The organism is Paenibacillus vietnamensis (assembly GCF_020169515.1).
Lineage (GTDB): Bacteria > Bacillota > Bacilli > Paenibacillales > Paenibacillaceae > Pristimantibacillus > Pristimantibacillus vietnamensis.
The window spans coordinates 1-115343 of record NZ_JAHMHW010000012.1; the positions used below are offsets into that span (position 1 = coordinate 1).

101 protein-coding genes, 1 tRNA gene and 9 pseudogenes (1 of these 111 running past the window's edge) are annotated in these 115343 nt (G+C 49.3%); 79 read left to right on the top strand and 32 right to left on the bottom strand.

The annotated features are described in order from the left end of the window. Nucleotides 1-76: 76 nt before the first annotated feature. The 9 genes from KP806_RS19440 to glmS all read left to right on the top strand — a co-directional run bounded on the left by KP806_RS19440 (nt 77) and on the right by glmS (nt 12253). A tRNA-Gly gene (locus KP806_RS19440) sits at nt 77-150 on the top strand. 156 nt (nt 151-306) lie between these two features. Beyond that, complete coding sequence (gene ppc / locus KP806_RS19445; RefSeq protein WP_224725412.1) at nt 307-3111, top strand: phosphoenolpyruvate carboxylase; 2805 nt, start codon at nt 307-309, stop codon at nt 3109-3111. A gap of 148 nt (nt 3112-3259) precedes the next feature. After that, the gene (locus tag KP806_RS19450) at nt 3260-4387 is read left to right on the top strand and encodes a S1C family serine protease (RefSeq protein ID WP_224725413.1); all 1128 of its coding nucleotides are present in this window, start codon (nt 3260-3262) and stop codon (nt 4385-4387) included. Nucleotides 4388-4759: 372 nt separating this feature from the next. Further along, on the top strand, nt 4760-5326 hold the full coding sequence (gene sigW, locus KP806_RS19455) for an RNA polymerase sigma factor SigW (RefSeq protein WP_224725414.1): 567 nt from the start codon (nt 4760-4762) through the stop codon (nt 5324-5326). Between the two features lie 110 nt (nt 5327-5436). Continuing rightward, the gene (locus KP806_RS19460) at nt 5437-6075 is read left to right on the top strand and encodes a zf-HC2 domain-containing protein (protein WP_224725415.1); all 639 of its coding nucleotides are present in this window, start codon (nt 5437-5439) and stop codon (nt 6073-6075) included. Between the two features lie 150 nt (nt 6076-6225). Then, nucleotides 6226-7068, top strand: a complete 843-nt coding sequence (gene cdaA, locus KP806_RS19465) for a diadenylate cyclase CdaA (RefSeq protein WP_224725416.1) — start codon at nt 6226-6228, stop codon at nt 7066-7068. Next, nucleotides 7061-8437: a CdaR family protein gene (locus KP806_RS19470; protein WP_224725417.1), complete on the top strand. Its 1377-nt coding sequence runs from the start codon at nt 7061-7063 to the stop codon at nt 8435-8437. The genes cdaA and KP806_RS19470 overlap by 8 nt, the downstream gene beginning before the upstream one ends. A gap of 69 nt (nt 8438-8506) precedes the next feature. Then, nucleotides 8507-9850, top strand: a complete 1344-nt coding sequence (glmM, locus tag KP806_RS19475; RefSeq protein ID WP_224725418.1) for a phosphoglucosamine mutase — start codon at nt 8507-8509, stop codon at nt 9848-9850. Between the two features lie 570 nt (nt 9851-10420). Further along, the gene (gene glmS, locus KP806_RS19480) at nt 10421-12253 is read left to right on the top strand and encodes a glutamine--fructose-6-phosphate transaminase (isomerizing) (protein ID WP_224725548.1); all 1833 of its coding nucleotides are present in this window, start codon (nt 10421-10423) and stop codon (nt 12251-12253) included. 113 nt (nt 12254-12366) lie between these two features. Here glmS and KP806_RS19485 read toward each other — a convergent pair whose 3' ends face one another. Beyond that, the gene (locus tag KP806_RS19485; protein WP_224725419.1) at nt 12367-12561 is read right to left on the bottom strand and encodes a Beta-galactosidase C-terminal domain; all 195 of its coding nucleotides are present in this window, start codon (nt 12559-12561) and stop codon (nt 12367-12369) included. Nucleotides 12562-12652: 91 nt separating this feature from the next. On the opposite strand from KP806_RS19485, the gene KP806_RS19490 reads away from it, so the two are divergent. Then, on the top strand, nt 12653-13417 hold the full coding sequence (locus KP806_RS19490) for a sugar phosphate isomerase/epimerase family protein (RefSeq protein ID WP_224725420.1): 765 nt from the start codon (nt 12653-12655) through the stop codon (nt 13415-13417). Between the two features lie 80 nt (nt 13418-13497). Here KP806_RS19490 and KP806_RS19495 read toward each other — a convergent pair whose 3' ends face one another. Beyond that, a complete protein-coding gene (locus tag KP806_RS19495) occupies nt 13498-13683 on the bottom strand; it encodes a hypothetical protein (RefSeq protein WP_224725421.1) in 186 nt (61 codons plus the stop codon). 300 nt (nt 13684-13983) lie between these two features. On the opposite strand from KP806_RS19495, the gene KP806_RS19500 reads away from it, so the two are divergent. From KP806_RS19500 to KP806_RS19510, 3 genes are all read left to right on the top strand, one after another. After that, complete coding sequence (locus KP806_RS19500; protein WP_224725422.1) at nt 13984-14697, top strand: M48 family metallopeptidase; 714 nt, start codon at nt 13984-13986, stop codon at nt 14695-14697. Nucleotides 14698-14871: 174 nt separating this feature from the next. Then, the gene (locus KP806_RS19505; RefSeq protein WP_224725423.1) at nt 14872-15342 is read left to right on the top strand and encodes a tetratricopeptide repeat protein; all 471 of its coding nucleotides are present in this window, start codon (nt 14872-14874) and stop codon (nt 15340-15342) included. Between the two features lie 178 nt (nt 15343-15520). Next, a complete protein-coding gene (locus tag KP806_RS19510; RefSeq protein ID WP_224725424.1) occupies nt 15521-15895 on the top strand; it encodes a DoxX family protein in 375 nt (124 codons plus the stop codon). A 61-nt stretch (nt 15896-15956) separates the two neighbouring features. Here the strand turns inward: KP806_RS19510 and KP806_RS19515 are convergent, their stop codons facing one another. Both KP806_RS19515 and KP806_RS19520 read right to left on the bottom strand, forming a co-directional pair. After that, a complete protein-coding gene (locus KP806_RS19515; RefSeq protein WP_224725425.1) occupies nt 15957-17036 on the bottom strand; it encodes a HupE/UreJ family protein in 1080 nt (359 codons plus the stop codon). An 81-nt stretch (nt 17037-17117) separates the two neighbouring features. After that, nucleotides 17118-18596, bottom strand: a complete 1479-nt coding sequence (locus KP806_RS19520; protein ID WP_224725426.1) for a CehA/McbA family metallohydrolase domain-containing protein — start codon at nt 18594-18596, stop codon at nt 17118-17120. A 209-nt stretch (nt 18597-18805) separates the two neighbouring features. On the opposite strand from KP806_RS19520, the gene KP806_RS19525 reads away from it, so the two are divergent. The 10 genes and pseudogenes from KP806_RS19525 to KP806_RS19570 all read left to right on the top strand — a co-directional run bounded on the left by KP806_RS19525 (nt 18806) and on the right by KP806_RS19570 (nt 29192). Beyond that, complete coding sequence (locus KP806_RS19525; protein WP_224725427.1) at nt 18806-19984, top strand: Gfo/Idh/MocA family protein; 1179 nt, start codon at nt 18806-18808, stop codon at nt 19982-19984. Between the two features lie 14 nt (nt 19985-19998). After that, complete coding sequence (locus tag KP806_RS19530) at nt 19999-20760, top strand: sugar phosphate isomerase/epimerase family protein (protein ID WP_224725428.1); 762 nt, start codon at nt 19999-20001, stop codon at nt 20758-20760. 277 nt (nt 20761-21037) lie between these two features. Beyond that, nucleotides 21038-21991, top strand: coding sequence for an ABC transporter permease (locus KP806_RS19535; protein ID WP_224725429.1), 954 nt, complete (start codon nt 21038-21040; stop codon nt 21989-21991). A 20-nt stretch (nt 21992-22011) separates the two neighbouring features. After that, complete coding sequence (locus KP806_RS19540; RefSeq protein ID WP_224725430.1) at nt 22012-22893, top strand: carbohydrate ABC transporter permease; 882 nt, start codon at nt 22012-22014, stop codon at nt 22891-22893. A 38-nt stretch (nt 22894-22931) separates the two neighbouring features. Beyond that, complete coding sequence (locus KP806_RS19545; protein ID WP_224725431.1) at nt 22932-24434, top strand: extracellular solute-binding protein; 1503 nt, start codon at nt 22932-22934, stop codon at nt 24432-24434. Between the two features lie 66 nt (nt 24435-24500). Next, nucleotides 24501-24873: pseudogene (locus KP806_RS19550) on the top strand (transposase); the annotation flags it as partial. 630 nt (nt 24874-25503) lie between these two features. Further along, a complete protein-coding gene (locus tag KP806_RS19555) occupies nt 25504-26928 on the top strand; it encodes a transposase (RefSeq protein ID WP_224725432.1) in 1425 nt (474 codons plus the stop codon). Nucleotides 26929-27115: 187 nt separating this feature from the next. Next, nucleotides 27116-27793 (top strand): hypothetical protein, encoded by a 678-nt coding sequence (locus tag KP806_RS19560; protein ID WP_224725433.1) that lies wholly within the window; start codon nt 27116-27118, stop codon nt 27791-27793. Nucleotides 27794-28271: 478 nt separating this feature from the next. After that, a complete protein-coding gene (locus KP806_RS19565) occupies nt 28272-28559 on the top strand; it encodes a DUF4372 domain-containing protein (protein WP_224725434.1) in 288 nt (95 codons plus the stop codon). 471 nt (nt 28560-29030) lie between these two features. Next, nucleotides 29031-29192: a hypothetical protein gene (locus KP806_RS19570; RefSeq protein WP_224725435.1), complete on the top strand. Its 162-nt coding sequence runs from the start codon at nt 29031-29033 to the stop codon at nt 29190-29192. 331 nt (nt 29193-29523) lie between these two features. Here KP806_RS19570 and KP806_RS19575 read toward each other — a convergent pair whose 3' ends face one another. Continuing rightward, nucleotides 29524-29970: a Crp/Fnr family transcriptional regulator gene (locus KP806_RS19575; RefSeq protein ID WP_224725436.1), complete on the bottom strand. Its 447-nt coding sequence runs from the start codon at nt 29968-29970 to the stop codon at nt 29524-29526. Nucleotides 29971-30006: 36 nt separating this feature from the next. Further along, nucleotides 30007-32274: a helix-turn-helix domain-containing protein gene (locus tag KP806_RS19580; RefSeq protein WP_224725437.1), complete on the bottom strand. Its 2268-nt coding sequence runs from the start codon at nt 32272-32274 to the stop codon at nt 30007-30009. Between the two features lie 191 nt (nt 32275-32465). On the opposite strand from KP806_RS19580, the gene KP806_RS19585 reads away from it, so the two are divergent. The 4 genes and pseudogenes from KP806_RS19585 to KP806_RS19600 all read left to right on the top strand — a co-directional run bounded on the left by KP806_RS19585 (nt 32466) and on the right by KP806_RS19600 (nt 35955). Beyond that, nucleotides 32466-33446 carry an aldo/keto reductase gene (locus tag KP806_RS19585; protein ID WP_224725438.1) on the top strand — a complete coding sequence of 327 codons (981 nt, stop codon included), beginning with the start codon at nt 32466-32468 and terminating at the stop codon, nt 33444-33446. Between the two features lie 36 nt (nt 33447-33482). Next, a complete protein-coding gene (locus KP806_RS19590) occupies nt 33483-33872 on the top strand; it encodes a MerR family transcriptional regulator (RefSeq protein ID WP_224725439.1) in 390 nt (129 codons plus the stop codon). Nucleotides 33873-33879: 7 nt separating this feature from the next. Further along, nucleotides 33880-34852 (top strand): annotated as a pseudogene (locus KP806_RS19595) (MFS transporter). A gap of 101 nt (nt 34853-34953) precedes the next feature. Next, a complete protein-coding gene (locus KP806_RS19600; protein ID WP_224725440.1) occupies nt 34954-35955 on the top strand; it encodes a DUF3231 family protein in 1002 nt (333 codons plus the stop codon). A 105-nt stretch (nt 35956-36060) separates the two neighbouring features. On the opposite strand, the gene KP806_RS19605 is transcribed toward KP806_RS19600, so the two are convergent. The 5 genes from KP806_RS19605 to KP806_RS19625 all read right to left on the bottom strand — a co-directional run bounded on the left by KP806_RS19605 (nt 36061) and on the right by KP806_RS19625 (nt 41304). Then, nucleotides 36061-37041 carry a FecCD family ABC transporter permease gene (locus KP806_RS19605; RefSeq protein WP_224725441.1) on the bottom strand — a complete coding sequence of 327 codons (981 nt, stop codon included), beginning with the start codon at nt 37039-37041 and terminating at the stop codon, nt 36061-36063. Further along, nucleotides 37038-38063 carry a FecCD family ABC transporter permease gene (locus KP806_RS19610; protein ID WP_224725442.1) on the bottom strand — a complete coding sequence of 342 codons (1026 nt, stop codon included), beginning with the start codon at nt 38061-38063 and terminating at the stop codon, nt 37038-37040. Before KP806_RS19610 ends, KP806_RS19605 begins: the two co-directional genes overlap by 4 nt. A gap of 6 nt (nt 38064-38069) precedes the next feature. After that, on the bottom strand, nt 38070-38990 hold the full coding sequence (locus KP806_RS19615) for an ABC transporter substrate-binding protein (protein ID WP_224725549.1): 921 nt from the start codon (nt 38988-38990) through the stop codon (nt 38070-38072). A gap of 165 nt (nt 38991-39155) precedes the next feature. Then, the gene (locus tag KP806_RS19620) at nt 39156-39977 is read right to left on the bottom strand and encodes a helix-turn-helix domain-containing protein (protein WP_224725443.1); all 822 of its coding nucleotides are present in this window, start codon (nt 39975-39977) and stop codon (nt 39156-39158) included. 67 nt (nt 39978-40044) lie between these two features. Continuing rightward, complete coding sequence (locus KP806_RS19625; RefSeq protein WP_224725444.1) at nt 40045-41304, bottom strand: glycoside hydrolase family 27 protein; 1260 nt, start codon at nt 41302-41304, stop codon at nt 40045-40047. Nucleotides 41305-41570: 266 nt separating this feature from the next. Between KP806_RS19625 and KP806_RS19630 the strand changes: the two genes are divergently transcribed. Beyond that, nucleotides 41571-43163 (top strand): glycoside hydrolase family 28 protein, encoded by a 1593-nt coding sequence (locus tag KP806_RS19630; protein WP_224725445.1) that lies wholly within the window; start codon nt 41571-41573, stop codon nt 43161-43163. Here KP806_RS19630 and KP806_RS19635 read toward each other — a convergent pair. The 5 genes from KP806_RS19635 to KP806_RS19655 form a co-directional block, all read right to left on the bottom strand. Next, nucleotides 43160-44002 (bottom strand): helix-turn-helix transcriptional regulator, encoded by an 843-nt coding sequence (locus tag KP806_RS19635; RefSeq protein WP_224725446.1) that lies wholly within the window; start codon nt 44000-44002, stop codon nt 43160-43162. The genes KP806_RS19630 and KP806_RS19635 overlap by 4 nt on opposite strands. Nucleotides 44003-44115: 113 nt before the next feature. Next, a complete protein-coding gene (locus tag KP806_RS19640; RefSeq protein ID WP_224725447.1) occupies nt 44116-45621 on the bottom strand; it encodes a DUF3502 domain-containing protein in 1506 nt (501 codons plus the stop codon). Nucleotides 45622-45738: 117 nt separating this feature from the next. Then, nucleotides 45739-46623, bottom strand: coding sequence for a carbohydrate ABC transporter permease (locus KP806_RS19645; RefSeq protein WP_224725448.1), 885 nt, complete (start codon nt 46621-46623; stop codon nt 45739-45741). A 12-nt stretch (nt 46624-46635) separates the two neighbouring features. After that, nucleotides 46636-47592 carry an ABC transporter permease gene (locus tag KP806_RS19650; RefSeq protein ID WP_224725449.1) on the bottom strand — a complete coding sequence of 319 codons (957 nt, stop codon included), beginning with the start codon at nt 47590-47592 and terminating at the stop codon, nt 46636-46638. Between the two features lie 432 nt (nt 47593-48024). Continuing rightward, nucleotides 48025-48696 (bottom strand): ArsR/SmtB family transcription factor, encoded by a 672-nt coding sequence (locus KP806_RS19655; protein WP_224725450.1) that lies wholly within the window; start codon nt 48694-48696, stop codon nt 48025-48027. Nucleotides 48697-49064: 368 nt separating this feature from the next. Here KP806_RS19655 and KP806_RS19660 point away from each other — a divergent pair, with 368 nt between their 5' ends. Both KP806_RS19660 and KP806_RS19665 read left to right on the top strand, forming a co-directional pair. Further along, nucleotides 49065-50345: an MFS transporter gene (locus KP806_RS19660; RefSeq protein ID WP_224725550.1), complete on the top strand. Its 1281-nt coding sequence runs from the start codon at nt 49065-49067 to the stop codon at nt 50343-50345. A 70-nt stretch (nt 50346-50415) separates the two neighbouring features. After that, nucleotides 50416-50706 (top strand): annotated as a pseudogene (locus KP806_RS19665) (NAD(P)-binding protein); the annotation flags it as partial. A 194-nt stretch (nt 50707-50900) separates the two neighbouring features. On the opposite strand, the gene KP806_RS19670 reads toward KP806_RS19665, so the two are convergent. Further along, a complete protein-coding gene (locus KP806_RS19670) occupies nt 50901-51851 on the bottom strand; it encodes a fibronectin type III domain-containing protein (protein ID WP_224725451.1) in 951 nt (316 codons plus the stop codon). A 162-nt stretch (nt 51852-52013) separates the two neighbouring features. Between KP806_RS19670 and KP806_RS19675 the strand changes: the two genes are divergently transcribed. The 20 genes and pseudogenes from KP806_RS19675 to KP806_RS19770 all read left to right on the top strand — a co-directional run bounded on the left by KP806_RS19675 (nt 52014) and on the right by KP806_RS19770 (nt 68677). Then, a complete protein-coding gene (locus KP806_RS19675; protein WP_224725452.1) occupies nt 52014-52151 on the top strand; it encodes a hypothetical protein in 138 nt (45 codons plus the stop codon). Continuing rightward, nucleotides 52099-52488, top strand: a complete 390-nt coding sequence (locus KP806_RS19680) for a serpin family protein (protein WP_224725453.1) — start codon at nt 52099-52101, stop codon at nt 52486-52488. The genes KP806_RS19675 and KP806_RS19680 overlap by 53 nt, the downstream gene beginning before the upstream one ends. A gap of 114 nt (nt 52489-52602) precedes the next feature. Next, a complete protein-coding gene (locus KP806_RS19685; protein ID WP_224725454.1) occupies nt 52603-53163 on the top strand; it encodes a hypothetical protein in 561 nt (186 codons plus the stop codon). 142 nt (nt 53164-53305) lie between these two features. Continuing rightward, nucleotides 53306-54202 (top strand): RCC1 domain-containing protein, encoded by an 897-nt coding sequence (locus KP806_RS19690; RefSeq protein WP_224725455.1) that lies wholly within the window; start codon nt 53306-53308, stop codon nt 54200-54202. Next, nucleotides 54203-54378 (top strand): annotated as a pseudogene (locus KP806_RS19695) (VOC family protein); the annotation flags it as partial. 824 nt (nt 54379-55202) lie between these two features. Continuing rightward, a complete protein-coding gene (locus tag KP806_RS19700; protein WP_224725456.1) occupies nt 55203-56024 on the top strand; it encodes a hypothetical protein in 822 nt (273 codons plus the stop codon). A gap of 94 nt (nt 56025-56118) precedes the next feature. Then, nucleotides 56119-56544 carry a DUF3888 domain-containing protein gene (locus KP806_RS19705; protein ID WP_224725457.1) on the top strand — a complete coding sequence of 142 codons (426 nt, stop codon included), beginning with the start codon at nt 56119-56121 and terminating at the stop codon, nt 56542-56544. A gap of 161 nt (nt 56545-56705) precedes the next feature. After that, nucleotides 56706-57035, top strand: a complete 330-nt coding sequence (locus tag KP806_RS19710) for a PadR family transcriptional regulator (RefSeq protein WP_188889637.1) — start codon at nt 56706-56708, stop codon at nt 57033-57035. 13 nt (nt 57036-57048) lie between these two features. Beyond that, nucleotides 57049-57918, top strand: coding sequence for a pentapeptide repeat-containing protein (locus KP806_RS19715; protein WP_224725458.1), 870 nt, complete (start codon nt 57049-57051; stop codon nt 57916-57918). 13 nt (nt 57919-57931) lie between these two features. Next, entirely contained in the window at nt 57932-58693 is a 762-nt protein-coding gene (locus KP806_RS19720) for an ABC transporter ATP-binding protein (RefSeq protein ID WP_224725459.1), read from the top strand. Continuing rightward, nucleotides 58694-59461, top strand: coding sequence for an ABC transporter permease (locus KP806_RS19725; protein WP_224725460.1), 768 nt, complete (start codon nt 58694-58696; stop codon nt 59459-59461). It begins immediately after the preceding gene. Between the two features lie 157 nt (nt 59462-59618). After that, complete coding sequence (locus KP806_RS19730) at nt 59619-59924, top strand: PadR family transcriptional regulator (RefSeq protein WP_318153711.1); 306 nt, start codon at nt 59619-59621, stop codon at nt 59922-59924. Next, nucleotides 59924-60271 (top strand): DUF1048 domain-containing protein, encoded by a 348-nt coding sequence (locus KP806_RS19735; RefSeq protein WP_224725461.1) that lies wholly within the window; start codon nt 59924-59926, stop codon nt 60269-60271. Before KP806_RS19730 ends, KP806_RS19735 begins: the two co-directional genes overlap by 1 nt. A 9-nt stretch (nt 60272-60280) precedes the next feature. Next, nucleotides 60281-60632 (top strand): annotated as a pseudogene (locus KP806_RS19740) (DUF1048 domain-containing protein). 228 nt (nt 60633-60860) lie between these two features. Then, nucleotides 60861-62951 carry a serine hydrolase gene (locus KP806_RS19745; RefSeq protein ID WP_224725462.1) on the top strand — a complete coding sequence of 697 codons (2091 nt, stop codon included), beginning with the start codon at nt 60861-60863 and terminating at the stop codon, nt 62949-62951. A gap of 146 nt (nt 62952-63097) precedes the next feature. After that, nucleotides 63098-63799: an FxLYD domain-containing protein gene (locus KP806_RS19750; RefSeq protein ID WP_224725463.1), complete on the top strand. Its 702-nt coding sequence runs from the start codon at nt 63098-63100 to the stop codon at nt 63797-63799. Continuing rightward, complete coding sequence (locus KP806_RS19755; RefSeq protein ID WP_224725464.1) at nt 63796-64755, top strand: hypothetical protein; 960 nt, start codon at nt 63796-63798, stop codon at nt 64753-64755. The genes KP806_RS19750 and KP806_RS19755 overlap by 4 nt, the downstream gene beginning before the upstream one ends. A gap of 140 nt (nt 64756-64895) precedes the next feature. Further along, the gene (locus tag KP806_RS19760) at nt 64896-65720 is read left to right on the top strand and encodes a hypothetical protein (RefSeq protein WP_224725465.1); all 825 of its coding nucleotides are present in this window, start codon (nt 64896-64898) and stop codon (nt 65718-65720) included. A 287-nt stretch (nt 65721-66007) separates the two neighbouring features. After that, nucleotides 66008-66907, top strand: a complete 900-nt coding sequence (locus tag KP806_RS19765) for a putative RNA methyltransferase (protein ID WP_224725466.1) — start codon at nt 66008-66010, stop codon at nt 66905-66907. 186 nt (nt 66908-67093) lie between these two features. Further along, on the top strand, nt 67094-68677 hold the full coding sequence (locus KP806_RS19770; RefSeq protein ID WP_224725467.1) for an alpha-L-fucosidase: 1584 nt from the start codon (nt 67094-67096) through the stop codon (nt 68675-68677). A gap of 172 nt (nt 68678-68849) precedes the next feature. On the opposite strand, the gene KP806_RS19775 is transcribed toward KP806_RS19770, so the two are convergent. Together KP806_RS19775 and KP806_RS19780 are read right to left on the bottom strand one after the other, a co-directional pair. Then, complete coding sequence (locus tag KP806_RS19775; RefSeq protein ID WP_224725468.1) at nt 68850-69464, bottom strand: helicase-related protein; 615 nt, start codon at nt 69462-69464, stop codon at nt 68850-68852. 359 nt (nt 69465-69823) lie between these two features. After that, on the bottom strand, nt 69824-72085 hold the full coding sequence (locus KP806_RS19780; RefSeq protein ID WP_224725469.1) for a helix-turn-helix domain-containing protein: 2262 nt from the start codon (nt 72083-72085) through the stop codon (nt 69824-69826). 199 nt (nt 72086-72284) lie between these two features. On the opposite strand from KP806_RS19780, the gene KP806_RS19785 reads away from it, so the two are divergent. The 6 genes from KP806_RS19785 (at nt 72285) to KP806_RS19810 (ending at nt 78434) form a co-directional block, all read left to right on the top strand. After that, entirely contained in the window at nt 72285-73910 is a 1626-nt protein-coding gene (locus KP806_RS19785; RefSeq protein ID WP_224725470.1) for a glycoside hydrolase family 43 protein, read from the top strand. Beyond that, entirely contained in the window at nt 73904-74800 is an 897-nt protein-coding gene (locus KP806_RS19790; protein WP_224725471.1) for a pectinesterase family protein, read from the top strand. The genes KP806_RS19785 and KP806_RS19790 overlap by 7 nt, the downstream gene beginning before the upstream one ends. Nucleotides 74801-74830: 30 nt before the next feature. Beyond that, nucleotides 74831-75886, top strand: coding sequence for a dienelactone hydrolase family protein (locus KP806_RS19795; protein WP_224725472.1), 1056 nt, complete (start codon nt 74831-74833; stop codon nt 75884-75886). Then, nucleotides 75883-77016 carry a glycoside hydrolase family 88/105 protein gene (locus tag KP806_RS19800; RefSeq protein WP_224725473.1) on the top strand — a complete coding sequence of 378 codons (1134 nt, stop codon included), beginning with the start codon at nt 75883-75885 and terminating at the stop codon, nt 77014-77016. Before KP806_RS19795 ends, KP806_RS19800 begins: the two co-directional genes overlap by 4 nt. A 137-nt stretch (nt 77017-77153) precedes the next feature. Continuing rightward, complete coding sequence (locus KP806_RS19805; RefSeq protein ID WP_224725474.1) at nt 77154-77411, top strand: DUF2164 domain-containing protein; 258 nt, start codon at nt 77154-77156, stop codon at nt 77409-77411. Nucleotides 77412-77435: 24 nt separating this feature from the next. Further along, nucleotides 77436-78434, top strand: coding sequence for a phosphotransferase enzyme family protein (locus tag KP806_RS19810; protein WP_224725475.1), 999 nt, complete (start codon nt 77436-77438; stop codon nt 78432-78434). Between the two features lie 169 nt (nt 78435-78603). On the opposite strand, the gene KP806_RS19815 is transcribed toward KP806_RS19810, so the two are convergent. After that, complete coding sequence (locus tag KP806_RS19815; RefSeq protein WP_224725476.1) at nt 78604-78972, bottom strand: hypothetical protein; 369 nt, start codon at nt 78970-78972, stop codon at nt 78604-78606. A 271-nt stretch (nt 78973-79243) separates the two neighbouring features. Here KP806_RS19815 and KP806_RS19820 point away from each other — a divergent pair, with 271 nt between their 5' ends. From KP806_RS19820 to KP806_RS27660, 3 genes are all read left to right on the top strand, one after another. Then, nucleotides 79244-80119, top strand: a complete 876-nt coding sequence (locus tag KP806_RS19820; protein WP_224725477.1) for a cell wall hydrolase — start codon at nt 79244-79246, stop codon at nt 80117-80119. A 31-nt stretch (nt 80120-80150) separates the two neighbouring features. After that, a complete protein-coding gene (locus KP806_RS19825) occupies nt 80151-81083 on the top strand; it encodes a glycoside hydrolase family 3 N-terminal domain-containing protein (RefSeq protein WP_224725478.1) in 933 nt (310 codons plus the stop codon). Between the two features lie 656 nt (nt 81084-81739). Next, nucleotides 81740-81871 carry a hypothetical protein gene (locus KP806_RS27660; protein ID WP_263575786.1) on the top strand — a complete coding sequence of 44 codons (132 nt, stop codon included), beginning with the start codon at nt 81740-81742 and terminating at the stop codon, nt 81869-81871. Nucleotides 81872-81889: 18 nt separating this feature from the next. On the opposite strand, the gene KP806_RS27845 is transcribed toward KP806_RS27660, so the two are convergent. The 5 genes from KP806_RS27845 to KP806_RS19845 form a co-directional block, all read right to left on the bottom strand. After that, nucleotides 81890-82264 (bottom strand): DUF421 domain-containing protein, encoded by a 375-nt coding sequence (locus KP806_RS27845; RefSeq protein ID WP_318153706.1) that lies wholly within the window; start codon nt 82262-82264, stop codon nt 81890-81892. Beyond that, the gene (locus tag KP806_RS27850; RefSeq protein WP_318153707.1) at nt 82261-82599 is read right to left on the bottom strand and encodes a DUF421 domain-containing protein; all 339 of its coding nucleotides are present in this window, start codon (nt 82597-82599) and stop codon (nt 82261-82263) included. Before KP806_RS27850 ends, KP806_RS27845 begins: the two co-directional genes overlap by 4 nt. Before the next feature lie 341 nt (nt 82600-82940). Next, nucleotides 82941-83450: a hypothetical protein gene (locus KP806_RS19835; RefSeq protein ID WP_224725479.1), complete on the bottom strand. Its 510-nt coding sequence runs from the start codon at nt 83448-83450 to the stop codon at nt 82941-82943. After that, entirely contained in the window at nt 83447-83923 is a 477-nt protein-coding gene (locus KP806_RS19840; protein ID WP_224725480.1) for a hypothetical protein, read from the bottom strand. The genes KP806_RS19835 and KP806_RS19840 overlap by 4 nt, the downstream gene beginning before the upstream one ends. 1086 nt (nt 83924-85009) lie before the next feature. Continuing rightward, nucleotides 85010-88465: an endo-1,4-beta-xylanase gene (locus tag KP806_RS19845; RefSeq protein WP_224725481.1), complete on the bottom strand. Its 3456-nt coding sequence runs from the start codon at nt 88463-88465 to the stop codon at nt 85010-85012. Nucleotides 88466-88935: 470 nt separating this feature from the next. Between KP806_RS19845 and KP806_RS19850 the strand changes: the two genes are divergently transcribed. The 13 genes and pseudogenes from KP806_RS19850 to KP806_RS19910 all read left to right on the top strand — a co-directional run bounded on the left by KP806_RS19850 (nt 88936) and on the right by KP806_RS19910 (nt 103445). Then, nucleotides 88936-90495: a response regulator transcription factor gene (locus KP806_RS19850; RefSeq protein ID WP_224725482.1), complete on the top strand. Its 1560-nt coding sequence runs from the start codon at nt 88936-88938 to the stop codon at nt 90493-90495. Further along, the gene (locus KP806_RS19855) at nt 90485-92266 is read left to right on the top strand and encodes a sensor histidine kinase (protein WP_224725483.1); all 1782 of its coding nucleotides are present in this window, start codon (nt 90485-90487) and stop codon (nt 92264-92266) included. Before KP806_RS19850 ends, KP806_RS19855 begins: the two co-directional genes overlap by 11 nt. A gap of 10 nt (nt 92267-92276) precedes the next feature. Continuing rightward, nucleotides 92277-93815 carry a response regulator transcription factor gene (locus KP806_RS19860; protein ID WP_224725484.1) on the top strand — a complete coding sequence of 513 codons (1539 nt, stop codon included), beginning with the start codon at nt 92277-92279 and terminating at the stop codon, nt 93813-93815. A gap of 130 nt (nt 93816-93945) precedes the next feature. Continuing rightward, on the top strand, nt 93946-95625 hold the full coding sequence (locus KP806_RS19865; RefSeq protein WP_224725485.1) for an ABC transporter substrate-binding protein: 1680 nt from the start codon (nt 93946-93948) through the stop codon (nt 95623-95625). Between the two features lie 179 nt (nt 95626-95804). Beyond that, nucleotides 95805-96695, top strand: coding sequence for an ABC transporter permease (locus KP806_RS19870; protein ID WP_449589907.1), 891 nt, complete (start codon nt 95805-95807; stop codon nt 96693-96695). An 11-nt stretch (nt 96696-96706) separates the two neighbouring features. After that, nucleotides 96707-97612: a carbohydrate ABC transporter permease gene (locus KP806_RS19875; RefSeq protein WP_224725486.1), complete on the top strand. Its 906-nt coding sequence runs from the start codon at nt 96707-96709 to the stop codon at nt 97610-97612. A gap of 11 nt (nt 97613-97623) precedes the next feature. Next, nucleotides 97624-97836 carry a hypothetical protein gene (locus tag KP806_RS19880; RefSeq protein WP_224725487.1) on the top strand — a complete coding sequence of 71 codons (213 nt, stop codon included), beginning with the start codon at nt 97624-97626 and terminating at the stop codon, nt 97834-97836. A gap of 22 nt (nt 97837-97858) precedes the next feature. Then, a pseudogene (locus KP806_RS19885) lies at nt 97859-98939 on the top strand (Gfo/Idh/MocA family protein). A 56-nt stretch (nt 98940-98995) separates the two neighbouring features. Next, nucleotides 98996-99904, top strand: a complete 909-nt coding sequence (locus KP806_RS19890; RefSeq protein ID WP_224725488.1) for an ABC transporter permease — start codon at nt 98996-98998, stop codon at nt 99902-99904. Between the two features lie 13 nt (nt 99905-99917). Beyond that, nucleotides 99918-100775, top strand: a complete 858-nt coding sequence (locus KP806_RS19895; protein WP_224725489.1) for a carbohydrate ABC transporter permease — start codon at nt 99918-99920, stop codon at nt 100773-100775. 77 nt (nt 100776-100852) lie between these two features. Then, a complete protein-coding gene (locus tag KP806_RS19900; protein WP_224725490.1) occupies nt 100853-102484 on the top strand; it encodes an extracellular solute-binding protein in 1632 nt (543 codons plus the stop codon). A gap of 23 nt (nt 102485-102507) precedes the next feature. Next, nucleotides 102508-102855: pseudogene (locus KP806_RS19905) on the top strand (carbohydrate-binding protein); the annotation flags it as partial. Between the two features lie 371 nt (nt 102856-103226). Then, a complete protein-coding gene (locus tag KP806_RS19910) occupies nt 103227-103445 on the top strand; it encodes an aspartyl-phosphate phosphatase Spo0E family protein (protein WP_224725491.1) in 219 nt (72 codons plus the stop codon). Nucleotides 103446-103720: 275 nt separating this feature from the next. Here KP806_RS19910 and KP806_RS19920 read toward each other — a convergent pair whose 3' ends face one another. Both KP806_RS19920 and KP806_RS19925 read right to left on the bottom strand, forming a co-directional pair. Beyond that, nucleotides 103721-104158 (bottom strand): type II toxin-antitoxin system VapC family toxin, encoded by a 438-nt coding sequence (locus KP806_RS19920; RefSeq protein WP_224725553.1) that lies wholly within the window; start codon nt 104156-104158, stop codon nt 103721-103723. Then, on the bottom strand, nt 104155-104406 hold the full coding sequence (locus tag KP806_RS19925; protein WP_224725492.1) for an AbrB/MazE/SpoVT family DNA-binding domain-containing protein: 252 nt from the start codon (nt 104404-104406) through the stop codon (nt 104155-104157). Before KP806_RS19925 ends, KP806_RS19920 begins: the two co-directional genes overlap by 4 nt. Nucleotides 104407-104597: 191 nt before the next feature. Between KP806_RS19925 and KP806_RS19930 the strand changes: the two genes are divergently transcribed. After that, nucleotides 104598-105182: a tyrosine-type recombinase/integrase gene (locus KP806_RS19930; protein ID WP_224725493.1), complete on the top strand. Its 585-nt coding sequence runs from the start codon at nt 104598-104600 to the stop codon at nt 105180-105182. Here KP806_RS19930 and KP806_RS28025 read toward each other — a convergent pair. After that, nucleotides 105127-105396, bottom strand: a pseudogene (locus tag KP806_RS28025) (hypothetical protein); the annotation flags it as partial. The gene KP806_RS19930 and the pseudogene KP806_RS28025 overlap by 56 nt on opposite strands. 227 nt (nt 105397-105623) lie before the next feature. Here KP806_RS28025 and KP806_RS19935 point away from each other — a divergent pair. Continuing rightward, nucleotides 105624-106040, top strand: a complete 417-nt coding sequence (locus tag KP806_RS19935; protein ID WP_224725494.1) for a VOC family protein — start codon at nt 105624-105626, stop codon at nt 106038-106040. Between the two features lie 77 nt (nt 106041-106117). On the opposite strand, the gene KP806_RS19940 is transcribed toward KP806_RS19935, so the two are convergent. Both KP806_RS19940 and KP806_RS19945 read right to left on the bottom strand, forming a co-directional pair. After that, nucleotides 106118-106543, bottom strand: coding sequence for an SRPBCC family protein (locus tag KP806_RS19940; protein ID WP_224725495.1), 426 nt, complete (start codon nt 106541-106543; stop codon nt 106118-106120). 76 nt (nt 106544-106619) lie between these two features. Beyond that, nucleotides 106620-107576 (bottom strand): sigma-70 family RNA polymerase sigma factor, encoded by a 957-nt coding sequence (locus tag KP806_RS19945; protein ID WP_224725496.1) that lies wholly within the window; start codon nt 107574-107576, stop codon nt 106620-106622. Nucleotides 107577-107853: 277 nt separating this feature from the next. Between KP806_RS19945 and tnpA the strand changes: the two are divergent. The 4 genes and pseudogenes from tnpA (at nt 107854) to KP806_RS19965 (ending at nt 111670) form a co-directional block, all read left to right on the top strand. Beyond that, nucleotides 107854-108269: pseudogene (tnpA, locus tag KP806_RS19950) on the top strand (IS200/IS605 family transposase). Beyond that, nucleotides 108269-109351 (top strand): RNA-guided endonuclease InsQ/TnpB family protein, encoded by a 1083-nt coding sequence (locus KP806_RS19955; RefSeq protein ID WP_224725497.1) that lies wholly within the window; start codon nt 108269-108271, stop codon nt 109349-109351. The pseudogene tnpA and the gene KP806_RS19955 overlap by 1 nt, the downstream one beginning before the upstream one ends. 164 nt (nt 109352-109515) lie before the next feature. Beyond that, nucleotides 109516-109731 carry a hypothetical protein gene (locus KP806_RS19960; protein WP_224725498.1) on the top strand — a complete coding sequence of 72 codons (216 nt, stop codon included), beginning with the start codon at nt 109516-109518 and terminating at the stop codon, nt 109729-109731. Nucleotides 109732-110116: 385 nt separating this feature from the next. Next, a complete protein-coding gene (locus tag KP806_RS19965; protein ID WP_224725499.1) occupies nt 110117-111670 on the top strand; it encodes a DUF5050 domain-containing protein in 1554 nt (517 codons plus the stop codon). Between the two features lie 75 nt (nt 111671-111745). On the opposite strand, the gene KP806_RS19970 is transcribed toward KP806_RS19965, so the two are convergent. Beyond that, nucleotides 111746-112744, bottom strand: coding sequence for a COG1361 family protein (locus tag KP806_RS19970; protein ID WP_224725500.1), 999 nt, complete (start codon nt 112742-112744; stop codon nt 111746-111748). A 73-nt stretch (nt 112745-112817) separates the two neighbouring features. Then, nucleotides 112818-114629, bottom strand: coding sequence for a hypothetical protein (locus KP806_RS19975; RefSeq protein ID WP_224725501.1), 1812 nt, complete (start codon nt 114627-114629; stop codon nt 112818-112820). 604 nt (nt 114630-115233) lie between these two features. Between KP806_RS19975 and KP806_RS19980 the strand changes: the two genes are divergently transcribed. After that, nucleotides 115234-115343, top strand: partial view of an aspartyl-phosphate phosphatase Spo0E family protein gene (locus KP806_RS19980; protein ID WP_224725502.1) — the 5' end (the start) only. It continues 115 nt past the right edge of the window; the window shows 110 of its 225 coding nt (coding positions 1-110); the start codon lies at nt 115234-115236; its stop codon lies beyond the right edge, outside the window.

Here is a 115343-nt window from a genome sequence, read left to right on the forward strand (position 1 = left end):
GTAGAGCACCTGGTTTGGGACCAGGGGGTCGCATGTTCAAATCGTGTCATCCCGACCATTTAAGATTTTTGTTTGTGCGGGTGTAGTTCAATGGTAGAACCTCAGCCTTCCAAGCTGATGGCGTGGGTTCGATTCCCATCACCCGCTCCAACCACAAACGACAAGTCCTTGAGAAATCAAGGGCTTTTTTATTTTGTATAACATTTCCTCCAGTTAATCTCATGCTTCAGGGCTTCAACCACGCCCCGTTTTGTAGTATGATATTAGGAGTCAAAAAACGTTCAAGAAGTATTTAGGAGGAACAGTATGTCGGATCAATCTGCATCAACTTTGACCACAAGCCGGCCGCAAGCATACAACTTGCTTCGACGTGACGTCCGCTTTCTAGGCAATATTCTCGGCGAAGTGCTTGTCCATCAGGGCGGGCGCGAGCTGCTTGAAATCGTAGAACGCATTCGTGAACAAAGCAAGGCTCTTCGTGCGGAATTCGTGCCGGAGCTATTCGAGCAATTTAAGGAAACCGTATCGTCGCTAAGCCCGGAAATCAGACACCAGGTGATCAGGGCGTTCGCGATCTACTTTCAGCTTGTTAACATTGCCGAGCAAAATCACCGGATTAGACGGAAACGCGATTACGAGGTTTCTGCAGGCGAAGCCGTGCAGCGCGGCTCGGTCGAGAGCGCGATCCAGGATTTGAAGGAACGCGGCATCGGTATTGAAGACGTTCAGGATATTTTGAACGGCATTTCCCTCGAGCTTGTCATGACGGCTCACCCGACGGAGGCTACACGCCGTGCGGTGCTGGATATTCACAAACGGATTGCGGTTGACGTGATGGAGCTGGACAATCCGACGCTGACCTACCGCGAGCGCGAGAAGCTGCGCGAGAAGCTCATGAACGAAGTTCTGATCCTATGGCAGACGGACGAGCTTCGCGACCGTAAGCCGACCGTCATCGACGAAGTGCGTAACGGCCTGTATTATTTTGATGAAACCTTATTCGAAGTGCTCCCAAGCGTCTATGAAGAGCTTGAGCGCTGCCTGAGCAAATATTACCCGGACGAGAACTGGCATGTGCCTGACTATCTCCGCTTCGGCTCCTGGATCGGAGGAGACCGTGACGGCAACCCTTCGGTTACCGCCAAAGTCACTTGGGAGACGCTGACGCTGCACCGCCAGCTGGCGATCCGCAAATACGAAGAGAAGCTTCACGAGTTGATGGACCTTCTCAGCTTCAGCACGAATCTGGTTACGGTATCCGATGAGCTTGTCGAGTCGATCCGTTCCGACCGTGAGCATGTCGAGCTGAAATGTGTGGATTTGTGGAGAAATACGAAGGAGCCTTACCGCATCAAGCTTGGCTTCATGCTGGAGAAGCTCGCCAATACGCGCGATGAGTCGCTGAAGGGCTCCCTGATGCGTTATAACCATCCAAGCGAGCTGCGCGAGGATCTGCTCGTGATCGACCGCAGCCTGCGCCAGCATTATGCGGACTACGTGGCGGATACGGATGTGGCGAAGCTCGTTCGACAGGTCGAGCTGTTCGGCTTCCATCTCATGACGCTTGACGTACGTCAGCACAGCCAGGAGCATGAGAATGCGATGGCTGAAATTTTGGCGAAGATGAACATCGTTTCGGACTACGCTTCGCTGTCGGAAGCGGAGAAGACGGACCTGCTTCACCGTTTGCTGAACGATCCGCGTCCGCTCACTTCCGGACATTTGGATTATTCGGATTCGACGCGCGAATGTCTCGACGTTTACCATACGATTTACCGCGCCCAGCAGGAATTCGGCGTGAACTGCATTTCGAGCTACCTGATCAGCATGACGCAGGCCGCAAGCGATATGCTTGAGGTCATGGTGTTCGCGAAGGAAGTCGGCCTGTTCCGCAAGGAATCGGACGGAACGGTCCGCTGCACGCTGCAGTCGGTGCCTCTGTTCGAGACGATCGACGACCTGCATGCGGCTCCGGGCATCATGAAGGAGCTGTTCGAGCTGCCGATTTACCGTCAAGCGGTGGAAGCTAGAGGCAATCTGCATGAGATCATGCTCGGCTACTCCGACAGCAACAAGGACGGCGGCGTTGTTACGGCGAACTGGGAGCTGCGCGTAGCTCTGAACGAAATTACGGCAGCCGGCAAAGATTACGACGTGAAGCTGAAATTCTTCCACGGCCGCGGAGGTGCGCTCGGCCGCGGCGGTATGCCGCTGAACCGCAGCATTTTGGCGCAGCCGCCTCATACGATTGGCGGAGGCATCAAGATTACCGAGCAGGGCGAGGTGCTCTCCTCGCGTTATTCGATGCAGGGCATCGCATACCGCAGCCTCGAGCAGGCGACTTGGGCGCTGATTACGGCGGCCCGCCTGGCGAAGTATCCGGAGCAGGCTCCGCAAGCGGAAGCGCAATGGGATGAAATCGCCCGCTCGATTTCCGAGACGGCGCTTAAGAAATACCAGGATTTGATTTTCCGCGATCCGGATTTCTTGACGTATTTCAAGGAATCGACACCGCTGCCTGAGGTAGGCGAGCTGAATATCGGCTCCCGTCCGTCGAAGCGGAAGAACAGTGACCGTTTCGAAGATTTGCGTGCGATTCCATGGGTATTTGCATGGACGCAAAGCCGTTACCTGCTGCCGGCATGGTATGCGGCCGGCACGGCGCTGAAGCAGTATGTGGGCGAGGACGAAGGCAAGCTGGAGACGCTGCGTACGATGTACGAGCAATTCCCGTTCTTCCGTCAGCTCATCGACAATCTTCAAATGGCACTGGCGAAGGCGGATTTGCTGATCGCCAAGGAATATGCCGATATGATCAAGGACAAAACGATCCGCGACCGTATTTTCGAGCAAATCGAGACGGAATACAAGCTGACTTCGGAGCTTATTCTGGGCATTACGGGCCAATCGGAAATTTTGGATAATGTTCCTGTTATCCAGGAGTCGATCCGCTTGCGCAACCCGTACGTCGATCCGCTCAGCTATATGCAGGTTCAGCTGCTGACCGAGCTTCGCGCACTGCGGGACAAGGAAGAGGATGATCAGGAGCTGCTCCGCGAGGTGCTTCTGACGATCAACGGAATTGCCGCAGGCCTTCGGAATACGGGCTAATGATATAGAAGAAGCAAGCCAGTCCCGGCGTTTATGCCGGGGCTGGTTTTTTTATGCCGCATTTAAATTCGCTTAAGTTTCGTTTAAGGTACATCCTTCATGATAGACACATAAGGAACAGACACTTCACCTTGAAAGGATGAGCGCCATGAACGATGATTATAAACGCACGGAACCCGTCGGTCCTAATTCGAATGATCATAAATCGGCAACTGCGGCAGAGAAACCATCTACTACTTATATTTATGAATCCTCCAATTCGGCGAAAGACTTGAAAGCCTCCTACGAGAAAGAGCTTGGCATTCATATGGGCTTGATGAATGCATCGGGAGGAGGAGGCCGCAGGAAGCGCGCCGGCGCCGGCTCAGCACGGACGATGCTGGCTTCGTTTCTCGTCGGGGCGATGGTGATCGGAGGATTCTCCTACATGGCCGACAAAAACAATCTGTTCAGCGCCGGACAAGCGCCGGTTACCCAGCAGACGTCCGGCGAAGCGCCTGACGGCTCCGCACAGCAGGATGCCGGCATCAGCACCGCTTCCTTCAACACCAGCGATGATATTGCGGATGTGTATGCGGAAGCAAGCCCCGCCGTCGTCAAAATCGAGACGTACGCCGAGCCGCAGCGCTCCGCTTCGATGTTCGACGATCCGGCCTTCCGGCAGTTTTTCGGGGGTGGACGAGGCGGGCAGGAGCAGCAGCAGACGCAAGAGCAAAGTGCAGCGGAGCTGGAGCTGACAGGTTCGGGTACGGGATTTTTCTTCGAGTCGGACGGCTACATTTTGACGAATGAACATGTCATTTCCGGCGCAAAGGAAGTGAAGGTAACGGTACAGGGCTATGACGAGCCGCTGACGGCCGAAGTGCTCGGCTCGAGCTATGACCTGGATTTGGCGGTACTGAAGGTTGAAAGCCCGGATGGCAACGAGTTTCCTGCTCTGAAGCTGGGCAGCTCGGAGGATACGAAAATCGGGGATTGGGTGATGGCGATCGGCAATCCGTACGGCTTCGACCAGACACTGACGATGGGCGTGCTGAGCGCGAAGGAGCGTCCGATTACGATCTCGGATGAGCAGGGCGAGTACCAATACGAGCATCTGCTGCAGACGGACGCCTCTATTAATCCAGGCAACTCCGGCGGGCCGCTGCTGAATGAAGAAGGCGAAGTGATCGGCATCAATACGGCCGTGAATGCGGAAGCGCAAGGCATCGGATTTGCAATTCCGACTACGACGATTACGAAGGTGCTGGAGCAGCTGAAGACGAATACGCTGTAATGCGCATGAAGGAAGGAAGCTGATTTTCGCATAGGCTTGGAAGCCGGAAAGGGGCTTCCGGGCCTTTTTGAACGCGAAAAAAGCTTTGCCGCCCAGAGGGTGGCACAGAAACAGGCTGCGCAAAGATGCAGCTAACGGGTCATGCTCATTGCCGGACGTTTATGTTTGCGCCATAAGTCCTTTTCCCGGTCAAAGGTCGGCTTCGAAACCTAGCCTAAGGTCGATTGCTGTACCTTTACCAAACGTTTATAATGGGCAGGTATATGTGCAATTCGCGAGGCGGTCTTGCATTTTGAGTTCGGGTGCATTACCATTTTTATGGATGGACACTCAGGACGATGCCGAACGAACGGAAGGGTTGGAGGAGTCAAGGTGAATGTATTGGAAGCACGCCTTGCGAAGTTGGCGCTGAGAGGCGATCAGCAGGCATTTGCCGAGCTTGTCGACCTTTATCAGGATAAGCTGTTTCATATGTCCTATCGTATGCTGAACAACCGCCAGGAAGCGGAGGACGTCGTTCAGGATACTTTTCTTCGCGTTTATAAAAACTTGGACCGGTACGACGACACGCTGAAATTTTCGACATGGATATACCGGATTGCCACCAATCTATGCATCGACCGGCTGCGCAAACGGAAGCCCTCGTATTCGCTCGATGCGGAGTCGACGGAGCATGAAGGGCTGGACGGCTACTCGATGATTCCAAGCGATAACCGGACTCCGGAATCGGAGCTGCTGCTGTCGGACACGCAGCGGATCGTTCACACGGCGATCGCGTCGCTGCCTCCGAAATATAAGACGGTTATGACGCTTCGTTATATGCAGGATATGTCCTTGCAGGAAATTGGCGACGTGCTGGACATGCCGGTAACGACGATCAAAACTCGCGTACATAGGGGAAGGGAATTTCTGCGCAAGAAGCTGGAGCACAAATTATAAAGGATCGGCCAATTGGGAAAATTTTTTTGAAACATCCCTGAGACCAGCTACGTATCCTAATACGAGAATAGAACTAATGCGCGAGCAAGTGAAAGAAAGGACTGGCTGCTATGAATTGCAACGTCGCCATCGTATGGATGCATGACTATTTGGACGGCGAGCTGCCACGTGATGATATAGCTACGTTGAAAGCACATTTGCTTTCCTGTCCGGCTTGCCGAGGACGGTTTGAACAGCTCCAGAAGACGGACGCTGCGGCGTTCCAAACTTTAGAGGCGATTAAGCCGGCTGCGGAATACGACAAGAAAGCATCGGAGCAGTTGACCGAGCGCATCATGCAGCAGCTTCCGAAGCAGAAGAGCAAGCAGCGGAGCGGGATCGTAAGGTTCATCTACAAGTATCCCGGCTTAACCGCAGCTGCCGTATTCGCGCTCGTCATGCTTGGCAGCTTCTTCACGATGTGGGAAGAGGACACGAAGCTGGTTGTATCGGGCGAGGATCTTCAGCAGGTTGTTATAGAGGGCAATACCGTAATCGTGCCGGAAGGCGCGCATTTGACCGGAAGCTTAACGGTGGAGAACGGAACTGCAGATGTGAAGGGTGAAATCGACGGCAACGTGACCGTAATCGACGGCACCCTCAATTTGGCGTCCACCGGTCATATAGCAGGACAAAGCCGGACCATCGATCAAGCGCTGGACTGGTTTTGGTATAAAGTGACACAAACCTTTGGCGGTGATTCGCGTTAAGCTACCAGCCTCCCTTGTGCAGGGAGGTGTTTTTTTTAAAGCATTCTTGAAAGTTTTTTTGAAAAAAAGGATTTCCAATCCCGTATCTAGAAAATAATAAAGTTGGAATACGAACATAGAGACAAGCGTTGGTCTGTTGGGGGTTGGCATATGAGCTATTTCACGGATTTAACCTGGCATGATTATGTAAAGGACATTATCGACGTCGGCATCGTAAGCTTTATTATTTATAAAATGATATTGCTAGTCCGCGGGACAAGAGCGGTTCAGCTGTTGAAGGGCATATTCGTGCTGGTGGCGGTATGGGCGCTGAGCACCTGGTTTAATCTATATACGTTAAAATGGCTCATGAATCAGATGTTTACGTTCGGGATCGTGACCGTTCTGATCATTTTCCAGCCGGAGCTGAGAAGGGTGCTGGAACAGCTCGGACGGGGCAAGCTGTTCGCCCGTTCGTATTTGCTGGACCGGGATGCCATGAGCGAGCAGATTGACGGAGTGATTAAAGCGGTACGGTTCATGTCCGAAAGGAAGATCGGGGCTCTCATCGTATTTGAGAGAAGTACAGGTCTCAGCGAGCTGGTCGAATCGGGGATCCGCATGGAATCCAAAATCACGTCGGAGCTGCTGATTAACATTTTTACGCCGAATACGCCGCTTCACGACGGAGCGGTTATTATACGGGGCAATCAGATTATGGCTGCAGGCTGCTACCTGCCGCTGTCCGAGAACCCTTTTATCAGCAAGGAGCTGGGGACGCGCCATCGCGCCGCCATTGGGGTAAGCGAGGTGACGGATGCGGTATCCGTTACGGTATCGGAGGAAACCGGGCAAGTTTCCTTGTCGCTGGGCGGCATGATCGTGCGCGATATTAATGAAGAGTCGCTTATCTCGAAGCTGTTCGATGAGCTGACGCCGAAGACCAATGGACGCAGTAAGGAGCGAACCGGCGTGTCGATGTGGTGGAGGCGGAAAGGAGGCGGACATGGATAAATGGCTGAGTCATCCGAATGCGCTCAAAATTATTTCGGTTGTTGTCGGGTTATTATTGTGGGCCGTTGTACATATCGATCCGGATACGTCGCCGCAGACCGCCACTTCCAGCTATGATACAAAAACGATCGAGGCGGCCGTCATCACGACGGATGGCCTGGATGAGGATAAATATGTGTTGTCCGCCATGGAGCCGACCGTCATACGTCTGGACGTGCAGGGACGGCTGACGGACCTCATGAAGGCATCATCGGACGATGATTATATCGTGAAAGTGGATTTGAAGGATGCAAAGCCGGGCATACAGGAGTTGCCTTTGACCGTAGATCTGCCTAAGGGCATCGATCTGGTGCAGATGTCGCCGCGTACGGTGACGGTGCAGATCGAGGAGATTTTGACAAAGCCGTTTGAGCTTCAGCTGCTCACGACAGGGAAGCCGGCGGACGGATACATCGCAGGAACGCCGACGATGGCCGAGACGGCCGCCGCCGTGCAGGTCACGCTGCCGAAGGACGACATGAGCAGGGTCGGCGTCGTCGCGGCGGAGCTCAATGTAGAGGGCGCGGACAAAAATGTCGTTAACAAGAGGGCGAAGGTGGTCGTCTACGACTCGGACGGCATTGAGATGACAAATGCGATCGTGTCGCCGGAAACGGTGCACGTCGAGGCGAAGGTGACGCCGCCTTTCAAATCGGTTCCTCTGCAAGTGAGGACGACAGGCAGCCTGCCGGACAATTTGAGCCTGGTCTCGGTGAAGCCGGCAGTCGAAGAGGTCACGGTGTACGGCGACCAGAAGACGCTGGATGAGCTGCAGGTATACGACGGCGTTGTGCTGGACTTGTCCAAGGTGAAGGAGTCGGGCAGCGTGCAGGTGAAGACGGAGCCGGTTAACGGCCTTAAAGGAGTGGAGCCCGGCGAGATCACGCTGGAAGTTGTCGTCGCTCCGATCGTCAAGCGGACGTTTAACGGGCTTCTCATCCAGCTTGAGGGCGTGAAGGACGGAACGTCGGCGTTTATCCGGGCCCCATCGGACGGCAAAATGAGCTTGACCGTAAGCGGTGCGGAAACCGTGCTGTCCGAGCTCAGTGCGGGCGATATCCGTATCACGGCGAACGTGGAGGGGCTCGAGCCCGGCTCGCACGTTGTGCCGCTTGAGGTGGATGTGCCGGCCTACGTGGAAACCGTGCTCGGCAACGGGCAGAAGCTTGCGGCTACGATTGAAATCGTGGATAACGCTACGGCCGAAGCGGGGCAGGAGGAGACGGAGGAAACCGGCTCTACGCCAACCGAAACCCCGGACAGCACGCCTGCTGTGCCTGAGGAGGAAGAAAGCGGCGGCAATACCGGAGCAGGGAACGCAAGCACGTAATTAACGCGGTTTACATTGAATGAAGTGAGAAACCAGAAACGAACCAGATGACAAAGGAGCTTATTTACAATGGGGAAATATTTCGGAACGGACGGCGTGCGCGGCGTAGCCAATCGCGAGCTTACGCCTGAGCTGGCATACAAAATCGGCCGCTGCGGCGGTTATGTGTTAACGAGAACGGCAACAGCCAAACCTAAGGTGGTCATTGGCCTCGATACGCGTATTTCGGGTCCGATGCTCGAATCCGCGCTTATAGCCGGTTTATTATCGATTGGAGCGAGCGTCGTGCGCCTTGGCGTTGTGTCAACGCCGGCTGTCGCTTATATTACGAAGGAGCTTGGGGCGGATGCGGGCGTCATGATTTCGGCATCGCATAATCCTGTGGAAGATAACGGCATTAAGTTTTTTGCGGGCGACGGCTTTAAGCTGTCCGATGAAACAGAGCTGGAAATCGAGCAGCTCATAGATGCTGAGACCGATTCGCTGCCTCGTCCGGAGGGCGGAGAGATCGGTGCCGTTTCGTTCGACGAAGGCGCGAAGCAGCGCTATCTCGACTACTTGAAAACGACCATCAAAGGCGGCTTCAGCGGCCTCAAAATCGTGCTGGACTGCGCGAACGGCGCCGCATATGAGCTGGCTCCCGCCGTATTCCGCGAGCTTGGGGCGGAAATTTTGACGGTAGGCGCTGAGCCGGACGGCCTGAACATCAATGCGGGAGTCGGTTCGACGCATCCGGAATATTTGCGGGAACAGGTGCTGAAGCATGGCGCGGATCTCGGCTTGTCCTTTGACGGAGATGCGGACCGTCTGATCGCTATCGACGAGAACGGCGAAGAAGTGGACGGAGACTTTATTCTTTGCATTATCGGCGATGCGATGAAGCGCGCAGGCAAGCTGAAGCACGATACGGTCGTTACGACAGTCATGGCCAATATCGGCTTTTTCAAAGGAACGGAGAGCATAGGCCTGAAAACCGCGCAAACCGCGGTAGGCGACCGCTATGTCATGGAAGAAATGCGCCGCAGCGGCTTCAATCTGGGCGGCGAGCAATCCGGTCATGTGATTTTCCTGGATCATATCACGACGGGTGACGGCATTCTGACCGCTCTGCAGCTGGTGGATACGGTTGCGGCATCCGGCAAGAAGCTGGGCGAACTGAAAGGCTTGATGCGCAAGTATCCGCAGAAGCTTGTGAACGTGCGAGTTGCCGACAAAAGCCTGTACCAAGGCAATCTGGCGATTGAAGCTGCGGTGAAGCAGGTGGAAGGCGAGCTTGGCGACAACGGCCGCGTGCTGGTGCGTCCATCCGGAACGGAATCGCTGATCCGCGTTATGGCGGAAGGTCCTGACAAAGAGCAGGTTGAGGCTTATGTCGATCAAATCGCTGCAGTCGTAAAAAGCGAGCTCGGCTAAACGTTTGTCTTTCGTTTGTCTAATGCTGTCGAGGGTTTGTCGGATGGGGCATCCGACAGGCCCTCTTTGCACATTTTTGTGGAAACAAGCGGAAATTTTCAAGGTTAAGGTTGCAGAGTGGGCGGAAAATGAATATGATAGGTAGTATGATTCTAGAAGGAAAGAGAGGGTAGAGGTTATTTAATACAGTTAAGCGCCAGAGCTTGCGTGATGAATTCGGCTTTCACAGACGCTGATTAAGATGGTTGTGAAGCGGGAATCATACGGGAAGCTGACGAGGTGAAGGTGTTCGAAACATTCGGCGGGGACCTTCCGGTACAGGCAAGCCAACCGACAGCCGTAACGCAAAACGTCCGGGCGACCGGGCTGACAAACGTGCGGCAGGCTGCGTTATTTATTCATCATTTGCTCCCGTATGTCCAGGAGGCCGCAAACGATGCGGGCACGGGCAGAGGGGTTACATTTTCAGCTAGAACAGGATGGATCTGTGACAACTTCATATTGCCTTTGCCGCACATTGGCAGGCATCCGGTCGGGACGGGAAATAACCTAATCGGAGGCTTATTCATTATGTGTGGAATCGTAGGATATATTGGGAAACGTGACTCGCAGGATATTTTGATCGAAGGTCTGAAGAAGCTGGAGTACCGGGGTTATGACTCCGCCGGTATCGCTGTCTTCACGAAGAACGGTCTGGAAATTACAAAATCCAAGGGGCGTCTGGCTAACCTTGAGGGATTGCTGCGCGAAGAGCCGCTGAACGGCTCGGTCGGAATCGGACATACGCGCTGGGCGACTCACGGTAAGCCTTCGGATGTGAATTCGCATCCTCATACCGACAATTCCGCGAAATTTTCGGTCGTGCATAACGGGATTGTCGAAAACTATTTGAACCTGAAAGAAGAACTGTCGGCGAAAGGACATGTATTCGTATCGGAGACGGATACGGAGATTATTTCTCACCTGGTGGCCGATGAATATAAAGGGAATATCGTAGAAGCCGTTCAACGCGCGGTTAAGCGGATGCGCGGAGCTTTTGCGCTGGGTGTATTGACGGAGCACGAGCCTGAGCGTCTCGTTGCGGTTCGTTTTGCAAGCCCGCTTGTAATCGGTGTTGGCGAAGGCGAGAACTTCATCGGCTCGGATATTCCGGCGATTCTCGAGCATACGCGCAACGTGTACATTTTGAACGACGGCGAAATGGCCGTATTGACACGCGATAGTGTCGAACTTCTGACGACTGAAGGCGAAAGTATTTCCAAGGAAATATTTCATGTCGACTGGGATCTCGTAACGGCGGAGAAAGCCGGATTTGATCACTTCATGCTGAAAGAAATTTATGAGCAGCCGAAAGCTTACCGCGATACGATGATGAGCCGCATTACGGAAGACGGCAAATCGGTCGATCTGAAAGAGCTGGGAATGACGGACGAATACATCAAGTCGATCCGTAAGGTTCAGATCGTAGCTTGCGGCACGGCTTACCACGCTGGACTTGTCGGCAAATCGGTTATCGAGACGCTGGCACGCATCCCGGTAGAAACGGATGTCGCTTCGGAATATCGTTACCGCTCGCCGATCATCACGCCGGATACGCTTGTTATCGTCGTCAGCCAATCGGGTGAAACAGCCGACACGCTCGCTGCGCTTCGCGAAGCTCAGCGCAATGGTGCCCGCGTACTGGCGATTACGAACGTAGTGGGCAGCTCGGTTGCCCGCGAAGCGGATCATGTCCTGATTACTTGGGCAGGCCTTGAAATCGCGGTAGCATCGACAAAAGCTTACACGTCGCAGCTGATTGCATTCTATCTGTTCGGTCTGCATCTTGCGAACACGCTTGGCACGAAGGATTCTGCCGAAATCTCGGAGATCATCGCATCCATGCATCAGCTGCCGGCGCAGGTGGATAAAATTTTGGAGCAGGCTCCGGTTCTGAAGCAGGTGGCTGAGTCGATCTCGCACCACAAACATTTGTTCTTTATCGGCCGCGGCATTGATTATGCCGTTGCTCAAGAAGGCTCGCTGAAGCTGAAAGAAATTTCGTACATCCACTCTGAAGCTTACGCCGCTGGTGAATTGAAGCACGGTACGCTGGCCCTCATCGAGGAAGGCATTCCGGTCATCGCCTTGGCGACGCAGGAAGAGCTGTACGAGAAGACGCTCAGCAATATCAAGGAAGTAAAAGCGCGCGGCGCTCACGTTCTCGGTATCGCGAACATCGGCTCCGAGGAAGAGGTAAGCAAATCCGTGGATGAGCTGTTCGCCATTCCGAAGACGCTGCCGATCCTGTCGCCAGCCTTGTCGGTTATCCCTCTGCAGCTGATTTCGTATTATGCATCGCTTGCTTTGGAGCATGATGTCGATAAGCCGCGGAACTTGGCGAAGAGCGTTACGGTGGAATAGTAGTTAAGGCAATTAATATTAAGTTACCTGTCTGATGATTAAAAAGTGAAAGATAATTACCACAATAACAAAGAGGTTATCTTCAAGCACTGCTTTAAGATAACCTCTTTTTTTCATGCAAATCGAATTACTCTATGCTCGTATCTGCCGAGCTCCAGCTTGCTGCCGGGGGCGAACCGCTCCTGCGTAAGCGCATCGAAGCCTGCGAGCGGAAGCGTGACGGAGCCGCCTTTGCCGTCCATGTTGACGACGACCCAAACGTCGAACCCGTCGCCGCGCCGCGGCGCAAAAACCTTACTATCTGACATGCCAATCTTACTCTCACCCATTTTGATTTATTGCTAATAACCTATAATGAAAGGGGAATGGTTCTTTACAGTTGAAGCCAAGAGGTGAGATATGTATTCATTTGGTTGGTGTAAAGGAATCGAGGATGCGGGAACTTTAAAGCGGATGGGGTTCGATTATATCGAGTGCGCGCTAGCATCTCTTGAACTTGAAAATCAGGTGCATTTTAATGAAAGGTTTCCTCTTTATGTAAATAGTCCGCTCCCTGTGTTGGCATTCAATATCTTCTTTCCAGGCGATATGAAAGTGATTGGCCCGGAAGTCGATCAAGAACGAGTTCGGCGATATATCCATAAAGCCGCATCGGCTCTGAACAAGATCGGAGCAAAAACGGCTGTTCTTGGAAGCGGACGGTCTCGCAATGTCCCTGACGGATGGGATCGGAAAGCTGCAGAGGAGCAGTTTGTTCAACTGCTAGGATGGATTGCCAGTGAATTATCCGGTACCGGTGTAGCATTAGCAATAGAGCCGCTGAATTCGAAAGAGTCCAATTTCGTCAATCGTGTTTCAGAAGCTGTCATGTTCGCGAAACAGATGAATCACCCGTCTATTCGGGTTTTAGCTGATTTTTATCACATGGATGAAGAAAAAGAACCGCTGCATACGCTCGTTCAGAACAAGGATTGGCTCGCCCATATTCATTTGGCCGATTCGGGGCGGCTTTCACCGGGGACAGGGCGATACCCATACCGGGATTTCGCTGCCGCTTTGCAGGCTTCCGGGTATAAGGGGATGATATCCGCTGAATGTACGGTGAACAATCCCGAAACGGAGCTTCCGGAAAGCCTGGCCTATATGAAAATGACTTTCAGCTAGACATGATACGTCACTCCATACAATCATAATAATGGGCTCGAAAAAAGAAAAAAGCCGCAGGACAAGTTGTTCCTGCGGCTTTACTCCGTGAACGAATTATTGAACGGCTGAACAAAATCCATTCTTTTACGATCAAGTGCATCCTGCTGCTCTTTCGTAAAGGTGACTCGCAGCTTTGCTAGTCCCGTATGTTCGTTGATATAGACGATTTTAGATTTTCCTTGGATTTTCATGGCTCGTTTGGTCCATTCATCAGGGTTAAACATGGATGATCTCCTCCTTTTGAATGCGATGTAAAACCATTCAACTCTATCACCAGTATGGTCAAATTAACGAAAAATAGACGAGAGGAGGAGCGCCCGAAACGGCGCTTTTTTCCTATATTTTGTCCTCAGACTATGTGATATATTATTAACTGCTTTAATTTCCATAATATTAAGGAGACTAGAAATAAACGAAGACATGAGCGATAGATTGCTTCGAGAGAAATTGGAAAAACAATTGGTTGAAATCCAAAGCTTTATCAATTAAAAACAACAGTTTTGCTGCTCGTCGGGTACGGTTACGTGGTATTGTTTGTGGCCCTGTTCCTGGCTTTGTCTGGCTTTTTAGTTTGGGAACTCATTCAAAACGGACTCTCCTATGCGTTGATAAAGCTGGCGTTAATTAATGTCGTAGTCGGTTATTTAGTCATTAAATCGTTGTTCGTTAAGAACGAGATGCCAAACGGCTTGTACGTCACGGAAGCGGAAGCGGGACCTTTGTTACGTTTGGTTGAGGAGCTAAGGAAGGAAATCAAAACACCGAAAATTCATCACATCATTGTCGATGAGAGCTACAATGCGTACGTAACCTCCTTTACTAAATTTGGTTTTTTCACGCCAAGCAAAAACATTCTGGTCGTTGGTCTTCCGTTGATGATGGGCTTGACCGAGATGCAGTTTAAAAGTGTACTGGCACATGAACTGGCACACATCTCCAACAAGGACACTATGCATGGCGCATTCACGAATCGCGTGATCCAAACCTGGAGCCAGATTATTGACACTCTTGAGCGGGATAATAATCGTTTGAGATTTTTGTTCACATGGTTCGGGAAGCGGTATACGCCGTTTATCATCAATCAAAGCTTTCCGCTCAGAAGAAACGCAGAATACCTTGCCGATAAAAAAGCAGCAGAAGCAACAAGCCCAAATACGGCTGCCGAAGCGCTGACACGATTGCGATTAAAGGCCATTATTATGGGGCATTCCAAGAGAGCTTGCATGAAGAGACGATGAACAATGCAGAATTGCCTGCGCCGTATAAAAAGTTTTCAGAGCTTGTAAATGAACTGCCGGAAAGAGTGAACGCGCTCGGTTGTGAAATAAGCATTCCGGCACCGGTAACGGTTCCAGCGCTCCAAACCATGTTTTGCAGACAGCAATGCCATAATCAAAAACTTTGATGAGGATTTGACAGATACGGTTGGTGCTTATTGGCTGGAACAAGTCGATGAAAGAAAGACCTTAAATGAGTTGAAGGTAAAGAAAGACCTGAAGGAATCCGAGCTTTGGGAATTGGCTGCTCTAACCGAGAGGTACGAGGGCTTCGAGAAGGCACTTCCGATTTTCGAAAATCTGGTGAAAAATCATCCGTTAACGAAAGACACAGCGCCGGCATTTGTTCGTTTGGGCAGTTACTACTTGGAAGAAGAGAAGGAAAGCGAAGGCGTTGCGTTAATCAGAAAAGGCATGGATGCAAACTGGGAATGCAAATTGCCTGCGTTAAATATCCTTGCAGAGTATTACATGTCGGCAGGGAAATTAAATGACCATGAAAAAATCGACATGGAACGAGATAAATGGGGAATCAAGCTGATGGATTCCGATGACGAAGCGGGACAATTAACCGAAGACGAGGTCGATAGGACTTCGTCTTTTTAGCAGCCTAAACTCCCCGGTTGGAGCAGTTTTGTTAGATGATTATAAGGTCAAGGTCCGAGTCTCTGGAAAGACTGGCGGCCTTTTCCTAAATCGACTTTCCATACGGCGTTAATTCCTTCGAATATGTGCCATTACCGGCTGCATATAAATAATTAACACGATGAAAGGGGTTAACGCCATGGAAATTTTATCGATTGTTTTGCAAAGTTTGCTGGCTCTAGCGTTTGTGGTGGCAGGCTTGGGTAAAATTTTTGGTGCCAAAATGCACGTAGAAGGCTTTAATCATTGGGGGCTTCCGCAATGGTTCCGGGTTGTCACGGGTCTCGTGGAAGTAGTCGGTGCGGCCGCGCTGATTTACGGCTTTTGGGAGCCGGGCTGGATGACGGCAGGAGCTCTATTGCTTGGCGTTACGGCTATCGGCGGCTTAGTGACCCATCTTCGTGCCAAGGATTCGTTTAATCAGCTGTTCCCGATCCTTCTTCTCGGCATTATCGCTTTTGTATTATTTTTCCTCCACTATTCCGAGTTTACTGATTTTACGGGCTTATCATAGAAAAGGAACAGCCTTGCGTCAGGTATGATTACCGGCGCAAGGCTGTTTTTTTAGATCGGGGTCAGAAAGCTCTTTGAACAAACCAGATGAATCCAAACAGCAGTACGGCGACCGATAGGCCGGGCGTCACCCACTTATTTACGCTGGCCCACCGTTTGCTCATGAAGAGAAGCAGCGGGAAAACAAGAGATACGATCAGGATCTGTCCCAATTCGATGCCCAGGTTAAAAAACAGGAGAGACGCTGCTAAATGAGCTCCGCCCAAATGGAGCTCCGACAAAATTCCCGCGAAGCCGAAGCCATGAATGAGGCCAAAAGCAAAGGCAATCCACGGAGCGTGCTTGGAGCCGGGCTGGAAAATATTTTTGAGCGCGACATAAATGATACTCAGCGCGATTGCCGATTCAATGAGCTTGCCGGGCAATTGCACGAGCTCGAGCGTCGCCAAGGCAAGCGTGATGCTGTGCGCAACCGTAAATGATGTGACTAAATAGAAGATGTGCCGGATCGTTGTGGCGCCAATGAGCAAGCTGATGACGAACAAAATATGATCATAACCTGTGAAGATATGCTCCAGCCCTAACGAAAGAAATTGCTTCGCTTGGGTCATGAAGCTCATCTCGCCCAGATTCCATTCTCTAACCTCATAGGTAAAGATAAATTCCTGCTGCTTTCCGCCCATCATAATCTTTGCCATATTCGCATGGCTCGGGTCGCTTTCCTCAAAAAAGGCGTTGTAGTCCACAATCAGATTTTCCGGTTCCGCGCTTACGGGGTAGGAAATCGAAAGCTCGGCAAACGGCCGGTCATTAATCGTGCTGACAACGGCTTGACCGATCGTCCCTTCGACGGGATGGCTGTTTGCAAAAATCAAAAGATGAGTATCTATATATTGCTGAAGCTTGGCTTTATTTTGCGCGATGATTTCGGTCATAGCCATAAGGTCGTCCGATTGCTCATCGACGGCAAACCCGACTGCATGACTTAGCTCGATGAGATCGAGCTGCAGGCGATAATCGATTTGCTTGTCATGCACGTCTATCACGGAATACCCCTCGCTGTTATTCGTATGTGCGGAGACCGCAGCCGGCGAGAGGACTAGAAGCAAGCATAGGAGCAGGAATAACCATTTGCCCTTCACTTATCAGACACATCCTTTATGTTCGCTTAAAAGAAAAAACAGGGAGAAATGGAACCCATCACTCCCCGTCTGCTGCATCCCTTACTTCACATTCATGAAGATAGGGTTGGAATAGAACCACAGGTCGCTCCACGGATCCTCGCCTTTCGGGTCGAGGCTCGGCTCGGCTTCGGCGGTATTCGTTCCGCGTACGCGAATGTAGCTGTCCTTGTCCACATCCTTGAGCTTGTACGTAATCGTAATGTACTCGCCTTTTTGCTTCCAATCGCTTTCGTCAAATCTTGCCACGACTTTCGTCGTCGGGTTGACGGCCGTGGAACGGTCTGCGACTTTCCCCGTCACTTCGCCTACGATCAGATCGACGCGGTTTACCTTCGGATTATCTCCATGGCTGTTGTTCGTGCTTGGGTCTTTGAGCGTAATGGTAACCGTTACGTCGCTGTTGCCGCTCTCTTTGACGTACAAGGTTTCGCCGATGTTTGCGCGGTTGCCGCCCGACTTCAGCTCGACATCCAATTCATGGACCAATTCGCCTGTCGTAACAAATACGCGGCCGTTGCGCAGTCCGTCCAAAATATCCGCGTGCGTGTTTTCCGCCTTCACGTAGGTTCTCGAATACTCGCCAGGCCAGAAGTCGCTTCCGCCGTCGCGCCAGTTCACATGGGAATCCGATGTGGATGTAATCCACCAATGTCTTCCCTCTCCCAACATGGAGTCCCAAAGACCGCCCACTTTGGCGCTCATTTGATCGAAGCCGCCCATCGTAGCGTAGCTGCCGTAACCGCCGCGGCTGCCATTCGGATCCAGGGTGCCGTCGGAATTGAGCGCGCCGGCTTGATGGCCCGGAGCTCCTTCCATGCCGACGGATACATTCGGCGCCGCATCGTTCCAATTACGGAACTCTTGCGGAGTATCCTGGCCCCAGGCTGCGTCTCCGCTGGCGGAGCGGGCAGGGTGGTTCGCGAACAGAACCGGAGGCTCGGCCAAATTTTTCATATAGTTCAGGGCATTAATCATGTTGGCTTCGGTATCCCGGCTCGGATCCGCAGGGAACGGATCGCGCTTGTTAAATTTGCTTTCGATATCATAAAGAACCTGCGATTCCTGATCGTTCTTCGGAATGATTAACGAGCTGTGATCGGCCTGCGGAGTATCGAATTCCATGCCATAGAACAAGGTAAGGCCCGGTACGGCTTCACGTGCTTTGAGCACTTCGGGATAAGCCTGCTCCAGGTTTACTTTCGAGTGATTCGGGCCGCCATGGTCGGTTGATACCATCCAATCCAGTCCGTACGCATCCGCCATTTGCGCATTTTTGGTAATCGGGTAAATGGCATCGCCGCCGCGGATCGGGGTTGGCGGGTTCGTGGCATTGTTCCAGCCGACACTCCATTCGCTGTGGACATGATGATCGCCCGCGAGCCAGATGCCTTCCTTTTTATCCGGCTTTGCTTCTACGGTTGGCGCTATAAACCCGCCAGTCAGACCCTGCGCCGCTACCGCTGTCGTTGCCAGTACGGAAACCGCCAGCATAGGTAATGCCTTGCGTTTCAGTTTCAAAATCGTTCAGCTCCTTTTGTTTTCGTTGTGCGGTTTCTATGGTACTCGCCGTTTGTTAGCTTAAATCGTGCAATATGTTGCGTTATTGTAAGCATGCTTGTTTGATTACCGCAAGATTTGCAAACTTTCTATCAAAAATGGCCAAGACCTTTTAAATCATAACTGTTACATTAAAAGGGGAAAAACATCAAAGCTGAGGTGGGATACGGATGCCGGCAATTGAACAGGAAAAAGTTAGAATGGGTGTCATCGGACTTGGCAATATGGGCTCCAGCCATTCCTTGCAAATTCATGTGCTTAAGAAGGTTCCGGGGATGGAGCTTGGAGCCGTGTGCGACATCAGTGAAGAACGCAGAAAGTGGGCGCGCAATCAGCTGCCGGAGGTACCGGTATTTGAGAACGCTGAGGATATGTACAAAAGCGGTTTGATCGACGCCGTACTGATTGCGGTTCCGCACTACGATCATCCGTCGCTGGCCATAGACGCTTTTGCAAACGGGCTGCATGTGCTGGTGGAAAAGCCTGCCGGAGTATATACCAAGCAGGTCCTTGAGATGAATGCTGCTGCAGAGAAATCCGATAAGTTGTTCGGAATTATGTACAATCAGCGGACCAACCCGGTCTACCAGAAGCTGAGAGATCTAGTGCATAGCGGGGAGCTCGGCGGCATCAAGCGCGTCGTATGGATCGTAACCGACTGGTACCGGTCGCAGGCTTATCACGATTCCGGCTCATGGCGTTCCACTTGGGAGGGCGAAGGCGGCGGGGTGCTTATCAACCAGAATCCGCATAATCTGGATCTGCTGCAGTGGATCCTTGGCATGCCGAAGACGCTGCGTTCCTTCGTCAGCTACGGCAAATATTATAATATCGAAGTCGAGGACGATGTAACGGCCTACATGGAATTCGCAAACGGAGCAAGCGGCGTCTATATTACCTCCACCGGTGAACTGCCGGGAACGAACCGGCTGGAAATCTCCGGGGATATGGGCAAAATCGTCGTGGAAAATAATACGATAACCTTCAACCGGAACCGGATCTCGGAGCGGGAGCATAACCGGATCAACACCAAGCCTTTCGGCAGAGCGGAATGCTGGAAATGTGAAATTCCCGCCGATAAGAACAGCGGCGGACAGCATATCGGCATTATGAAAAACTTCACGAATGCCATCCTGAACGGGGAGAAGCTGCTGGCGCCGGGGGAAGAGGGCGTTAACGGCCTGCTTATTTCAAATGCGATCCATTATTCCAGCTGGACGGACAGCCTTGTGGATCTGGAGCGGTTTGACCACGATCATTATTACGAGCTTCTTCAGGAGAAAATCGCCAATTCCAAGGTCAAGAAAAATGTCGTTCATCAAGTCGCCGACGTAACGGGAACTCATTAAGGAGGAACACAGCTATGAGCAAAATTGCAGGAGCACAGCTATACACGATCCGTGATCATGTGAAAACGCCGGAGGCGATCGACGAATCGTTCCGGAAGCTCAGAGAGATCGGGTATACAACGATCCAGGCCTCGGGGCTCGGTCCTATTCCGGCGGATGAATTGGCCGCCATTGCCCGTTCGCACGAATTAAAAATCGTATTGACGCACACTTCATACGCCCGGTTCACGGAGGATCTGGACGGGGTCATCAAGGATCATCACACCCTTGGCTGCGGTTTGGCAGGGATTGGAGGTTTGCCGGTTCCGTACCGGAATGAAGAAGGGTATTATTCTTTTGCCAAGAAGTTTAAGGAAATCGCCGATGAGCTGGGCAGAAACGGCCTGAAATTCAGCTACCATAACCATCAGTTCGAGTTCCAGAAGCATGACGGCAAGCTGGGCATGGACATTCTCATGGAAAAAACGAATCCGGAAACCTTCTTGTTTACGCTGGACACGTACTGGGTACAAGCCGGGGGAGCAGATCCCGGCACATGGATCCGCAAGCTGAAGGGAAGAATAGAGGCTATTCACTTGAAAGATATGACGATTATCGATGAGAAGCAAATCATGGCCGAGATTATGGAAGGCAACCTTTCATGGCCTGATATTTTCCGCGCATGCGAGGAAGCGGGAGTGAAGTGGTACCTGGTCGAACGCGATGCCGGTCCTACGGAAGCTTTCGACAGCCTGAGAATCAGCTATAATAATCTCAAAGAAGCAGGCTTCGCTTAGAAATAACACGCAAGACGTATCTGGCAATCCCCCGTCGATTGGTCGACGGGGGATTGCTGCGTTTCCCGAGAAATCCGCATGAAACCGGCAAAAATCAACCAGTGACAACGAGTGCAACTAATGACTATTCCCGGGTTTTTTACTATAAGGACGGCGTTTGTCAGCCGATCTGATCAAGCAGGGACTATCGACGGCAATCCGGTTCCCCCGTTATGCTGAAGCTACAAATTCACAGGTCCAGGCAATTGCCTTGGAACAATGAAAGGAAGGAAGCAGCATGCAAACAAGTTTGGAAGCGCGAGTCGCTGCGTCTTCGGCTCCGAGGTCGAAGCTTTTAATGGGCAGGCTGGTGCGGAACCGGTGGCTGTATTTTATGGTCCTCCCCGGTTTATTATACTTTCTTATTTTTAAGTACTGGCCGATGTACGGAATCTTCATCGCCTTTAAAGACTTTCAGCCGTTTCTAGGCTTCTGGGACAGTCCGTTTGTCGGATTGAAGCACTTCGAACGACTATTCGGCGATTCGAATTTTCTCGTTCTCTTTCGGAATACGCTCATTCTTGCCGCTTACAATATACTGTTTTTCTTTCCGCTGCCGATCTTGATCGCGCTTATGCTGAACGAGCTGAGGCATGAATTCACGAAGCGGACCATTCAAACGCTTATTTACATCCCACACTTTATGTCTTGGGTTGTCGTTGTCGGGATTGCCTACATCTTCCTGACGACGGAAGGCGGCATCGTAAATGAACTTCTGGAGCGCTACGGCGGAGAAAAAATCAATTTCCTGGTCAGCAACGAATGGTTCCGGACGCTCATTACGGCCGAGGTCATTTGGAAGGAAACGGGCTGGGGCACGATCATCTTCCTTGCGGCACTCGCCGGCGTCGACACGCAGCTGTATGAAGCGGCACGGATGGACGGCGCGAACCGTCTCCGCCAGCTTTGGCATATTACGCTTCCGGCCATTCGCAGCACGATCATCATTTTGCTGATCCTCCGGCTTGGACATTTTCTCGATACGGGCTTTGAACAGATCTTCCTGATGCTGAATGCAATGAACCGCGAGGTTGGGGAAGTATTCGATACTTACGTTTACTCGGTCGGTATCAGTCAAGGACAGTACAGCTTCAGTACGGCGGTCGGCCTCTTCAAATCGATCATCGGTCTGATCCTTGTCGTCGTATCCAATTATTTGGCCAAAAAATTCGGAGAAGAAGGAATTTACTAGAAAAGGAGCGTTGAGTCGTTATGCCGCTCAAGCAAAGCTGGGGAAGCCGGATTTTCGACAGTGTAAACGCCACGTTGTTGATTATATTCGCAGTTCTTACCGTTATCCCGTTCATTTATGCCATTGCCGGTTCGTTCGCCACGCAGAAGGAGCTGCTGGAGAAGGGATTCATCCTTTTCCCGACAGAGTTTACTTTGGATGCGTACAAATATATTTTCTCAACCCAAACGCTTGTCAGAAGCTTGCTGGTAACCGTCTACATCACTGTAGTAGGCACGCTGATCAACATTTTCTTTACCTGCCTGATGGCGTATCCGCTGGCCCGCAAAGATATGGATTTCCGCAAGCCGATCCTGATGCTGGTCGTGTTCACGATGCTGTTCAGCGGGGGGATGATTCCGACTTTCCTCGTGGTGAAGCAGCTGGGCATGATCGATACCTACTGGTCCTTGCTCATTCCGGGGGCGATCAGCGCTTTCAACCTGATTATTATGCGGAACTTTTTTCAGCAGCTGCCGGACGGCCTGGAGGAAGCCGCGAAGATCGACGGCTGCAACGATCTGGGCATTTTCTTCCGCATCGTGCTTCCGCTGTCCATGCCGGCGATCGCGACCTTCTCGTTATTTTACGCGGTAGGCCACTGGAATACGTTTTTTAATGCGGTGCTGTATATCAACGACAATACGAAATGGCCGATTCAAGTGCTTTTGAGGCAGATTGTCATTTTGGCTTCAGGCGGGATCGGGGATTCTACCGTAATGGAAGCGGATTATGTCGCTCCGCCGGAGCAATCGGTGAAAATGGCGGTTATCGTGGTATCTACTCTGCCTATTCTGCTCGTATACCCGTTCTTGCAGAAGCATTTTGCCAAAGGGGTATTGCTGGGATCGGTCAAGGGTTGAAGATATAATAAGAACAGGGGAAAAGGGAGGATCTTAAGATGAAAAAAACGTTAGTCAAAACCGGGGCCGTGCTTGCTGCTTTATCATTGGTCATGACCGCCTGCGGAGGGAAGGATCAGCCTGAAGGGCAAGGAAGCGGAAATGCGGGTGCGAATGCCGGCCCGCTGCAGCTGACGATGATGCTGCCGACCTACAATCCGGAGCAAATGCCCGCGGACAGCTCGGTGCTCAAAACGCTTGAGGAGAAGACAGGCACGAAGCTCTCGGTGTCATGGGTGCCGTCTACGACCTACACGGATAAGCTAAGCGCAACAGTGGCATCCGGGGAGCTGCCGAAAACGTTCGTCGCGCTTGAGCCGAAGGCCTCCTTCATCGTTAACGCCGCCCGTACCGGCATGTTCTGGGAGGTCGGACCGTATCTGGAAAGCTACCCGAACCTGAGCAAAATGTCGGACCTCGTACTGAAAAATATTTCGATCGACGGCAAGGTTTACGGCGTATACCGGGAGCGGGATCTCGCCCGGTTCGGTTTGATGATCCGTCAGGACTGGTTAACGAACCTTGGCCTCGAGGCGCCGAAGACGGTAGACGAGCTTTATGCCGTTCTGAAAGCCTTTGCAACGGGGGATCCGGACAAAAACGGCAAACAGGATACGATAGGGCTTGCAGTAGGGATGCAGGGAAATAACATCGCCGGCTTTAAAGATATCCTGGTCTATATGGGAGGCCCCAACGAATGGGAGCTGAAGGACGGCAAGCTCGTTCCGGCTCATATGACGGAAGCTTACATGAACACCTTGAAGTTTTACAAGAAATTATATGACGAAAAAATCATCAACCAGGACTTCGCGATCGTTCAGGACGGCCGGTCCGTTATGTATAAAGGGCAAGCCGGGCTCTGGATCGACAATATGCTGGACGGCAAAAATATCGAGGACAACATCAAGAAGGTAGACCCGAATGCGAAAATTAACCTGCTTAACCGTATCTCCGGTCCTCAAGGCGATAGAACCCGCGCCGGTTCGGGTTACCTCGGCATGTATATGATTCCGAAAACAAGCGTGAAGACAGAAGAGGAGCTCAAGCAAATTCTGGCTTACTTCGATAAAGTGTCCGAGAAGGACATTCAGAACATGATGAAGTACGGGATTGAAGGCAAGCAGTTCACGCTTGAGAACGGCAGCTATGTGAAAAACCAGGATCCGAAGGTGAGCGCCGAAATTACGGACGGCAACCAGTTTATGATTTTGCAGGATCAGGTCGTCAACTACGGAACCGAGCTGGAGCAGCTCAGCACCAAGCTGTTCCAGGATAACTCCACCATTGCTGTTGCTAACCCGGCCGCACCGTTCATCTCCAATACGGAGATCGAGAAAGGCAAAGAACTTTCGAAGATTATTGCGGATGCGACCGTGAAATTCATTATGGGCTCGGCGAATGAAGCCGAATGGAACAAGGCCGTCGAGAAGTGGCTGCAAAGCGGCGGAAGCAAGGTCATTGAGGAAATGAATGCGGAAAACGCCAAGCTGGCAGAGAAATAGGGATGGGCTGACCCCATACCGATCAAGCTAAACTTGATGGGTATGGGGCGGTACCCCAAAACAAATCAGGGGAACCCCTCCGACGATGAACTGCTCGTTCCCGCCATCGAGGCTCACATCAAGCAATTCGGCAAAGCGCCGCAGGCAGTAGCTACTGATCGCGGCTTCTCCAGCAAGAAAAATGAAACAGCCATTACCGAACTCGGCGTGACCTCGTAAGGGTAAAAAAGGCGCTGCCCGAACGGAATACGAGAACGAAAAATGGTTTAAGGACTTGCAGCGTTACCGTACAGCCGAAGAGGGAAAGATCAGCCTGCTCAAGCGCAAGTACGGTTTGAACCTCAGCAGGTACCGGGGCTTTGCTGGCTCAAAATGCTGGGTCGGCTTTGGAATACTGACCCACAACCTGCAAAGAGCCGCAAAAATGCTCCAAAAATAAGGCAAACGAGGGCACGGGGTGAATCGGCCCTCCAGAACCAAAGCCCACCAAAGTCCGCGTTCTCAGAAGTGGACTTTTTAGGGGGAACTAGTTAGAGAATGATATTTAAAAGTCGGACGAGAAGGAATTTCCTCTTATACTGGTTACTCCCGAAAACAACTCAGTTGCGCTCGACAATATGGTCAGTCCGTTTTCCTAAAAATTCTTACTATCTTTTTAGCAAAACCTTCAAAGAAACTGATTAGATATTTTCTGACTATGAATCCTATCAAAGCAAAGAAAAGTGAAATAACTATTATAAACACAAATAGTCTTAGTCCTGTTTCTATAGATTCCATTTAGATACAGCGCCTCCTTTTCATTTATCATTATATACTAAACATCCGCTTTTGATCCAATATCTAGGAAAATGGCGAATTTCGCATGCACTCGGACTCAATTATAAAGATCATCACTAGAATATCTACACACATGACTTATGCAGTTCATCCCAACAAATGGATTTCAAAAGCAGACGCAAAAGTGTGCTGTTTTTCACCGAAAAACTATTAACTTTTAGAAATCACCACAATAATCACGAAGAATACCTTTTCTGTCAGGGTATATCTTCTGAAAAATTGGGTGATTTTTTTGGAGTCAAACCTGGAAAAACCGCGTTTCCGTCATCTTCCGCTCAGCGAATGCGGAGGAGCTCCCATTTTACGTACGCTGTGGGACAAATTCGATTTTTCATTTCTTCTATCGCAATCGGGCATCTCCAAACGCAACGGCACACCCGCATGGATGCTGTGTTTTCTCTACGTGATCGGACTAACTTCCGGCTGCACCGCGGTATCGCAAATGGCGAGTTTAGCCGACAAGGATGCCGTTCTTCGAGAAATGTTTAAACCTTTTAAATTGGCGCAGAATACGCTTAGCCGACTGTTTACCACACCCTTTGCTTGGCGCACCTTCGGGAAGAAACGCGTCGAACGTCTTCAGCGAGACGAGGATATGCAATTACGCGAAGGCGACATTATTAATTTGGATGATACCCATAGCAATCATCCGTTTGCTAAATTCCTGCCATTCCTTTGTTGGCTCAAGGACTCCTCTACGAAAGCTTATAGCTGGTGTATGAATCTGGTTGTATTGCAAGCCGTGCTGCAAAATGGCCTTGAATATCCGCTCTACTACAGCATGTGGCGTAAAGTGGAAGAAGGCGAGCACGGACTCTCCAAGCTTGATTTAGCCAAACAAATGCTACTGATGCTGCGTGAGAATGTCTCGTGTCGCTTATGGGTTGCCATGGATCGTTGGTACTTGTGCAAAGATTTTTGTGTGTTCCTCATGGCGAATAACTTTGACTGGGTAACTAAAGCGAAACGAAACACTGCTCTGTTCCGAATTGTGAGGGAGCCGGGCCGACGCGACAGGTATGTTCCCGTATCGGCACGCCAATTGATCAAAGAGACGTACAAATCCCTTGTAGCCAAAGGATCCTCCGGACTGACGGCCATCGCGCTAGCCGATATTTATATGAAATTACCCTATCCCGCCACGGGGCGAAAAGGGCAACCGACTGTGAAGCATCGCTTTGTCCCGATTGCCGCTGTTGTTGCCACTCGTCTGAAAGAAGATGAAGAATTGACCGTAGCAGCCGAGGAGGGTCAAGATTCCCTTGCCACCTACAAGGGCGCCTATTTGATCATTAGCAACCGCTATGATGTTCCTAAACAAGCGCTTGAAGTCTATGGGAAACGCTGGCGTATTGAAGTATTTTTCCGGACTGCCAAGCAGGAACTTGGCTTTGAATCTTTCCATTCTACTTCCGAAGCGCACCAGCATGCACATATGGAATTGTTGTTCACCACAGAGACACTTCTCGCTTATGCCTTATGGAAGGTAAACAAAGAAAAAACGAGTGACGAAAGCTGCACCCACGGCGAAATGATACGCGGCCTCTTCCACACTCGTTATCAGGTTCGCCGCAGAAACCACAAGGGATCTGAACGAATCTACATTGATTTCGACACAGAAGCGCGCCGCTTTGCAAGTCTTATTTCGGCTTACTGACCACCCCAGCTCTTTATGACCTGGTGGCCGGTTTATTCAAGCATAGATTCCCACAATTCTCAATTAATCTCGCGAACTGCATAAGTCATTAAAAATAGGAAAATGTTACTATTTTTAAATAGATATATATAATTATTGGAAATTATGTTTTGTGTGTGGTGGTATGGTAAAAAAAGGAGGTAGTAGAATGTTTAAAAAAGTTACTAGTTTATGTGCTGCTCTATGTCTATCAGTCGCTCTAATTTTTCCAGTCAGTGCACCGGTGAGTGCAAGCGGAGTATTATCACCGGACACAATAGTAACTAAAAAGAATGTTAAACAAGTTATTGAATATCTGGGATTAGATCCTAGTGCTCTGAAAAAAGCGAATGCTTCTTCAGATGATTCCGTTACTGTTACTGTGGGGGAATTGCAACAAGCCCTAAATCAATTAAAACAAGAACCTAAAGAAGTTACATCACAGGAAAACCTTAGTGCAATATCTCCTTTTGCTGCTACTGCTGCTACGTCTGCATTTTGTACTGGAATGAAAATGTTGTATTATACAACTAATCTTGGTGGATCTTTTGAATTATCTTATGAAGTAGCTGCAAACTACTCATGGAACAAATTTACTTCGGTAAATAATGCGACCGTTCAAGTAATAGATAACGATGATAATCTTTTTACATCGTTCACAATTGCTAGTAGAGATGTCGGAGCTGTAGTTACTAGTTCCGGAGCTAAAGTTGCACTAACAGCTACTGTTAAAGTAGATTCCTGGTTATCAGTTGGAAGCGTGGGACTTATTAAGGTAATGACAACAACAGTTAATACTTCAAAGGAATGGACTACTACACAAGCAGGAATCCCAATATGCGTTTAGAATATCTTTGAATCACGTCTTCATCCTAGCTTTCATATTTTTGTAACTCAAAGTCGTGCTGCGCTAATACCGCTGTACGACTTTTCTTTTGGGGTAGCAATAACATTTCTAGCATTAGTTCGCAATTTCTATCGTCCTGTATGACCTTATCAGACGATATCTTTCATCTGCCGGGAAACCCCACCACACACTAAAAGCCCAAGCGACTCGTAAATTTCATGCGATTCCATTGGGCATTTTGCTTCGTTGCATTACGCAATCGCGGGTACCCGGATGGAACGGAAATTCAAATTCTAATACATAATCTAGGTTCATTTCCTGATAAATCGCTGCAATTATCGCCAAGGATCACTAGCGTTGCATTAATGTTTTCGGAATCTTCATAACTTTCTGTCATATCTGCATTCGAGCAAAAAAAATCCTTTACAATAGATAGGAGAGGTAGACCTGTCCATAATCCATTGAAAGGATAACACGTATGGACAATCGTACTCTATTATCTTCATTTGGTAAATGGCTAGCGCCCATTTGTACAAAAATGTTCACAAATGCCGTGGCTGAATGTCAGCAGGATAAATACACGAAAAAGCTGACAACTATCGCTTATTTGAAGCTGTTTCTTCTTGCACAATTGCAGGGTTGCGAAGGCTTGCGTTATATCGCAGATGATGTGCTGTGTGAGGACTTGCAGCGTGAGCTCGGCCTGACCTCCATCTCGGCCACGCAGCTCAGTCGCAAACACAAACAGGTTGATCCTGAAACATAGCGGAACAAGATTCCCGTCCCAATTCCCGCAATTGTATCGAATGCGGTATAAGTGACGGCAAATATCCATAGCGCAATCCGGCTCAAGCTTGCCGGGATGCTGTCAGCATCTTTCAGAATCAGCCACTATGCTGTGGCGACCAAAGGAAATAACGGCATCTGCAAGGTATGCAGCAAAAGCCACTAATCTGCCTGCCTTGACAACTTATCATCGAAATAAACATGAGCCGGATGCCATACCTCCTGCAAACCCAATAAAGCAGGATCCCCCCAATAAAATCAAACGTCTAAAAACTTTTTTTAAATTCAAGACTTAACACGCTCCTTATCCGCCGCTTCCATTGTCATCATTTCCTATCACATATCCTATCAAAATTAAAAAAATCGTTATGTAAGCCATCTTACATACTTGTGATTTTTGACTCAGTTATACTTGCCTTGTCGATATCAATTATAACAGGGAGGCCAATTCATGACAGAAACAAAACGTAAGTTCAGCTCCAAGGCGGGGATCATCGGAAGTTTGGTCGACGGTTTGATTATGGCCATTCCGATGGGGATGATGGGTCAATGTCCGGAATTGCATCTATGGTCGGCAGTCATTCAGTCTTTGTCGGATTCGTCATTCACATGATCATCAGCTTGATCTTTGGCGTTGCATTTGCCGTATTTGTCGATTGATCAAGTTCCATCCGGCAATCACCGGAGCCATTTTCGGTGTTATTATCTGGGTCATCGGTCCGCTCGTTCTTATGCCGATGTTGACAAGCGGCGCCGGCGCTTGCGGGACTGCAAACGCTTGTGGAAATGCAGGCACCGGCGGCTCAGCCGCGATGCTGATGAGTCTTGCTATTCATCTCCTGTATGGATTGATACGGGCATCACCTTCAAGATGGTTGCCCAAAAAACATAATCGATCATGCAAGAAGCTCGCACTACCCTTGTCGGGAATACGAGCTTCTTGTTTAGCGATGATTCAGATTGATGTGAACGGACATGCGGCCGGTTTTGATCACACCGTCTTTCGACAACTCGTTTAATACGGTCGTAACTGTTTCCCGTGTCGAGCCGATCATATTGGCAATTTCCTGATGACTGAGCGGCATATCGATTTTATGATACGTTTCAATAAACGTATCATTGGTTCCGAGTGAGAAGGAATCAATTTCGCCGAAAACGTTCCCCGCGCCCAAAATACTGACGATAAACTGCTTCCCTTCCGGTTTTATTTTGTACAACTTAAGTTTACCATCCTTTAATAGGAATAATCCTTCTCTGAAAGTGTAAGGAGTTTGAATCAGCTCGCCCCGGCCGATTGTGGTCATCGGCGTCATCCGTTCAATTTCCTGCAATTCCTCCATGGTCAATGCCTCGAACAAACTGATTTGCGATAAATACCATAATTTATTCATTTCACGATACCTCCAATATGCTGTACCGCGCACCCATTACCCCTCTTCACGGTATTGTCCGGGCGTCATGCCCGTAATTTTGCGGAAGGAGCGAATAAAGTTGGCCGAGTTATTGTACTGTAACCGCTCGGCGATTTCCGCAATTTTCATATCGGTCTCCTTCAGCCATTTCCTCGCCATATCCATTCGATACTGCGTTAAATAGTCCCCGAAGTTGATGCCGGTTTCCTGACGGAACACGCGGCTCACATAGTGGGGATGATAATTAATGCGGGCCGAGCAGCTTTCCAGCGTCAGCTCCGAATCAAATTCCCGCTGAATCATATCGATGACCGCTTCCGAAATATGCTTGAATTGCGACTCCCTGCGGTTGCCCAGCTCTTGGGTGTAAGGTAGAACAAAGGTCGACCAGAACCACTGCTCCATCTCCTTCACGTTCCGGAGCTTGAACAGAGCTTGAATGAAAGAGGCTTCATCCTCCGCGATCCGGTCCATTGGAATAGACAATTCCTGCCCGAATTTAAGAAAGTCGACCAGAAGCCGCAGCAGGGACAACTGATAGTCCTGCTGCTGCGCGCGGGGCTGGAACAGCTCGCCGAGGAAATGCTTCAAGGCCAGCTCCGATTGCCCGGCATCCCCTGCACGGATCGCATCGAACAGCGCCTGCTCTTCTTCATGCGGAAAATGATTGAAATTGCTCTTCTGCGGCTGTACGTCCTCAATGAACAAGATCGATTCCTGCCCAAGTCCCGCCCTGTACTTGAGCGAGGTCATGGCTTCATACAGAGCCTGCTGGGTTTCCGCCAAGGAGCTGAACGGACGGCTGATTCCGATGCTTACTTTGATCTCCAGGTACTGGGATACCGCCGATTGGATCTCGTCGGACAGGGTGAACATATGCTCCTTAAAGTCCTTCTCTTCCTTCGAGGAGCCGATCAGCGTCACCTGGAAATCCGAAGTGACGATCGGCACCAGCCTTTGTTCGGCCAGCACAAGCTCGCCGACGATGTTGCTGATGGCGAACATAAGCAGGTCCCGGTTCGATTCTTCATATCGGGTATCCTTCAACGTATCGATTTGGATCGCGAGCACGCACATGGAAGGCCACGGCTTATCCAACCCGTACAGGCCTAATTTCTCCTCGAATTCCGCAGGAGGGATGGCACCGCTAAACAATTTGTGCATAAAAAATTCCTTGAGCTGAACCTGCTGTCCCTTGAGCTCATTCAAAATCAGGGATTGATTTTTGATCAAATAGTTGACCCGGTCCCCGATCACTTGAAGCTCGCCATGCGGCTTCTCATCCTCCTCCGCAGCGGGAATGCTGTTGAGAGCGGTATAGATGGATTGAATCGGACTGTACATCTTCTTCGATCCGAACCAGGCCAGAATGAGCGTGACCAGCATGATGCCCATACATACGAACAGCGTAATCCAGCCGATCATTTTATTTTGTGCATTCACTTGTGCGTCAGAAGCGACGGACACATAGCTCCAGCCGTTGTAGGCGGACTTGCGGTACGTAACGGTCACCGTTTTGCCGTCCACCTTGGCGGCATATTGGCCGGAAGAGGTCTTCGATTCGAGAAGGGGCTTTAAGTAAGCCTGCTCCGTCATGCTTCTTCCCAGCTGTGATCGGTCGCTATGATCGATGATATGGAAATTCCGGTCCAAAATGAATGCGCTGCCGAGCTTCCCGTTCTCAAACGCGACCAGCTCCTTCATGAGGTCGGACGACAGCACAATGCAGATGATTCCCTTTGGATTAACGGCATTAAAAGGATATTTTTTCACAAAATATACGGACTGGTACGAATTAGCCTCATCCTCCGGTCCGCTTGTCCAGAAGGAGCCGAGCGGGATGCCCGAGAAGGTTTCCAGCTTCGGCAGGAAGTCAGGGGAGCTGTATTCGTTCAATCCTGTGCCCGAGACCATCCATTTCTTGCTCAGGCTGAACAGAAAAACGTCCTCGATGCCAAGCTCGTAGGTTTGAATTAGCGATATTCCTTTATACAGCTCGTGCACCATTTCAAAATCCTGATTGCTTATCGCTTTATCGAATGCGCCGGTGACGACGGGCGACTGCAGCAGCTGCGTGGCCGAATTGTCAATCGTCTTAAGCGTTTGCTCGACGCGCATCTGCATTTCCTGCATAAGCTGCTTATTGCCTTCGTTAACCTTCTCCTGTATGGCTTGGGAGGAATTGTAATAGGCAAAAGTGCCGAGCAGAATGACCGGCAGGGTGCCGATCAGGAGCGAAAATAACATAAGCTTCAATAAATAGGACTGGGATTGAAATCTCATAGTGCCTCCAAATCAATGTACCCTTTATCGTTTAATTTTACAGGAATAGACTGCAATTAGCCACAAACTTTGCGGAAGGAAAGGCCGTGGCGGTAAACAAATTTGAGAATGAGGGTTGACTTGGAGTTAACTCCAAGAGGTACACTTCTTTCATGCCTGATGAAAAGAGAAGCCTAAGGAGTGAATGACAAATGGAATATGTGAAGCTTGGAAATACCGGCCTGGATGTGTCGCGGCTTTGTCTCGGCTGTATGGGCTTTGGCGTAGCGGAGCGCTGGGTTCATCCATGGGTGCTCGATGAGGATCGCAGCCGCCCTGTCATCCGAAAAGCTCTGGAGATGGGCATCAATTTTTTTGATACGGCCAATGTGTATTCGGACGGGACAAGCGAGGAAATCGTCGGACGGGCTTTAAAGGAGTATGCCAACCGGGATGAAATCGTCATCGCGACGAAGGTTCATTTCCGCATGCATCAAGGCCCTAACGGCGCCGGACTTTCCCGCAAGGCCATCATGAGCGAGATTGATAAAAGTCTGAAGCGGCTGGGAACCGATTATGTCGATCTGTACCAAATTCACCGCTGGGATTACCATACTCCTATTGAAGAGACGATGGAAGCTCTGCATGATGTGGTGAAGGCGGGCAAGGCAAGATACATCGGAGCTTCTGCCATGTATGCCTGGCAGTTTCTAAAGGCGCTGCATGTGGCGGAGAAGCATGGATGGACCCGGTTCGTATCGATGCAAAATCATTTAAACCTGATCTACCGGGAAGAGGAAAGAGAAATGCTGCCTTTGTGCAAAGAAGAAAAAATCGGCGTCATTCCGTACAGCCCGCTGGCCGGCGGAAGATTAACGCGCGATTGGCAGGAAACGACGCATCGCTCCGAAACCGACCAGGTTGCGAAATCAAAATACGGTGCGACTGAAGATACGGACCGGTTAATCGTGGAGCGGGTCGCGGCAATCGCAGAACAGCACGGCGTTTCCCGCGTTCAAATTGCGCTTGCCTGGCTGCTGCAGAAGGAGCCGGTAACAGCCCCTATCATCGGAGCTACAAAAAATTCGCATCTTGATGAGGCGGTTGCCGCTCTTTCGATTAAGCTGACGCCTGAAGAGATTGCGTCGCTGGAAGAACCGTATGTCCCTCACCGGGTAGTCGGTCCCCAGTAATCGCCATTTTTCAATTTCAAAGAAAGGAGGCCTCTTATGTGCACGATTGCGGAAGTAAGCCGAAAATTTGAGCTTTCCCAAGATACGCTCCGCTATTATGAACGCGTCGGGCTAATCCCCCGCGTGAACCGCAATAAAAGCGGCATCCGGGATTACACGGAGGAAGACTGCAGATGGGTCGAGTTTATCAAATGCATGAGAAGCGCCGGTCTTCCCGTTGAGGTGCTGATCGAATATGTCAGTCTGTTTCAACAAGGGGATGCAACCGTTCTGGCGAGGAAGGATCTCCTGATCGAGCAGCGGAATCAGCTGATGCTGCGGATCGAGGAGATGCAAAAAATGATGGAGCGCATGAATGACAAAATCGACCGATACGAGCAAACCATCCTCGCAGCGAAAAAAACATTACAAAAACCGGAAGAATGAGGGAATAATGGAACGCCTTTGGACGAAGCCGTTTATTCTGATGACCGCGGGGATGCTGTTCCTGTTCACAGGCTTTTATTTGCTTCTGCCGACGCTGCCGCTGTACATCAAGCGGATCGGCGGCAGCGAAGCCGAGGTTGGCATGGCGGTAGGCGCCTTTATGCTGTCGGCCGTCGTCATTCGTCCGATTGTCGGCGGTCTGCTGGACCGGTTCGGCAGACGCCCGTTTATGGTCTGGGGGCTGCTTCTTTTTGCCGGAGCAACTGTCGTATAAAGCTTTATTTCTGGCTGCTTGCGGCTTCTCTGTCACGGCGCTGATCCTCGCGTTTGGGGCAAAGCAGCCTTTCCGTCCGCGGCCGCGTGCGGGGAAAATTGAATTTTTCGAAGCTTCGGTTATGCCTGTGGCTTCATCGGTCTTTTTGCTGACCATCGCTTATGGTGGCATCACCGCCTTTGTCCCGCTGTTCGCAAGCTCGATCGGGGTCAATTCCGGCGCTTTCTTCCTGGCCTATGCCGCAACGCTTGCTCTGATTCGCCCGGTAGCAGGTAAGCTTTCGGACCGGTACGGTGAGTCGTTTGTTATTTTACCGGGCCTGGCGATTACGATTGCCGCTTTGCTCGTATTAGCCGTTTCGACCGGATTGCTCGGCGTTCTTGCTGCGGCGTTCCTGTTCGGAATCGGCTTCGGTTCGGCGCAGCCGGCTCTTCAAGCGGCAACGATTCGTCTGGCCCATCCGGACAGGAGAGGGGTGGCCAATGCCACTTTATTAACGGCTACCGACCTCGGCATCGGGATGGGGGCCATCCTCCTCGGTTGGGTTTCCCAGCATGCGGGCTATCCGCTCCTGTTCACGGCAAGTGCCGTGTCGGTCGGCATGTCATTGCTGTTGTTCCTGTTTTTTATGAAACGATCTTCAAGCATTATCAATCAGACGGCAACCCGCCATAAGGCGGATACAGCCAGAAAATCTGCTTTGTAATTTTTAGTCTTCAAAAAACCTTCCCGTTCGGGAGGGTTTATTTTATTTTTTTAGTTACATCTGGGTAAAGTAACTTTATCAATAAGTATGCGGGGTGTGAAATGGTAACGGATAAATCACAGCTGACATCAGCGGAAATGGGTAAGCTTTGGGCAGCTTATGTCGGGAACACGATGGGCAAATGTATGCTTAGTTACTTTCTTGAACAGGTAGACGACAGAGATATTAAAAACGTTTTAAAATATGCCTTGGGGTTATGCAAAGCCTATATACAAGAAGTTGAAACAATATTTAACCAAGCGAACTTTCCAGTGCCCATCGGGTTTACTGACGACGATGTTAACCTGGAGGCACCCAGACTATTTCAGGATGAATTCTATCTTCATTACTTGCAATATTTGGGCAAAGCGGGGATGAGCATTTATAGCGTAGCTATCCCTTTGGTGACCAGGAAAGATGTTAGGGATTTTTTTATGAGTGCTCTTGACGCTACGGCCAAATTGATGAGTGATGTCAATGATGCCTTGATGGCGAAAGACGCGCTAATGAATGCACCTATTATCCAGCCCCCTAAGAGTGTCGATTTTGTTACCAATCAAAGCTTTTTGAAAGGTTTTTTTGGTGATGTAAGATCACTGAATGGGTTAGAAACTGCACATCTGTACGGAAACATTAACAACGATATCACAAGTAAAGCTCTTATTATTGGTTTTCGCCAAGGAGCAAAAAATGAAAAAATCAAAAAGTACTTAGAACGCGGGGAGCAGCTTAATCAAAAACATATCGAAAAATTTTCGGAAAAGCTGACTAAAGATAACTTGCCCTCGCCATCCCTTTTAGATCATTTGGTCACCTCCTCTACCGTGCCTCCTTTCTCGGAAAAACTAATGGTTTTTCATAAAATTGACATGTTCTCCATGAAAATAAGAGAATATGCCTATGGCGCGTCACTTAGCGGAAGAAGGGATCTAAGTGTCTTGTATGGAAAATGTCAATTGGATGTTTCATTATACGCAGAAGATGGTGCCAATATCTTGATCGATCATGGATGGATGGAGCAACCTCCGGAAACAATCAATCGGGAAAAGCTGGTTACAGAATAAGCTATGATTGTGCACATTAAGGGATCGATCATCCCATTAGCAGCATCGCAGAAAAGGCAGGTTAACCTGATTGATCGGGTTACCCGCCTTTGTGCATTCAGCAAACTATGCTGCTTTCAGTCTTTCTCGCCTCAGCAAATAGATAAAATATGGCGCGCCGATAACGGCCGTCGTAATACCAACGGGTACTTCGCGCGGAATAATGAGCACGCGGCCTGCGATATCGCCGATAAGCATCAGATCGGCGCCGATCAGGGCTGCGAGCGGCAGGAGCCATTGATGGCGCCCGCCGACTAGCAGCCTTGCCATATGCGGCGCGATCAAGCCGATGAAGCCGATCGAGCCGACGGCGGCAACGGAGCTGCCGGTAAGGCCAATGGCAATAAGCAGCAGCAGTAGGCGCTGCTTCGGGACGTTCAATCCGAGAGCGGCGCTGCCTTCGTCGCCGAGCTGAAGAACATTGAGCTTGGCATAGCCGAGCCAGGCGACCGGAAGCAGGACGGCGATCCAAGGCAGCAGAAGCCGGACATGATCCCAGCCGCGTCCCCAGAGACTGCCGGACATCCACAGTAGCGCCATATTGACGTCGGAAGGGTGCTTCACGAGAAGATATTGGATGCCGGCCTGGAATACGGCGCCGACGGCTACGCCGACAAGCGCGAAGGACGAAGGCGGCAGCGTCATTTTTCGGCTTAGCAGCACGAGGATGAGCAAAGCGCCGACGGCTCCGGTGAAGGCGGCGGCAGGCAGGACGTAGCTTGGCGCTCCTGGAAACAGGAAGATCACAATGGCAGCGGTGAAGCCCGCCCCCTTCGTAATGCCGATGACGTCAGGACTGGCAAGCGGATTGCGGATGACGCTCTGCAAAATAACGCCGGCGACGGCAAGGCCGAATCCGGCGAGCGCGGCGACGATTACACGCGGCAGCCGGTATTGAAGCACGATATAGGAAGCGGGAGAATCCTGCAGTGTCAGGCTGGCCCATAACTCGCGAAGCGGGACCGGCACCGCGCCGACCCGCAGCGATATCGACGCAAGAACAAGGAACAGCAGCGCTGCGAGCAGAATGGCGATTCGTTTTCTCATGCGGCGTTCCTCCTTTGCTTGCGGGCCAAATAGATGAAGAATGGACCTCCGATCGCCGCTGTGACGATGCCGACTGGCGATTCAAACGGGAATGCGATAAACTTGCTGATCAGGTCCGCGTAGATGAGCAAACAAGCTCCCAGCAGCGCGGTTAACGGAACAAGCAGAGTAAGCTTCTCGCCGATCAGGTACCGGGCGATATGCGGGACGATCAGACAGAGAAAGCCGATCGGACCGCAGATGGCGACCGCCGAACCCGACAGCGCGATCACGAGCAGCACGGCGACACTGCGTACAAGCGCAACGCGTCCTCCCAGACCGGCCGCCACGGCATCATCCAGAATAAGAAGCCGGAAGGAAGGAATCATCGCTGTAAGCGCCGCAAGGCCGGCAGCGGTAAAAGGGAGCAGAGCCGCAACATCGTCCCAAGCAGCCTCGCTGGTCGAGCCCACGAGCCAGAACATCATGCTGTCCGTGGAATGCTGGTTCAGAATAATCATGCCTTCCGTGAGCGACGACAGAAGGAAATGTACGGCGATGCCGGCGAGCGCGAGCCGGACATATTGCTTCTGCTGCTGCGATCCGGCCAAAGCCCAGACGAGCAGGGCGCCGAGCGACGCACCTGCGAACGCGAATGCGACGGAGCCGAACAAAGACAGGCCGTCCACAAGCACAAGCCCCGAAACAACCGCTAATGAAGCTCCGGCATTGATGCCGAAGATATGAGGGGAAGCAAGGGGGTTGCGCGTTGCAAGCTGCGTCAGCAATCCGGCCAGCGCCAAGTGTACGCCGACGATAGCTGCCGTTATCGTACGCGGGAGACGAAGCGTCTGGATATAGAGATGCGCTTTGTCCTCTCCTTGAAAGGTCACGGCTTCATATAAAGTGAGCAACGAGACGTGAGCTTGGCCCCATTTCAAATTGCCGAAAAATCCGAGCGCGAGCGCCAGAAATGCAAAAAGGAAGAGCAGAAGCGCTTGGCGCTTCTGCTTAACAGGTTTATACGGAGACGTTTCTCTCATAAGAGTCTACTCTCCCAAGTTGGCAGTCAGGTCTTGAACGATACGTTCGGAGCCGATCAGGCCGCGGGACAACGCCCAGTTGCGGCGCTCGACCGTGAAGACCTTGCCGTTTGCGACAGCGTCAATTTTGTCCCAAAGCGGATTTTTCTCCCACTCGTTCACAATCGTTACTTCTTCCGTAGGCAGCAGGAAGACGGCTTGCGGATTTGTCTCGACCAGCTGCTCCAGACTGAGCTGCGGATAAGGCGTCTCGTCCTTCACCGGATCGTTGAAGCCGAGCGATGTCAGGAACGAGCCGACGTAGGAGTGATCGGAATGGGCGAAGAAGCCCTTCGGATTCACGACGGCAGGCAGAATCGACAGGTCTGCGTTTTTAATCTTGCCTTTTGCCTCTTCAATGATTTGATTATGCTCTTCAAGGCGTTTCTGTCCTTCCTCCGCCTTGCCGACGGCTTTGGCAATGACCTCATAGTTGGCAAGCATGGTGTTATAGTCGGCTTGATGATCGTTCAGCACGATGGTCTTAGCAACGCCGTTTAACTGCTCGTATACATTTTTGTGATGATTCAAGTCGGCAATAATGAGATCGGGCTGGAGAGAGCTGATCAGCTCGATGTTCGGCTCGTAACGCGATCCGACCGACGTGTAGCTGCCGAGCTTGTCCTTTACTTCGTCCATAATAAGGCCTGGATCGCTGTCATCGGCAACGCCCACCGGCTGGACGCCGAGTGTTGCCAGAGCGTCGGCAAAGCTGAATTCCATCACGACGATCCGTTCCGGCGCTTTGTCCAGCTTGACGCTGCCAAGTTCATGCTCGATGACGACAGGCTCGAATGGAGCGGAGCTTGGGGTAGAATTGGAATCTCCGGTCGAAGCCGGAGCATTGGTATTGGAACTGCCGCAGGCAGCAAGAGCGAGGGCGAGCATTCCAATCAAAACCGGTGTTATTAGTTTCTTGAGCTGAAGTCGAAGCAAGGTGATAGATTCCTCCCGAACAATGAATGATTATGATAATTATTATCAACTGAACCTATTGTAACGGGCGGCGCATCGTTCGACCATATCTTATTTTTAGATTGGACATGTCTTATTTTAAGATTTTGGCGAATGCAAGCTTTTGTATGACGCAGGTGAAACTCCGGTCTCATGCTTGAACATCCTGCTGAAGTAGAAATAGTCTGAGAAGCCGACCTTGCTTGCGACCTCCTTGGCGGAGAGGGAGGTTTGCTCGAACAGCTGCCTGGCTTTGCCGATCCGCAGGCTGCGCAAATAAGCTGTCATCGTAAGTCCGGTATTTTGTTTGAAGATGACGGTATAGTGGCCTTCGCTCACGCCTGCGCGTCTGGCAAGCATGGGCAGGGTAAGCGGCAGCATGTAGTGTTCATTCAAATAGGAGATCGTTTCTTCCACGGAAGTGGAAGACGATGCCGCGGCCTGCTTCATAATCGATTCCTGCATGTAGATATACAAGATACGCTCCAGCATCAGCCGCCTGCGGAACAAGTAAGCGGCCTCCTCGTTCGAATCGCCGGCCGCGGGCCCGCCCTTCTCCTGGATATCCTGTTGGCGCAGAAGCTCATCGACCATATAATGAATTTTTTCTTCACTGAACGTGTTAAGGGGGCCGCTTAAGGTCCAAGGGGAGTTCTCCGGCATGATCCGGTATTGAAGCAAGACATATTCGGCTTCTTTCGTCCGCGGGACGTCAATCCGGCACCATTCCCGGTCGGGGTGGCATGCGAAGCCTTGCGAGCATACGAAGGAAGCACCCTCCTTGTTGACGAGAGTGACATGCCCCTTCCTTATAATAAGCAAGCAGTGAATTCCCGGGCTGCAGTCAAGCCGGTGCGAGGAACGATAGGCTTGGATATGCTCCAGGCATGGGATGACGGAAATAAGCTGACGGAAATCCATAAGGGCGCGTCCTTTCGTATGCATGCTGCTTTGTCATAGGTTTAGTTTCATTATACATGAACCTGGTTCAGCTTTCAGGGGCGAACAACCGGAATAGCTTAGCACCATGAGGAGGAATGCAAGCTGCAAGCTGCTCCTTGTGCAGCCCAAGATCCTTCCTCAGCCATAAATCCCGCACCATTACCGGTTGGTGAATGTCTATATCCCGCAAAAAAACGGTTACGACGGCCGGCGAGTAGCTTATGTTAAACAGGGCGGCATATCTGTTTCCACAATCGTCCTCCGATGTCCAAACGATTTTACCGTTTTCCCGGTACAGCTGCCTGGCCCCGCGGCTGTTCCGGTGCATGGCGAGCACCTCCGGATTTGTCATCAGCCCCAAGGTCCATTCATCGAGATTTCGGAGCTCTCCACCGAACATGAGCGGGGAGCGGAAGATCGTCCACAATGTCATCATCGTAATCTGCTCGTCTTTACTAAACCGAGTCCAGCGGTCCCCTGCGCCTCCATCGATATTTCGGATCCCGATACGCCCGAGCGGCAGCATGTCGCAATCCGGCCAGTGGCCCGGTCCCGAATACTCGGCCCATTGCTCGCATCGCTTGAACATGCCGGCCAAATGAGGCCACAAATCCCAGAAATCGTTTGTTATCCGCCACATATTCGCGTTCGCTTTGAAAAAATCGGCGTGCTCGATAGGTGCCGGTCCCGGGGAGAGGCTTAGTACCATCGCACGGCCGCACTGGTCAATCGCTTCACGGATCATCAGGATTTCTTCCGGGTGGTAACCGTAAAGAGTAGATGAGGCAATATCATCCACTTTCACGAAATCGACTCCCCAATCTGCGTACATGTCAAATAACGAATTGTAGTATTCCCGGGCTCCCGGCTTGGCCGGATCCACACCGTACATGTCGGTATTCCACGGACAAATAGAGTTCGGATGAGCAATGTCTTTCGCACGGACGGTTGTCCCGAGAATAGGGGTATTTGCATGTACCGCCTGACGCGGAATGCCTCTCATGATATGGATTCCAAATTTTAATCCGAGCCGGTGCACATAATCGGCCAAAGCTGTAAAGCCCATACCTCCAGCTGATGATGGGAACCTGTTGACAGCCGGAATCAGACGGGAACAGCCATCCATTTCGAGAGGCGCATAATTCCGATAACGCGATGAATTCGCCCCGGGTTCATACCATTGGATGTCTACAACGACGTACTCCCAACCAAAGGGCTTCAGAAACGCCGCCATATAATCCGCATTTCCTTTCACTTCCGCCTCTGTTACGGAGGCGCCATAGCAATCCCAGCTATTCCAGCCCATCGGCGGGGTCCATGCGACTCTTTCTTCTGCGATAGCAATCCATTCCCCTTTCCAATCATTTGCCCTATCTCGTTATGCCGAATTATATGAATTTGTGGTTGGTCTTATGCACTGAACGAAGTCAAGTAAGGAAGCGCCGCCGGCCGCAATTGAACAAGAATGTGCAATCCGGCCGGAAAAGGACAAGAATCGAAGCAGAGGGTTCAAAAAGGCTGCTTTATACTAAAAAAGCAATTACAAGACTTATAGGATAGGAAGGGAAGGCCATGAAACCGCAGGAAACGATAACAGGATTGTATTGGACGATGCCGGAGGTGCTGCTGCCGGAAATTCCGCGGCATTCGGTGAGTATAACGGATTTTGGCGCAGTGGAGGGCGGTCTGGCCGACAATACGGAAGCCTTCCGCCAGGCGATTGAAGCGGTCGCCGGCGCAGGCGGAGGCCGGGTGGTCATCCCGGCGGGCATCTGGCTGACCGGCCCGCTGAAGCTGACGAGCCGGCTGGAGCTGCATGCGCAGGCCGGGGCGGTCGTACGGTTCAGCAAGCGGTTCGAGGATTATCCGCTGATCGCTTCCCAGTTCGAAGGGAAGCCGTCGATCCGCTGCCAGTCGCCTCTGGACGCCGAAGGCGCGGAGCATCTGGCGATTACGGGGAAAGGCGTGTTCGACGGCGGGGGAGAGGCATGGCGTCCCGTGAAGCGCTGGAAAATGACGGAGAAGCAGTGGGAGCGCCTGCGCAGCTCCGGCGGAATCGTCGATGAAGCGGAGGGCATGTGGTGGCCGACCGCGGCGGCGATGGAAGGAGCCGGCCGGGTCGAACGGCTGCTTGGCGAAGGAAAGCGCGAGGCTGCGGATTTCCTGCCCTGCCGCGACTACCTGCGTCCGAACCTGCTGAGCTTCCGCAGATGCAGCCGCATTTTGCTGGACGGGCCGACCTTCCAGAACTCGGCGGCGTGGAATTTGCATCCGTGGGCGTCGGAGCATATTACGATCCGGAACGTGACGGTGCGCAATCCGTGGTTCGGGCAGAACGGCGACGGGCTAGATCTCGATTCCTGCCGCTATGCCGTCGTGGAAGGCTGCTCGTTCGACGTGGGCGACGACGCCATCTGCATAAAGTCGGGGAAGGACGAAGCGGGGCGAGCGCTTGGCATCCCGAGTGAATATATTTCGGTCAAGAACTGTACGGTCTATCATGGTCACGGGGGTTTTGTCATCGGCAGCGAGATGTCCGGAGGCGTCCGGCGCGTGCACGTCACCGACTGCACGTTCATGGGCACCGATATCGGGCTGCGGTTCAAGAGCGCCAGAGGACGGGGAGGCGTCGTCGAGGATATCGTCATTGAGCGCATCCGCATGACGGATATCGCCGGCGAGGCGATTTCCTTTCACCTGTTCTATGAAGGAGTGGAAGGTTCGGGAACGGCACGCGACGAGCGTTATCCGGTCACGGTCGAGACACCGGTGTTCCGCGGCATCAGCATCGAGGATGTCGCATGCGACGGCGCTGAAAAGGCGTTTCTCGTCAACGGACTGGCGGAGATGCCGCTTGAAGGGGTGACGGTGCGGGGCTTTACCGCCGCAGCGCGGCAGGGTGTCATCTGCCATCACGTCAAGCGGCTGACGCTGGAGGATGTCCGCCTGTACACGGTCGAAGGGCCGCTAGTGAAGCTTCACCAAAGCCGTGACGTCGAGCTGATCCGTTTAGGCGGCGAAGGCGGGGAGCCGGGCGGTACGATGCTGTCGGTGTCCGGGGATTTATCCGCGCGCATCGAAAGCCGCGACCCTCAGACGGCATCTTCGCTCCGGAACGTAACGGCGACCGCAGGCGCAGACGTTAAAGCGGTTCAGTTGAGCTAATAGTTGTGAGTCTGCCTGTAGCGGACGGGCGCTATGCCTGCCACTTTTTTGAACGTCTTGTTAAAATGCGAAATATGCTCAAAGCCGACCTGCTCGGCAATGACGTGAACCTTCAATCGGGTCGTGCGCAGCAGCTTTTGCGCTTCACGGATGCGGACCACCCGCACATATTCGCCGATGTGGATGCCCGTCAGCCTCAGGAAGACGCGGCTTAAGTAAGCCGGGCTGATATAGAACTGCTTCGCCAGCTGCTCCAGCGTCAGAGCTTCGCGGTAATGCGAATGGATATAGGTCGTAATTTCCGACACCTTCTGATGCATCGGATGGTTCGAGCCGGGCGCTGCGGGGCTGACCGCATGCATCCGGTTCAGCCGGATCAGCAGCTCGGCAAGCAGATGGCGCACATATTGATCGCTGAACGGCTGCTCCTCCTTGCATTCCGCGACCATTTGCACAAGGAGGCGTTCGATCTCCGGCTGCTCTTTGCCGGGAATCCGGAGCAGGGTGGATTCCTGGAAGGGCGGCAGCTGCAGGAGGCGTTCGTCTTCTCCGCGAAGAAAGGCCGGGGTGAAATGGATGAGCACCCGCTCGAAATACTCCACCTGCGAGCTGGCGGTGGAGTGGAGGTCGTGGGGGACCACGACGACGACATCGCCTTTTTGCGCGGTATACACTTTGCCGTTCATCAAGTAGACTCGCTCTCCTTCTAGCAAGCAGTACAGCTCATAGAAGGAATGCGAGTGGGCGCGCGGCATGGCGGAGGAGCTGGAGCGGCGCATGTGCTGGATGGCGAATGCTTCGTCCTCAAGAGTATGTTTTTTTCCGATCAGGTCGTTCATCTGGCAGGTACCTCCTTGGTCATCCGGCTGCAAATCATGCAGCGGTTACGGGGCGGCAAGAGGCGAAACTGAGCTTAAGAAAGCTGCTGTTTCGCCTCATTGTCGTTACGACGCTATTTCGCTGCGTACCATTCCGAAAATTGCTTCTGATATTCCGCGATATATTTGTCAAAGCCTGCGGCCTTCAGCTTCTCCAGCGCCCGCGGGAAGTTCTCGTCGTAGTCGAGGAAGCCGCTGGCGATCGGGGCCAGAAACTCGGAGAAAACGCCGTTAATCTTCGTTTCCTCGTTTTTGACCGGCGTATTGTCGAAGTTGAAGCCCGCGCCTTTGGAAATGACCGCCTCATCGTCCCAGGCTTTATACTGCTTAATGAAATCGTCGGGTACGGATTTGTCGAAGCGCATAAAGTTTTTGTTCATCATCAGCCAATCGGGAACGAGCGCATCGGTCGTCAGGCGCGTCAGGCGGCCGTTCTCGTCGACCGTATAGTCTTTATCCTGAATGCCGTATGCGAACAGATCGTACAGCTCCTGGTTTTTTTGCAGCAGGTTGAAGAACATGACATAACGCTCCGGATCCGCGGCGCTTGCCGATACGAACCAGGCGGTGCTGTATGTGCCGCGGCTGATCTTGGGCAGATCCTTACTCAGGAAGTAGTTGGTCAGCTTGGCGTCCGGAACGGCCTGCGAGATCGTAGCGGCGCCTTCGAACGGTCGCGCGGCGGTTCCCGCCCAGAACATAGCTTTGCCCGAGTTCCAGTCGGATTGCAGCTGCGGCGTATTCGTCGCGGCATATTTCGGAATGATGCCCTTCACGTACCAGCTTCTCATAATTTGAGTATAGGCCTTGAATTCCTCACTTTCAAACCAGCTGATAATTTTATCGTCCTTGGCCGACTCGTCGAGCGCGAGGAAGTCGTTCTGCCAGTAGAGGTTTTTGTCCGTATATTCGTACATCAGCAGCCTGCGGGCGTCCGTGCTGGCGTAGCCGACAAGCTCCGGATGGGCGGCATGCACCTTATCGTAAAATTGCTCCAGCTCCGCCAGCGAGGAAACGCCGCTCATGCCAACCTCCTCCAGCAGATCCTGGCGTACCAGCACGCTGTAGAATTCCCCGGAATTCGGCTTGTTGCCGACCGGGACGGCATACTGCTTGCCGCCGAGCTGGAACGCTTTGAACGAATGCTCGTCCACCGTTTTTTTCATATCCGCCGCAGCGCTGTCTATATACGGGGTCAAGTCTGCGTACAGCCCTTTGGCCACCGATTTGACCATATAGTTGGTATCGGTGTAGGTGGCGAAATCCTCGCCGGTCGACAGCATCAGGTCGGTTTTGCCGCCGCCGTATTCGGTCCAGGGGATGAATTGAAACTCAACCTCGGCGTTGATCTCCTTCTTGACGATGTCCTTAAACTCCGTTTTCGCAAGCTCCTTCATCCGAGCCGACTCGTCTCCGTAGAGAACGATCTTCAGCTTGGCCGGCTTGAGCCCGCTGCCAGCGCTTTCATTATTTTCGCCGGCGGCATTCTCCGTGGCAGCTCCGGACTCGCCTTTGCTGCAGGCGGAGAGGAGAAGCGTCGTTGCGAGGAACAGAACTCCCCATACCCTTTTCTTTGACATGCGTGTACCCTCCTGTGATGGATCTGTTTATTTATTGTTCAATGGCCGGATGGAAGGCCGGTCTCTTCAGAAACCGCACGCTTCCATCATACCATGTACAACCTGCGATAACAGGGGCTAGCCTTTAACCGAACCGACAATAATGCCTCTTACAAAATAACGCTGCAGGAACGGATACAAAATAGCGATAGGAAGAACGGTCAGGCAGGTCATCGCCATCTTGGCCGTCTCGAGCGGCGGGGCGACGACGACGCCGCCGATCTGCGCGCTGTTGCCCGATGCGAGATACTGGATGTTGGCCATCATGAAGTACATCATGTATTGGATCGTATACAGCTTCTCGTCCGAGATCAGCATCAGCGACAGGTAGAAGTCGTTCCAGAACTGCAGCGCATAGAACAGCGAGATCGTGACGAGACCGACCTGGCCGAGCGGCAGCATAATCCGGAAGAAGATGCGGAAGTGGCCGGCGCCGTCGATTTGGGCGGACTCGAGCACCTCATGCGGAATGCTCTTGAAATAGTTGGCCTGCAAATACATGAGGAACACATTGAGCAGGTATGGAACGAACAGTCCCGCGAGCGTGTCGTCAAGATGATAATATTTGGTGCTCAAAATATACCAAGGCAGCGTGCCCCCGCTGAACAGCATCGTGAAATACGCCAGAAAGGCGAAAAAATTGCGGTAGCGGAAGCCTTTTGCGGTGATGACATAGGCGTAGGCCGTCGTTACGAGAACGGCGCTGGCCGTTCCGATGATCGTTACGGCTACGGAAACCAGATAGGCCTGAATAATTTGCTCGGCCTTGGAGTCGAACATAAATTTGTACGTGTCCAGGCTGAAGCCGCGGGGCAGGAAGGAATAGCCTTCCGCCGCAAGTTTCGCCTCCGTCGACAGCGAGCCGGAGACGGCGAGCACGAACGGCGCCAGGCAGATCAGGGCAAACACGCCGATGCAGAAATAGAAAATAACGATGAGCGTCCGATTTTCTTGATTAGCCATTTCACATGTCTCCTAAAATAGTTTACTTTCCTTGTCGTACCAGCCGGCCAGCTTGTTCGCGATCAGGACGAGCAGCAAGCCGAAGACGGACTGGTACAGCGTAATCGCCGAAGCAAAGCCGAATTCGCCGGAACGGATCGCCGTGCGGTACACATAGACATCGATAATATCGGTCGTCGGAAGCAGCAGCGGATTCAGGAACGTAACCCCCATAATCATGCTCAGATCGCCCTTGAGCATGCCGCCGATGCCGAGCAGGGTAAGCATAATAATTGACGGGATGAGCAGCGGCAGCGTAATCCGTGTCATCAGCTGTACTCTGGAAGCGCCGTCAATTCGGGCCGCTTCATAATAAGAGGTGTCGATGCCCTGCAGCACCGCATAATAAATGATCGCGCCGTAGCCCGCGCTCTTCCATATATTCGCGGCGACCAGAATGACGACGAACATCCACGGATTCGAATACCAGTCGACAGGCTGCATGCCGACCGTTTCGAACAGGCGGTTAAGCAGGCCTTTGTCGAAGTCGAGCAGAGAGAACAGAATGGCGCCGATCACGATCCAGGAAATAAAATAAGGAAAAAACATGACGCTTTGCGTGATTTTAATGAAGGATCGGCTTCTCAGCTCGTTCAAAATGATGGCGATCGCTACCGAGAAGAAGGTGCCGGTCAGCATGTACAGCACGTTCAGCATGACCGTATTGCGCGTGGCCCGGATTGCGCTGTCCATGCTCGAGAAGAAGAAGTCGAAATTATCGAAGCCGGCCCAAGGGCTGCCGAAGATGCCGCCGTTGTAATTGTAATTTTTGAATACGAGAATGAGGCCGCTCATGGGCAGGTAGGCGAACAGAACCAGCACGATAACGCCGGGCAGCGCCAGCAGCAGCAGCGGGCTGTCATTGCGCAAAGCCTGGAGCCGGCTCTTGCGGCCGGCCGGTATGGACCGCTGTAAGGCTTCGTCTGACATAGATGATTCACTCCTTCGGGATCTCTGTATAATGGGGGCTTCCGCCGGGCTTGAGGTGCAGGAGGCGGTAGCTCTTGCTTGCACTCAGCTTATCTCGTGAGGGAATGAAGGCGCTATCACAAAGAAATGAAATCGCTTAAATGCAGGGTTTGGACAGGCTTAAAATAAGTGAAATCGCATAAAAAAACTGATTTTTAGCTGTTTTTGCGACCTAAAGGCCAGCTGGTCCACACAAAAAAATCCCGAAGCTTGGCTTCGGGATTGACTGATTTAATCAAACAATTTTGTTGTCTGAAATCGAATGGCAGGAGGTTCGAAAGTGCATCTTATGTTGCAGCCGCTGCATGTGTTTGTAAAATGAACGTTCAAAGCAACGTTGTCATAGCTCATCTCGACCTGCCCGTTAGCCATCATTGCGGAACCGATGGCTTTTTAGTGATGAGTATGAAAATGGTGCTGCCATTCATTTATTCCCTCATCCATTCGATAGGCTTTGAAACCTTTGTCCTGCAATTTTTGCGCGGCTATGGCAGAATATACACATAAAGGCCCTCTACAATAAGCAATAATCTCCATATTATTAGGCAGCTCACGCATGAAGCTCTCCAATTCCTCCATTGGAACGGAGATTGCGCCAGGAATATGGCCGATGTCATATTCTTCTTTGGGACGTACATCCAATAGCAGAATAGACTGCGTATCCAGCTTTTCAATAACCTCTTCCAACGAAAGGGTTTGAACTTCATCTAATTCATTCATGAATTCATTTTTAAGTTTTGCGATATCTGGCAGTTGTTTCTCACTAATCTGCCATAGGGAAGTAAGCAAATCTACAATGGCAGGATCAGCTAATGAGTATATGACATGAGTTTTACTTTTTGTGAATTTTACAAGCTTGGCTTCCAATAAAATTTGAAGATGACGAGAGACATTGGCAAAATTCATCCCCGTAATGTTCGTTAATTTTTCAACGGATTTAGAACCTTGTGATAGCAGCGTCAAAATTTCTAAACGTTTGTCGCTCGATAAACATTTACCGATTCTTGCTATTTGTTTATATAGTTCGTCTTTAATGGTATTTGCAGACTCATACATATCATTCATACGCAATTCCTCTTTCAAATAAAAAAGTGAATAGCCTTTTCAGGGATAAAACCTGAAAGATCAGTCTCTACAGCTTTCATTTCTGGTTATAGTGTACATCAATCCATTCAATTAATCCATTGATTACAAAACGTGATCTATTGACAGCATTCCTATTCGGCCATATAATTCAATCAATCGATTGAATAGTTGAGTTTTTTTAATCGGCAAATTGGTCTGTAATCTTAATTCATAGATACTCCCTACATCAGTGGGGAGGCCCAATTTGTAAGGATTTTTACCCGCGATAATTGTACCGGAAATTGAATAACGAGAGGACGAGGAAGATCATGGCTGAAAATCCGTTAGAGCTTGGCGGTAACGTACGAATGATTGAAGATCCTGTAATGGAATATGTGAATTCACCAGAGAAGCAGCGTCAGCTGCATGCAAAAACATTGAAAGTGGTTATTTTATCGCAGATGTTTGGCGGAGCAGGATTGGCAGCAGGGATTACGGTAGGCGCGTTGCTGGCACAAGCCATGCTGGGCACAGAAAGCTATTCTGGAGTGCCCACCGCACTATTTACGCTAGGCTCTGCTATTGCTGCTCTATTAGTCGGCCGTCTCTCTCAACGGTTGAGTCGCCGGGCAGGTTTAGCCGCTGGATTCCTCGCTGGCGGCATAGGGGCTATTGGCGTGGTCCTCGCAGCTATTTATGACAGCGTTCCGTTACTTTTTATTTCCATGTTGATTTACGGGGGAGGGACGGCGACAAACCTTCAAGCGCGTTATGCAGGTACGGATCTGGCTTTACCCGCTCATCGGGCAAAAGCAATTAGTACGGCCATGGTATTCACAACCTTCGGGGCTGTTGCCGGCCCGAATCTTGTGAATGTAACCGGGCACTTTGCCACATCGTTAGGTGCTCCGGCATTGTCGGGGCCCTTCATGTTAGCCGCAGTAGCGTATCTTGCAGCTGGACTTGTTTTATTGCTATTCTTGCGTCCTGATCCTCTCATTGTAGCCAAGGCTATAGCTGAGCAGCAGCGCATAGCTGGTGTTCGCCATCAAGATGATCAATCTCGTGTGCAAGAACAAAGCGGCAATGTTAAAGGGATTACTGTTGGAGCAGCCGTCATGGTTCTTACCCAAGTGGTTATGATCGCCATTATGACCATGACCCCAGTTCATATGAAGCATCATGGTCACAGCTTAAGTGAGGTAGGAATTGTTATCGGTTTACACGTTGCAGCGATGTATCTGCCATCTCCAATTACCGGATTTCTTGTTGATAAATTTGGCCGCATCTTGATGTCGTACATGGCTGGACTTACGTTATTGCTTTCCGGTCTATTAGCTGCAATTGTTCCTGGAGATTCAATGCCGCTCCTTGTACTGGCGCTTATCCTTCTTGGACTAGGCTGGAACTTTGGATTCATTAGCGGGACTGCAGCAATCGTGGATGCCACAACGCCTCGGGTTCGTGCGAAGACACAAGGTACCATAGATGTCCTAATCGCTTTGGGAGGTGCTTCGGGCGGTGCGCTGTCCGGTATGGTTGTCGCGCAATCCAGTTATGCGGCACTTTCCATGTCCGGTGCAATTCTGTCGCTATTGCTGATTCCAGTTGTATTATGGTCTCGTTCTCAACAGAAAGAAAACGGATAGCGCATATCACATCGTAAATTCATATATCGAAAGCAAGCAGTTCGCGACGCCAGATATAGGAGGAAATAAGATGAACAATCCTGTCGTTATTGTTGGAGCCGGCTTAAGCGGCCTACGAGCTGCTTCCTTGCTTACTGCAAAGGGCATCTCATGCAGGGTCCTGGAGGCTAGAGACCGGGTAGGCGGCAGGGTCTTGAGCACTTCTGACCTTAACAGGGCAGATCTTGGCAGCTTTGATCTTGGACCGACATGGTTCTGGCCGCAGTACGAGCGTGCGATTACTACTCTTGTTAAAGAACTGAATTTAAAAACATTCACCCAGTACACTACAGGGGCCATGCTGTTGGAACGGTCCCAACACAACACGATCCGCTCCATTAGAACGAGCAAGTGAAGCCTATGAAAAAATGATGGCGGCATCCACTAGGTTTCGGGCTGTTCTATGAATACAATACAATATCTGCTTAAAAAACCTGTCAGGCTGCCAAGCACAAGAAAGCACCGAACCGGGAACACTCACGGACTCGGTGCTTTCGCATGACAATGATCCAGTCACTATTTATTTTCGGTAAGAGTTGTAAACTTATAGACCTCGCTCTTAACGTAGTTGCCATAATCGTCCTTTGCCACGACTTGATAATAATAGGTAGTACCCGGCGTTAGCTGGTCAGCGTAGGCAAGATGCAGAGTGCCGCCGTCCTCAACCGTTATGGCCGTTTGATCCAGATTTAAGGGGTCCACACCGAAATATAAAGCCGAAGCGGCGTTATGATTGGTGCTCCACTCGAATTTCGTGAACGTGGTGCCGGTAGAATAGGCTTGTACGCCTGTGAGGATCAGCGGATCGGACAGAGACAGAGTCGTGAACTTATAGACCTCGCTCTTAACGTAACTGCCGTAATCGTCCTTTGCCACGACTTGATAATAATAGGTAGTACCCGCCTTCAGCTGATCGGCGTAGGCGAGATGCAGAGTGCCGCCGTCCTCAACCGTCATGGACGTTTGATTCAGATTCAAAGGGTCCAAACCGAAATACAAAGCCGAAGCGGCGTTATGATTGGTGCTCCACTCGAATTTCGTGAAGGTGGCACCGGTAGAATAGGCTTGGACATCTGTGATGATCAGCGGCTCAGACAATGTCGTGAAGGACAGTACGCCGCTTTTTTCTATTTTTTTGCCCGAGGTTGCTACTAGTTGGTAGTAGTAGGTGGTTCCTGGTTTTAACCCGGTAACTTTAAACCAATATTGGCTGCCGGATTGAGAAGTGTAGCCCGTGCCAATACCCAGATTCCCGGGATCCGTTCCGAGATAAAGCTTTGGTGTATAGCCTTTGGTGACAACTGCCGAGAGTTCAGCCCCCGATGCAGTAATGGAGGATGCCTGCACCTGCCCAATAACTTTGGAAACCTTGTTTTCTCCGCTAGCCGCCCCTATGGCTAATGGAAATAAGAACATCATAAGTAACAGAATAAATACCGCTAAACCAAACTTGCTGCGCACGTTCATTAACACCCCATTAGAAATTTTTTGGTAATAGTTTCTATAGTATTATATGGTATTAATGGGATGGGAGTAAACGGAAAAGTATTACAAGCATTGAGCGAGAAGAGGTTTTCACGTCATTGCAACATAGCTGTATTTTTGTTCGTTTAGGAGGATAAATTGCTTATGGGAGATTTTTATGAAAAAATGGCTTACGATCAGCTGTATCGCAGCAATGTTGACAATGACCGGATGCGGAGGGATGTCCGGAATGAAAAAGGCGGCAACTCCAGCTCCATCAACCCTAACGTATACGGCAAATGATGTGGACGAAAGAATGGTGCAGGCAAATAACAAGTTCGGGATGATCTTATATCATGAGTTGCTGATGTCGGATATGGGCAAAGGTAACAAGGTTATTTCACCATTGAGCATTGAGACCGCATTAGCCATGACTTATAACGGCGCTGATGCTGAGACCAAGAAGGCAATGGAAAATGTGCTGGGTCTCAAAGGTCTGACCCTCCAAGACATCAACATGGGAAACGAAGTGCTTAAATACGTGCTTGAACATGCGGATCCGAGCGTAAATTTAAGCATCGCGAATTCACTGTGGGCTAAACAAGGGAAAGAATTCCACAAAACAGTTGGTAAGGAGTAGGTTTGCTGAGGCAGCTGCTCCTGTTTTTATTATGGAAACTTTCGATCGGTTACAGGAGACAGGCGCGGGCAGCGCGGGATCCGGGAGCTGTAAATTAGGATGGGGGAATATACTATGACGCTTTTGAGAAAAGCGAATAAGATACTTTTGTTGGTATTTTTATTGCTTGTAATATCAGGATATACAAATAACGGATACAAATCTATTGAAGAAGCCATTCAACACGGGGGGATAAAGTACAAACAAATTTATCATCAGCATGAGGTGAATAATGGTATTATTGTTTTCTACGAAAATCCTAATGGAGGCATCGATGCAGGAATTGTATATAAGTTGGGTGACAAATATAAATGGGGATTTGGCGGTGGTACAGTGCCTTTCCCTACTGAAGAAGCTGTAACTTGGGGCTGGGTAAATCTAGATTCCAATGCAAAAGATGCAGAAAAGCAGTACCAGCTTTACTATGGCGTAATAAAAGAAACGCAGATTAGCACACTTCATATCAAGCACAAAGGCTCGGAAGAATACATAGATAAAGACGCAGAAATAATAAAATTATTCGATGGGAACAGACTATGGTTCGCTTTACAGGATAAATACATTGAAAAATATTATGATGGGTTTATTCTGACTGGTTTTAATAAAGATGGTACAAGAGTGTATCATTTTGATTGAGCTAACTCCACCTGTTATAAGCAAGGAACGATGGCAAAGTAAAAAAGATATTCCGGCAGCTGTCCAAAACAATCGGGTGCTTTTTCCACGCTAAATAGAGGATAGTATTTATATAAAAATAGGTCCTGTTCAAGGAGGTAACATGGATTACATTTCACCGAAAGATGCGATGTTAAAGGTGAAACGGTGGCCTAAACATACCATAGCGGCGGGTCGTCGTCATACCGTTGGGCTTAAATCTGACGGCACGGTGACGGCTATAGGAGATAATAAATATGGCCAATGTGATGTAAGCGGATGGCGCGATATGGTGGCGGTCGCGGCTGGTAATGTTCATATGGCAGCGAACACGGGTAATGCTCATACAGTCGGTCTTAAAGCCGACGGTTCTGTGGCGGCTGTTGGTTGGAATAAGTATGACCAATGCAATGTAAACGACTGGCGCGATATTGTAGCGGTTGCGGCGGGGTGGCGGCGTACTATTGGACTTAAATCGGATGGCACAGTGGCAGCAGTGGGAAGAAATAATGACGGTGAATGTAATATAGGCGACTGGTATGATATTGTGAAGGTCGCGGCGGGTGACTGGCATACCATCGGTCTTAGATTGGACGGCACGGTAACGGCTGTGGGTAACAATCGGTATCGCCAATGTAATGTAAGCGGCTGGTGCGATATTGTGGAGGTCAAGGCCGGTTATCTTCATACAATCGGTCTTAAATCAGACGGTACGGTGATAGCTGCGGGTTTGAATAAACACGGCCAATGTGATGTAAGCGGCTGGCGCGGTATTGTGGCGATAGCGGCGGGTAGTAATCATACGGTCTGCCTTAAATCGGACGGTACGGTGACGGCTGCGGGTTGGAATAAGTATGGCCAATGTGATGTAAGTGATTGGCACGGTATTGTGGCGATAGCGGCTGGTTGTGCCCATACCGTTGGGCTTAAATCGGACGGCACGGTGGTTGCTGTGGGTGATAATGAATATGGCCAATGCGATGTAAGCGGCTGGTACGGCATTCAACTTCCTGGAAATTAGAACGGTTATTTTCCGACAGAACAACAAGTGATGTTAAATTTTAGATAATCTAAATGAGACAATTAAGCATCTTGAACATATTGGTGTACCTCTTGCAAAGAAAAAAGAGATTAGTGAATTTGGACAGTTTATCTGGATTGAAGATCCTGAAGGTGATCGAGCTTTGGGAGAAATAACGAGTTGTAAAAACGTTTGCTATTGAGCTCAATTATGATACGAGGGCAGTCGACTGGTGACGATCGGCTGCCTTTTTGTTTGCCAGAGCCATCATGGACTTATCCATTCCATCGTTTCGGCTTTGCATCTTCGTGGTTGTAAAGAACACGGAAATTTTTGGACGGTCTATCCCAAAGGACAAATCCTTCTTTGACCAATGTATTGATTGCGATTTTTACCCGGCCATCCGTCCGCTGAGCTCGATGACTAATATACGCGACATCAATTGTAAATGGATCGTTGCGGTAGGTGTTCCACAGTATCGTTAAGACTTTGCGAGCTACGTCATCAAGCATGGCGCTTCACCAGCTCTACATCGATAATTTGATCGAGATTAAATATTCGTGGTGCGTTCGCCTCATAACAAAAAGCTTTGACCTTCCCATTCTGTACACCCTGGACTCTTATAAGACGAATGGATATATTGCGTTTTTTGTCCTGATAAAAAATCTGAACGGTCCGGTTAATATAATTTTCAATCATGTTGATCACCCTCCGAATAAGAACATTTGTTCTTATTATATACCTTAAAGTATGGGAATAATCAAAGGTAAAAAATGTAACCTTTAGAAGTGAAGATAAAGTACCAGTTGAGGCTCTTGTGGTTATAGCAGAATCTATGATATTAAAATACCCTCCCAAAGACGAGTACAACGTTACGTTAATAATTGAATACCAAAAGGGCTGCCGCGTGGCAGCCCTTTGTAAATTATCTTTCCGGCCTTTGGTTATACTACTTCAGATTTGCGGGATAACCTCGAGAAGATTTTATAAAGGAGGAATTATGAAATTCAAGGCACTATTTCTTCTGTTGATTGCAGTGGCCTGTTTACCTTCGTTGTTTTCGTTGGCGGGCAGCGTTACAGCGCAAAACATAGCGGCATCCAAAGCCGTAGCGGCTCTCAATGGCGGCGAAACCCGCCTCGAACCAGCACAAAAGTTTGCAAAGGCCATAATGCGGAATGATTTTGACGAGGCGCAAAAATATATAGATAAAAGTTTCGTCCAAATCCCTGAGATCAGGGAGAATTCACCTATCAGAGGCATTCAACTCGTTCCATCCCCAGAGAAGGGTGTGAAAATCCTCCTGGCTAATTTTTATGATGAAGGACTGAAGGGAGAACGATTAGCCTTCATCTGGGAACTGGTCGTAAAGGGTGACCGAATAACCAGAATCCGTGTCCTGTTCGACGGAGCTAATCCGCTCGTTGATGAGGGCCGGCTGTTCCGGGAATATCAATTAAAGTTCAAACGGCACGTACTGGTACCCACAGAATTTCCGTTCAAGATTACTCATTTCAATGGTTTCGTCGATAACAACGAATCATTGGAATTCGTTTATCGAAACGATGAATTGAACGGATTTTTCCGTGTCAAAGCATTTCCCATTGTGGGTGAACTGGAGCGGTACAAAAGAAAGGACGATGTGTATTATCTGCTAAAGGACGGTACGAAAGCATTGTACTGGCCCAATTTCGAGTGGGGCTATGAACTTCGATTCCAAAAGAACGGGATGCAGTATACGCTTGCGATTGGGAACAAGAAAATGTTAAAAGCGAAGTTTAAAGCAGAAGACATGCTCAAAATTGCGAATTCCATGGTGTAGGATCAATAAAGAGCAGCCGCGGAACTACCGGATGCCTCGTAAAGTTAATTGTAACTCTACATGTCCAAAGAAAAGTAACCTTGAGGTGATGAATTTGAAAAAAATATGGTTTTTTCCCATTGTGGTGCTGGTGATTATGGGTTTCTCAAATCCAATTTACGCAGATGAGCATAAAGCTCATTTTAAGAAGAAAATTTATGCTACATCAGAAGAAATATTATTTGATATGCTGCGTCCATCAATCAGTAAATTTGTTAACGATAACTATGGGCATGATGTTTCTTGGAATGACCCAAGTATAACTGAAGTAAAATGTGAGGTAGCTGAAAATAACATGAGTTATATAGTATCTATGTTGATTAAAGTTGATGTTCCAACAAATCAACAACATGATAGTTCTGGGTTGGATAAATTAACATTGAGAATCGATTCAACTCGAAATGAAAGTAATAAATCTAAAAATGAATCTAACATAATGCTAATTGAATACACGAAACTTCTGACTCCAAATATGCAATAAGAATTGCAATGAGAACATATCCCATACCCCCTGGAAAACCGCGCTCTGCGCGGTTTTTTTGTTACGAATTCACCAATTATTTGAGTCTGAGTATTATAACCAAGAAATTACCTTGACAGTCATAGTAATATGTCTTATCATGCACATATGGAGGTGATTGTATGAGCGAGAACAAGATCACATCCGACCTGCTGAGAGGACATACGGATACGATGATTTTACGGCTCTTGTCCGAAGCTGATCGTTACGGTTACGAGATCGTCAAGCTGATTGCCGAACGCTCGGGCGGCGAGTATGAACTAAAGGAAGCCACCATGTACTCCAGCTTCCGTCGGCTAGAAGCAGACGGCGACATCGAGTGGTATTGGGGCGATGAATCACAGGGCGGACGTCGCAAATATTTTAGGATAACCGAAAAGGGCAAGGATACATACGCCCGCAACAAAAGCAACTGGGAGTATGCAAAACGCGTGTTAGAAAACTTATTATGAGGAGTGATTTGAAATGACGAATCCAAAATTGACGGATTATCTGAACAGTGTTTTTACGCCATACGATGGGGTGAAAAGCGTCACCGAATTAAAGGCCGACCTGCTTTCCGATTTGCAAGAGCGGTACCGTGAGCTCAGAGCGGAGGGCAAGGACGATGAAACAGCGTTTAAAATGACGATCGAGAGTATCGGCGACATCGAGCAAACGATCCTGGAGGTCGTCAACCTCTCCCGCTCGCTGGAACGGCAAGTGCTGACAAACTTTAACGCAAGCAACCTGGCGAAAAGCGACTTTGCAGGCGTTACGGCCCATAAAGGCCAGTTCAAAGGCAGCGCGCTGCACGGTTCCGACTTTTCTGGCGCAGATTTGACCGGCAGTTCGTTTAAGGGCAGCGACGTACGCGAAGCTATTTTTGACGGCGCGAATCTGACAGACTGCAGCTTCACCGCGCTTGACCTGACAAATGCAAGCTTCAATAAGTCCATCCTTTTACGAACCAATTTCAGCAAGTCGGGGCTTGACGGAGTCCAATTCACAGGCACAAGGCTGACCGACGTAACGTTAACGATAACCGATCTTAGAAAAACGAATTTTGATGGTTGTTTATTTGAAGGGGTCGACTTCAAGTACTCCGATCTGAGCGGGCAGTGTTTTGACGGACAGACGTTTATCGGCGTTAAGTTTGAGAAAGCGGCATTAACCGGAGTTTCGTTCAAGGGCGCTACCTTTAAAAATGTTTCCTTCCAGCCGGGGTTCACTTTGACGAAGAAGTACTATCGCATGATCAAAACCGTCTGCTTTGACGGAGCAACGATGGATAAACTGACCTATGCGCTGCTCAAAGGCATGGATGCCGATTTGTCGAAAGTTACCGTTATTTAAGGGAGGGGACCCCATGCCAACCAAGTCCATACAAGTAAAAGGTCTGCAAAAATCCTACAAGCAGCATCAAGTGCTGAAGGGCGTAGATTTCGAGGTGGAAAAAGGCAGTATTTTCGCTCTCCTCGGCTCTAACGGGGCAGGAAAGACGACGGTTGTCAAAATTCTCACCACGCTGCTCGAACCGGACGGAGGGACGGCAGTCATAAACGGATTCGATGTTTCTTCCAAACCCGATCAAGTGCGTCAGGCAATCAGTCTGACCGGACAGTTTGCCGCCGTGGATGAAATATTGACTGGCCGCGAAAACTTGATCATGATCGCCAGGCTGAGATATCTCAAAAACCCGCGCCAGATTGCGGACGACATGTTAAAACGCTTCGGCCTGACGGACGCAGCAGACCGCAGAGTGTCTGCTTACTCAGGGGGCATGCGCCGCAGGCTCGACATCGCGTTGAGCCTTGTGGGAAAACCGCAGATCATTTTTCTGGATGAGCCGACCACCGGGCTTGACCCTGAGGCTCGGATCGAGGTGTGGAAGATTGTCAAAGAGCTTGCCGACGGAGGGACGACAGTCCTTCTCACTACACAGTATTTGGAGGAAGCTGAGCAGCTTGCCGACCGGATTGCGATTCTGCACGAAGGCAGGATTATTGCCAGCGGTACGCTCCAGGAGTTAAAGACGATGTTCCCTGCCGCAAAGGTGGAGTATATCGAGAAACAACCGTCGTTAGAGGAGATCTTCCTCGCAATCGTCGGTAAAAAGGAGGAAAAGTAGATGGAAACGGCAAAAAAGCATTTCTTTACCGATATTAGCGTTATGCTGGGACGTTCCATGCGCCACATTTTCCGCAGTATGGATACCATCATCACGGTCACCATCACACCGATCGCCATGATGCTGCTGTTCGTCTATGTATTTGGTGGAGCAATTCAAACCGGCACGGATAACTATGTAAATTACCTGCTGCCGGGAATACTCCTTATGGCGATTGCCAGCGGAATATCTTACACGGCTTTCCGTTTGTTTACCGATGTACAGCGGGGCATATTCGAACGTTTTCACACCATGCCGATTTCACGCTCCGCCTTGCTTTGGGGCCATGTACTGACTTCGCTTGTATCCAACGCCATATCGGTGGTCGTCATCATTCTCGTAGCGCTGCTCATGGGTTTTCGTTCGACCGCGGGAGTGCTGCCATGGCTTGCCGTAGCTGGAATCCTCGCTCTGTTTACGCTAGCCCTAACCTGGGTCGCAGCTATAGCCGGACTGTCCGCCAAAACGGTTGATGGTGCCAGCGCCTTTTCCTACCCCCTTATCTTCCTGCCATTTATCAGTTCGGCATTTGTGCCAACCGAGTCGATGCCGACCGCCGTTCGCGTCTTTGCCGAAAACCAGCCGGTAACCTCGATCGTAGAATCCATCCGCGCATTGCTTTCAAATCACCCCTTAAACAACGACATCTGGATCGCGCTTGCCTGGTGCGTAGGAATTATGCTAGTGGCATACATCTTCGCGATGAGGGCGCATAAAAGGAGGGTGTGAGAAAGGGAAAGCATTTCTGGTTTGAACATCAAAATCAGTGTCAGAGTTGCTATTGACATACCATCTACTTAGTGATACTTTATAGCTGTAGTAAGTGATACTTCATACCAGTCATACAGAATAGCAAGGGGCGATTGTGCTGGAAAACCTAACGGAAATGCTCAAAGGCGTGCTTGAGGGCTGCGTCCTTGAAATTATAAGCCGCAAAGAAACCTACGGCTACGAAATCACGCGGCGGCTGAACGCCCTCGGCTTCACAGATGTTGTGGAGGGAACGGTATATACCATCCTGATCCGACTTGAAAAAAACAAGCTGGTGGAGATCACCAAGAAGCCCTCCGACATGGGACCGCCGCGAAAGTTTTTCGCGATCAACGACGCAGGGCGTGAGGAGCTGCGGAGGTTCTGGGAAAAATGGGAGTTCGTATCATCAAAAATTAACGAGTTAAAGGAGAAAAAATAATGGATTTTTGGGAAAAAATCACCGGCAGCGATATGACTAAAGAATTGAAAGCTTTTGAATCGCGAGCCAAAAAGCTGCCGGTTGATTATCAAGCGGCATGGGAAAAAATTAATACCCATCTTTGGCCGCACTCCGATTTCACCGGTCGCAACCTCATGCCAATTCTGGACGGTGTGCTTGGCCTGCTCGAAGAAACGGCGGCAGACGGTCAGCGTGTCCATGAGGTTTTGGGTGACGATATCAAAGGCTTCTGTTCAGCGCTGGCCGGCGAAGAAGGGGCAAAGTCTTTCCGCGACAAGTGGCGCGAGCAGCTCAACAATAACATCGCTAAAAAATTAGGTAAATAGGAGGATAAAATGAGAATACAAGATATCATCCAAGGCAAAAAAGAGTGGCGAGCGCATGTGGCGCGTGTCAAAGCGCTCCCGCAAGATTATCAGATTGTTTATAAAGAGATTCAAAAATATTTCTTTAAGGTCGGCCCTGTTGAGCTAACCGACGGGACGGGTTTGCTCTCGGGGATTATCGATCTTTTTGAAGAGGGCGCGGCCTTGGGGAAAGGCGTGCTCGAAGTGACGGGCAGTGACGTAGCGGCTTTCTGCGACGATCTAATCAAAGATTCAAAAACTTACGCTGACATCTATCAAGAATCTGTTGATCCAAGTAGGTAACAAGACCATGAAAAAGGGTGCGGATAAAAAAAAGTAAAGGGGATCGGGATGGAAAAAGCAATTTGAGTGAGCAGCGTGGTGAGGATTCTGACATTCGTCGTCTTGCCCGCGCCGTTGGCAGCCGTACCGTCTCAAGCATTCCGGAATCTAAATTGCGTCTGGACTTAGGGCGGGGCAATTTTAGTTCTACAGGCGGTTCATCCTTTTCTTTCTATTAGGTACCATTAAGTGGGAATTATACCTAATCGTAGTGAGGAGAGGAACGATGAAAGTTAATAGACGAAACCGAATGCGAACGACAAAAGTTACGCTGGCAGCAATTGTAGCGGGCGCCCTTCTGCTGGCTCCAGCTGTAGTCAGCGGGGTGGCGGCACAGGCTTTAACTCCGCTTGCCGAGCCAGGTCCCCCCTTCTCTGTACCCCAGTCTCTCGACCGACAGGCCGTTGTGCCGAGCACTTCATCACTGGCATCGCCCGAAGCTTTCGATCCCGCGGAAGTACGCAAGTTTGCGGACAGCTATTTCGCGAAGCCGGAGATCGCGGGCAATCTCGCCGGCGCGCTCGTCGTCGTCGTGAAGGACGGAGAAGTGCTGCTGAATGAAGGATACGGCTACGCCGACGTCGCATCCAAGAAACTAATCGACCCGGAGACGACGCTATTCCGGATGGCCTCGATCACCAAAGCTGTGACGGCAACTGCCGCGATGCAGCTCGTCGAGCAAGGCAAGCTTGACCTGCAGAAGGATGTTGCCGTCTACATGCCGGATGTCCGTATCAAGAACGACACTGGCGTTCCGGTGACGGCCGAACATTTTCTAACGCATACGGCGGGCTTCGATTACACGGATGAGAGCGGAGAGGGCAGAGAAATAATCGGAATGAAAGACTTCCTGAAGCTGAACGAGCCGACGATCGTACGCGAGCCTGGCGAAGTGTACCGCTATGACAATCTCGGCTATACGATGCTTGGTTATATCGTCCAGAACGTGTCTGGCGTTCCGTTCGAGCAGTACGTGGACCGGCATATTTTCGTCCCGCTCGGCATGAAGCACACGACGATGCTGCTGAACGATCAGTCGAAGGCGCAGCTTGCAACCGGCTATACGATCGACAAGGAGCCGTATCCGGCTTATACAACCGTACCGACGATCGCGCCAGAGGGCGGAATGCTGTCCAGCGGTTCGGATATGGCACAATTCATCATGGCACACCTCGGCGGCGGAAAGCCGGGCAGCTCCCACGTCTTGGAAGAGAAGACGAAGAAGCTCATGCAGCAGACACATTACGAGGCGGCGCCGGGCTTCCCGATTATGTCGTACGGCTTCGAGTCTTTTTTTCAGCAAGTGCATAACGGGCAATTCGTAATCGGCAAAGGCGGAGACCTGCCCGGCTATCACTCTTGGCTGTGGCTGATTCCGGAGCAGCGTGTCGGCGGAATGGTCATCGTGAACAGCGATGCAAGCGCGAGCGTGAGGGATGATTTTTTCACCGAATTCATGAATCACTATTATCCGAAGAAGCAGGAGACGAAGCCCGTTATCTCCCTTTCGCAAGATGAATTGGCCCGGTTCGAGGGCACGTACCGCAACTTGAGAACGCCTTTGTTCGCTTCGCAGGTGAAGGCGGAAGACGGCGTGCTGACCGTGCAGGACGGTTACGGTTCCCATACGCTGAAGCCGGTTGGTCCATTATTGTTCGAGGACGACAAGGGTGCTGCGGCGGCCTTCAAAGCCGATGAACACGGTGAGATCAAGTACTTATATTACACAATGCCAGACAGCATGTCGGAGAAAATGGACGATCCGGGCCTTTACGACGACGTAGCAGCTGACAGCCCTTACGCTGATTCTATTTATCTATTGCGCGCGCTCGAAATATTTAGTGATCCGGGCGAGAAGTCGTTCCACCCCCAATCGGCGATTACGAGGGGAGACTTCGTCAGCATGCTCGCGAGACTTTCCGGTATGAAACTGTCGACGAACCCCGTTTTATTCGAGGACTTGCGAGGGCACCCGCAGGCGGCATTAATTGAAACGGTTGCCGAGCTGGGCTTAGTGACTGGAATGCCGGGCATGAAGTTCGAGCCGGATCGCGCGATGACGCGCCAAGAGGCAGCGGCCATCATCTGGCGCATTGTGCATTATGTGCTCGGAGCGCCACCTGTTGAGGCGAAGCTAAGCTCGGAGCCTGCTCCATGGGCTAGCGAAGCGGTCCAATTTGTCGTCGCATCAGGCTTTTACGGTCCGGAAGTTGAGCAGGATGCCAGCGGCGCCTTCGATTATATGCCAAGAAAGCCGCTTCTGAGGCAGGAAGCAACCATGATGATCACCAAACTATTGAGAAATCTGTTGGCTTAATCAACCGAAATCCGGCATTGCCGTCATCCTTTATCGGATGCGGCATTGCCGGATTTTCGCACGTACTGAGTCAGATTCACCATGGAACGAGTCATTATTTTCAACCAAATGTTGTTGAGAACAACAGTTCAATTGAAGACCCATCGTTGAAGAATAATCCTACAATTGTACGATCACTTAGAGGATTTGTCGGACCAAATTATGTAACAGAAGTAAATGGTCGAAATGCCGTTATTCTAAACAATTCCCTCAATACTTCTATAGAGGGGAATTGGGAAGTAAAGGGTCTAGTGCGAAATGAGACACAATCTAATGTTGGGATCATTACAGTTGAAGCGCAACTTTTATCCAGCGATGGAACTGGATTAGATACTGTAATCACTGATTCTATGGTGAAGAATATCCGTCCAGGAGAGCCGGTACCTTTTGTAATTAAATCTATTATATCAGCATCTCAAGTATCGGAAGTTAAATGGATAACTGGTACAAAAAATATCGGAGAAAGCAAAAACATCTCAAGAGAAGCAAATATTATGGTGAATTATGAACTTCCTTTCGGTCAGGCGAATTATATGGGAATTCCTCGGGATGATGCCCCCTATCCGTATGTTTTGGCAACATCATTTGACAATTTGAGTATTGGTATAAAGAAAGCACAAATTGTTGCAGCTTGGTTAGACGAAACCGGTAAAGTTGTATGGATTGAAACCGTTTCTCTTGACCCCGCTTTTAGTAACGGTGTTCCTCAAGACGGATCTGCAGTTTTCCAAAATATTATTGTGAAAGACAGCGAAATTGCTCCAATGCTTAACCAAATACCTTATACATTATGGGTGGTAGGGAAATGAAAATAAGATTAAAGTTTTATGTATCAATATTAACCATTGCATTAACTGTGTTTTCATTTGCTGTAAATAATTTTGCGAAAGCTGCGGTTAAATTTGGGGATGTTCCGACGGACGACGTTTTAGCTTCAGCAACATCTAATTACAGTGGTACAGGTTTATCTAGAAATAATTTCGCTGCAATTATTTTCCCTCCTACATGGGCTGAAGTAACTGGAGCCGACACAAACTATACACCTTCCCCGATGACTGTTGGGCGTGCGGATGTTAGTACATCTAATGGTTCACAACTTTGGGCAGATGGAGTTGTAAGTTCCTCTTATAAATACGTACGGGCACACTGGAGTGCCGGTGTTGGGATGTGGCAGCTAGATTCAGCTGGTTTGGGCGCTAATATCAGTTTCCATAATGCAGTACTTAGTAACACCGCTTCAAATTTAGTGGCCGCCGAAATGGCAAGATTGTACAAAAGTTCTTCCGCAACGACTGGTGCCGGTAAAAGAGCAGCAGCCTGGAAACCTTGGTACGGTTGTGGTTCGTCTGGTTCGAAATGTGAAACTATTTATAACTCTATTTATAGTTCATCTAAAGATATCATCAGTATTACTCGCGACACTTCTGTAGCACGTGGTGGTGGATTAGTAAGCCGATCTTGCTATAATGTAGCTGCTCCTTCTGTTACTTGGTCCTGTTATAAATATGATCCTAGTGTTGTTCAAGGACATCAAGGATCTTGGTATTATAGCCCGTACAATGGCTCCTCCTCGCTTCAACCAGTTCCGTTACCATTTTACATATATTGGAGAGCTGATCGTTATGGTAATAAAACCGAGTACAGGCATTGGCTAACTGCGGATACAGGTTATGATACCAGTAAATGGGCAGCTCGTTCATATGGCACAAATGCGAGAAGTTCAGTAAATTGGTATTCCAATTCACAACTTGGGACAGGATGGTAATTAGGGAGAGATATAAAACTGCCATTTTTTAAGATTGGCAGTTTTTCTTATTGATTTATGAACTAAATGATTATAATAGCAAAAGATGAGTTCTATCTCGTTGGCGCTGAGTAAAAAATATACTCAAGAGGAGAATCGTTATGATTAAATCGTTTAATAAGAGTCCCGTTAAATTGTCCCTTCTTGGTCTTACTATGGTTTTAATATTAAGTGGTTGCGCGTTAACAAACGCAGAATCGAATGAGAAGACTGAACAAAAACCGGTTCAATCTCATAGTACGGAAAATAAAAACCAAAATGAAAATCAATCGATTCAGTTAACATTTAAACCAGTAACGATGATGGACGTCACCCAAGGTGAGCCTAAAAAAATTTGGGAAAAAGTGAAGTCAATTAGTTTGGAAGAACAGGATGCAGCACAAGTCTCCATTCATCTATACGTTGAACCAGGTAACGAAAACAGTGCATATGCTTTTTTGGAACATAAAGGAGAGTTATTCGAGTTCGGAGACGTTGCAGACACTTTCGGTCTGGACGATGTAGTGGTTGAATCGGTAAATCAATCGTTTCTATCAGATAAAAAGAATATAAAGGTCTTTGCTGGGATAGGCACTACTTTTACCGGTTGGGACATCATTTCGTACGATGAAGAACATAGTAAATGGTTGAGATTTGAAGCGATAGGCCGTCCCCAAATGATCGATTTGGATGGTGATGGGATTAAGGAAATGATTGCGACGTTCGAAGGAGCCCATCTTAATGCACCAGATATTTCTATCGTTCGCTGGAATAACGGGCATTTAGAATTTAGTGAAATAGCAGCGCAAAGCGGCATATCAGACAAATCTTACGCACGTTTAATAATCAAAGACAATCTGCCTGTTGTTGAAATTGGTGAACTAGGGATAGAAAAATCGGAATATTACAAGTATACAAAAGGACTCCTCGTAAAAATTACTGACTGATTAGTGTTAATCCGAATGATTTGAGGTAAGAGAGGATTGTTCGTCAAGGGTACATTCGGGATAACGTGCAGAGTAACGCAATTCTTTTTCATACAAGCGAAACATGTTAAACTAAAAGGGCTTTAAGGTAATTCATGAAGGAGAGTTTGACGATGATCATCCAATTCATTCGCTATAGGTAATGGAAGGTACAGATCACATAACCCGGCATTTTCGACAAATTAGCTAGGGTTTATTTGACTGTGCCTTTTTTCATTCACCTATTACGAATGAGAGGGTGCTTTTTTGTGTTCCAAAAAAGTAAAAAGTTAATTAGTGCCGAGACATTTGAGGTGCATCAAGAGATATTTAGATGCCCATTATGTAAAAAACCGATGCAAGTCATCCATTTACAAAGCTTAGTTTGCAGCAATCAGCACTGTTTTGATATAGCGAAGCATGGATATGTAAACTTATTGTCTCGAGGTATTAGTACGAAATATGATAAAAAAATCTTTGAGTACAGAAGATTAATCAGCAAAGGCAGTTTATTTAATCCCTTAGATGTCGCGGTAAGTCAGATTATAATGAATCGGCACTCGAGCAATGAACCTATAAGCATACTAGATGCAGGTTGTGGGGAAGGGTCGCACTTAAATAACATACAAATTGAAATAAATCGAAAAAAACCGATGGATCTACTGGCTGCAGGAATCGATATTTCAAAAGAGGGAATAAGTTTAGCTGCAGAAGGATATTCAAATGCGATCTGGTGTGTCGCGGACATTGCAAACTGCCCATTTTCAAGTCAACGGTTCAAATTCATTCTGAACATTCTTTCACCAGCCAATTATTCAGAATTCCGGAGATTAATAAGTAATAAGGGGTTGGTGATTAAAGTCGTTCCCGAACAGGACTATCTAAAAGAATTAAGAGAAATCCTTTACAAGGGGTCTGATAAACAGACTTATTCAAATTCACTTACTATTAGCCACTTTAACAAACACTTCAATATATTAGATATTGAAAGCATCCGATATCAAGCGGACTTGAGTGAACAATTAATCGAACCATTGCTCGGTATGACGCCATTATCATGGGGGACCTCTGAGGAGCGCATAGAAAAATTTCTTCAGTTGAATCTGAAACAAGTCACCATGGACTTTAAAATTCTAATCGGATCGGTAAAAAATAAACCACATGATTAGATTTTTAAGCTAACAGAAGATGATAGCTTAATGACTTAAACGAGCTGCCCGCAGCTTATAGGGCAATCATGCCGGCTTAGGGGTATTCATATCAATATGCTCCCAATGCCGGTTCTTTTCTTCATAAAACCTTATGGTTATGTTAGTATTTAATCGAAACGACGATGATCGGAGGGGAAGAAAACGTTGTTAGCAGAACAAGAAATAGATTTGATAGAACGGTTTATGTTCAAGGGCGAGCAGGAGCTGTCTAACGAAAACAAGGCGGAATTGCAGCGCAAATTGTTGGATTCGCTTTCAAACGAAGAGATCGAGGACTACGCGTATAAAATCAATCAATTCCAAAAAACGGTGCCGAACCGGACCGAGAACACGTATTGGTTCTCGCTGCAGGAAGTAAAAAAGCTCATGCAAAATGAGTTGAATCGAAGAAAAATCGCCAAACTCGGATTAAGCTATACAAACGGCGATCCGGCTCCGATGAGCGGAGCGGAACTGGCTTCGATGCTGAAAAGCAACGTCAGATTTAAAAGCACGGACGGCATCAAATGCGCGGAGCTAAAGCTGCCGGAAGAAGATATGCAGTGGTGGCGCGACGCCAAGTTCGGCATGTTTATCCACTGGGGAGCTTACTCCATTATCGGACGCGGCGAATGGGTCATGAATAAGGAGCAAATTCCTTATGAAGAATACCGGAAAACCGCGATGTCGTTTAACCCGCAGCATTTTGACGCGAACAACTGGGCTGAGCTGGCTAAATCGGCTGGCATGAATTACATGGTTATGGTAACCCGGCATCATGACGGTTTTGCCTTATGGGATAGCGAGGGCAGCTACGATAACTACACGACGATACAGGCAGACGCATACCGCGATTTCGTAAAAGAATACGCGGAGGCGGCGCGCAGCAAAGGTTTAAAGGTGGGCGTCTATTACTCGCCGATGGATTGGAGATTCCCGGGCTACTTCGAGCCGGTGGAGAAATACGACAACGCACTGCTAATGAAAAAACAATGCTACGATCAAGTAGGGGAGCTAATGTCCCGTTACGGTCCGATCGATATATTGTGGTATGACGGCTCCTGGCTCGCTCATAAAGGCTCTGACGCAGGCAGCGCTTGGCTGTGGGAGCCGGTGAAGCTGAATCAAATGGCGCGTGAGCATAACCCTAAGGTTGTCATTAACGAGCGCTCCGGTTGGGAAGGAGATTTTTTCTGCGATGAAGGCCCGCACGATGTTAACGGTAACATCATTCCGTTCGCATGGGAGAAAAACTTCAGCGTAGCCGGCTCCTGGGCATGGCAGCCGGAAAATCAAGCGTTTCCTTTCGAGCGCGTCATGGATTTAATCCTGAACGTATTCATCCGGGACGGAAACGTGCTTCTCAATGTGGCTCCGGACAAGGACGGTGTCGTGCCGGACGATCAAGTCGAGCTGTTCCGCAAAATTGGCGAATGGATGCGCGAAAACGGCGAGAGCATTTACGGCACTCGCGGGGGCCCGTTTCAGCCGGTAGATAACGTGTACGGCGCGACTTACCGTGAAAACACGGTTTACGTTCATATCTTAAACTTAGACGAGTTCGGTAAGCAGACGATTCCGGCACTTAAGCAAAGCATTGTATCCTGCACTCTGCTAAACGGGGAGCAAGTACCATTCTCGCAAAATGATTCCGGCATCACCATATCCGTTCCGGAATCGGGAGGCAATCCGATCGATACAATCGTAAAGCTGGTGCTTGATGCGGACCTTGAGGGCGTTTTAAGTTAGGAACAGAAAAGAACTCAATAAATGCCGCGGCGAACCAGTCCATTAAAGGACTGGTTTTTGTTGTGGCAATTTGTTCCCTTACAGGAGGATAAACAAAGAAAGATTGAGTAGGACAGAAAAAACAGCATAAGGCTGCCACGGAATGAATTGGCAGCCTTACTGCGGGGTTACACTATGGGTTTCGGCATTCCCGATATTCGAACTCGTCGATTTTGCCAGACGTCAGGAGATAATATATGGTCGCTTCTTTATGATATGAAGTTTGTCGCGATATGCGGTTGTTGCGCTGCAGTATATCAGAGTTACGGGCCGGATAATCATAGTGGACAAGATGATTTGCCGCCGTCACGTCGAGGCCGGTGTTGACGGAATCCGTAATAAGCAGAACGGTGGAATCCGGGGTTTTATTAAATCTGTGAATCATCTCATTGACCTCATGGACGGAAAGCTGTGTCGTAATAATAAAAATGCCCTTGATTTCCTCGTCCGCAGAAAGCTCGTCTAATAAAAGGGCGGTGACGGCATTCGATTTGGAGATGACGACCGCCTTTTCCCTTCTGTCACTCACATCCCGGATGATGGACTTCAGCATGTTCAATTTTTGAGGATTCTGGTTGCACAAAAGCGCCATTTGCTCTTTTATCGCCATGAGCTGTTTTTTTTCATGAATGGAGGAGGCCCGGCTATTTCGCTCGGAAGCCGTAAAGTAATCATTCAAAAGCTTCAAGTATTCGGTTTCATAATCGGGCTCCAAGGATACGACGATCTGTTTTTCAGTGATGTTCATGATATCAGTCATCCTTCCTGCTCTTCTATTTCTTTGGATAATAGCAACGTAACTTATGATACGGTTCTCTCGGTGAAATGGCAAGCTTGTTAAAATGGGATTTATATACATCGCAGGTGTGTTTGCTGAACAATAGTAGGCTTTCAATACTTCAGTACATTGAAGGAAACACGTTGTGAACGGCATTCGATGAGCTAACGGAGACGAGGTAGTTCAACCCAAACAGGGAGCAGCTCACACGGCAGCAGCTCCCTGTACTCGTTGAACTACGTTCCCTCGTGGTACAGAAGTTGAACGTTACAAGGGAGCAGTCAACAGCAAATGCAAATCCAACAACTCTACTTCCAGGGACCTTAATTTTAGTCATTTTGCTGCAAAATATGGTTCAACCGCCATTTGGACGGCGTCACGCCGTAGCGCTTTTTGAACAGCGTGGTGAAGTAGGTGCTGCTGCTGTAGCCCGACTTCTCCGCGATTTCACGAATATCCAGCTCCGGATCGCTGATGAGCAAGGCGCGAGCATGCTCGAGTCTGACCAGATGGACGAAGTCCGGGAAGCTGCTGCCCGTCGCTTCCGTAATCATGCGGCTCAGATAAGGAGGGCTGATCGCCAGCTTATCCGCCAGGCCATTCAAGGAGAGTGTCGGATCGTTATAATGCTTGCGGATATAGGCGATCGCTTCGTCGGCTGCGCTGCGGGTTTGCACCGTATTCAGCTCGTTCAGCTTCTCGCAGGCGTTCAGGCAAAGCTGCTCCAGCCATGCTCCAAGCTCCGCATAATCCGATATCCGCCAAATTCGCTGATAATGCACGAGAAAATCCGAGTGCCGAGCAATGCCGTTCGCAAGACCGGTATCGCCTATTTTGTCCAGCTCCAGAGCGAGCCTGGACAAGGCGATCGTCGCCTGCCCCGCCCGGTAGCTGCCGGCTGCCGCCAGCAGACGCTCGATTGCCCCGGGTATCAGCTCCTGCTCCCGGTTTCTCACGATTTGCAGCACGGCTTCGAGCGAGCTGTCCGGCATCGGACTGCCGTTCAGGTGAATCGTATCGTCCGCATAGATGACGGCCGCACTAGAACGGAGCTTCCTGTACTGCAGGCTGTCGTTCGCCTCGTCGTACAGCTGCTTCAGTTGTCCGGTATCGGCGGACAGGCGGCTGACTCCGATCGAGCAGGCGGTGCCGGACCAAGACCGGAGCTCCTCGTCAAGCTGCTCCCATCGTTCACGGATGAGGCCGTAATCGCCGAAGCTTCCCGATTCGGTCTCGCTCACAATGAGCACGGCGGCATCCGGATGCGGGAAAAATCCGCGGCACGCCGCCTTGCCGTCAAACAGCCGCTCGGTCAGCTGAGGCAGGCTTTTGATTTTCTCTATTTTTTCCTCATCAGGCATTTCGTTGTCCGTGCCGGCGTGATTCAGCTGCAGAACCGCCACGCAAAATGCCGCGCTGCCGGAAGAATCCTGCAGGGGGGGAAGGGCGGACGGGAGCTGATCGCCGGAGCGGTACGGCGAGGTCAGCCAGCGCAGCAGGGCGCTGTCCTCCTTCTCGCGCTTCAGCTCCCCGAATTCTCCGGCGATCCGCTCCAGCTCCCGGTTCGCCTCGTCGAAGCCTCCGCCTTTCGCGAAGGCGAGGCGGTCGCCGGACAAGCTGCGGATGTTGCCGAACAGGGTGCCGATCGGCTTGTACATGCGGTGCGAGACGAAAGCGGCAGCGGCAGCGGCGGCGGCGATCAGCGCCAGACTAAGACCGATCATAAGCTTCAAGGCATTGGCAATGTCGCGGACGCTATTCTTGTAGGAGGTTTCCGAAAGAAACCAGAGCCCGCCGTGCTGCGCCTGCCGGTAAGCGACGAGCTTCCTGGCGCCGCTGCCGTCCTTCCAGATCAGCGTGCCGGCTTTGCTTGTCCCGCTTGCGATATGCCGCAGCATGGCCTCGTCGAAGGAGACGCCCGGCAGCCCGCTTTGCATCAGAAGAAGGCCGCCGGCATCCAGAATCGCGTAGCGTGTATCGCCGTCGCCGCTGCTTCCGAATATATTTTCCTGAAGCTTCCGCAAATTGACGGTCATGGCGATTGCACCGTGGTACTCGCTGCTGCCAAAGGCGCGGTCATTATAGAAGAGAGTCATCAGCTTCTCCCGTTCGCCGCTGTTCAGCGTCGCGTTCCAGACGAACGGCGACTGCTTGATCTCGCTGTCGCGGACGAGCTCGAACAGCTCCCGCTTCGCCGAAGGGCTGAGCGGATTGTTCTCGAACATAAGCGCCGGACCGTCTTGGCCCATAATATAGGCGTTTTCCAGAAACGCATTAACCGTAATCGTGCCGCGCATCTGGCTGAGCGCACTGTACAGCTGATTGCTCCAGTTGTTGTCCCCGCTTTGCATGACCGTGTTAATATTCGGATTGCGGTAAAAGTCCATCGTATAGTTCTGAACCATGTCCATGTATTTCGTAAACACCGTCTCTGTGTTTAGGAGAACGCTTTCATTTACCTGATTAACATGATCGACCGTTTTTTCCCTGAACCAGAAGAACAAGGCGCTGGCCAGCACAAGCACCGAACAGGCCGATATTAAGGTCAGGCTCATAAAAAAACGGAATTTCAGCTGTCTTTCTCCCCTCATCGCTATCGCTCCTTTACGGTATTAACTATACACATATTTTCGGAGGAAGTTAACTGCCTCTCAGTAGAATGAGAGCACCGAAATAGCATGGATATATAAAAAACGGGAAAATAAGCAAGGATCATTCAAGATTATGATGTTTTATTTGCACTATAATTGTATAGGCTTACATTTTTAATTCGTACGGGGAGGCAGAAGCATGCGCAAGTTTCAAAATCCGGTGCTGCCGGGCTTTTATCCCGATCCATCCGCTGTACGCGTCGGAGAAGATTATTATCTGGTCACGTCCAGCTTTGAATATTTTCCGGGAGTTCCGATTTTCCACAGCAAGGACCTCGTGAATTGGCGGCAGATCGGCAATGTGCTGGACCGCCCGTCTCAGCTTAATCTGGACGGCATTCTCCCTTCAAGGGGGATATGGGCCCCGACGCTTCGCTACCATAACGGCGTCTATTATATGATTACAACCTTCGTCGATAACGAGAAGGAGTGCCATAACTTTTATGTCACGGCAACCGATCCGGCCGGCAGCTGGTCCGATCCGGTATGGCTGGAGGATGCGCCGGGCATCGATCCTTCGCTGTTTTTCGATGACGACGGCAAAGTCTATTACACGGGCAACCGGGTTCCCCCGGAAGGGCAGCTGTATCCGAAGCATATGGACATCTGGCTGCAGGAGCTGGATTTGGCGAGCGGCAGGCTCATCGGACCGAAGACGAGCGTCTGGCAAGGAGCGCTCAAGGTCGGACACGCCCAGGAAGGGCCGCATCTGTACAAAATCGGCAAATGGTATTATTTGATGATCGCCGAAGGCGGCACGGGACATACGCATGCGATCACGATCTCGCGCAGCGAGTCGCCGGCAGGACCTTACGAGGGTTATAAGGGCAATCCGATTCTCACTCACCGCCATCTGGGACGCTGCTATCCGATCGTCAACGTCGGCCACGGCGAGCTGATCGAGACGCAGAAGGGAGACTGGTGGATGATTTGTCTCGCTTCGCGGCCATATGGCGGCTATTACCGGAACCTCGGCCGCGAAACCTTCCTTGTGCCTGTTATCTGGGAGCAGGAGTGGCCGGTCGTTAGTCCCGGAAAAGGGTTCGTGGAGCAGATCGCGGATGCGCCGGACCTGCCCGAGACGAAGTGGCCGGAGCAGCCCGCGCGCGATGACTTCGACCGGCCGGAGCTGGCGCCGGTCTGGAACTTTATCCGTACGCCGCGCGGCGATTTCTGGAGCTTGACGGACAATCCCGGCTCGCTGCGCCTTACGTTGAAGCAGGCATCTATCACTGCCGACGGGAACCCTTCCTTCGTAGGCCGGAGACAGCAGCATATGAGCTTCCGAGCCGAAACCGCGCTGCGCTTCGCGCCGGAGCAAGCGGGCGACAAGGCGGGGCTGGTGCTGCTGCAGAACGCCGGCTATCAATTCCGCGTGGAATACGGAAGCTTCGACGGCGTTACGGAAATCCGGCTTACAGAGCGCAGGGGAGGAGAAGAGTCAGTGCTGGCGGCAGCTCCGTACGGTGGCGACAGCCTGCTGCTGAAAGTGGAGGCGCATGGCCAGAGTTACGCCTTCTACTGGCGCGCGAATGAATCGGTGCTGTGGCAAGTTTTGTCCGAGGAAGCCGACGGCACGATTTTGAGCACGGATGTGGCTGGAGGCTTCACCGGCGCTTACATGGGGATGTACGCCGTATGCAGCGAGGCCGGCCGGACGCATTATGCGGACTTCGACTGGTTCAGCTATGAATCTCTCGATCATAAAGAAAAAGCTGCCGATTCCGTTCCGTCTACACTTGAAAGGAGTACAACCTTATGCTGATTACCCTATCTGTACATGAAGAAGATAAGCCCGATTACAGCCGTTTGCAGGAGGCGATCGACTCGATCCCGGAAGGGTACGAGGAGACGGTCACGATTCGCATACGCCCGGGCATCTATGAGGAGAAGGTGACGGTTCCGGCCTCCGCGCCGCCGATTCTTCTGCTTGGCGAGGACCGGGACAAGACGATCTTGACCTGGTCGGACAACGCTCATACGCTCGGGGAAGACGGCAAGCCGCTCGGAACGTTCCGCTCGGGCACGCTGAACATCTTCGCCGAATCGTTCACGGCGGAGAACGTGACGATCCGCAACGCCTCCGGTCCGGGAACGGGTCAAGCGGTTGCCGCATTCGTCGATGCCGGGCAGGCGGTGTTCCGCCGCGTCAGGCTGCTGGGCGATCAGGATACATTGTATACGGGCAAAGGAAAGCAGTATTACAACGAATGCTACATCGAAGGCGATGTCGATTATATTTTTGGCGCGGCGACTGCGGTATTCGACAGATGCAGGCTGCATAACAAGCGGTCGAGGGGTTATATTACGGCTGCCTCGACACCGGAAGGCACGGCGTTCGGTTATGTGTTTCTGGATTGCGAGATTACTGGCGGCGAAGGCGTGCGCGACGTCTATTTGGGCAGGCCGTGGCGGCCTTATGCCCATGTGGCGTTCATTCGCACCGCCATTGACGGATCGATCACGCCGGAGGGCTGGCATAACTGGGGGCAGCCGGACCGGGAGACGACAAGCCGCTACGAGGAATTTGCAAGCACCGGAGCGGGAGCCGCGCCGGAGCAGCGGGTGTCCTGGTCGCGCCAGCTGTCCGCGGAAGAGGCGGCGGAATACCGGGTGATTCATATTTTTGACGGCTGGCATCCCGAGGGCTACTAATGCCCGCTTAGCAGGAAGGGGAGAGGAACGGTGTCATTGAACCTTGAAGGTTATTTGGATTCGCTGATTCAGCAGGCGGCAAGCAGAAGAGAGGCCGGCAAAGCGATTGGCCGGGAAGAGCGGAGGGTTCAACTGGTCGAGACCTTCAGCCGTCTGCTGGGCGATTTCCCGGAAAACAACCGGGAGCTCGATCTGACGCTGCTGGACCGGCGCGAATGCGACGGCTATGTGCGCGAGCAGATTGAAATCTCCACGCTAGATGGACTGAGGATGAAGCTCTATGTGCTGGTGCCGGAGCGTCCGGTTGCCGATCCGGCGCCGGCGGTTATCGCCCTTCACGGTCACGGCTACGGCAGCCGGGAAATTGTCGGGCTGGAGCCGGACGGCTCGGAGCGTTCGAGCCGTCCCGGCCTGCATAAGGATTTTGCCGTGTCGCTCGTGCATGAGGGATATGTGGTGGCAGCTCCGGAGCTTATCGGCTTTGGAGAGCGCAGGCTGAAGGAGGATATCGAAGATGCGCCGGGCAAGAGCTCCTGCTTGCGGCTGGCGGCGCATCTTCTTCTGACCGGGCGGACGCTTGCCGGCCTTCGCATCCGGGAGACATCGAGGGTGGTAGATTATTTGCAGGGCCGGGCCGGCGTGAATCCGGACCGGATCGCGGTTATGGGCATATCCGGCGGAGGGCTGGTCGCGGGTTTTACGGCCGCATTGGACGAAAGAATCCGCTGCGCGGTCGTCAGCGGGTACGCCAGCTTGTTCGCGGAAAGCATTCTGTCGCGTAATCACTGCCTGGACAATTACATTCCCGGCATCCTTCCAGAGGCCGAAATGCCCGAATTGCTCGGGCTGATCGCGCCAAGAGGACTGTTTCTGGAGTGCGGGGACACGGACCGCGTATTCCCGCGCAGGCCGGCCGTGAAGGCATACGGCGAGCTGCAAAGCTTGTATACGGCGGCGGGTGCTCCGGACGCTGTGCGGGCGGATTTTTTTGAGGGAGGACATGAAATTCACGGGGAGCCGGCTTTCGCGTGGCTGCGGGAGCAATTGACGGTACCTACGGTTAGTATGGGAGGAGAAACGCAATGACATCGGAAAATAAAGAGCTTCAACTGGAAGGCTGGTCGCGGAAGGTAGCCGATACGATTATCGGGCAGTGCAGGGAGGACGGCTTTCACCCGCATCCGCTTCAGAGGTGGGCTTATGTGCCCGGCATGCTGCTCATGGCGATGGCGCGCGCGGGCAAGCAGCTGAAGCAGGAGAGCTATTATTCTTTTATGCAGCGTCATATGGATCATTTCATTGCAGAGGACGGGACGATCGGCACCTATTCGCTGGAGGAATACAATCTCGATCAGATCAATCAGGGCAAAAATCTGTTCATGCAGTATGAAGGTACTGGCGACGAACGTTATGCCAAGGCGGCTCATACGTTAGCGGCTCAGTTGATCAGCCAGCCCCGCACGTCGGAGGGCGGCTTCTGGCACAAAAAAAGATACCCGTTCCAAATGTGGCTGGACGGCTTGTATATGGCGTCCCCGTTTTTGGCGGAATATGCGAAAGTGTTCGAGCGTCCGGAGCTGATGGACGAGGTGGCTCATCAGATTCTGCTCATCGAGCGGAAAACCCGCGATAAACGCACCGGCCTGCTCTATCATGGCTGGGATGAATCGAAGGAGCAGGAGTGGGCTGACTCGCTGACCGGACTGTCCTCGCACTTCTGGAGCCGGGCGATGGGCTGGTATTCGATGGCGGTCGTCGACGCCCTTGAGCATCTTCCGGTTACACATCCGAAGCGGGGGACGATTATGGGCATCTTCGAGAGGATGTGCCATGCTCTGGCGCGCGTACAGGAGCCATCGAGCGGCTTATGGTATCAGGTGCTTGATCAGGGCGAGCGGAAGGGCAATTATTTGGAGGCAACGGGCTCGATCATGTTCGTTTATGCGATGGCGAAGGGACTGCGGCTCGGGTACTTGAACTCAGGCTTCCGTTCCGTGATGCTGAAAGGCTATGAAGGCATTATCGGTCGGCTGGTTACCGAGGATGAGCAGGGCGTTCATCTTCACCAGATCTGCAACGGGGCCGGCCTCAGCCATGACCGCAACGGCTCGTTCGACTATTACATTTCCGAAGCGGTCGTCTCGGATCATCCTATGGGCGTCGGTCCGCTGCTTCTTGCGGCGCTTGAGGTGGAGCGGTATTTGGAGCAGAAGTAGTGCGCAGTGCGGCGTAGAGTTATCAGCCGGGCGAATTCAGGGGTTAGGCCTGAATTCGTTCGGTTTTTTATTTCTTCACCAATACTAAAATAGTATTTGTTATCATAGAAGAATCCCCCTAAAAGGAGAAGATGAACATGCTGACCGTAAAACTGTCTAAAGAACAAAAAGAACCGCTGGTTAGACGCGTGCAGGAATACTTTCTGGATGAGAGAGGGGAGAAAATAGGAGATTTGGCGGCCGAGTTTTTGCTGGACTATATGACCCAGGAGCTGGGACCGGTCATTTATAACCAGGCGATCCAGGATGCGGTCAAGCTTGTCGGCGAAAAAATGGTTTCCCTGGAGGATGATCTCCATTCGCTGGAGAAGCCGATCAAGTTCGGGAGAAGATAATCGCGGAAAGGGCGGGGGTTCCGTATGTCGCAAGCTGCAGTCGAAAGCTGGGCGGCCGAAATCGCAGCGCACCTGAAAGAGCGGTTCGGGCTGGCCGTGAGCGATGCGCTATCGATTGATAAGGGCTGGCTCAATGTAAAATGGAGAATGATGACCGACCGTGGACCGGTATTCGTCAAATATTATCACCCGGAGCGGTACAAGCTGCACGCGAAACCCGAGAGAAGAAGGGCGGTTGCGCAGACGCTTCGTCTGCAGCAGGGACTGAGCGAAGCCGGGACACCGTGCCCTAAGGTTCACACCTTCAACGATCAGTACATTCAGGAGACGCCGTCCGGTTTGTGTTACGCGCTGCTGGAATGGGTGGACGGGCATTCCGCTGAAGCGGGGAACATGAACGCCGCACAAATGTATGCGCTGGGCGCAGCCGCCGGTCGGATGCATCGATGGCTGCGGGACGTTCCTCCGCTGGACAAGCCTGCTTGGGAGCCCGACCGGGAGAAGTATTTGAAAGAGTGGCAGGGCAGCTTCGAGATGGCGCAAGCGGCGGGTGACGAGACGGTCTTGGAGTGGCTGAGGCGTTCGCGGGACATCGTAACGGCTATGGATTTTGGGCAATTCGATGCTTCTCCCGCCGGGTGGCTGCACTGGGATTTGTGGACGGATAATATTTTGCTGCGGGGAGACTCGGTGGCCGGCATCGTCGATTTCGACCGCATGACGATGGCGTATCCGGAAATCGATGCGGCCCGTGCACTTTTGTCCGGCGCTTTGCGGGACGGAGGGCTGCAGATGGAGGAAGCGCGTTCTTTTGCAGAAGGGTATCGCGAGCATTCGGAGCTGCCGGAAGGCACGCTTAGCCGCGCGATGCGTATGCTCTATCTGGTCGAATCGATCTGGTGGCTGCGGACGGATGTGCGTGCCAAAAGCGAGCTGGTCGGGCTGCTTCGGCGGTTCGTTGAGGAAATACACTGGATTGAGGAGCATTGGGAACATCTGCCGGAGCTGCTGGACCGTTTGTGAGCTTCACATGAAAGCTGCAAGACAGCGGCGGTCTATAAAGTCATAGACTGCCGCTGCAGCTTAACTATTTATGCCGTTAAATTCTACTGCTCGAACCACGATGCTTGATCTAATGACTTTCCGCTAACGATCGCTGATTGGCGGTTCCCCATCGATCCAGTTCCACTCGTTATTTTTCCACAAACCGGCTGACAGCCTCCTCCATCGTGATCCCCCATGCGTGAAAAGAGCCGATGCATTGAACAAACTCTCCTATCGTTTCCTTTGTCGGATTCGTCAGCATCGCATGCTGCAGCTCCATATAGGAATCCGGTTTATCCGGAGCCTTCTCCAAGGCCGACATCAGCGATTTATGGCACGGAAACAAGATCCGGTTATACGCCAGGATGAGCCGTCCGGCGAACAGCGCGAGAATACGATCAACAAGCCCCTGAAGCTCGGGGATAAGAGAATAGGCGGCAAAAGCTCCTTCGAAGGAGGCGCGTGTCGGTTCGCTGCCTTTGTCTGCAGCTTGTTGTAAGAAAGAATAATGAATCACCTTACCATCGATATATCCGCCTTCGTAATCGCAGCCTTCCCTCGAAAACCCCGCAAACGGTCCTTCATCCCATATCCCCTCGCTTCCTTTGAATAGCTGTTAAGAGCTGCATATCTTAGATAACAACGGAATTTTTGTTAGGAATCTATGAAAGCGCAAAGCAATTCTGTGAAAAGGTTAATCCTGCGTCCATAGGAAGCTGTGTTATAATTTCCAAGAATCAAATTATCGGAAAATTTTCTCATCTCTCTTTGGATGCATGGAGGTAATCATGAACAGAGAAAGCAAACGAATGAACAAGTGGATTCACAAAATAGTTGTCATGTCGTTACTGGTGCTTTGCGCATTTCCTTTTACGGTTGCGGCTGCGTCTGCGCAAACCGGTGTTGCGGCGAATGTGACGATTAAGCTGGACGGCAAAGCCGTCAAGCTGCAAGATCCGGTCCGGATTAAGGACGGAAGGCTGTATATGCCTGCGTCACGGGCGGCCGAGTTGTTCGATGCAAAGAAGATCAGCTGGAATGGGGTAAATGACGAAGCAACGATACATACGGCCGCCGGTAACAAGATCGTACTCGGCAACGGCGTGCCGGTCGTTTATTATAACGGGACGCGATATCTGATGGATGCGGAACCGTTTTTGAAATCAGGCAGGATTTATGTTCCTCTGCGTTATGTGGCGGAGCTGCTTCAGCTGACGGTCGATTGGAACAACAAAAGTCAGACCGCAGAGTTTGAAGAGGCACAGGGGGCTGACAAGGCGATCGCGATTCCGAAGGCGAAGGCGTATACGGAGAAGGATTACTTGCTGCTGGCCAAGATTACGCAAGTGGAATCTGGCAATGAATCCTATGAGGGGCAGCTCGGAGTGGCGAATGTCATCCTTAACCGCGTTAAGGATTCCCGGTTCCCGGACTCGGTTCGCGACGTGATCTATTCCGGCAAGCAGTTCCCGCCGGCCCACAACGGCCTGCTGGACAAGAGCATTCCGAATGCCAGCGTGCTGCGCGCCGCCAAGGATGCGCTGAATGGCAAAAACAACGTAGAGAAGGCGCTCTACTTCTATAACCCTCAAGTATCGAACGGCTCGTTCTGGGACAGCCTAGACATCATCAAGAAAATCGGGCATCACGCCTTTGCCAGATAGATCATAGGAGACGGCAGTCAGGACATTTGCGATGTCTTGGCTGCCGTATTTTTTTGCGCGCACTAACGAACTGCACGATCTTTATTTGGACGATTTGGGCTGCCTTTCATCGCCTAAAGAACCGGAGGATTGTTATTGGTGCATCAAAGTGCCGATAAGTCCTCCGTTTCGGATAATAGCGCCTTCCGATGCATTCACGATGAAGGGGATCGCCGAACATTTCGGGGAACAGGATGCCATTGTTCGCGCCGTCTCCGCCGGTGTGGATATTATACTGGTGCCCAAAGACTTGAAGGCCGCGCATGATACGCTGGTGAATGCGGTCAAGAATGGAACGATCTTGCCGGATCGAATCCAGGAGTCGGTGAGACGTATTCTGAAGCTCAAGTCCAAGTACGGCTTGTTCGATCATAGCAACGACGACTTCCCAGCCAGGTTAGCCTCTCTTCCGACCGTCATTGGTTCGACCGCACATCGCCAGGTCGAACGAGAAATCGCTGAACGCGGGGTAACGACGTTGGCCGGTCCGATCGAACCTATTCGCCAAGGCGATCATGTTGTGATCGCCGCTGCCGACGAATACACGGGCAAGCAGTTCGAGAAGCAACTCATCGCAGCAATCCCTTCGCAGTATCTAACGACGGAGGTCGCGGTAATCGGTCAAGCGAAGACGACTCAAGCGATCGACAAGGCGGATTACGTAATCCTTGCCTCCTATCAATTCCGCAACGTAGCGAGTCAATTCGGCTGGGCTGCCTACCAAGACATCGTCGACTTCTTGAACGGGAAGCACAGGCACTATACGCTGCTATCGCTCGGTAACCCGTATGAGATACTCTATCTGCAAAATGTAAAATCGGCCCTTGCGTTATACGGAAATCAGGAGCCTAACATGGCGGCAGGCGCGAAAGTGCTGTTAGGAAAATTAACGGCGCAAGGCGTATTGCCTGTGCAGATGAAATAAACGAATAACTGCGAATGCATGAGCTGGTGAGATTTTACTAAAAGATGCTCGGATCATTGATCCTACTGGCATTTTAACCGTTCCGGGTGGTCATACAGCTGAATCGAAAGAAGCTATGTCCAAGTTTATTCGGAAAAGCAAAAGCGGCGATATCATAATTACGTACCCATAGATAGCATCACCTTAAGCACTCACATTCGTGAGTGCTTTTTATGTATCAGGTAACTTTCATTATGGTGATGGCTCAGCTTTTTATGTATAGGGGTCCCACCAACATTTTAACGAAAATATACGCTAAGCCTTGGATCATTTCGAGCTTTGCGTTTTTTCTTACCCTAAGCTGATCCAGAACGTGTTATCCGGACCAACCGGTTATTCAACAGGGAGTGCGTCATTTTTACCCTAATGTTCGATCAAGTACCTTCTTACTGGGGAAATTCATACTATATGCGGGTCGATTTTGTACCTATCTGGAATACAGGATTTCCGAAAGCAGTTCAAATGATAAAAGAAGCGGTGCAAGGGGAACGTAACGATGAGTTGTTCTACAATGAATTGATCAATCGGAAATTACAGGCATCAGTAGCGAACAATACGAGCAAGTGCAATCCTATACAGAAGGTTTACAGCGTGCTTTGATGGGGGAGTTGGGTGCGGTGGAGCGATACCGTAACATCTGGTTTGGATTGCCTGCTGGCATCTATAAAGATACGGTATATGGTGTCATATTGGATGAGCTTAAGCACGCTGCAAAATACAATTATCTGATTACGTTGAATCTCAAGTAGCTGTTTGCCGAAAGTCTGCTATTCCACATCAATTGGATGCTGAATATTATCCTTATAATCATCCACGTAAAGTTGGCCGTTGCTGCTTTTTACGGCATAGAATACGTCCTCTAATTTTTTGCCGCGTGCTTTTAGTTGGGACAGCAGCCGGGATTCGGGAATATGGTTGTTTTTTAAAGTGTCATTCAAAAGCTGCCCGTCGATTACAAGTTCAATTGGGAACTGTGTGGCTTTACCTGCATTCAACTGTAGATCCTTTAATGTCACGGCTTGCAGTTCCTTTTTCTTTTGAACAGATAGTTTACCGTTAATCTCAAGGAGAGCGTACTCCACATCTTCTATATTAAAAATCTCTTTCTGCCGAAGCTGTTCGTTCAAAGAATCCATTGTCATATTATTTTTTTCATATTCTCTTCCAGAATTACCCCCCCTTCTATGAGAACGGTGGGTGTTCCTTCTGTCCACATCTTAAATTTTCTGAATTTCAAGAAAAGCTTGGATAAAATATAAGAAGTAATAGTAAAGACAGACAGGGCTATTAATAGGTGGGCAACCTCTATTTTTTCGTTAAATGCAAAGTTGGCTGCTATAGCTCCCAATATAACTGCTGTTACGAAATCATGAAAGTTCATGTTGGAGAGGGTTTGTTTTCCTAGTGCTCGCGCAATTACCATTAGGATTATGAATGCTGAAAAACTTCGAATCAAAATAATGAGGTGGTCATTCATGCAAAAACCTCCAAGTTAAAAATTGCATTTTTAGTATATGGGTTCCCACCACACGGAATGATATACCACAGTGGAATTTATGCATAAGTGCTTTGGAACTTTTGACTGCCGCTGTTGTCATTCAACTCCCTCAGTTCAACCATTACTTTATATGGGGGTAGAGCCAACATTTTTAAGGTTTTATACGCTAAGCATTAGCGGACACGCATTCGCCTCCGTTCTGTACAACCTTAGCGGACTTTATAAGCCGATTTCTGATTGCCTGAGGGTGGTGTCATCTACGCTGGTATTACCCCTGCGGACAAGTTACAGACATCCACTCATGATATTATATGAAGCGTTCATGCCTGCTTCTTCGTAACTTCCCAACTTCGCAGCCATAGGCGAGAGAAGACAAGTAGTAATCCTTGCAAGCAGCCGTAAACGAAGAAGGAATAAAGCAGGTTCCAGTTCTTATGCGTATATACGCCGACTAACGTGCCAATCCATTCGATTCCGACGCCAAGCAAGGAATAGCCGATAATCCAAGCGATAGTCGCCGGTCCCCGAATCTGGAACCGCGCATAGCCATATGTAAAGAAATAGGCGAAAGGTCCGTAGATTAGATGCAGGACGACATCCATCAGCTCGAGCTTTGAGTAATCGTTTATGTCATAAAGCTCGAACGGAGGAACGGCAAGTGTTGCATCAAACAGCTTCGGCACAGTAATGCCAAATAATACAATCAACAGGCTAACCGGGAAAGGAAATAATCTTCTAGGCAGAAAAACGGCAATATAACCGGCTGCAAGACCGGCGATGATGAACCATTCGTTAGCGTCGAATCGCTTTGGAAACGGCAGAGGATTCACGGCAGAAGTAACTCCTTTCGTATCAAACGGCGGAATGCGATCATACAGCCCGAATTGATCCCCAAGAGGACGAACCAGGCGAGAGCGGACCAATAAATGCCGGCGTTGGAGTATCGAATGATGCCCGTCCATTGGAGCACCGGCTGTACAAGTGCGAGCAACGCACCGGTCACGATGATTGTCGCCAATCCTGCAGCCCAAGACCGCTGTATCCATTTATCATAAAGCTGTAAGAAGAGTAGGACTATCACGGGGAACATGATGAAGCGGATCGCCACGGATGCGACTGCTTTATCAGGGCTTTCGGGCAGTGCCACGAATTTCAGATTAGTAAGCACACTGAACTGATACGTATAGAAGTAAACGTGAACGATGGCGTTGAACCATAGCTCGAGTAAATGAAGCCGTTTCGGAAGAAATGCGAAAATCAGGACGGCAAGCAGTGTCGCAACAAGATAGGCTCCCAGTACCAATCGGATTTTCCTCCCTCCTAGTGATTCGAAGTTAGTATGTAAACCGATTCGGGATTTTATTCCATGATCGAATTCGCACAGGACGCCGTGGATTTTCATCACTTAGCTGGCGCTGCCCTCATATTGGTTCTGCCTGTAGAGGGATGTTTAAGAACATCCTCCTTTCGATAACAATCAAATGAAACTCTTCAAATTCCTAAAAATGTTCATTTTCATATTTAGAAATTTGTTCATGCAATTCTATAGAAATGTATTAAAACGAACTTGGTTAGCGGCGTTCACCAATCTAACTCATTGTACGGCGAGTACCAGTTTTTTTCGCCGTTTCTTAGTAAAAACCGTTATTGAAGAGTTTTATATTAAAGATTCTTGTGGGAAAGCATACACGGGATCTTTTTTTGTGTTCAAGTGAAGTACAACCGTCACAGATCGGAACAACAATTACAGGATTTGATTAACAAAATGACCAATCTGTTAAATGGGTGAAAACGCATGTGGGTAGCTGAAAGCGTTTGTAGAACCATCTTTGAATAAGGTTAGGCCTTCGACAAGTTTGTTTACAGAGTCCAAAAAACGATCGTTTAATAGACTCTGTAAAACTAGCGTAAAATGCCCCAAACTGGCCAATGTTCCTGTCTATTTAAACGTCTATTATTCAGAGTGTATTAATTCATACAATCTGATGTTTTATAGACTAAAGGGGGGTCTTGATGGCCAAGATTTGTTTGATAACCACTGTCCCGCGTGGCTTCAATAACTTCTGTTATTATCGCTTCAAGCTTATTTATTTGATGTAAATTAATTAAGAAACCCAGCTAATCTTCTCATGTGAAGGTAGCTGGGTTTCTTAAGTTAGATGTGTAAAATAACGCCTAAAAACAGCGCAACGAGAGCTGCTTTGGTTAAGCTGGGTGTCGCTGACTTGCACTAGCACGTACTGATTCTGATTATCCTAGAGCGATTTTGGCCTTGCCATACCCTGATCTTGTTGGTCGGGAACTCTTCGGCAATGCTCCACACGTCATCTAATATTCGGTGACCCGTATTTCGCCGTAGCCTGTTCAGTTCACCTTTACCAATAGCCTCTTACTTTAGCAGCGACTGGGCGTCTCTCAACAGGATCGTTGCGGCTTCTGTGGAGATATACTTGCCTTTCTGCGCATTCACTAAGTTGATGAATGGCTTCAGATTATTTTTGCTAACCATGCTCTGCAAACTGTTTGCAATTCCGTGATTGTCTATCGAACCGTTGGCTTGGAAAATCCCGACCAACGCCTGTAATGATTCAAGACTCGTTGCCGTTGTAAATGTAACGCTTGACGAAGCGGTGTTGCCCGCGTTATCTGCCGCAGTCACCGTGAGCGTATGCGTGCCCAGCGGAAGCTTGTACAGTTCAAGCGATGCTCCGTTCACAACAGGCTGCCCATCCAGCGTTGCCGCCGTTGCAGCCTCATTTACATTCGATAAGCCGTCGTATACCGCATACGTCGCAACCGCAATTTGCTCATTCGGATAAACTTCCTGTAACGAGTCGATTGTAATGCTAGGCGCTGTTTGGTCAATATTAATGGAACCTAAGGATTTAACCGGTTCTTCATTACCTGCTTGATCAACCGAATAGAATCTCAAATCATACCGTCCGTCTTGACTGATGACGATCGGAGCAGAATAGGTCTGCCATGTTGCACCACCGTCCAGACTATAGACGCTGTTCGCCGCACCGGATCCGGCATCCGCGACCGTCAGGTTGACCGTAACCGGGCTTACATACCACCCGTTTTGCCCGTTCGGGGCTGCAGGGTCATATGTTGCTTCAGTGACAGGTGGCGTATTGTCGCTCGCCTTACCGGTCAGGGTCAATTCTCCGTAGACTGAGGTATCTTTATAAGCCACTCCACTCGTATCGTTCCATGCAGCCACGCTCTGCCGTGAGCCGTCCTTGGCATCGTTGATCTGGACATCAAAGCCCAGCTTGCTGCCGTTGGAAGGCGTTACCTTAAGCGGAAATTTGGCTTCAACTGTGTAGTTCGTTCCAGACACCTGTGTAGCCGAAACGAAACCGCTTTTGTCCGTCGTGGAACCAAAGGAGGTAACGTTGTCATACCGAACCCGGTATTGCCCGTCGTCCTTTTCGTAGTAAGTAGTTTTCCCGTTGTTGTGATCCAGGAAAAACTCTACCGAATCCTGTTCATGGGCACGAGAGCTGCTTTGGTCAAGCTTGGTGTCGATGACTTGCACCAGCACGTACAGATACTGATCATCCCAGAGCGCTTTGGCTATGCCGGTTGCGCCTTGCCATGCCAATTGGAACTTGTTGACCGGGAGTTCTTCGGCATCACTCCAAACGTCATCAACCGTGCCGTCAATATTTGGCGCCCCGTATTTCGCTGTAGCCTGTTCAGGCTCCTTAACAATCGGAGGGTGGGCGGCGATGTAGGCTTCTGGGTCGACAATCCCGTAGTAGCCCGGTTTGGCTTGCATAAATGTATTGAAGGGGAGCGGACTGTTTTCCTTTCTCCAACTGACGCCGTCATGCAGTCCCCATATCGTTACCCGTTCGATGTGATCTGCATATTTCTTGAAGAGCTGAAACAGTTTCGCATAAAGATATCCCTGCTGAATAGACTCGGCTTCCGTCTGCTTGCTGTTGGAGCCTCCGTTAATATCCAGCTCAGAGATGCTGACCGTGACACCAAGCGAGATGAATTTCTGCAGCGACATCTCCACATTTTGGGGACTCGTTTTGAGGTTGTAGTGGCCTTGCATTCCAATGCCATCAATCAGCAACTTGCCGGGATGTGTCTGTGCATACCTCTCATTGATTTCTCTGACCATGCTATACACGGCTGTTGCCTTACTCTGGTCATCCAGGTTGTAATCGTTGTAGTAAAGCTTGATGTTCCATTCCGGATGTTCGTCCAATACGGCGCGGGCTGCCAGGAACGCCTGCTCCACGAAGTCATCCCCAACGGATCTGGTCCAGCCGGATTGTCGCAAGGCGCTCCGCCAATCTGTCGGATCCGAGCTGCTGGTCATAGCCTCATTGACAACGTCCCAGGAAATCACTTTATCGCCGAAGTGCTCCATAACGGTTTTCGTATAGTCCCACATGTTCTGCAGCGCTTCTCCCCTGGATAGCGGTACCTTATTACCCTGCTCATCCGTTATCGTGTTGCCTTGGCTGTCGGTCTGTGAGGTTAACCAGTCCGGTGACTGAGCGTGCCAAACTAGTACATGCCCGTGCACCTTCATGTCTTCACTTATCGCCTTGGCGACAAGTTCATCGGCGTTTTCAAAGGTGAACGTTCCCTTTTTCTTTTGCAGGAAATCGGGCTTCATGTAGTTCCCCGCTGTAACCGTGTTGTAATGCTGCTTTAAAAGTTGGAGATTTTGACCCCTGAGAATGTCAGGGTTAACCGAAGTGCCGATCAGGAAGTCGTCCTTGTAGACATCCTTAATCCCAATCAGATCAGTCTCGATCTCGAGCTTACCTTTGTTTACGATGCTAATGTCATCAATATAGAACGATGATGTCGCGTCATTCGTCTGTATGAAAAGTGTCACATAATCGTTGCCCTTATCTGTATATATATAAGTGCCGTGAAGCTGTACCCATCCGTCGTTAGCATTGATCGTTTTAGAGTTGATATCGGGGTATCTGGCTGTGCCATCGTTAGCAATCTGGGTACTCAGTTTCAAGGTAGCGCTTGCAGGGGAAATCAGCTTCACCCAGGCGGATATTTCGTAATACGTGTTCACATCCACGAGATTATCGATCCGCACAAAGGGACCATGCCAGTTGGCCGACCGATTTTCTACCTTCAATGCGTAGGCTCCGCTAGCGGTATGGTTGGCTTCATTGGAAACAGTCAGGGTTTCAGTGCTTCCACGGCGACCGAAGCCGTTGGCCGTTTGATCCTCGAATGTAACGTTCAGAACCGAATTAGGATCCTGGGGGAGAGGAGGCTGAACATCTTCATCGTGCTCCTGAGTCACGAGGATGTCTCCGATGTAAAACGGCACACTGCTGCCTGCAACATTCGACTGGACACGAAGTGCATGATCCACACTTGTATTTACGGTGAATTGTTTGGTCAAGGTTACTGCTTTTCCTGCTTCCATTGTGCGTCCAGTGAGAAAACCCCAGTGACTCGGACCGACATTCTGCAGGTAAAACTGCGATCCAGACGGAACTGTCACACCCGCATCCACATAGACGGACAAGGTAACCGTATAAGTTTCGCCGTTCTTAAGACCTAAATCGGTGTAAAAAAAGTCAGCCCCGTAATAATCTTTTGAACGATTACTTACGTAGAGTGCCGTACCATCGTCATTACCGTCAAACATCTTGTCCGTAACCGTTGTCAAAGATGCGCTGCCTGAAATCTTGGCTGCATTTTCGGCGTTTGAGAACACCTCATGGAACACAGTGCTCGTCTTCGTGACCGTTTCAGCATTAACAGGTGGTGCCAGCCAAAAGGTAGGTAGAAGCAACACTGCCGCTAACAAGAGAGTGATGATCTTCTTTACTTTACTTCCCATTCATTGCACTCCTCCCAAAAAATCATACTTTTTAAAGCGCTTGCAAAATGTTAGGTTATAGCTAAATACCTAAGTATTTTCACTCCTTTCATTTTTTACAAATTATAGCATCTCCATATTTTTTGAAGCAATGGATGGAGCAAATCACCTTTAATTTGAGGGGGGCATCTTGAATTTCTATACGTAGCTAGCTCGATGAAGTGGGCGCTGATGCGAACGCCGGCCGGTCTCCTTCTCTGCCAGTAACGGGAACGACGAGTACGTGTGTCGCCATCCAGAACAAGTTTGCTGTAGCCGTTGATCTTACGTGTTCATAGCCGCATGCTTCGAATTCCGCACGCGGGAGGGGTGAGAACGACTTCTGGTTGTGAGGGAGAAAATGGCTATTTTAAAAAAGGTATGATAGGTTGAGGTATAATAAAAAAAATTTATTATTAATTTGAAATTGGAATAGGAAGGACAGAAGGTATATGTATAAAGTGCTGGCAGTAGATGATGAACCTCTCATGATTGAAGGCTGGAGAACGATGATCGATTGGAATGCCTTTGGATATGAATTATCTGGTACAGCCTCTGATGGAGAAGAAGCACTGGAATTGATTCGGCTCATAAAACCTGAAGTTGTTGTGACGGATGTCAGGATGCCGATAATGGATGGTCTTGAATTAATTAAGGTCGTTAAGGAAGAGATGAACTTACACATTCAATTTGTAATTGTAAGCGGATACTCGGAGTTTGCGTATGCGCAACAAGCGCTCCGATACCAAGTGAATCATTATATCCTTAAACCGCTCATTGTGGATGAGATTTATGAATTGCTGGCTGAACTAAGCCATACCCTGGAAAAAAATCGTCTGGCAGAGAAATCTGCCAATAAGAACAAAGAAATTATTGTTGCAGCCGCTATTACCAGCTTGCTAAAAAAAGAAAATGAAGTAAACACTGATGAGGTTGCGGAGGTATTGGGTCTAAAAACCGACTCGTTAATTCGACTTGTGATTGCAGAATGTCCTGCCGTGGAAGGAGGGACGGATGAATATAGCCAGCTTAGAGAGTTTTTAAAAACTGGGTTTGGTGGACTGCGGACATGGTTGTTTACAGAAGCGCCAAACCGGACAGGATTGCTTATCTGCCATGAAGATGAACAGGATCAGGAGCAGTTAATGGCTATATTACAAGGGGTTATTATGAAAGTCGAGCAACCACTTCAGCAACTTATCTTATACGTTAGCGAGGCAGGGAAAGGGCTGACTGCCCTTCCAGAACTATACAGGCAAGTATTAGAGACGCGGTACAGTTCCCTATTCTCCAGGCGATCCGGTATTCATCTGTACCAAAATGATTCCGGTTTTGAAGAGTGGAAGCTGGAAGATATTATCACCTGTTCTGATTCATTGCTGCGATCTATAGAGACCAATGATGAAAAGGGCATCAACAGCTCCATAGATCATCTGATCTTATTGTTTGGACAAACATGCTCCCAAACGGTTTGGATCCAGCATGCTTTAAATTACATCCGCGGCGAATTGTTGAATAATTATTCGATATCGGCAATGGATAAGGACGTGCTTGGACAGCTCCTTCACGAAAATTACTTTAGCCAAAAGGAACTGATTCCAAACGATGCCCTAAAAATACTTTGTTTGCGGATTGCAAAAGAAGTAAAGATTGGACATCCTGCAAGCCCTTCAAACCACTCTTTTACAATGGAAGTCATTGAGTACCTGAAGAGCCATTATCGGGAGAAGATTCAAGTCCAGGAACTCGCTGAACGGTTTCACTATAACCCTGTATATTTTGGGAAGCAATTTAGAAAGGAAACGGGCATGAGTCTGAATGAGTATATTCATGCACTTCGAATCGACGAGGCAAAAATTTTGTTGCGCCGTACCGATATGAAACTGACAGAGATCGCTTCATATTTGAACTATCACAGTACTGAATACTTTACATCAAAGTTTAAAGTGTTTACAAATGAGTTGCCTTCTTCTTATAAAAACAAGTATAAGGGTGATTGGTTTGCGGAATAAAAAAGTTACATTCCATGCATTAAATGACATTCCACTGAAATACAAGTTTTTGTTGATTTACTTGCTCTGTGTGCTACTTCCGATTATGTCGATTAACATTTATTTTTATCAGCGCAACTCGGAGGACATCAAAATTCGTGAGGAAGACAATCTGCGAAAATCCATCGACCGTGCTTCTGCTGAACTATTGGCATTGATAGACGAAGGTGTTGCGCTATCCCAGTCCGTTTCGGATGACGCAGCCCTCTATCGTTCACTCGATACTTCTTACGGTTCTGTTATCGAGTATTATGAAGAGTATCATAACTTTCTCCGGGGGAAATTGGAACGATATTCTTCTGTCTATCCCAATATAAAAGATATCCGGATTTATACGGATAATCAAACAATACAGACCGGATCCAATTATTATGTGATCGATAAAGACGATCAATGGCTACAGTCATTTAAATATTCTAATGTAAATATTGCAATTGAGGTTATTGATGAGCATAGCAGTTTATATCCCGGTGAGCGTGTCAGTATCATCAGCAAAATGAATAATCATTCCATGTATTCTGCCTATTCCAAATATATGCGAATTGATCTAAACAAGGATAAAATCAATGCAATTTTAAATCGCGAAAGGGAAAATTTAATGCTCAAGCTGATAGATGACAAGGGGCATATCATTTCCTCCAGCAATGATTCATCAGAAGTGAACGCAAAAACATCTGAAGGTCACTCCTCGGCTGTGGAAAAGAACTCGGGATATGTATTCGAGCATCTGATTGGAGATATGAGCTATGTAAAAGGTTGGAGACTGGTTGGGATCGCCAACACTCAGCAAATTGACAAACTGCTTAATGCTGCTAAACGTTCCATTTTGGGACTTACGCTGATCAGCATAATCATTCCCACGTTGTTAATATTTATACTATTTCAGTCTTATCATTATCGCGTGAAGAAATTGCACAGGCACATGCATTTGATTCAGAACGAAAAATTCTCCCTAATTGAGATTTATGAAGGTCGAGATGAGATTGGTACATTGATTCGAACATTTAATTCCATGATTTCCAAAATTACATCCTTAATTAATGAAGTATATAAGCTGGAAATCCGTCAAAAGAGTCTGGAACTGGAAAGAGTACGGGCTGAGCTTAATATGCTGCAAAGCCAGATGAATCCGCATTTCCTGTTTAATACCCTCAATGCCCTTCTTGTTGTAAGCACGAAGAAGGGATATTCCGATATAGCTGACGTCATCAAAAGCCTGGCCATGCTTATGCGGCGATTGCTTAGGCAGGCGAATGGTCTCATTCCGATTCAGGAAGAACTCCAGTTCACCACTATGTATCTCCAAATCGAAAAATTTCGCTTTGGCGAACAGTTTGATTATGAATTTGAAATGGATGAACAGGCGTTAAGACAGGCTATTCCTCAGATGAGCATCCAACCCTTGGTGGAGAATGCCTGTAAGCATGGTTTTAACGACCGGAGAGAGAGCCGGAAAATTGTGGTGAAGGTGAGTAGGAACGAGCGTGAACTTGAAGTTGTTGTCCGCGACAATGGTATAGGTATGACAAAGGAAAAGCTTCATCAACTGTCAGAAAATGTCCGCTCTCGGAAAGAGTCGGACAATCATGTGGGAATTCGCAATGTATATCGCCGGTTGGAACTTTATTATGGTGACAGTGTTCATTTTTTTATTCGAAGTGAAATTGGTCAAGGTACGGAGGTTGGTTTTCGTATTTTAACTTCAGGAATGTCAGGGAAAAACAAAGAATGAGGTGCAAAACGTGTATAAGGTTATTTTGGTAGATGACGAACCTTTGGCCCTGGAAGGGCTGCAGTTTATGGTAGATTGGGAAAAACACGGATTTAAGATTCATTCTGTGTACAATAATGGCGAAGAAGCACTTCGTTCTATTATGGAGGTAACGCCCGATCTTGTGTTTACCGACATTCGTATGCCAGTAAGGGATGGACTCAGCCTCATCCGCGAGATCAGAGGACAAGGCAATGAATGGACCAAATTTGTTATCTTGAGTGGATATGATGATTTTGATTATGCCATTCAGGCTATGGATTTGGGGGTGACTTTATATTTGACCAAACCTATTGACAGTGTCGAAGTAGGTGATGTATTGTTTCGGCTCCAAAAGGAGTTTATAAAACGGGAACAGCAAAAGCTACTCCAGATTCATGCAGATCGTTTTTTGATTGAACATGAACTGTCTGTTCTGTTATTTGATAATGGAGAGAATAAACGCAAAACTGTATCAAATGTTCTGTCTTCCTTGTCTGCTAAAGCATCTCAATGGGTTTATTGCCTTATAGGAACAGAGGCAGAGAATTACTCTATGGCTAGAGAGGTGGCACGACGCATTACAGAGGAGAAAGACTGTTGTTATCTGGTTGATATGGAGCGATTGACCTTTGGAATGGTACTTAGATTAAGTGGGGAAGGACATACAGATGTTCAAACTTTTGCTGAGCAATTGCTTCAAACCATGCAAATGATCGCACCCGGCAAGATTGAAATAGCTGTAGGGAGTGTCGTGGATAAGTTAGAGCTGTTGTTCCAGTCATACAACTGTGCGAAAGAAGCGGAACAATTTCTTTTTTTTGGCCCGAATAGATTAGTTTATTATGAGGAGATTAAGGATAAATTACTATCTTCTGATCCTAAGGTGCTCAAGATAACTGATTCCATTTTAAAAATGATGGAAAACGGGGCTCCAGAGGAGTTGTCCGCTGTTGTTCGGAAGACGTCTCATTTCTTTGAGGAAAGTATGATATTGCCGGAATTGGTCCGCATTTTCATTACTCAGGTCATGCTCCGCTGCGCTTCTGTTTATAAAGAGCTGGGTGGAAAACCCAATATGCTGATGGATGATTTTGCGGCTGCAGCAGTTTCTTCCTACGACAGACGACTACATGATGCTTTTACGTTATTGGAGAAATACTGTTTGAAGTGCCAGATGCTCTGCTCCCAATTACAGAGTCTGCATGCTGGCAGTACACAGGAGAAAGTTGCTGCATTTTTACGTTCTCATTATTCTGATCCCATTACCATTAAGGATATTGCGGAACGATTTCATATGAATCCTGCCTATTTAGGTCAATCTTTCTTGCGCCGATACGGGGTTGGAATCCTGGATTATCTTCATAATCTTCGCATAGAGGAAGCGAAACGGCTTTTGCGGGAGACTGAAATGACCTCAACGTCTATTGCAGAGTCTATTGGGTACCAACGTTATCAATATTTTCTAAAGCAATTTGAACGGAGAACAGGTATGAGACCGGGAGATTACAGGGCGCATTCCTCTCAATAATATGCAAAGGGAGCAAAAGTTTAATTAGGGGGAGATTAAACATGAATTTATGTATGTTGAAATCGCTTGCATTTTTTTATAGTAAAGAAGCAAGATATTTCTAGACTAAAGGACTAAAGGAGGAGCATAAATGGCAAGATTAAAGTTTTTAGGCTCCGGGCTGCTTGTGCTGGCATTGAGTTTGGCGCTAGTCGGTTGCAACGGTAATGACAACGGAGCAGATAAGCAAGGAAGCGTTTCGGGCAATTCAGGGGGAGAAGTCAGCGGAAAGTTGGAACCAATCACAATTTCCGCATTTATTAAGTCGGCAAATCAGCAGCCAACTGCAGACAATCGGATCTACAAGAAAATCAAGGATGAGCTTGGCGTCACGCTTAAGATGGAGTTTCTTGTTGGGGACCTTCAACAGAAGCTCGGAGTTATGATAGCCGGCGGAGATTATCCTGATATCATCACAGGAGATACGAAGCTGGTTGGGGCAAAGGCGGTCATTCCTCTGGAGGATTTAATTGAACAGCACGCTCCCAACTTGAAGAAGCATTACGAGAAAAGCTGGAACCGGATGAAGGATTCCTCTGATGGCCATATCTACTGGTTGCCCAATACCGGTGTTTTTACCGGAGAGGTGACTGCCACAACGCATTCGGGCCCTGCCTTCTGGATCCAGAAGGAGGTCTTGAAGGAAGCAGGTTACCCGAAGCTGAAGACGCTGGATGACTATTTGAAATTAATCCGCGACTATGCCGTAAAGCATCCCGAGATTGACGGTCAACCAACGATTCCATTCACTACATTTGCTTCAGAATCCAAGATGTTCCCTCTTGTCAATGCTCCGGAGCATCTGGCCGGTTATCCCAATGATGGAAACGTGATTGTGGATAATGGTGTCGCCACCGTATTTTCAGATAAAGAAATCTCCAAACGGTATTATAAGGAACTGAATACCCTGTACAATGAAGGTCTGCTGGACAAAGAAGCCTTCGTACAAAACTATGACCAATATTTGGCCAAGCTTTCCTCCGGCCGCGTGCTTGGCATGTTTGACCAACAATGGAATTTTAGCAAGGCGACGGAAGCGTTGGTTGCCCAGAATAAGGGGAATCGAACGTATGTAGGCATCCCACTGGTTTATGATTCGAACATCAAGGATTATTATCGTGACCGCAGCGTTGCTAACCTGAACAATGGCTTTGGCATAACCAAGGATGCCAAAGACCCAGTTCGCATCATCAAGTTCTTGGATACCCTGATTACGGAAGATTGGCAGAAACTGCTGAACTGGGGAGAAAAGGATATCGATTACAAGGTAGATGAAAACGGTTTGTTTTATCGCACACAAGAGCAACGTGAACAACAGGCGGATCCGACTTGGAAGCTAGCAAACAAGGCAGAGGCGTTCCTCGCTCAGGCGCCTAAATGGGAAGGCACATACAGTGACGGAAATGCTTCCTCTCCTGGCGGCCAGCCGGGAGAATTCTATGAGGTATTGAAGCCATGGGATAAAGAAGTGCTCGATGCATATGGTTATAAATCCTGGACGGAGTTTTTCTCCCCTGCCCCGGAAAACCCGGTTTATTATCCGGCTTGGCAAATTTCTCTGTTAGACGGATCACCAGCTGCTATCGCAAACAAGCAAATGAATGATGCATCGCTCAAATTTTTGCCTAAAGTGATTATGTCCAAACAAGATCAATTCGAATCCACTTGGAACGAATATGTCAACGCTTTCAAGAAAATTAACGTGAAGGCGTACGAGGACCGTATTAATGAACAGATTCAATGGCGAATCGAGAACTGGACTAACAAATAAATAGCTAGAATATGGGCCTGATGGACTGGTGGAGGTCAGAAGCGTGATTTCCACAGTCCATCTAACAGAATGGCGTAATAAGGACAGGAGGAGAGAATTTCATGGCTGACATTTCCATGGCCACGCAACCAGAAAAAGATGCATTTTTTTTTCATTCAAGACCATCTTTACTAAAGCGAATGAGCGGACAAAAGCAGTTGATACTGATGTCGCTGCCTGTCCTTGCTTATGTTCTATTATTTTCATATTATCCAATTTGGGGTTGGTCGATGGCATTTCAGGATTATACCCCGATAAAGGATTTTACAGAACAAACCTGGGTTGGTTTCAAGCATTTTAAGTTTTTGTTTAGTGACTCTGTTTTCCTTACTGTACTTCGCAATACCCTTGCCATGAGCTTTATCAACATGATGCTGGGCTTTGTAACCTCTATTATATTGGCACTTTTGCTTAATGAGGTAAAAGTTAAATGGTTTAAACGGTCCATTCAAACGATTTCTTATTTGCCTCACTTTTTATCTTGGATTATCGTAACAGGTATTGTAGCTAATGTATTGACTGTAGATAACGGCATTTTAAATGTAGTATTGATGAAGCTTGGTTTTATTGATGAGCCTATTATGTGGCTGAGTAATCCCAAGTATTTTTGGGCGATTGTAGGGGCTTCACATGTATGGAAGGACCTTGGATGGGGGACCATTATCTATCTGGCAGCCATTACCTCCATTGACCCATCTTTATACGAAGCGGCAGACATAGACGGAGCCAACCGGTATCAGAAAATGTGGAATATTACCTTGCCTGGCATCAAATCCATCATTGTGATTCTTTTGATTATGAATCTGGGCTGGATTTTAAATGCGGGTTTTGAGGTTCAATATTTGTTGGGCAACGGTGTTGTTGTGGATTGGTCGCAAACCATTGATATATTCGTACTTAAATACGGCTTACAAGTGGGCAACTATTCCTTGGCAACTGCTGCAGGAATCTTTAAGACAGTGGTCAGCATCGTCATGATTGCAGGGGCCAATGCAATATCTAAACGGCTTGGTGAAGAAAGACTGGTATAAGGAGGGACCAGATGAGAACGAACAAATATCAGTTAGAACCGGTTGTTTTTCAAACATTCAACATAATGTTTATGATTTTGATAGCGGTTGTAACGCTTTATCCTTTTTTGAACACCATTGCAATATCATTAAATGCCGGTAATGATACCATCCGGGGAGGAATTTATTTATGGCCTCGGGTGTGGACGGATCAGAACTACAGAGCGGTATTTGCAGGCGGAACACTCTTGCACGCTTTCTGGATTTCGGTAGCCAGAACCGTACTTCACACGGTACTAGCCCTCTTTGTGACCTCCATGCTGGCTTATTCGCTAAGCCGGAAGGAATATGTATTCCGTAAGCCCATGACCATTATTGTAATTATGACAATGTATTTCAGCGCGGGGCTTATTCCGCATTATTTCCTTATCAGAGACCTGCATTTGGTAAATAGCTTTTTGGTGTACATTATACCCGGCCTTGTTAGTGCCTACAATATGATTATTATCCGTACCTACATTCAAACCCTGCCCGAAGGGCTCATTGAATCAGCCAAGATCGACGGAGCAGGAGACTTCCGAACATTTATGTCCATTATTCTTCCTCTATGTCAGCCAGTCCTTGCCACGGTGGCGCTGTTTGTTGCAGTGAGCCAGTGGAATTCGTGGTTTGATACTTTCCTGTATGCCTCCTCCAAACAGGAACTGAGTACGCTGCAATACGAGTTGATGAAGCTCTTATCATCCTCTATGAATTTGAATTCTAGCTCTGCTGTCACCAACGGTGGTTCAGCAATGGAAGGGACTCATGAGGTTGTAACCCCGGCTTCCATTCGGGCGGCCATCACCATCGTTGCATCTGTTCCTATTATTATTGTCTATCCGTTTTTACAAAAGTATTTTGTGCACGGCATGCAGCTTGGCAGTGTTAAGGAATAAAGCGGACAAATATGCATAACCGTTTACGAATGGGAACGATAGCTCAATTAACAATAGATGCCGCCGGTCAGACGATCGGCGACGTGTCTCTTTTGATGGCGAAGGACAGCCTCTTCTATTCGAGAAACGGCTTGCTTGCGAACGCTCCTCACTTTTATGAGAAGCTCATCGGTGGTTTCCTTCTGGAGAATGCGATTACGCTCGGCAGTGATTATTCGAAATAACTCGAAAAAGGAGATAAATGCGATGCATACAAAAGACGGCATGAACTACGCCCCAAAAGGAAAGCCTGCACCGGTTTGCGAAGAGGGAGCTTTTCCGTTTGCGGCAATCGGACTCGATCACGGGCATATTTATGGCATGTACAACGGGCTTATCGAAGCCGGTGGACAGCTGAAATGGGTGTACGACCCGGACCGAGCCAAGGTGGATAAATTCATTCAAATGTACCCTGAAGTCAAGGCGGCAGATCCGAACAGGAGGTACGGCAGGATTCGGCCGTAAAATTGGTTGCCGGTGCTGCCATCACCTCGGAACGTTGTGCGCTGGGATTGCGCGTCATGTCGCACGGCAAGGATTATTTTACGGACAAAGCCCCCTTTACAACGCTGAAGCAGCTGGAGCAAGCAAGGCAAAAAGTAGTGCAGACCGGCATGAAGTACGCGCTTTATTACAGTAAGCGCATACACGTGGAAAGCGCGGTCTATGCAGGACAATTGATCGATCGGGGCGCGATCGGGAGCGTGCTGCAGGTAAGTGGATTTGGTCCGCATCGGATAGCGCGCCGTCAAGGCCGGATTGGTTTTTTAACAAAGAACAATTTGGCGGCATTCTTTGCGATATCGGCAGTCATCAATGCGAGCAATTTTTGTTCTACACAGGTTCCAAGGACGCGAAAGTAGTGAACAGCCAGGTAGCTAATTATAACCATAAGCAATATCCGACGTTCGAGGATTTCGGAGATTGCAACATGGTGGGCGCTAACGGTTCATCGGGATACTTCCGTGTCGATTGGTTTACGCCGGATGGTCTCAGCACATGGGGAGACGGTCGGACGATTATTCTGGGTACCGACGGTTATATCGAATTGCGGAAATACGTAGATATAGCCAGAGAGAAAAGCGGTGGACATGTCTACCTTGTGAATCATGAGGGCGAGTTTCATTTCGACGTATCCGGTAAGATCGGATATCCGTACTTCGGGGAACTGATTTTGGACTGTTTGAACCGTACGGAGATTGCGATGACTCAGGATCACGCCTTTAAGGCGGCTGAGCTTCGCTTGGTGGCGCAACGCGATGCCCAATTCATTGAAGGCGTATCATAGCCATTCGTCAATGAAGATTCGTCAAGCCTAGAGATTTTGGATGGAGGTTGCAGTTTATGGTGAAAAAAGGGGTCTTTTACTACATTAAACATGATTTTCGCCTTTATTTGATGTTGGTTATCCCTGTTGCTTATCTTTTGGTTTTTAAATATGCCCCCATGTATGGCATACAGATCGCTTTTAAGGATTACAACATTTTTCAGGGCATGAACAGCAGCCCCTGGAATCATTTTGAAACCTTCAAGCAAATTTTTTCTTCGAAACAATTCTTTCAAGTGGTAAGAAACACGTTGGTGCTAAACGGTTTGGATTTGATCGTGGGATTTCCGGCGCCGATTATTTTGGCTATTTTAATCAATGAACTGGTATGGACGAAGTTTAAGAAGGCAAGCCAGACCATCTTGTACCTGCCCCATTTCCTTTCCTGGGTCATTATTGGCGGAATCGTTGCCCAATTGTTTTCTCCCACGGGCATGCTCAACTCCTTGATTGCCGATATGGGAGGTCATACCTTTCCGTTCCTTACGGATAAATACGCATGGGTTGGAACTTATATTTTTGTCGGCATCTGGCAGAATGCGGGGTGGGGAACTATTTTGTATCTAGCAGCGATGACGGGAATTGACAACCAATTATATGAAGCTGCTGAAGCAGATGGTGCAGGAAGATTTAAAAAAATATGGCATATTACGTTGCCGGGTATTCGCCCGACCATCGTCATTCTTTTGATTCTCCAAATCGGCAATATTATGGCGATTAACTTCGATCGTCCCTTCAACATCCAAAACAACCTGGTTATGGATTTCGGCGATGTGATTAGCACTTATGTTTATCGAGTCGGCATTCAAACCGCGGACTTTTCGTTAGGTACGGCAGTCGGCTTGTTCCAGTCCGTTATTTGTTTGATATTTTTGTTAAGTTCCAATTATATTAGCCGCAAACTGGGCGAAAACGGAATTTGGTAAGGAGATGACGACCATGTTACTTAAAAAAAAGAGAATGTCTGACTATATCATTGCATTCGTTATTTTAATTTCGGTTTTCTTATGCCTGGTACCTTTTCTCTATATTTTATCGCAGTCATTCAGTTCTAACAGAGCCATAGTATCTCAATCTGTGACCATATATCCCATAGATTTCAATATTGAAGCTTATAAAGTTGTCTTTGCGGATACCAGCATGTTGTATTCCTTATTCTACTCGGTCATTCTGACGGTTGGATTTGTGCTACTGGCATTGATTACGACCATCTTGGCCGCCTACCCACTGACGAAAAAGAGACTCCGTGGCAGAGAGTTTTTTCTCCTGATGATGTTGTTTACCATGTATTTTAGCGGCGGTTTGATTCCGGACTATTTGAATATAAAGAATCTGGAATTATTAAACACTCCATGGGCGCTGGTTCTTCCGGGGCTGATGAGCGTGTATTACATGATCATTATGAAAACGTTCTTTCAGAGTTTGCCCGATAGCCTGGAGGAGGCCGCCCACCTGGACGGATGCAACGACCTTCAGATCCTGCTGAAGATCGTCTTACCTCTTTCCAAGCCGGCACTTGCTACCATGAGTTTGCTGTACGCCGTCTTCCGGTGGAACTATTTTCAGGATGCTCTTTTCTACATCTCAGACGAGAAGTATTATCCGATCCAGCTTAAGCTATATAACGTGATCAATATTTCACAGAGTTTCGCTGGCGAAAACGTCGTCGTCAATTTGCCGTCGGAAGCGTTGAAGGCAGCAGCCATTATGTTTGGCACGATACCGATTCTGCTGGTGTATCCATGGCTTCAGAAATACTTTGTATCCGGCATTATGATCGGTGCCGTTAAAGGTTGATATAGATGGCGTGGAATGAAGGGTCCCATTCATTTCGCACATTTATATAAATAAATATTTCTTAAGGAGAGGTCTACATGAAGGTGAAAGCATCCAAATTTTTGCTTGTTGCTTTGGTAACGTTCTTGATCGTGTCGACATTGGCTGCTTGTTCATCAAACGGCAAGAACACGTCAACCGACACACAAGCGTCAAGCAACGCGCCGAGTACGGAAAGCGACAGTACGCCAAAAGAACATCGAACGTTAACTGTCGAAGTTTTCGACAGAGGCAAACCCGGACAGCCCGATTTGAACAATAACTACTGGACAAGGTATATCAACGATAATTTCGGCAAGCAGTATAATGCCACCGTTAAGTTCGTTACCGTCCCCAGATCCCAGGAAGTAGAAAAGCTGAACGTATTGATGGCATCCAGCGATGCGCCTGACATTGTATTCACGTACGACTCAGCAACCGTTCATAAATATGTGCAGCAAGGTGGGTTGACGGATCTGGGTTCCGTTCTCGAACAACATGGATCTGCTCTCACAGACTATCTTGGAGACGATATTTTAAAGTATGGTCAATTTAACGGCAAGCAATATGCCATACCGGCAAAAAGGACGTTTCTCGCAGGTTTTAATACCTTTATACGCAAAGATTGGCTCGATAAACTGGGGCTCCCTGTCCCCACGACAGCGGAACAGTTCTATGACACCATGGTAGCATTTAAGGAGAAGAATCCTGGAAACGTATCCGGAGTTATTCCTTATGCATATATCTTGAGTTCTACCAATCCGGGGGTGGGCAATATTTTTGAATCCTTTAAACCATCCAACCTCACGGAAAAAGAATTTGCTACGCTTCAAGCGTCAAACTTGTCTGTACCGCCGTGGAATTTGCCGGGGTATGATAAAGCCGTCCTATATATGAACAAGATGTATCACGAGGGGTTGATAAGCCCGTATTTCGCGACCGACAAGGACGGTAAACAGAGCGACGCCGATATTTCCAACGGCAAAGTCGGAGCGTTTCACACGAACTGGGACGGCCCGTATAGAACCGCTCCCGGCACCTACACCAACCTCAAAGCAAACGTCCCGGACGCAGAGCTTATTCCGATCGGTCCGTGGCAGAATGATGCAGGTAAACATCCTAAGCAAGGGTACAGCCCGAATGGCATATATATCTTTGTGCCCAAATTCAGCAAGAACGCTGACCTCGCGATCCAGTACCTGAACTGGATGGCCGACCCTGAAAATACCCTCTTCCTCCAGAATGGTAAGGAAGGCGAGGACTACAACATGGTGAATGGCGTTCCGGTCCAGACGGGAACGACAACATCAGGCGATAAGATGATGACGGTGGCCAACAACCTCGACTACGATATCCTCTCGAATGGTATCGAACTCGGCGATCCGGAGAAGAATGCGGCAGCCGTTTCTGCCGGATATCCGGGTTTTGAGAAAGAGGTGGAGAACGCGTTAAAGGTATCGATGGAAGACTATTACGCACCTTACTACTATTCGATGCCGAATGAAGCTGAATCGAAATACCGCTCACAGCTTACGAGTCTGTCGGCTCAATTGCTTGCCAAACTGATTTTTGCTAAGCCGGCCGAATTCGAGAGTCTGTACAAATCCTCGGTTCAACAGTTCATGGATCAGGGAGGAAAGGCCGTACTGGACGATTACATCAAGAATTACGATGCGCAAAATGGTCAATGATTCGCTGGTTTCACTGTCCCGTCAAAGAAAAAGGCGAGGGAAAAGAACTCTGGATGACGGAAAAATATCATCCAAATAGTGACACCAACTCGGCGGATCGCTGGCCTGAGGCATTGGAGGTTTCCCATCATATGCACAATGTTTTGGTCGAAGGAGATTTCCAGTCCTATGTATGGTGGTATATCCGCAGGGGGGACGGCCCGATGAAAGAGGACGGTACGAAAAGCAAGTGCAGCTATAATATGGCTCATTTCTCAAAATTTGTTCGTCCTAGTTATGTTCGGGTTGATGCAATAAAAAATCCCGACACTGACGTTTACACATCCGCATATAAAAGCGACGATAAGGTTGTTATTGTTGCAATTAACAAGGGAATTAAGTATTACGACCTTTATGGCTGATTATAACGGTGGTACGACTTCATGAAGCGGAGACAGGTGCAATAATATCCAACGCTGAAGTAAACTCCATCGGTGCGGACTGTACCGGTACCGGATATCGACAGTAATGGCTTGTCGGTATACTTAATCTTGGGGTTCCCAGTTGGACGGAATCGGTGTATTTTCCGACCAGCTGACTTCTGCTATACCCGTTTGTTGTCGCTCGAAAACCGGATTTCCTTGTAGTGTAGAGGGTCCGGTTTTTCATGTGATGAATTACTTTTGATATGAAGTAACCGCTCTAAGAGGAGAGGGGGACGTTTTTGAATTGGTGAACGATGAGGGAGGGGAGGTAGAAACGGATGGACAAGCTTCTGAAGCAGATCGAGGAAGCGAGACACAACATGCATCAATTAACCGGGCGATACAGCCTGAGTGCTCCACAAGTGGTGGAACAGTCGCAAAAGTTGGACGGTTTGCTAAACACCTATTATTTGGTGAAGGCGAGCAAAGCATATGAAAAATTTCATTTATCGGCAAATTTCTATTCTTGGGACAAGTTGTCGCGACGACAGGCGTGATGAGAAAGGCTGCTAATCCTCAAGATCATGCTTAAACTTGAAGATCTTCCCGTAGGGTATCCCGCGGTCTAAAAAAGCTTGTGTCTGGCGCTCTCCCTTGGAAATATCAAAATCAATGACTGGATTCATAAATCCCTGGAGTATTCTCACGGGCAGCTCCTAACCTTCTTGTTTTCCACACAGGAATAAAGTGTAAAAGCGGCTCTTTTAACGGATATAAAAATAAACTCAGGCTGGTTCTGCATGTTTAGCGGAACCAGCCTTTATTTTTACCTTTATATTTGATTTAAACTTTTACAAGGGATTTCCTCTACTTGTTCCAATCGGAGATCATTTGTAACAAAAACATCTGCTTGCGCAATGATGGCAGATGCGATCACAAGTGCATCCGGAGTTTTCATTCCGTATTTTCCTCGTAGGTAAGCGGCCCGTTCGGCCACTGCATGGTCAACGGACACAACCGAAAGATTTGGAAAATGAGCAAAGAGGAGCTTGTACTGCTTTTCTAAAGCGAGGTTTCCATCGCGAATTGGTTTCACGAAGATCTCGGTCAATGAAATGGTCGAAGCAACGGCAGAAAAGGCCCCTTCCTCAATTTGCTCGAGCAGCCCCTTCGCTTTCTCACCAAATTCAGGATGCTGCTCAATCACATAAATAAAAATGTTTGTGTCCAACGCGATTTTCTTAAACGAAGAGAGGGAGGAGGCGTTCACCAATTTTCTCGCTCCTTCCGAACATAATCATGACTGGGTTCATCGATCCATAATTCTTTTCCAAGTCCCCAAAGTTTGTCGGCGAACGACTTTGGTTTTGGCATGACAATGATTTCGTCTCGAACCTCGTCATACTGCCATAATAATTTATCGCCAACTGCTAATTTCGCCTTCACGCGTATTTCCTCTGGAATCGTAATCTGATACTTCGTCCGAATTTCGCTTTCCAATTTAATATTATGTTCCATATCACACCGTCCTCATATCCGTCTTACTATTATTCATTTTATCACACTTACAGAAATTTAATCCAACCTTAAGAACGAATGACAAAACACGACACGGAAGAATTTTTCGGTTTATGACCCGGAAGAGGACCGGCTGACACTTTGGAAAGACCGCTACCTCGAGTTGGAAATAACAGGAGATCGGAAGTGCGATGAATTTGAATTTGGAGCAAGTCGAACCTAGTGACCCCGTGCAGCTGCGTGCAGCTCGCAGTGCAAAGATCGTCCGGATACGCGGAAAGGGGAAAACGGAAGGAACCGAGTACTTGTCGGCCGATGCAAGGGCTGCCCTGGCCGATTATTTGGAAGAGGAGCGTCAGCTGGATGCTTCGGATGAAACGCTCGCTTTATTCTTGAGTGCGAAAGGAACACCAGCGCGTAAAGCAGATGGCCGGCTGTATCCTCGCTCCATTAACCGCATCTTGGAACAAATCGGGAAATGGCACGATGCAGAGATGAAAGATCCGGAGCGCCACCTTTCACCCTTGCGGCCGCATAATTTGCGCCATACCTTTGCCAATGAACTCGCGAAACAGCCGGATGTGACGGAGCAAGATTTAGAACGGCTGCTGCGTCATTGCAATAAACGATATTTAACGATTTATACAAGACCGCCAGAAGCCACGTCGGCGGGGTTTGTTGAAAAGTTATATGAACTCCATTCTGTCTCATACTCGTATGAAGTTCATCGAAATTTTCAACTTCCATGGTCAGGATACATTGCTCCGAACCATTGATTTCCGTGTAATTAGCGTTAGATGGTTCTTTCGACTTGATTAAAAATATTGCCTGTTCTTGACTGACACCTAGGTGTGCCTGGTGCTCATGCGCAGGTCTCGGCAGCTTTAAGTCGAGGTGATCAGTATACCATTTTGCTGACTCTTCTGTATTAGTTGCTGGCAAATAGATACATTCTATTCTTTTTACAATTGTGCTCGTTCTGCCCGTCATTTTTTGCCTGTACTTTTCTTTAAGTAAATTGCAAACAATCTTTATCCCTGCACAATAAGAATAAGCAAACTTATGGGAATGGCGGGTATCCGAACTCCATACCAAGTTATTTTTCAAAATTTATGCTTCCGAATCCATGAGACCGATGAATTCCCGGATCGGCTGTCGTCTATATAAACGAAGGCATAAATGAACACAAACTAATTTGACGAAGAGGTGTTTTGAAAATGGCATTAACGTCCGCATTCATGAGCTTCAACCTGCCTGTAAAAAACGTAGAACAATCGAAAGCGTTCTTCACCGGACTCGGATTCGAGCTCAACCCGCAATTCCCCGACAACGAGAATTCGGTAGCCATCGTGATCGGCGACAACCTGCAGGTCATGCTGATCAATCAAGCATTCTTTAATACGCTCACGGAGAAGGAATCCGTCGATACGAGCAAGTATGCGCAGATGACGATCGCATTGGCCTTCGAGAGCCGGGAAAAGGTTAATGAAATCGTGAATACCGCGGTCTCCTTGGGCGGGAAATTGCACGCTGAACCTGAAGATCATGGGTTCATGTATCATTGGGGCTTCGTGGACTTGGACGGCCATCTGTGGGCCATTAACTACATGAACATGGATGCGGCACAAGGTTAAGGCTAACGGAGAGCACCTCGTACTAGGTTCAAAGAGAAAGACGCCGGGCATCTTCCCCGGCGTCTTCTTCGCGATGATTAGTTTTGTTCGGTATAGGCTTTGAAATTGTCCATGATCGCTTGCCAGCCTGCTTGCTGGAACTCGACGGGATTGGAGCTTTCCGCGTCGAACGTTTCAATGACCTTCGTCACATTCCCTTGATCGACGAAAGCAATATCCACTCTTCTTCCGTCTTCCATGGTGTAGCCGATCGCCTCATGCCGATTCACGACATCGTAGACGCCGCCAAAATCAAAGCCCATGCTGCCATCCTTCGCTTCCATCCGTGTCAGAAACTTGCCGCCGACCTGCAGATCGTTTTCGGCTCTTGGCGCATGCCAGTCCTCGGACGCTTGATTCCACTTCGTGATGTGGGACGGCTCGGTCCAATAGCGCCATACCTTCTCGACAGGGGCTTGAATGACGGTTTGCACGGTTACTTTCGTCGGTTGATTCGTTTCCATTTTAAATAGACACCTCTCTCATGATATTCGTCGTTTGGTTATTCTCAATGATATAGACGTAAGCCAATGACGAAATTCATCGGTCAATTCGCTCAGGCAGCCCAAATCGCGAAAATAATGGCGTATGAATGAAGTTTTGAACGTGCAGGATTTGATTTTCTTTGGTTTCGATGACGTGGATGCCCCAGGGTACCAGGCCAGAGCCCTCTTTGCCCGGCATATACTGGGCCAACGCCGGATAACCGCCATTCACCGTAATGGGCAAAAATCGCGAACCTTCGCAATGCCAGCGAGTAAGTGAATAGAAGGCGGACAAATCTTCCTTGCCGCGGATCCACATCTCGAAGGGCGGCATTGACATGCAGCCTTCCTCGTGGAACAACGCGACGAGTGCAGCAATATCGAATTGCTCGAAAGCCTCCACATACCGGGACAGCAGCTGCTGCTCCGGTTGAACGTCCATGCTGCTGAGCTCATCCGAGCGAAGCTGCGCCCGGTCCATCGTCTCTCGGGCTCTTTGCAAGGCGCTGTTCACCGCTGCCGACGACATCGCCAACGTTTCCGCGATCTGCTTGGAGGACCATTCAAATACATCCTTCAAAATGAGTACCGCGCGCTGCCGCGGAGGCAAGGTCTGCAGGAGAGCGATGAAGCACAGTTGAAGGGTTTCTCTGCGGACGAGCCGATCCTCCGGATTGCCCCCAAAGTCGGGAGACGGCCAGATCCAGGCAGAGTCGGGCAGCGTGTCGCGCGGCTCGACGATGGCGACGGCAGGGTCGAACAGGTCAACGGGAAGTGCGCGGCGTTTGGATTGTCTCAGCTTGTCCAAGCACAGGTTGGAGGCAATCCGATAGACCCAAGTTTTGAACGAGGAATCCTGTCTGAACGTGCTCCAGCTCTGCCAGACCCGAATGCTCGTCTCCTGAACGGCATCGTCCGCATCGTCCATGGAACCTAGCATTCGGTAACAGAACGAGGTTAAGCCCGGCTTCAAGCTTGCAAATAATGGTTCGTCAAATGCGGTCTCGTTCATCGTGGCCTCCCTTTACGATTTCCCCGAAGGGTGGTACCTTCATTATATGCAATGAAGCGGACAGCCTCAATCCGAATAAATAGGCAGGATTTAGTACTCATGGATAAATATTTTAGGAAGAGCGGACGGGAATCCTCCCCATTTCAATGGGGCAGATGAAAGTCCGCTTTGCCCCAAATCCCCCTTGTGGGGATCAGGGGTAAAATATTGCACCATCTGTATCTCCAAAATCATTGTATCTATTTGAATAAGTGCTCATTTCTAGTACACTATCTGTATGACAAAAGATCATATAAAGCATGCTAGAACATGCGTCTACAACGTCAATTATCACATCGTTTGGTCGGTTAAGTATCGCCGATCGGTATTGTCAGCAGAGATCGAAGCTTATCTTAAAGAATTGTTCCAAGAAATTGCACAAGCAAAAGAATTTGAAGTGGTCATGATGGAGGTGGGAGAAAAAGACCATATTCATGTTTTTGCGTCTGCACATTCCAAAATAGCCCCTCCTACATCGTTAAAATGTTAAAAGGTATCTCTGCAAGAAAACGGTTTCTGAAGTTCCCCTATTTGAAAAAGAGATTATGGGGCGGGCATCTCTGGAACAGCAGCTTTTTCATTGAAACCATTGGTTCGATCTCCGAACAAGCGATAAAGCAGTACATCGAAAAACAAAAGAAAGGGGACGGCTGATGCAGAGAACCTATAAATTCCGCTTATATCCGGCCAAAGAAGAGCAAGAGAACATTCATTTTGCGCTGGAACGCTGCCGTCTCCTCTACAATCGCTTGCTCGCCGAACGAATCGCTGCCTACAAGCAAACAGGGCAGAGCTTGACCTATTACGAACAAAAAGCAACGTTGCCAGAGAGAAAAAAGTACATACCCGAGCTTAAAAACGTTCACTCCCAGGTTCTTCAACATGTGGTGGAACGGCTGGATAAGGCGTACCAGACCTTTTTTCGCCGCATCAAAACTGGCGAAAAAGCAGGCTTCCCGAGATTTAAACCGGAAAGTCGGTACAACTCCTTTACCTACCCGCAAAGCGGATTTTCCATAGAGGGAAAGCATCTTCGGCTTTCCAAGATCGGCGATGTGCGAATCCGACTTCATCGACAACCGCAAGGCAACATCAAGACCTGTACGATCATGGTCAAGAACGGCAAGTATTACGCCTGCTTTTCTTGTGAAGTCGAGAACGTACCTCTTCCCGCGTCAGAAAAACAGATCGGCATTGATCTTGGCATCTTGAGGCTTGCGGTCACATCAGACGGAGAGCGGATTGAGTCGCCGCAGTTTCTACGTAAAAGCGAAGACAAGCTGAAACAAAAGCAGCGAGCCGTCTCGAAGAAAAAACGCGGTTCTAACCGCCGACGCAAAGCGGTGCGCGAACTCGCCAGACTTCATGAGAAGGTAGCCAATCAGCGCAAGGATTACGCTCATCAAGTATCGCGAAAGCTGGTCAATGAATATGGGTTGTTCGCTTTTGAAGATTTGAATATACAAAGGATGGTCAAAAACCATCATCTGGCCAAAAGCATTGCAGACAGCGGATGGAATGGGCTGGTTCAATTCGTGACGTATAAGGCTGAAAGCGCCGGTCGTCAGGTTGTTCAAGTGAATCCTTACCGTACCTCGCAACGTTGCTCAAATTGTGGTGAAATCGTCCCCAAATCACTCGCTGTTCGTGTCCATCAATGTTCTTGTGGATACACGGCAGATCGTGACGAAAATGCAGCAATTAATATATTGAATCTAGCTTTGAAGAACATATAGTAAGATATGCAAAAGTTATAGTTGATTGGGTACACCATCTTTTACCTCATTTTATAATAAAGATTTCACTTTTTTCTTAATTGTTTCGAAAAAAGTTTTACTTAGAACACCAGTATAGGTTATTCTATTCCTTGTGCTTAAACAACATAAAGGAGTCCAATAACATGAATGAACGCCGTATCCAATCGGAACAACAAATTATCACTGACAAAGACTTTGAATATGCAATCAAAGAAGAAACCTTCGTTAAAGTGATGCAAAGCGGAATGCAAATCAGACCAGTGTCAACAATTGCCGGTTACAGCCAAGCAGCAATTAGAATGAAGGACGGCAGCATCGTACACAGAAACGCTAATTCGTTCTTTGCAATTGCTGAATAAGAGCGTCTTGCATAATTATTTAAGTAAAACGATCTAAATGATCGTTTTCTTTTTTTAGGAATGAATAAAACTGCAGGTCTTATGGTTGGAGTAAGCGTGGCGCATATTCGAGCGAAAAAAAGTAATGGCGCATTCTTTTGGGTGCGCTTATTTGATATTTAATACTGTAGAACTTGATCCCGGAAGCGTCCTATAAACTGGAAACGTTTAGCCTTGTTTTTTTGAGAAAATTTTGGGACAATGTTGAATGAAATTTTACTAGTGGTCCGCAGCGAGAGGATACTTTCTCCGAGAGATGTGAATCGGGTTTACCAACAGCTCAAAGCTTGAACTTGTTTCAGGCTTTTTTTCTATACATATCAACTTCATAGACCAGGAGAGAAAAATGAGAAACATCAGATTATTAGGGGTACTTTTTTTCGCTTCAGTTATTTTGTTCTCACAGCTTCCACTGCAGTCCGCGTCTGTTGTCCGGGCGGAGGCTGTTACAGGTGATCCGCGTCTGGATGGCGTTATGGTTCTCTATGTGGATAATCCCAAAGCCTATGTAAACCATCAGTTTATTCCCGTAGATGCGGGAGACGGCCGGATTGCTCCGCTTGTGAAACAAGGCAGGACCTTGGTGCCCGTCCGGTTTGTATCGGAGAATTTTGGAGCAACCGTGGAATGGGATTCCGCTAAAAACGGCGTCGAGATTGTACGGGATGAATTGATGATTCAGCTTTTTTTGGGCGAATCAATGATGGGAATTAACGGTCTTGGCAAGGAAATGGGAGCGGTACCTGAATTGATTTTAGGCAGAACCTATGTCCCGTTCCGGGCGATTGCCGAAGCATTGGGCAAACAAGTCTATTGGGAGAGCGGGCTCATTATGATAAGTGATCGGCCTATAACAAAAGAAGGCAATGAAGATTTGATCCAAGGTCTTCTGAGCATGATGAAGGTGGAGAAGAAGCCTGATCCGGCGAAGCCGTCGCCTCTTCCGGACAAGTACCCTGTAATGCTGGAAACTTCGGGTCCGGGTACCGTGCTGCTTCAGGATAAAAAGGTTTATTATAACGATGGATTTGACAAGAGCAAAGGCTTATTTGTTTTTACATACGGACAGGAAGGGCAGAAGAAGCGCATCACTCAAGATACGACATCGTCCATGAATATTGCAGGGGACTGGATTTATTATGTCGTTCCGAATACGGCCGGCTCCTATGGCGGCAAGAATCCGATTAAAAAAGTGAAAAAAACGGGCTCAACGCCGGTTACGATTACTACGGACTACCAGATTGACGAAGTTGTCGTCAGTGGGGACTGGATTTATTATGTATCTAACAATTACAGCACGAATACGGCTATTTTAAAACGGGTGAAGACAAACGGTTCAGGCAAAAAGGTGCTCCAGCAGCTGAAGGACGGTTATATTACGAACGTGCAAGTGAGCCAAGGCTACCTTTATTTCTTGAAAAAGAGCTTCTGCGGCTATGGCAAAGAGTGCAGCCTGGTCTACCGGATGAAGCCGGATGGCACCTCTTTGAGCGCTGTGAATACAAAGGAATATGCGGTCAGTATGCAGCTGGCCAACGGCAAGATCTACTACAGCCGTTTCCATGAAAATTTAAGAGACGACAGTAAGGATTCCATGCCTATCGATCTGTATTCCATGGAGATGAATGGAACCAAAGTAACGAATATCAGCAAAAACGCCATGAATCCTAATGACCTTTACTTCATCGAAAAATTTAAAGTGCACGGGGATTGGATCTACTTCGGCAAGTGGGACGGTCTCTATAAGATGAGGCTGAATGGCACGTCTATGACGAAGCTGGCGGATGTCAGCAATCCCTTTAATATTAATGTAATAGGCGAATGGATATATTTCAGGAATACTGCAAATGCCCACCGCGTAAAAACGAACGGTCAAGAGCACAAGACCTTGTTCTGGTAGGAATAATAAACCCGGAAGACAGGGCCTCCTTCGAATCAAGAGGAGCCTTTCTTCCGGGTTTATGCTTTTACCCGTTTAGTTCTGTACCACGATCCAAAGGCCGCCGACGACTTCCTGGCGCTCGTTCAGCTGCGAGATCTCGACGACCTGCAGGTCGCCGGGCCGGGCTGTCGAGGCAGCCGAAACGGTAAGCACCGCTCTTCGTACTTCCCCGGGCTCCATGCCGACTGATTTGAGCCGCGTACGCTTCGGTTCAACCGCCTGCCCGAGAAGCCCCATCGGCGGCCGGCCGTCCTGCTTCTCCGGCTCCGAGACGTCCCGGACCGGGATTCGCTCCTCAACGTCCACACGGACGGACCGCAGCTTAACGGGCGAGAACTGCGCAAAGCCGCAGCCGACCGCGCCGCGCAGCCATTCAAGCTGCCTCTCGTCATCCGCCAAAACCTGCCTTGCGTTCAACGTGAATACCGCACGCTCCTGCTCGGGGTTAACCAGTGCAAAGGCAAAAGAAAATTGCTTCAGCTGCATCTTCTGAAGATTAACGACGCTAATATTCCGCTGGGCGACATGCCGGTCGCCGACGACGTCGAAGATAGCTCCATTCTTGTAGCCGTCCGGCGGAATCGTCAAATTGACCCGGGCGAGCAGGCAGCGGTGACCGGCATCGGCCGGGCTTGGATTCCAGGGGAACTGGATGACGGCCTGGCTGTAGCCGCTGATCGTAAGAAAGCCGGCGCCGATCGGCGTGGCGGTCAATGGCGTGAAGGCGGTCGACGGATCGGCGACGAAGCCTTCCACGTAGGCGTCGACGGCATCGATGCCGCCGGCGTTGGTCACTTTTATTTTTAATTGATTCGTATCCCCTGCTACAGCTGTGCCGCCCTCGACGCCATCCGGCTTAATAATCGAAATATCCGGGCTTACCCAGAACGGAAGGCCCGCAGCGAGCGGCTCGGAGCCGTTATCGGCGGGATGGGTTCTTATATATAAATAGGTAATGCCGTCAAAAGGGTTCTTGTCGTCTTCACGGCCGGGATGGCCGGTATTGGCATTGCTTCCTGGCATTTCAGCCATAGTTGCCAGACCTCCTCTTTCGTCTTGTCGGACGGAATCTTATCGTTCAAAAAGCTTCGAATCTTGTCAACAGCTAAGTCACGTATTCCGTCTTGACAGGGTTCGATGTTTCCAGATCGTTAAGGGCCTTCCAAGTTTTCCAGCCGTAGCCGCGGTCGCCGTCCAGATTGAAATCCGGCATCTTGTCCATTCGCTCGCTGATCAGCCGGACGCAGAAGTTGATTGCACTGCCGAATTGTCCGGTATGCCATGTCTCCTGGTCGACCGTATGCGTGAACGTCATGCCCGGGCCATACGCCTCCACGCAGTCATGCAGCAGCTCGACAACCGGATTGATCGGGAAGCTGCCGCTGATGAAGGTTTCGGGAAACACGCCGTGGAACGGAATCGGAGCCGGCTCCGCATGCTGCTGTTCCTGGGCCGTGACCGGGTAGATCAGATGGTGGTTGGTCGGTCCGAACAGACCGTGAGACTCCTGCTTGCGCGGATATTGCGAGAAGTTAGCGAAGCCGCCCCCTGTCATGTGGGCGAACGACGTGTTCAGCAGCGCCTTGCCCCACGGCATTTTGTCCAGGTCGCGCGGCTCCGGGAAGAGATATCCGCCAAGCACAAGCATGAAACGGAGGTTGTCGTAAATCTCCCAAAGTCCTTTCTGAATCTGATAGATCAGCCATTTGAGCAGGCCGATCGCTTCGACGAACGGAAGACTAATAATCTCGTGCGCATGTGTGATAATCCAGGTGATCGTATAGGAGATGACGTCGGCCAGCCATTTGGCAAAAGCAAATATAGCCGCAAAAATCGCCCCTATGCTGAACCCGCCGCCACCGCCGCCGCCGCTCGGAGGAGAAGGGAAGCCGCTGGTGTAGTCGTTAACGAGATTAATGGTAGCGCTACCAGGAGGAGGTACAGGGGTCGGCTTCTGGGCGTCGCTGATCGTCGTCGAACGCTCGAACCATTTTAGCCAGAGCCTGTAGGTCGAGTCCAGGTCGGCGCCATTCATCCAAGTGGGGTGCTTGATATCGCCATACGTTTTCTCCATCGCCTTGACGAGAAGGTCCTGTAGCTTGTCCGGAAGCTTGCCGTCCGGAAATTCGACCAGTCTGTAGTAGTAGCTGCCCGAGATGGCGTTCGCGACATACTTGTCGTCAGCCGTCAGGTTCAGGCATTTTTTGAGGCTGGAGCTGTCCGTATAGAAGCGCCGCGCATAGGCGTCGATCCAGTTTTCGACCAGCTTATGTCGGTGCCAATGGGTGCGGAATGGTCCCCCTGTAATGGCGTTGACGAAGGGATGTCCGACCACGTCGGTGCCGATATGGCTGGCATAGCCAAGGCAATAACGCATCAAATCTTTGTCGCCTTCCGCCAGCGCCCACATATTAGAGAGAAATTGGCCGGTCCGGCGGTAATGCAGAAAGTCGAACCAGTACCATTCGTCCTCGGGGGCTCCTTGCTGTACCTTGGGATAGAACGGATAGAAAAAGTCGATATTGTCGGTCGCCACCTTGGCCGCTGCATTCAAAAGCGTGTCGGCGGCGAGTCCGGCGGTCGCTTTGATCTGGGTGAACAGCCCCTGAAACAGCGCTTCGTCCACGGCTGCAACGGCGTCTTCAATGTCATCGACCACCGGCTCGATCGTCGTTTCATAGAAGTCCCGGATCGGCTCCAGGGCATCGTACACGCCAAAAATAAAATTAACGAGCTCATCGAGAGGCGTACCGTATTCTTTTAGGGAGAAAAACAGAAAATCCGGGCCGATGCTGCCGAACGCGGCATACGGATTGCACGGCTCCGAGCGGAGCAAATCCGCCAAATCAGGCTTTTCCTTCAGGAGAGGCCTGCTGAGGCGCTGCTGCACGATAAGGTGAACAATTGAACTTGGCATGAAACGAACCTCCTTGTCCGGGCTTCCGGACATATGATTGGTGCAGAGTGGTATTGCGCTGGCAGCTTGGTGGAAGTGGGGCAGCATCTTGTTGAAGGATTGGTTAACCTGGAGAATGATGAAGGATGATGAAATGGGTGTTGTGGCGGATGTAATGTAACAAATGTAGTATCCCATAGAAAAATAAACAAAACATGGGAATTAGGAAGGAATATTCCAGATAGGCTGCTTGTTCTACTATAAGTCCTAGGAATGGGGGAGTACTTTCCTTGGAAGCATGCCGAATTGCCCAATTGGGGATCATGGGACGAAACCGGTATGATCCCCAATACGGTAAACTCGTTTTGCGAAAGGAAAGGAAATGTCTAAAATAGATATGAATTTACCACTAATTATTCAGGTATCGGCGAGAAAAGAAAACATTCACAATAGATAGTGTAAGCGCTTCCGGGTATTGCGGACGCTCGTAAACTTTTTTATTTCACCTCACAATAAAACCTCGTTTCTTTAGTATCCAATCGGCTAAGGCCATCGCCTGCCAGCGATGGTCTTAGCCGTTAACAGTTCTTTTATGCCAAGGGTGAAAGGGGAATTTCATTTCAGCATGAATATTCATAAAACGACAGAACGGTACCAGTCAGCAAAGGAGCAACTGCAAAGTTGGATGGACGTACGTGATATGGATCGGGCCAATCTAGCTGCCGAGATCGAACG

Coding starts and splice junctions, on each gene's coding strand:
- ppc (WP_224725412.1), top strand. CDS start 307: ATGTCGGATCAATCTGCATCAACTTTGACCACAAGCCGGCCGCAAGCA.
- KP806_RS19450 (WP_224725413.1), top strand. CDS start 3,260: ATGAACGATGATTATAAACGCACGGAACCCGTCGGTCCTAATTCGAAT.
- KP806_RS19460 (WP_224725415.1), top strand. CDS start 5,437: ATGAATTGCAACGTCGCCATCGTATGGATGCATGACTATTTGGACGGC.
- cdaA (WP_224725416.1), top strand. CDS start 6,226: ATGAGCTATTTCACGGATTTAACCTGGCATGATTATGTAAAGGACATT.
- KP806_RS19470 (WP_224725417.1), top strand. CDS start 7,061: ATGGATAAATGGCTGAGTCATCCGAATGCGCTCAAAATTATTTCGGTT.
- glmM (WP_224725418.1), top strand. CDS start 8,507: ATGGGGAAATATTTCGGAACGGACGGCGTGCGCGGCGTAGCCAATCGC.
- glmS (WP_224725548.1), top strand. CDS start 10,421: ATGTGTGGAATCGTAGGATATATTGGGAAACGTGACTCGCAGGATATT.
- KP806_RS19485 (WP_224725419.1), bottom strand. CDS start 12,561: ATGTCAGATAGTAAGGTTTTTGCGCCGCGGCGCGGCGACGGGTTCGAC.
- KP806_RS19490 (WP_224725420.1), top strand. CDS start 12,653: ATGTATTCATTTGGTTGGTGTAAAGGAATCGAGGATGCGGGAACTTTA.
- KP806_RS19495 (WP_224725421.1), bottom strand. CDS start 13,683: ATGTTTAACCCTGATGAATGGACCAAACGAGCCATGAAAATCCAAGGA.
- KP806_RS19510 (WP_224725424.1), top strand. CDS start 15,521: ATGGAAATTTTATCGATTGTTTTGCAAAGTTTGCTGGCTCTAGCGTTT.
- KP806_RS19525 (WP_224725427.1), top strand. CDS start 18,806: ATGCCGGCAATTGAACAGGAAAAAGTTAGAATGGGTGTCATCGGACTT.
- KP806_RS19530 (WP_224725428.1), top strand. CDS start 19,999: ATGAGCAAAATTGCAGGAGCACAGCTATACACGATCCGTGATCATGTG.
- KP806_RS19535 (WP_224725429.1), top strand. CDS start 21,038: ATGCAAACAAGTTTGGAAGCGCGAGTCGCTGCGTCTTCGGCTCCGAGG.
- KP806_RS19540 (WP_224725430.1), top strand. CDS start 22,012: ATGCCGCTCAAGCAAAGCTGGGGAAGCCGGATTTTCGACAGTGTAAAC.
- KP806_RS19545 (WP_224725431.1), top strand. CDS start 22,932: ATGAAAAAAACGTTAGTCAAAACCGGGGCCGTGCTTGCTGCTTTATCA.
- KP806_RS19560 (WP_224725433.1), top strand. CDS start 27,116: ATGTTTAAAAAAGTTACTAGTTTATGTGCTGCTCTATGTCTATCAGTC.
- KP806_RS19565 (WP_224725434.1), top strand. CDS start 28,272: ATGGACAATCGTACTCTATTATCTTCATTTGGTAAATGGCTAGCGCCC.
- KP806_RS19570 (WP_224725435.1), top strand. CDS start 29,031: ATGACAGAAACAAAACGTAAGTTCAGCTCCAAGGCGGGGATCATCGGA.
- KP806_RS19575 (WP_224725436.1), bottom strand. CDS start 29,970: ATGAATAAATTATGGTATTTATCGCAAATCAGTTTGTTCGAGGCATTG.
- KP806_RS19580 (WP_224725437.1), bottom strand. CDS start 32,274: ATGAGATTTCAATCCCAGTCCTATTTATTGAAGCTTATGTTATTTTCG.
- KP806_RS19585 (WP_224725438.1), top strand. CDS start 32,466: ATGGAATATGTGAAGCTTGGAAATACCGGCCTGGATGTGTCGCGGCTT.
- KP806_RS19590 (WP_224725439.1), top strand. CDS start 33,483: ATGTGCACGATTGCGGAAGTAAGCCGAAAATTTGAGCTTTCCCAAGAT.
- KP806_RS19600 (WP_224725440.1), top strand. CDS start 34,954: ATGGTAACGGATAAATCACAGCTGACATCAGCGGAAATGGGTAAGCTT.
- KP806_RS19605 (WP_224725441.1), bottom strand. CDS start 37,041: ATGAGAAAACGAATCGCCATTCTGCTCGCAGCGCTGCTGTTCCTTGTT.
- KP806_RS19610 (WP_224725442.1), bottom strand. CDS start 38,063: ATGAGAGAAACGTCTCCGTATAAACCTGTTAAGCAGAAGCGCCAAGCG.
- KP806_RS19615 (WP_224725549.1), bottom strand. CDS start 38,990: ATGCTCGCCCTCGCTCTTGCTGCCTGCGGCAGTTCCAATACCAATGCT.
- KP806_RS19620 (WP_224725443.1), bottom strand. CDS start 39,977: ATGGATTTCCGTCAGCTTATTTCCGTCATCCCATGCCTGGAGCATATC.
- KP806_RS19625 (WP_224725444.1), bottom strand. CDS start 41,304: ATGGGCTGGAATAGCTGGGATTGCTATGGCGCCTCCGTAACAGAGGCG.
- KP806_RS19630 (WP_224725445.1), top strand. CDS start 41,571: ATGAAACCGCAGGAAACGATAACAGGATTGTATTGGACGATGCCGGAG.
- KP806_RS19635 (WP_224725446.1), bottom strand. CDS start 44,002: ATGAACGACCTGATCGGAAAAAAACATACTCTTGAGGACGAAGCATTC.
- KP806_RS19640 (WP_224725447.1), bottom strand. CDS start 45,621: ATGTCAAAGAAAAGGGTATGGGGAGTTCTGTTCCTCGCAACGACGCTT.
- KP806_RS19645 (WP_224725448.1), bottom strand. CDS start 46,623: ATGGCTAATCAAGAAAATCGGACGCTCATCGTTATTTTCTATTTCTGC.
- KP806_RS19650 (WP_224725449.1), bottom strand. CDS start 47,592: ATGTCAGACGAAGCCTTACAGCGGTCCATACCGGCCGGCCGCAAGAGC.
- KP806_RS19655 (WP_224725450.1), bottom strand. CDS start 48,696: ATGAATGATATGTATGAGTCTGCAAATACCATTAAAGACGAACTATAT.
- KP806_RS19660 (WP_224725550.1), top strand. CDS start 49,065: ATGATTGAAGATCCTGTAATGGAATATGTGAATTCACCAGAGAAGCAG.
- KP806_RS19670 (WP_224725451.1), bottom strand. CDS start 51,851: ATGAACGTGCGCAGCAAGTTTGGTTTAGCGGTATTTATTCTGTTACTT.
- KP806_RS19675 (WP_224725452.1), top strand. CDS start 52,014: ATGGGAGATTTTTATGAAAAAATGGCTTACGATCAGCTGTATCGCAGC.
- KP806_RS19680 (WP_224725453.1), top strand. CDS start 52,099: ATGAAAAAGGCGGCAACTCCAGCTCCATCAACCCTAACGTATACGGCA.
- KP806_RS19685 (WP_224725454.1), top strand. CDS start 52,603: ATGACGCTTTTGAGAAAAGCGAATAAGATACTTTTGTTGGTATTTTTA.
- KP806_RS19690 (WP_224725455.1), top strand. CDS start 53,306: ATGGATTACATTTCACCGAAAGATGCGATGTTAAAGGTGAAACGGTGG.
- KP806_RS19700 (WP_224725456.1), top strand. CDS start 55,203: ATGAAATTCAAGGCACTATTTCTTCTGTTGATTGCAGTGGCCTGTTTA.
- KP806_RS19710 (WP_188889637.1), top strand. CDS start 56,706: ATGAGCGAGAACAAGATCACATCCGACCTGCTGAGAGGACATACGGAT.
- KP806_RS19715 (WP_224725458.1), top strand. CDS start 57,049: ATGACGAATCCAAAATTGACGGATTATCTGAACAGTGTTTTTACGCCA.
- KP806_RS19720 (WP_224725459.1), top strand. CDS start 57,932: ATGCCAACCAAGTCCATACAAGTAAAAGGTCTGCAAAAATCCTACAAG.
- KP806_RS19725 (WP_224725460.1), top strand. CDS start 58,694: ATGGAAACGGCAAAAAAGCATTTCTTTACCGATATTAGCGTTATGCTG.
- KP806_RS19730 (WP_318153711.1), top strand. CDS start 59,619: ATGCTCAAAGGCGTGCTTGAGGGCTGCGTCCTTGAAATTATAAGCCGC.
- KP806_RS19735 (WP_224725461.1), top strand. CDS start 59,924: ATGGATTTTTGGGAAAAAATCACCGGCAGCGATATGACTAAAGAATTG.
- KP806_RS19745 (WP_224725462.1), top strand. CDS start 60,861: ATGAAAGTTAATAGACGAAACCGAATGCGAACGACAAAAGTTACGCTG.
- KP806_RS19755 (WP_224725464.1), top strand. CDS start 63,796: ATGAAAATAAGATTAAAGTTTTATGTATCAATATTAACCATTGCATTA.
- KP806_RS19760 (WP_224725465.1), top strand. CDS start 64,896: ATGATTAAATCGTTTAATAAGAGTCCCGTTAAATTGTCCCTTCTTGGT.
- KP806_RS19775 (WP_224725468.1), bottom strand. CDS start 69,464: ATGAACATCACTGAAAAACAGATCGTCGTATCCTTGGAGCCCGATTAT.
- KP806_RS19780 (WP_224725469.1), bottom strand. CDS start 72,085: ATGAGGGGAGAAAGACAGCTGAAATTCCGTTTTTTTATGAGCCTGACC.
- KP806_RS19785 (WP_224725470.1), top strand. CDS start 72,285: ATGCGCAAGTTTCAAAATCCGGTGCTGCCGGGCTTTTATCCCGATCCA.
- KP806_RS19790 (WP_224725471.1), top strand. CDS start 73,904: ATGCTGATTACCCTATCTGTACATGAAGAAGATAAGCCCGATTACAGC.
- KP806_RS19800 (WP_224725473.1), top strand. CDS start 75,883: ATGACATCGGAAAATAAAGAGCTTCAACTGGAAGGCTGGTCGCGGAAG.
- KP806_RS19805 (WP_224725474.1), top strand. CDS start 77,154: ATGCTGACCGTAAAACTGTCTAAAGAACAAAAAGAACCGCTGGTTAGA.
- KP806_RS19810 (WP_224725475.1), top strand. CDS start 77,436: ATGTCGCAAGCTGCAGTCGAAAGCTGGGCGGCCGAAATCGCAGCGCAC.
- KP806_RS19820 (WP_224725477.1), top strand. CDS start 79,244: ATGAACAGAGAAAGCAAACGAATGAACAAGTGGATTCACAAAATAGTT.
- KP806_RS19825 (WP_224725478.1), top strand. CDS start 80,151: ATGTCTTGGCTGCCGTATTTTTTTGCGCGCACTAACGAACTGCACGAT.
- KP806_RS27845 (WP_318153706.1), bottom strand. CDS start 82,264: ATGACAATGGATTCTTTGAACGAACAGCTTCGGCAGAAAGAGATTTTT.
- KP806_RS27850 (WP_318153707.1), bottom strand. CDS start 82,599: ATGAATGACCACCTCATTATTTTGATTCGAAGTTTTTCAGCATTCATA.
- KP806_RS19845 (WP_224725481.1), bottom strand. CDS start 88,465: ATGGGAAGTAAAGTAAAGAAGATCATCACTCTCTTGTTAGCGGCAGTG.
- KP806_RS19850 (WP_224725482.1), top strand. CDS start 88,936: ATGTATAAAGTGCTGGCAGTAGATGATGAACCTCTCATGATTGAAGGC.
- KP806_RS19865 (WP_224725485.1), top strand. CDS start 93,946: ATGGCAAGATTAAAGTTTTTAGGCTCCGGGCTGCTTGTGCTGGCATTG.
- KP806_RS19870 (WP_449589907.1), top strand. CDS start 95,805: ATGAGCGGACAAAAGCAGTTGATACTGATGTCGCTGCCTGTCCTTGCT.
- KP806_RS19875 (WP_224725486.1), top strand. CDS start 96,707: ATGAGAACGAACAAATATCAGTTAGAACCGGTTGTTTTTCAAACATTC.
- KP806_RS19880 (WP_224725487.1), top strand. CDS start 97,624: ATGCATAACCGTTTACGAATGGGAACGATAGCTCAATTAACAATAGAT.
- KP806_RS19890 (WP_224725488.1), top strand. CDS start 98,996: ATGGTGAAAAAAGGGGTCTTTTACTACATTAAACATGATTTTCGCCTT.
- KP806_RS19895 (WP_224725489.1), top strand. CDS start 99,918: ATGTTACTTAAAAAAAAGAGAATGTCTGACTATATCATTGCATTCGTT.
- KP806_RS19900 (WP_224725490.1), top strand. CDS start 100,853: ATGAAGGTGAAAGCATCCAAATTTTTGCTTGTTGCTTTGGTAACGTTC.
- KP806_RS19910 (WP_224725491.1), top strand. CDS start 103,227: ATGGACAAGCTTCTGAAGCAGATCGAGGAAGCGAGACACAACATGCAT.
- KP806_RS19925 (WP_224725492.1), bottom strand. CDS start 104,406: ATGGAACATAATATTAAATTGGAAAGCGAAATTCGGACGAAGTATCAG.
- KP806_RS19930 (WP_224725493.1), top strand. CDS start 104,598: ATGAATTTGAATTTGGAGCAAGTCGAACCTAGTGACCCCGTGCAGCTG.
- KP806_RS19935 (WP_224725494.1), top strand. CDS start 105,624: ATGGCATTAACGTCCGCATTCATGAGCTTCAACCTGCCTGTAAAAAAC.
- KP806_RS19940 (WP_224725495.1), bottom strand. CDS start 106,543: ATGGAAACGAATCAACCGACGAAAGTAACCGTGCAAACCGTCATTCAA.
- KP806_RS19945 (WP_224725496.1), bottom strand. CDS start 107,576: ATGAACGAGACCGCATTTGACGAACCATTATTTGCAAGCTTGAAGCCG.
- KP806_RS19955 (WP_224725497.1), top strand. CDS start 108,269: ATGCAGAGAACCTATAAATTCCGCTTATATCCGGCCAAAGAAGAGCAA.
- KP806_RS19960 (WP_224725498.1), top strand. CDS start 109,516: ATGAATGAACGCCGTATCCAATCGGAACAACAAATTATCACTGACAAA.
- KP806_RS19965 (WP_224725499.1), top strand. CDS start 110,117: ATGAGAAACATCAGATTATTAGGGGTACTTTTTTTCGCTTCAGTTATT.
- KP806_RS19970 (WP_224725500.1), bottom strand. CDS start 112,744: ATGGCTGAAATGCCAGGAAGCAATGCCAATACCGGCCATCCCGGCCGT.
- KP806_RS19975 (WP_224725501.1), bottom strand. CDS start 114,629: ATGCCAAGTTCAATTGTTCACCTTATCGTGCAGCAGCGCCTCAGCAGG.